Here is a 115,343-nt window from a genome sequence, read left to right as displayed (position 1 = left end):
ACCGAGAACTGATTTATACGCTCCATGCATAAAAAGCATGGGAAGGTTGGAAAGATACTACAGCAATTATGTTTTGAACTTCGCGAATGCGAGTTTAAATAAATGGGGTTTGAATTGAGGAGGTTATTTGACATGTCGGAAGAAACAAGAAATCAAGAGGCTGCTGAAAACCAAGAGCAGCTGGACCAAATCGTATCCTTGAAAAAAGGGGACACCGTGAAAGGGACGATCGTCAAACTGGAGGACAACCAAGCTTACGTAAGCATTGGATATAAATATGACGGCGTAATTCCTGTTCGCGAACTGTCTTCTGTACAGCTTGATAATGCATCGGATGCGGTTCAGGTTGGCCAAGAGGTAGAGTGCAAGGTCGTTAGCATCAACGACGACAAGGAAAGCCTGGTTCTTTCCAAGCGTGCGATCGACACCGAGAATTCTTGGGAAGAGCTTGAGAAGCATTTTGCGGACCAGGACGTATTCGAAGTAACGGTGGCTGACGTGGTTAAGGGCGGACTCGTAGCCGATGTCGGCGCACGCGGCTTTATTCCTGCTTCCATGGTCGAGCGTCATTTCGTCGAAGACTTCAGCGACTACAAAGGGCGCACGCTTCGCGTAAAAGTGAAAGAGCTGGACCGCGAGAACAACAAAGTGATTCTTTCCCAGAAGGACGTTCTGGAAGAAGAGTTCGAAGCGAACAAACTAAAAGTGATGTCCGAGCTTCAAGACGGACAAGTGCTTGAAGGCACGGTGCAACGCCTCACGCAATTCGGCGCATTCGTTGACGTTGGCGGCGTAGACGGTTTGGTTCACGTATCCGAGATCGCTTGGAGCCATGTTGACAAGCCATCCGATGTATTGTCCGAAGGCGATCAAGTGCGCGTGAAAGTGCTGAAAGTGGATCCTGAAAAAGGCAAAATCAGCCTCAGCATCAAAGCGGCTGCTCCGGGTCCTTGGGAAACAGCTGGCGAGCAATTCAACACGGGCGACATCGTAACGGGCGTCGTAAAACGTCTGGTTACTTTCGGAGCTTTCGTTGAATTGGCACCAGGCGTAGAAGGTTTGGTTCATATCTCCCAAATCTCCCACAAGCATATCGGTACTCCGCAAGAAGTACTGAAGGAAGGCCAAGAAGTTCAGGTTAAAGTACTTGACATCAACACTTCCGAGCAGCGTATCAGCCTGAGCATCAAGGAAACCGAAGAAGCGCCAGCTCAAGCTCCACGAGCTGAAAAACCGTCCAAAGGTCCTAAAATCGACCTGAAAGACAACCCGAACGTTTCTTTGAACAACCAAGGCATGAGCGTTACGCTTGGCGAGCGTTTCGGCGATAAGCTGAGCAAATTCAAGTAAGCCCGGGAACAGTTTTGTTCGGTCTATTGACCTATCATAACGAAGTCGGCGAACCCAGAAACCTGGGTTCGCCCTTTGTTTTTTTAGGGGACGAACGTTTACGGATGTTGTAACATGGGGTAGAGCATAATAGAAATGCAGATGAAAGGTTAGCCAATTGTAACGTTTTTTGCTATGATGATAATCGTAAGAATTGACAGGAGGAGTGACTATGGCAAGACCCGTAGTGGCTATCGTCGGAAGGCCGAACGTCGGTAAATCCACCATATTTAACCGATTGATCGGCGACAGATTAGCCATCGTTGAAGATAAACCGGGGATTACCCGTGACCGGATTTACGGCAGTGCCGAATGGAACGGTAAAGCGTTCAGCGTCATCGATACAGGCGGTATCGAAATCGACGGCGATGATATGATTTTGAAATCCATACGCATGCAAGCCGAGCTTGCGATTGAAGAAGCGGATGTCATCGTATTTATGTGCGATGCGAAGACGGGGGTTACCCAATCGGACGAGGAGGTTGCACAGATTCTGTTCCGTTCCGGCAAGCCTGTCATACTCAGCGTAAACAAAGTGGATAATTTGAAGCGCGCTGATGATATCTATGAATTCTATTCCCTCGGATTTGGCGATCCTGTCGGGATATCAGGCAGCCACGGCACAGGGATCGGCGATCTCTTGGACGTTGTCGTCGAGAACCTGCCGGAACTGGAAGACGACGAATATGACGAGGATGTTATTCGTGTCGCCCTGATCGGCAGACCGAATGTGGGCAAATCTTCTCTCGTCAATGCCATTCTGGGTGAAGAGCGCGTCATTGTCAGTGACGTTGCGGGCACGACCCGCGATGCGATCGATACGCCATTCGAGAAAGACGGGCAGCGCTACGTCCTCATCGATACGGCAGGCATGCGCAAACGCGGAAAAGTGTATGAAACCACTGAGAAATACAGTGTCATGCGGGCTATGCGGGCCATCGAGCGGGCGGATGTCGTTCTCGTGCTCATCAACGGGGAAGAAGGCATTATCGAGCAGGACAAGCATATCGCCGGTTATGCTTATGAGGCCGGTAAGGCGTCTTTGTTTGTCGTCAACAAATGGGATATGGTCGAGAAAGACGACAAGACGATGCAGCAGTTCGAGAAAAAGATACGGGACCATTTCCTGTTCATGACCTATGCGCCGGTTGTATTCTTGTCGGCCAAGACGAAGCAGCGTCTGCAGAAGCTGCTGCCTGTCGTTAAACATGTGGCCGATCAGCATTCCCTTCGCGTGCAGACGCATCTGCTTAACGATGTCATATCCGATGCGATTGCGATCAATCCGCCTCCAACGGATAAGGGAAGAAGATTGCGCATTAACTATTCAACGCAGGTGGCGGTCAAGCCGCCGACCATGGTCGTATTCGTCAACGATCCGGAATTGATGCACTTCTCATATGAGCGTTACCTTGAGAACAAGATTCGGGCCGCTTTTGACTTTGAAGGTACACCCATCAGGATATTTACTCGAAGAAAGTCTGATGAGAGTTAGGGGAGAATAGCTTGATTCTGGAGATCGTAGCGATTGTAGTTTGTTATTTACTTGGTTCGGTAAGCTTTAGCGTACTGCTTGCCAAAATCCTGAAAGGGATCGACATTCGTCAGCATGGCAGCGGCAACGCCGGGGCAACCAATACCCTTCGCGTCCTGGGAAAAGGACCTGCCATTCTGGTATTGGCATTGGATGTAATTAAGGGCATCGCTGCGGTTTGGATCGGACGATCTCTCGGGGGAGACAATGCGTGGCTGCCGGGGTTATGCGGCATTGCCGCCATCATAGGTCATAATTGGCCTCTTTACTTCCGCTTTCGAGGCGGCAAAGGAATTGCAACCGCCATTGGGGTGCTTGCTACGCTCTGCTTCATTCCAGCGCTTATAGCAGGCATTATCGCCATTCTATCCATTGTTTTTACCCGTTATGTATCTTTGGGTTCCCTTATTTTTGTAGTGCTAACCCCTGTTTTCCTCTTGATCGCGGATTATTCCTGGCCGATCTTTTGGACAAGCTTGATCATATGCGTATTCGCCTTCTGGCGTCATCGCTCGAACATCGTGAAGCTTGTACAGGGACGTGAAAACAAGCTTGGTTCCGGAAAAGGAAAGGACAAAGGAGGGAAGCGCGTTGTCTGACAAAGTCGCTGTTCTGGTGGCAGGCAGTTGGGGAACCGCTTTGGCAAGTGTTCTCGCTTCGAATGATCTGGATGTTGTCGTCTGGACGAGAACGGAGGAACAGACCCGTGAAATCAACGAGCTGCATACCAACAACCGTTATTTGCCCGGGGTGGAGTTGCATTCGAACATTCGCGCCACGACCGATATGGAAGAGGCGGTCTCGTCGGCTGCTGCCGTGGTTATCGTTGCACCATCGTCCGCGATGCGGGAGGTTTCGGGCCAGCTGAAGCAGTATTGGAGCGAAGATATGCTGGTGATTCACGCAACCAAAGGATTCGAAATTGAATCCTTGAAGCGAATGTCGACCGTTATATCCGAAGAGCTGGGCTGCGAGGAAGGTCGCGTAGTCGTACTATCAGGACCCAGCCACGCGGAGGAAGTGGTGAGACGCTGCCCTACAACGGTCGTCGTGGCATCCTTGGACGCCCAGGCGGCCGCCGACGCCCAGGATCTGTTTAGGAACACGTATTTCAGAGTGTACACGAACCGGGATATGATCGGCGTGGAATTGGCCGGAGCGCTGAAGAATATTATCGCTTTGGGCGCCGGCATGTCCGACGGATTGGGCTTCGGCGACAACGCCAAGGCGGCGCTTATTACGAGGGGATTGGCAGAAATTTTGAGAATCGGCATGGAGATGGGCGCGAATCCGCTGACGTTTGCCGGGCTTGCCGGGATCGGCGACCTCGTGGTTACCGCTACGAGCCAGCACAGCCGGAACTGGCGTGCGGGATCGATGCTGGGTCAGGGCAAGAAACTCGATGAGGTTCTCGCGTCCATGGGGATGGTGGTGGAAGGAATACGCACGACCAAAGCCGCGCATGCCATTTCCGAGAAATACGGAGTGCAGATGCCGATTGCCGACCAGCTGTACCATGTGTTGTTTAAAGACCGGAATCCCCGCGTCGCCGTGGAAGCCTTAATGGGCCGCGATCCCAAGACCGAGATGGAAATGATGCCGCTCGAAACTTGGGAGCAGTGGCACACCTAGCTTATTCACCATTCCGAGGATTGACTCATATATTGATGTGAGGATGTCGGAGGAGGGGTGGAAATGAGCAAAAGCTTTCACAAGGATGTACTGAATGCGATTAACAAGAAAAGCGGCAAGAAAATTTCTTCAGGGGCTGTCAATAAGCTGGCTAGCACGGTTAAGCCGTCTACTATGCAAAATGAAGCCCAGCTCCGCCAGCTGATCAAGCAGGTATCTGCTATGGCGAACATACCTGTCAGCGAGGATACGATTCAGGAAATTGTCGGAGCGGTGAAGAAGAGCGGCATGAATCCGAGCAATATGGAAGCCTTGATGAAAATGATGATGAACAAATAAGATATGCTGATCATGAACAAAAGACGTATCCTTTGCGGGAATGCGGCTTTTGTTCTTTTTTTCGCCATACTCAGGGTGAGGCACTATCATTTTCGTGATATAATAGGTTGAATAATTTGAAGAGAGATTGGAGAGTTTCGTGACATGGATCCGATGCAAAAGATGTGGCTGTCCCTTGTCGCATTGTTGATTATGGCGCTGTCCGTCATCGTGGTTACGCTTGCGCGAAGCAAGACCAAAGGTTTTCTGCGCGGCACGTTATCGTTTGTGGCCTTTATGATGATGATTTTCGGTTTTATTATCGGACTGGCTTCCATCATTTAGTATGGGAAGCCGCTTCCGGGAAGATACGGTAAAGGGGTGCAGCATGACGCTGAATGATCTGCCGGAATTGGAGAAGGCGTTAGCTACCGCCATTCACAAACTGAATCAGGCGCCTGTCGCTTGGCTGCTGGGTGGAAGCTGCTGTTTGCTCCTTCAGGGCGTAGAATTAGGCAAGCCGCCGAGGGATATCGATATTTACGCCGATGCAGGGGGGGTTCAGCCGCTGCATGAGGCGCTGGCCCTTCTGGCAGTAGACGCTCCCCGACTCGATCAGGAAGGGATATATTCTTCCATTCTGAGCCACTATGAATTAGAGAGAGTCCCGATTGAACTTGTGGGCGGATTTGAAGTGAATTCGGAGGGTTCCTCCTATCGCGTTGAAATCGATCAATTGCTCTATCCTGCAGCGCCAGCGCGTCACATACGGGACGTAACGGTACGGCTGATGCCGTTATCCCACGAACTGGTGTTTAATGTGCTTCGAGACAGGCCGGATCGTTACGAGGCCATTGCGGAGGCGATGTTGAGGGATATGAACCAACATTTGCCGCTGCTTCAGCGGTTGTTAAGCCGAAACCGGTTGAGCGGGGAACATCGGTTGGTATTGAAGCGATTAATCGGACTACAGTCATAGCGCGGTAATCGAAACAGCAGCATGGAAGAGCGGGTACATAAGAAAAGGAGCGGTTTACCGTTGGAGTACGAGGTATTATTTCTGCCGGATCAGAAGAAGGTCAAGGTTCGTCCGAACACGAATGTGCTGGATGCCTCGCGTCGTGCCGGAGTACGCATTCCGACCCGTTGCGGAGGTAAAGCAGGCTGTCTGATGTGCAAGATCCTGGTACCGGATGAGGAACGCGGACATTGCTCTGCTCCTGAGACCAAGGAAATCAGGAAACTGGGAACGTCGATGATGGAACAAGGCTACCGGTTATCCTGCCAGACGAGGATTACGAGCCATTTGAAGGTGATAATCCCCGAGGATCCCCTTAAAGCCGCGATACGCAAGCAGCTGGAGGCAGCGAGGAATCGGGAGCCCGATGACTTTATTTAAAGTGCGAGTTCAAAAAGATCGGTTTTTTGAACAACCTCTTAAAGCGAAGGATGATGTTAGTTGAGTATGAACACTTGGATGACCCAAGCGGCTGGCCGTACGAAGCGGATGTCTGCCGTCTTAGTCCTGGTGCTGTTTCCAATGTTGCTGACAGGTTGTCTATATCCTGACGAGAAGCTGCAGGAGAACAAGGTTTCCTATAGGGAAAGTGTCAAACGGATTCAGTCGGCCGTGGACGATTTTTATCAAGAGCAAGGAATTCTGCCGATCATTACGGCAGGCGCGGAAATTCCGAAGTATGAGAAATACCGGGTCGATTTGGATCAGCTGAAGGGCCGAGGATATATCGACCAAATTCCGGATACGGCTTTCGAGAAAGGCGGCAGCGGTTATTTTCTCATTATTAATGAGGAAACCGAACCAACCGTGAAGGTCATGGACTTAACAACGGCTCAGAAGGTGAATGACGTTCAGCGAGCCGTGAATCTGTACAAAATGGCGAATGACAACGCCTTTCCGGCAGGGGAAGCCCTCTACCCGGGTTATACGGCGGTGGATTTGTCGAAAACCGAGGCCAAATCCCTTAAGTTAATGAGTGTATACTCGGGCCAGGAAATGCCTTTTATGATGGATGAAGAGGGCACGGTGTACGCCGATTATGCCTTTGATATTATGCAGGCTATCCAGAAGAACGGCTCCGAGCCCAAAGAAGGAGAGGATTTACGGGTGTTTCTGGAGAAGGAATCCTATTATGTACCCGTAAAATCCGTACCCTATGCATGGAAGGACGGGCAGCCTGTGGCTCAGCCCCTACCTTAACCCCGTACCCGCCGATATCGGCGGGTATTTTTTTGGTCCCGCCTGGTTGCCGGTTTCTGCCTGAAGAATGAGGTACGGCAGCCATAAGGCGGGTCTACTTTTTTTATCCTCGAGTCTCTTCTGTGATCGTTTATTTGAGTAGGGCTGAATCTCTTTGGAATATCTAGTAAAGTCCGCGCATATTCATAATCTGAAAGAGTAGTGCGGGCAAGAGCCGGTTGCCCACATCATGAGGCACTAGAAAGCGTCTGAAAGGCGTGACAGCGCGAAGACAGACCGTGCCCCGAGCGGTGGTTTTTCTTACGGTATTCGATTGCGTGTCTGGCAGTTGCAGGCATACTCGATATCTTAAAAAAAACTGGACGGACTTTAAGGGGCAACCGTCATATTTTTGAACCCGGTACATATGATGTTACTAGTCCAAATGCATGTACGAGTTACGCCGCTTTGCCGTTTCCATCCAAACTCATGGAATACCGGCGGCGGGATGCTGGCGACATTGTAAAGGCTGCTCATCTGTTGCAATGGCTTTGGCTATGAGTGGAACACGAAGCGGATGCTCTTAAAGCATTTTTCCTTCGGAGTAATTTGAGGAGGGGATCTCTTTTGGAAAAAGTGGACATTTTTAAGGACATTGCCGAACGGACCGGAGGGGACATTTACTTAGGTGTTGTCGGTGCCGTCCGTACGGGAAAATCAACGTTCATCAAGCGGTTTATGGAGACGGTTGTTCTCCCGAACATTACGAACGAGGCGGATCGAGTAAGAGCTGTCGATGAGCTGCCTCAAAGTGCTGCAGGGAAAACGATCATGACGACCGAGCCGAAATTCGTGCCGAACAACGCGGTACAAATCAAGGTTACGGATGGCCTTGAGGTCAACGTAAGGTTGGTCGATTGTGTTGGTTATGCCGTTGAAGGTGCCAAGGGTTACGAGGACGAGAATGGCCCGAGAATGATCTCGACGCCATGGTTCGAAGAGCCGATTCCGTTCCAGGAAGCGGCCGAAATCGGAACCCGCAAAGTCATTCAGGAGCACTCCACACTTGGCGTGGTTGTCACGACGGACGGAAGCATTGCGGAGATTCCGCGAAGCTCTTATGTAGAGGCCGAGGAGCGCGTCATCGAGGAACTGAAGGAAGTCGGCAAGCCGTTTGTTGTTGTCATTAACTCCACGCGTCCCCGCAGCGAAGAAGCCCTTCAGCTGCGCAATGAGCTGGCAGAGAAATACGACATTCCAGTCATGACGCTGAGTGCGGCAACCATGACCGACGATGATGTGACCGGTGTGCTTCGTGAGGTATTGTATGAGTTCCCGGTGCATGAAGTGAATGTCAATCTGCCGAGCTGGGTTATGGTGCTTAACGAGAACCACTGGCTCCGCAGCAACTATGAAAACTCGGTGAGAGATACCGTAAAAGATATCCGCCGTCTGCGTGACGTGGATCGTGTGGTTAGCCAGTTCATGGAATACGATTTCATCAACCATGCCGGACTTAGCGGCATGAATATGGGTCAGGGCGTTGCCGAGATCGATCTCTTCGCGCCTGACGAACTGTATGACCGGATCTTGATGGAGGTCGTGGGTGTCGAGATCCGAGGCAAGGATCATCTGCTGCAGCTGATGCAGGAGTTCTCCCATGCCAAACGGGAATACGACCGCTTCGCCGAAGCGCTTGAGATGGTCAAAACGACGGGGTACGGCATCGCCGCTCCTTCCCTGGCCGAGATGGCGCTTGATGAGCCTGAGCTCATCCGCCAAGGCACCCGCTTCGGGGTAAGATTGAAAGCGACCGCGCCGTCCATTCATATGATTCGGGTGGACGTGGAATCCGAGTTCTCGCCGATCATCGGCACGGAGAAGCAGAGCGAGGAGCTTGTGCGCTACCTGATGCAGGACTTCGAGAACGATCCGATCAAAATTTGGGAATCCGACATATTCGGACGCTCGCTGCACTCGATCGTCCGTGAAGGAATCCAAGGAAAAATCGCGATGATGCCAGACAATGCCAGATACAAATTGCAGGAAACTTTGGGTCGCATCATTAACGAAGGCTCCGGCGGTTTGATCGCAATCATTCTTTAAGTGGGCGCCGGAAAGGTGTTGAGAATGCAGTCGCTAACGGGTCAAAAGTCCCGATTAGCGGCTGTTTTTCGTGTTTTCTTTGGCCTAGCAAAGCAAAACGCTTGAAATTATCAGATGGCTGTATTACTATAAATTTGTTCCGCGTCATGCATTCTAAACGCGAGATAGGGGTAAAATACCCGATTGCACGTATAATTTGCGGTAAAACGGAAACAGTGAATAGCAAGTGGAGCACATTCCTTGTTAGGGAGGTGAAAGAATGAATAAATCGGATCTGATTACACAAGTAGCTGAATCTACTGAGCTTTCCAAGAAAGATGCAACAAAAGCGGTTGATGCCGTTTTCGATGCCATCTCCGAAGCATTGCAAAGTGGAGACAAGGTACAACTGGTCGGTTTTGGCAACTTCGAGGTTCGCGAGCGTTCCGCACGGAAAGGCCGCAACCCGCAAACAGGTGAAGAAATCGAAATCCCTGCGAGCAAAATTCCTGCATTTAAACCTGGTAAAGCGCTCAAAGACGGAATCAAATAAAGATTTCTACATATTACCTAAGAGCACAGGTCGTGAATTCGTTCACGGCCTTTTCTTTTAGGCTTACGGCGAGGAGGCCTGGAAAATGGAGAACGTTCAGAACGGCGATTATTTTGTTGTCAAAGCGCTGGACCATGGCGTGCAGGTAATCGGTCTTACCCGCGGCCAGGATACCCGCTTTCATCATACCGAGAAGCTGGACAAAGGCGAAGTCATCATCGCCCAGTTCACGGATCATACGTCCGCGGTGAAAATACGCGGCAAAGCCGAGATCATGACCAAGCACGGGAAGATCGAATCCGGTATCTGAGGAAAATCATCATATGGAAAAAGCCCCGCCTTTTCGGTGGGGCTTTTTTGTATTTCGCGTTTATTCGCGTGGGGTGTGTGTTAACGAATTGTTAAATGCACTTGCCGCTTTGTCGAACAATGGATATACTAGCGGGAATGGAATGAATAAAAACGCGAAAGGATGATTGCAGAAATCATGGCGAAACAATACAGAGACGGACAGTATATCGTGGTCCCTGAAAATCCGGTATCCCTGTTTTTGTTCAACAGTACGCGCTCGGCGTGGATATGGCTGCTGGTAAGGCTGTATCTCGGTTACGCATGGTTAACGTCGGGCTTGAAAAAGCTGACGGCCGAAGCCTGGACGGGAAGCGAAGCCGGAACGGCCATTAAGGGCTTTGTCGGCGGTGCGCTGGCAAAGGCGGAAGAAGGAAAGGACGTAACCGGATGGTATGCTTCTTTCCTTGAGGGGTTTGTGCTTCCCAATGCCAAGCTGTTTGCCTATATGGTGGCCTTCGGCGAGGTCCTGGTAGGTCTCGGGCTGATTTTGGGCCTGTTGACCGGTATTGCCGCGTTTTTCGGCGGATTAATGAATGCCAGCTTTTTATTCGCGGGTACGGTAAGCTCCAATCCGTTGTTGTTTATATTGGCGACATGGCTGGTGCTGGCCTGGAAAGTCGCGGGCTGGTACGGCTTGGACCGCTGGGCGCTGCCGCTGCTGGGTACGCCTTGGAGCCGCAGGCGCAAGGAAAGGGATATTCCGGAACAAGTTTGATCCTGCCCAAAAGTAACATTCGTCACTTTCATCATGCGTTTGTCAAGTACAAATCGAACAGACCGCGGCCATGAAATCCTTTAATCTGAAATCAGATCAATATGGATAAAGGATGATGGTTATGGGAATCCGTGCTTTTTTTAAACTGGTGGAAATTCAGACGAAGGTAGCCAGCATGATCCCGTTCCTGTTCGGAACTTTGTATGCGCTGTTTCGTTTTCAGCAGTTCAATGGATATCATTTTGCCCTGATGCTCGCATCATTGCTGTCGTTTGATATGGCAACAACGGCGGTCAATAATTATTACGATTACAAAAAAGCGATTAAAAAGAACGGTTTCGGTTACGAGCAGCATAATGCCATCGTACGTTATAACCTGAATGAGCCGGCGGTTGTGACCGTCATCGCTCTGCTGCTGCTGACGGCCGTCGGTTCCGGCATAGCGCTGTTCCTGTCCACGGGCTGGTTAATTCTGCTGCTTGGCGGAATGTCCTTCGCCGTAGGGATATTATATTCGTTCGGACCGATTCCGATTTCGCGGATGCCGCTAGGCGAGCTGTTTTCCGGATTGTTCATGGGGTTTGTCATCATTTTCATCTCGGCTTGGATCCATGTTGAGGGCAGCCATCTGGCGGTTATGGATATTCAAGGGAGTGTCCTCTCCCTTCAGGTGAACCTTCCCGAGGTGCTGCTGCTTCTGGTCGTATCATTGCCGGCTATTCTCGGGATTGCCAACATCATGCTGGCCAATAACATCTGCGACATGGATGAGGATTTGGAGAACCGACGGTATACGCTCCCGGTATATATCGGCTTCAAGCATTCGCTGAGACTGTTCCGGGTTCTGTACTGCCTTGCTTATCTGGACCTGGCGGCTCTTCTTCTGATGAAGGTGCACCCTGTGCTGGTTCTGCTGGTGTTCGTCACCATTGTCCCTGTATATAAAAAAGGAGCCGCATTTACCGCACATCCATCCAAAGAGAAAACCTTCGTGATCGCGGTGCAAAATTTCGTGGTCATGAATTTGGCCAGGATCGCGGCGCTGGCTGTGGCCGTGACGTTGACCTCGCTTTCGCTTTTTTAACCGAATCCCCGTTCGTTTTACCAGAAGCAGGCATAGCCTGCTTTTTTTCTTTATACAATGAGGTATGGACTTCAGAGGAGCGGAAGAAACTAGGAACAGAGGAGGTTTCGGTCATGAAGCATTGGCAATCCGTACAAGCGGTACTCTTGCCTGCGGCGATTGCATTCATCCTGCTTGGCCTGTTGATGGGGCTCCAATCGCAAGCTCGTTATAAGGTCGGCGCTGTACCCGCGGCGGTGCCTTACCACAGCCGCGAATTAAGCGATGCCGGCTTAGTGGATTCCCTGATGAGTCTACCTCTGAATCTGCAGATAAGCCGGGCGGACTATGAAGAAGGCGCTTTGACGCTGGATATCAAATTGAGCGATGCTACGGAGACGGCCTCCGAGGTTTACGAGGACATCGCCAGCATTATGTCCTATTCGTTCGATGGCACGGATAATGTGAGGCAGCTGTATCTCAGGGTGGTTGCCATCGATCGCTGGGGAGGAAAACGGTATATGCTGCTGGCCTCGAATATGAACAGGGAAGCATGGGATTCACGCTATGCGGAAGTCCTGACCCAGCTGGAGAATGAGGATGTGCCGCCTTCCGTCGCCGCTGCGCTGAACCTGACCTTTACGAATCTTTGGCCAAAGCAGTTCAGCGGCCCTGGAAAGGGGTAAAATAGTAGATGACAGGGCATGTACGTGCCCTGAACATGTGTTATAATAGATTGGATTGTGGGCTCAATTGGACAAAAGAACATCAAGTGCACGGAGGCTGAGAATGAAACCGTATCGCGTACCAGAACTGGCAGAGAAATATATAAATTATGATATGATTCAGAACCACACGGAACTTCCGGGTTTTCCGGACGCCCGTGTTCATTTGTTATACATATTTTTAATGGATTCGGGACGGAATATTGCCGGACACGAAGAATTGTACGCGCTGGTTACCTCACTGGTTCAGGTGGGACTCGATACGCATGAAAGCATCGACGTTACGGAAGGCAATCAAGGAGAGGCAATGATGCGATCCCGGCAGCTGAGAGTGCTCGCAGGGGATTACTTCAGCAGCCGTTTTTATCAGCTCCTGGCCCTTAAGGGCGAAATTGCCGTCATCTCGCTACTGAGCAAAGCGGTAAGCGAAGTTAACGTGATGAAGATGAGATTGTACGGTAAAATGAAAAAAAACCTGCTGCCTTCTGAAGAATATCTACAGCTAACGGTACAGCTGAATATGCAGCTGTTTCTTTCTTTTACTCCGCTGCTTGAGGTGTCCGTGCAAGAAACATGGGAGAAGCTGCTCAAGGAAATTACGGAATGTGAAACGCTTGTACAGGAGATGGAACGCTGTGCGACGCCTGACATCGGCAGATGCGGCTACGCGTACTGGCATCTGATCGAGTCGGGCAGCGACGAGGAACGGAAAATGCTGGTGGGCAGAAAAACGGATATGAAGGACTGGCGGAAGCTGATTCTGAAGCATAAGGCCTCGGAGAAGCTGCTGGACAAGCTCCGGGAATCCGTCAGCGCCGTACAGCAGCTGCTGGGTGGGCGCGTGGGTGATAGCCCGTACACCGGTGTGCTGGACCCGTTTCTGAAACGGCTCAGCACATATCGGTCCGTCGTAAGTGAAGGGTAGGGGGATGCAGTGGATAATCAAACAACCAAGTTAGACGCAATCAAGCATGACGGCAAAAATCCGAAAGAGCAGTACGTCCATTCCGTCTTCGAAAGCATATCGGGCAAATACGACCTGATGAACGACATTCTCAGCTTTCGAAGACATAAAGCCTGGCGCAAGTATACGATGAAAAAGATGAACATGCGCCATGGCGATACGGCCATCGACCTATGCTGCGGAACTTGCGACTGGACAATTAGTATGGCCCAGGCAAGTGAATCCGGACACATAGTCGGACTCGACTTCAGTGAGGGGATGCTGAACGTCGGCCGGGGGAAGGTTGCCAAGCATGGACTCGAACCACAGATCGAGCTGGTTCAGGGAAACGCCATGAGCCTGCCGTTCGAAGATAACCAATTCGATTACGCGACGATTGGTTTCGGTCTTCGCAATGTGCCGGATTACATGCAGGTTCTGCGTGAGATGAAACGCGTGGTTAAGCCCGGCGGGATGGTGGTATGTCTCGAACTGTCCAAGCCGACTTGGCAGCCGTTCAAAGGCATTTATTATTTTTATTTCCAACAAGTGCTGCCTCGGATGGGGAAACTGGTAGCCAAGCGTTATGAGCAGTATAAATGGCTGCCCGAATCGCTGGCTTTGTTCCCGGGACGAGAGGAGTTAGCCGAAGCTTTCCGTCAGACCGGACTTCAACAGGTTCAGGCCTTTCCCTTGACTGGTGGCATAGCAGCCTTACATATTGGGACCAAGGAGAATCTGGATGTTTAAGAAAATAGGAACTTATCTTGAAATGATTAAAGTGGAGCATACGCTGTTTGCTCTGCCTTTCGCTTTTATGGGGGCGATTCTAGGATCGGCCGTCGTGTTTGACCGATTACCGTCCTGGGGAGATATCGGCTGGATCTTTCTTGCCATGTTCGGTGCGCGAAGCGCAGCTTTCGGACTCAACCGGCTCACCGACCAACATATCGATGCCAAGAACCCCCGCACGGCCAATCGCGCCATTCCGGCAGGCCTGCTGAAGCCGCTGGAGGTCATCATATTTATTATTCTGTCTTTCGCCGTGTTTTTCTGGGCTACTTACATGCTGGACCCGTTTGCTTTCCGTTTGCTGCCTATCGCTATTTTCATGCTTATCATTTATTCCTTTACCAAACGGTTCACATGGCTTTGCCATCTGGTGCTCGGTCTTACAACGGCGCTTGCCCCGCTGGGCGGATGGGTTGCGGTAACCGGTCAAATCGACTGGAAGGCGATGGTGTTTTATATCGCGCTTGCGTTTTGGACGGGCGGATTTGATATCGTTTATGCATGCCAAGACGAGAAATTTGATGCAAAAGAAAGGCTGTACTCGATTCCTTCCCGGTTCGGCCTGCACAAGGCGCTCTGGTTCGCTCGCGGGTTCCACGTCGTTACGGCTGTCGGTTTTATCGTTCTTTTCTTTGTAACGCCGGTGGGCTGGTGGTATTTGGCGGGAATGGTGATCGCTTGCGGAATTTTGTTCTATCAGCACTACATCTTGTCGCCAAACGATATGAGCCGCCTGCAAACCGCGTTCTTTACCATGAACAGTACGCTGAGCATCATTCTGTTTGTATTCACTCTCATTGATTTGGTGGTGCGTTACATCTGATGAAATCCATGCGGAGAAAGAGCTGGGTTGTCGGCATTACGGGGGCCAGCGGCAGCATATACGGGGTTCGTCTCACGGAGACCCTGCTCTCGCTGGGCTACGATGTGCAATTGATTATCTCCAATGCGGGCTGGCGCGTGCTGAAGGAGGAAATGGGCTTTCAGGCGGGCAACCGCGAGGAAGTGCTGGCTGAGAAATTCGGCGGTTTCGAGGGGAACGTGATATATCATCCGATCTCCGACATCGGAGCTACGATTGCCAGCGGCTCTTACCTGGTGGAAGGCATGATTATCATGCCATGCTCGATGGGCACGTTATCCTCGGTGGCGCACGGATCTTCCGACAACCTGATGGGACGCGCCGCCGACGTCATGATGAAGGAGGGCCGTCCCCTGGTGCTTGTCCCGAGAGAAACGCCGCTGCATGCCATTCACCTGGAGAACATGCTGACGCTGGCCAAGCTTGGGGTCAAAATCATTCCGGCGATGCCAGCCTTCTATCACGGACCGAAAACGATTGATGATATCGTCCATTTTTTGGTTGGCAAGGTATTGGACAGCGTACGCATCGAACATGAATTGTACACCAGATGGGGCGACTAGCAACAACAATGGTTCAGGCATTAACCTGTGCTGCGATTTGATGAACGACAACAGGAAGGGTTACGCTTATATTTCAAGTTCGCATCAGAGCTTGGCCTGCTGAATTCGCGAGGTAGCGCCGGAGTTATGGAATGAGAATCTAAGCATACGGGTGAAGAGATGAAACGATTTGACATATTCGGAACATTAAAAAAAGATATGGACGTTATCGAGAGGGAGCTCTACCTCAGCGTCGAAGGCGACAGTCCCGAGCTGACAGAGACTTCCCTGCATCTGCTTAGAGCAGGCGGCAAGCGCCTCCGTCCCGTTTTTGTCCTGATGGGCGGCAAATTCGGCGACTATGACATTGATAAGCTGAAGCATGTGGCCGTGCCGCTGGAGCTGATCCATAGCGCTTCCCTCGTCCATGACGACGTGATTGACGATGCGGACACGCGGCGCGGCAAACCCACGGTGAAGGCCAAGTGGGACAACCGGATCGCCATGTATACCGGGGATTATATTTATGGCAAGGCGCTCCAGTTGACGACTCACCTGAAACAGCCTGAAATTCATCAGATTCTGGCCAAGGCCATGGTCGAGATGTCCATTGGCGAAATGGAGCAGATACGCGATTTCTTTAATACCGAACAGGACGTCAGAAGATATCTTCTCCGCATTCGCCGCAAGACGTCGCTCCTGATTGCCGTCAGCTGCCAGCTCGGCGCGTTGGCTGCGGATGCGGACCGCAAGGTGGCCAACAGCCTGTATCGATTCGGATACAATGTCGGCATGGCATTTCAGATTCAGGACGATCTCCTGGATCTGTGCGGGACGGAGAAGCAGATTGGCAAGCCCCCGGGGAGCGATATGAGACAGGGAAACATTACACTGCCCGTCATTTTTGCTCTCGAGGACAGCCAGCGGAGAGAGCCGCTGCTGCAGGAGCTGGAACGGATTCATGCACTAAATGGCCAGTGCGATGTATCGGGCGCCGTAAAGCTTGTAACCTCAAGCGAAGGCATATCGAGATCCGAGGCGCTGGCCGATCGGTATATAGGTAAAGCATTGGCTGCATTGGATACGCTGCCTGACATCAAGACCAAAAAACACCTTAGAGATATCGCAAATTTTATTACAAAGCGGTCATATTAGCCTTACCCATGAGGTTGCTTTCTGTTAAAATACGGGTACAAACATGTAACATCACCTGAGCATGGATTGATGGTTGAATTGTTCAATTACCTAGGATGAGGGGAAGCGTGATGAGGCCTATGGAACGTACTTTTTTAATGATTAAACCCGATGGTGTGCAGCGTGGGCTGATCGGCCGAATCGTCGGCCGTTTGGAGGATAAAGGATTCAAGCTGGTTGCGGGCAAGTTTATGCAGATTTCGGACGAGCTGGCCAAGCGCCATTATGCGGAACATGAAGGCAAGGATTTTTTCGATAACCTGGTAGGGTTCATCACGTCCGGACCGGTGTTCGCGATGGTTTGGGAAGGTGACGACATCATCGCTTTGTCTCGCCAAGTCATCGGCAAAACGAACGTGAAGGATGCGCTGCCAGGTACGATACGCGGGGATTTTTCAGCTCATACGCCGCATAATCTGATTCACGGATCGGATTCGCCTGAAAGCGCGCAGCGCGAAATCGCCAATTTTTTTGATGATCGGGAATTGGTTGAGTACAACAAGACGCTGTCCCCTTGGCTGTAAGCGAAGCGGAAAGCGGAATAATCTGATTAACAGGATGATACGATGACGGAACATGAACCAGTACTAGAGGATCCCGATTATATCGGCTTTGTTCGCAGCATCGAGCGAAGCACGGGGATCAATCTGGCCGATTACAAGGAAGCGCAGATGAAGCGAAGACTGACGACGCTGCGCATGAAGAAGGGGTTTGAAACCTTTTCGGCCTTTTACGATGCGATGATGAAGGACAAGCCGCTCTTTCATGAGTTTTTGGACCGGATGACAATTAACGTCTCGGAGTTTTGGCGCAACCCGAACCGGTGGGAAGTGCTCCGGGACAAAATATTGCCGGAGCTGGCCAAGCAGAATCCCGGGGTGTTGAAGGTTTGGAGCGCTGCCTGCTCGACCGGCGAAGAGCCCTATACGCTTGCCATGATCCTGGCGGAACAAAACATGCTGGGCCGGGCGCGAATCATGGCGACCGATATCGATGACGGTGCGTTACATAAAGCAAAGGAAGGCCTGTATGTCGAGAGGTCACTCAAGGACGTCCCTTCCGGAGTAGCCGCCCGCTATTTTAAGGAAGAGGGCTCGCTGTATCGATTCAGCGAGAACTTGAAGAAGGAGGTTTCCTTCCACAAGCAGAATCTGCTCACGGACCGGTTCGAAGCCGGGCATGATCTGATTGTCTGCCGGAACGTGATGATTTATTTCACGGAAGGGGCCAAGCACAAGCTGTATCAGAAATTTGCCGCGAGCCTGAAGCCGGGCGGGTTTCTGTTTGTGGGCAGCACCGAACAGATCTTCAATCCGGGGCAGTACGGCCTGGAAAGCAACGAGACCTTTTTCTACCGTAAAGTTCAATAGAGACGGCAGCTTAACGCATAAAGCGCTTTTCAATCCGCAGGATGAGAGGCGCTTTTGCTCGTTTGTCGACATTCTTGTCAAAGCGTTAGACCTATACTATAATGAGCAGAAGATGTTCGCGGAGTTTAGCGGTTTAACGCTTAAAAGCCTAAAGGGGGAAAAGCATCATGAGCTTACGGTTTTTAACCGCTGGGGAGACGCACGGGCCTCAGCTGACAACTATAATCGAAGGGCTTCCAAGCAACTTGGAGCTTGATTTCGACGCACTGAACTTTCAGCTCCATCGTAGACAGAAGGGGTACGGCCGGGGACGCCGCATGCAGATCGAGAAGGATACGGCGCAAATCCTTGGCGGTGTGCGTCACGGCTATACAACCGGTGCGCCGCTCGCGCTGGTCGTCCAGAATAACGACTGGAAGCATTGGCAGAACATTATGAACGTGGAGCCGATTGAGGGCAACGACGAGGCGAAGAGACGGGTACATCGTCCAAGACCGGGTCATGCCGACCTGAACGGCGGATTGAAGTACAACCTGAAGGATCTGCGTAACGTGCTGGAACGCTCCAGTGCCCGTGAAACCACGGTCCGCGTTGCCGTTGGCGCTATCGCCAGACAATTCCTGGCTCAGTTTGGCGTCAAAGTGGCTGGCCAGGTCATCCGGATCGGCGAAATCGAGGCTCCCCCGCACCATCTTTCGATCGATGAGCTGATCGAGCGTACGGAAGCTTCTTCGGTTCGCGTGGTCGACGAAGAGACCGAGAAGAAGATGGAAGCCTACATAGACGAGATCAAAAAAGAAGGCGACTCCATCGGCGGCATCGTGGAATGCATCATCGAAGGATTGCCGGTCGGATTGGGCAGCCATGTCCAATATGACCGCAAGCTGGATGGACGCATCGCGCAGGGCGTGATGTCGATTAACGCCTTTAAGGGCGTTGAGGTAGGCATCGGATTCGAAGCAGGCGAGCTGCGCGGCTCCCAGGTGCATGACGAGATTATGTACAGCGAGGAGCGCGGATACCACCGTGCGACCAACCGCCTGGGCGGATTCGAGGGCGGGATGACAAACGGCATGCCGATCGTCGTGCGCGGCGTCATGAAGCCGATTCCGACGCTGTACAAGCCGCTTCAAAGCGTGGATATCGACACGAAGGAAGCCTTCACGGCTCAGGTTGAACGCTCGGATGCCTGTGCGGTTCCGGCAGCCAGCGTCGTGATGGAGCACGTTGTGACCTGGGAGGTAGCCAAGGCGTTCCTTGAGAAGTTCGGCGGCGATTCGATGGAGGAAATCCATGCGAATTACCAAAACTACCTGAAACAGCTGGAGAACTACTGATATGCGGACATTACGTGTGGAACTGGGAGAGCGTTCCTATCCGATTTATATCGGTGCGGGGATTCTGAATACCCTCGGCGAGCTGAGCGCGAAGCATGGCATAACCCGCAAGAGCCCGCATCTGATCGTAACGGATGATCAAGTGGCGCCTCACTATTTGGCGCAAGTGGAGGAGCAGCTGAAATCGGAAGGGTACACGGTCATATCCCATATCGTCCCTTCCGGCGAGTCCTCCAAATCGCTACAGGTCTATGAAGAGGTTATGACCACGGCCATCAACGGCAAGCTGGACCGCAGCTCGGCTGTCTTCGCGCTGGGCGGAGGCGTTGTGGGCGATTTGGCCGGATTCGTCGCGGCGACATACATGCGCGGCGTGACGTTTGTTCAGATCCCGACCACGATCCTTGCCCATGACAGCAGCGTAGGCGGCAAAGTGGCGGTGAACCATCCTCTGGCCAAAAATATGATCGGTGCATTTCATCAGCCCGTCATGGTGGTTTATGACGTGAATACGCTGATGTCGCTCCCGGCGCGCGAGGTGTCTTCAGGCCTTGCGGAAATGGTGAAGCATGGCTTGATCCTGGACCGGGATTTTGCCTATTGGTGCCGGGAGAACGGCTCCAAGCTGCTGAGCCTGGAGCCGGAAGCTTTGATCTACGGCCTGGAGCGCGGCTGCGCGATCAAGGCGGACGTGGTATCCCAGGATGAGCGGGAAGGCGGCTTGCGCGCCATACTTAATCTGGGGCATACCATTGGCCATGCCATCGAAGCCGTTGGCGGTTACGGCCGATTCCTGCACGGCGAGGCGATTGCAATCGGCATGGCGGGATCGGCTCTACTTGCTGAGAAGCTTGGCAGACCTGCGGATCTGCACGAAGAGACGGTGAGCATGCTGAAGGCGGTGAATCTGCCGGTAGTCTTGCCGGATGACGTCTCGGTCGATCGCATCATGGATGCCATGCAGCATGATAAGAAGTTCGCCGAGGGGCAAATGGTATTTATCGTACCGGAATCCATCGGTTCCGTCAGCATCGTTAAGGATGTACCGGTAGAAGCTGTTCGATCCGTGGTCGAACAGTTGAAGGGAGAGGGATAGTTCATGATGAATCGGGGAATCCGGGGGGCGACAACCGTCACCCGCAACGATGAGCAGGAGATCGTACAGGAGACGCTGCGTCTGCTGGAAGAGATGGTGAGACGCAACGAGCTACAGCCTGAATATATCAGCAACATATGGATTACGATGACGCAGGATTTGGATGCAACGTTCCCGGCCAAGGCGATACGCCAGCTGGAGGGCTGGGATCTCGTCCCTTTGATGTGTTCGGTTGAAATCCCCGTTCAGGGCAGTTTGCCACGCTGCATCCGGTTTATGGTGCAGGTCAATACGGACAAAAGCCAGAGCGAGATCAAGCATGTGTATTTGAACGAAGCCAAGCGGCTGCGTCCGGATTTATCGGGCTCAAACGCTTGATGTTGAAATTTAGGGTTGCGGTAACACGGCATTATCCTGTATAGTGATATCAGAATAGCTGAGTAGAGTTAGGTTTTACAGATGAGTTGAGTTGAGAAGAGCTGAGGCATTTTAGGGAGTAACATCATCGGGTTTTAGGGTACACTTGTTTTCATGATGAATCTTACGGCATGTTCGTACGATCGGTTACAGGTCTATTTCTTGTATCCGTTCCATGGAACGTCAGCGCTGTAGGTTGTCGATGAACGGGTTGAATGTCCTTTGACCGCGCTCTTTTTTCATAGACTTATTCTGAACGTTAACCTCTACTTCGGTAGAGGTTTTTTTGTTGTATACATTCATTAAGGAGGGATTGACATGGCGAATCCATCAATGGAGCAAGTGGTGGCAATGGCAGGTGAATACAACCTGATTCCGGTAGCGATCAGACTGTTAGCCGATATGGAAACCCCAATTCGCATCTTTCAGCGGTATGCGGAGCGGAAACGGGCATTTTTACTAGAGAGCGTTGAGGGCGGCGTACAGTGGGCACGGTATTCGTTCATCGGAACAGACCCCTTCTTAATGATAACGGGTAAAAAAGGCAAGATTGAGATTGAAAAGAACGGGGAGCGTTCCTTGCTGGAGGGCAAGCCCGTCGAGGAGCTGAAAGCGCTGCTGCGCACATACCGCAGCCCGCAGCTGAAGGAGATGCCTCCTTTTACCGGAGGGGCGATCGGATTTTTCGGATATGATCTGCTTCAGTATTACGAGAAGCTGCCTGCACACGCGATGGATGATCTCGGGATGGATGATATCCGGTTCATGTTTTGCGATCAAGTCATTGTCTTCGACCACGTGAAGCAGCAGATCATGCTGGTCGGCAACGTGCACGTGAAACCTGGAGATTCGGACGATACCATCCGTCAGAGCTATATGGATGTATGCCGTACCCTGGAAGCGGCGGCCGAACAGCTGCAGGAACAGGGGCCGAGGGAGAACGTGAACTCCAGAGGCATTCCGGCCGATGTCGACATGGGCGACATTAAATCCAACATGACCAAAGAGAAGTATCTCTCCAATGTAGAGCAAGCGAAGGAATATATTCGTGCAGGCGACATTTTTCAAGTGGTGTTGTCCCAGCGCTTCCATATCGAAACCGAGGTATCGCCGCTTCACGTCTACCGGGTGCTGAGAACGCTGAATCCTTCGCCGTACATGTATTATCTCAAAATGGACGACGACATTATCGTGGGGACATCTCCTGAAGCCTTGGTTAAGGTGGATGGACGAAGGCTGGAAACAAGACCGATCGCCGGCACAAGGCCAAGGGGCAGCGACGAAGCTGAAGACCAGGCGCTGGCGGAAGATCTGCTGCAGGACGAGAAGGAACGCGCGGAGCATTTGATGCTGGTGGATCTCGGCCGCAACGATCTGGGCCGCGTATCGGAGTTCGGCACGGTGAAATGCGATACGTTCATGGAGATTGAAAAATACTCCCACGTGATGCATATGGTATCCAGCGTATCCGGCCAGCTGAGCGAGAACAAGGATTTCTTTGATGCTTTTCTGTCCTGTTTGCCAGCGGGAACGGTGTCCGGAGCTCCGAAACTGCGGGCAATGGAGATCATTGCCGAATTGGAGCGGGAAGCGAGAGGCGCATATGCCGGGGCCATCGGTTATCTGGGCTTTGGGGGCAATATGGATTCCTGCATTACAATCCGCACGATCATTTTTCGCCAGGGCAAAGCTTATGTTCAGGCAGGGGCCGGTATCGTATGGGACTCGGTTCCCGAGAAGGAGTATGAGGAAACCGTTAATAAAGCCAAAGGGATGCTGAAGGCGATCCGTGTCGCGGAAGCGATGTTTCCCTCCAGCGCGGGGGCCAACGACTTAATCAATCAGGATTATTTGTATCAATATACACCTTAACATGAAGGAGGAGATCGTAATGAACGTGATGGAGACGATGCAATCCAGCCTTTCAAAGCTGATCGGCGGTCAGGATCTGAGTCGGGAAGAGGCCCGCGGGGTTATGCAGACCATAATGGAAGGCCATGCGACCCATACTCAAATCGGCGCGCTGTTGACGGCCTTAAGAATGAAGGGAGAGACCGTCGAAGAGATAACCGGTTTTGCCGAAGCGATGAGAGGCGCCGGCGGACGTGTCGTTACCGAGCGGAACCAGTTGCTTGATACGTGCGGCACCGGAGGATCCGGCATTCACAAGTTTAACATTTCTACCGTATCCGCCATTATCTCCTCCTCGGTTTCGGTCAGAGTGGCCAAACACGGCAACCGTTCGGCATCGGGCCGGGCGGGCAGCGCCGATGTGCTGGAAGCGCTTGGCGTCAATATCCACTTGACCGCAGAACAAGCCACAGCCTGCCTGAACGATATCGGAATCTGTTTCCTGTTCGCCCAAATTTATCATCCGTCGATGAAATATGCGGCTGCCCCTCGCAAAGAGCTCGGGGTCCGGACCGTATTTAACATGCTGGGGCCACTGACGAACCCGGCGGGCGCGGACCGGCAGATGCTCGGGATATACGATATGAACAAAACGGAAACCATTGCGCAGGTCCTCAAAGAGCTCGGTTTGAAGCGGGCCATGGTAGTGACCAGCCACGATGGGCTGGATGAAATCAGCGTCTCGGCGCCTACCCGGGTATCGGAGCTCCGGGGCGGAGAAGTCCGCACTTATGATATCCACCCCCATGATTTGGGTCTGTCGGTTCATCCGATGAACGATATCCTGGGCGGCGATGCTCAAGAGAATGCGGCCATCATCGGCTCGGTACTGCGCGGAGAACGCAGTGCTTATCGGGACATCGTGCTTGCCAATGCCGGTGCCTGCATCTATGTGTCGGGACTTGCGGATAGTTTGGCCGAAGGCGTGCAGCGTGCAGCGGGAGCGATTGATTCCGGGCTGGCGCAGGCCAAGTTGGAGCAGCTGATCTCAAGAACGGGGGAAATGAGTTATGTATCTTGATCAAATCGTAGAAACGAAACGCAATGAGGTTGCAGAGCTGCGAGAAACGTTCAGCATCTCGGAAGCAGAGAGACAAATAGCGGATTTGCCTCCAACTCTCGGATTTGAGAAGGCGTTGTCCATGGGACGCAAACGCAGCATGGGGTTAATCGCCGAGGTCAAAAAGGCTTCGCCCTCCAAAGGGTTGATTCGCCCCGACTTTGACCCGGTTATGATCGCCAAGGCTTACGAAGCAGCCGATGCCGATTGTTTGTCCGTGCTGACGGATAAGGATTACTTTCAGGGAAGTGGGGAATATCTGCAAGCGGTAAGGGCGGCCGTCAACATCCCGCTGCTGCGCAAAGATTTCATTATCGACGAGACTCAGATTTACGAAGCGCGCCTGCTGGGTGCGGACGCCGTTCTCTTGATTGCGAGCATCCTTGCGCCGCAGCGTATCGCGGAGTTCATTGACGTTGCAGGCTCGATCGGATTGGATTGCCTGATTGAGGTTCACGATGGGCAAGAGCTGGAATCGGTACTTGGACTGGGAACGGCCCGTCTGATCGGGATTAACAACCGTAATCTTCGGACCTTTGAAACCTCATTGCAGACAACGGCAGATATCGCGGCGCAGGTTCCGCAGGAAGTGACGCTGATCAGCGAAAGCGGAATATCGAGCCCGGCCGACATTTCCTACTTGCATTATGTGGGAGCACACGGGGTTCTGGTCGGGGAACATTTCATGCGCCAGCAGGACGTGTTCCGCGCTGTGAACGATCTGATGGGACCGCTGCCGATAGCTGCAGACATGGAATAAAGGGGACATTCGATGATGAGTACGGCTCTAAAAATATGTGGACTTCAAAGCGTTGAAGTGCTAAAATCTATGATAAACTTACCTGTGGATTATATCGGATTCGTATTTGCCAAGAGCCGGCGGCGGGTAACGCCGCAGCAGGCTGCGCAGTTGGTGCAAGTATTACGGGAATGGGAGCATGACAAGATTCCCGCCGCTGTCGGCGTCTTGGTTAACCCTGATTTGAGCGAGCTCGCAGAGCTTCTTCAAGAAACGGCGCTTGACGTCGTGCAACTGCATGGTCAGGAATCGCCGCAATTTTGCCGGGAAGTGAAGGAGCGCTTCCCGGTTTCCGTTTTTAAGGCGGTATCGATCGGAAGTGACCGTCCGGAAGCGGAACGTCTGTCGGCACTGGATTCGTATGCGGGCTGCATTGACGGACTGCTGATCGACACCTATGATCCGGTGTACGGCGGAGGGTCGGGCAAGACATTTGCCTGGGATCTGATCCCGGCGTACCAGCAATGGGCTGAACGGCAAGGGATTCCCTTGTTTGTAGCCGGCGGGCTGGATTCCGATAATGTTGCTCATTTGATCGGCCAGTACGCTCCGTACGGGGTGGATGTATCCAGCGGCGTAGAGAGCGAGCCTGGCGTGAAGGATATAAACAAAGTGACCGCTTTTGTAGAAAGGGTGAAGGGGAAATGACACAGCTTCCTGACCGTAATGGACGTTTCGGGGTGTTTGGAGGCCGGTTCGTGCCGGAAACACTGATGAACGCTTTAATAGAGCTTGAGCAAGAATATAATCGTTTCTCGGAGGATCCTGCCTTTAAAGAGGAGATCGCCTATTTGCTGAAACAGTATTCCGGAAGGGAAACGCCGCTTTATTACGCGGAGCGGCTCAGCCAACATCTCGGCAAGGCTAAAATTTACCTGAAGCGCGAGGATTTGAACCACACCGGCGCGCACAAAATCAACAACGCCATTGCACAAGGCGTGTTAGCCAAGCGCATGGGCAAAGGCAAGGTCATTGCCGAAACGGGCGCCGGACAGCATGGTGTAGCGACCGCGACCGTAGCCGCTCTGCTGGGTCTTGAATGCAAGGTATTTATGGGCGAAGAAGATACCAAACGGCAGCAGTTGAACGTATTCCGCATGAAAATGCTCGGTGCCGAAGTAATTCCGGTCACGTCGGGAAGCCGAACGCTGAAAGATGCCGGCAACGAGGCGCTTCGCTACTGGGTCAGCAACGTCGAGGATACCTTTTATGTGCTGGGCTCCGCTGTAGGGCCGCATCCGTATCCGATGATGGTGCGGAACTTCCAGCGCATTATCGGTGACGAGACCCGGAGGCAGATACTGGAGACGGAAGGTAGGCTTCCAGACGTCATTCTTGCGCCGATCGGGGGCGGCAGCAATGCGATCGGCATGTTCTATCCGTTCCTTGAAGACAAGGAAGTCGGATTGATCGGCGTCGAAGCGGCAGGCAAGGGAGTGGATACCGATTTTCATGCGGCTACGATGTCCAAGGGGACACAAGGCGTATTCCAAGGCTCGATGAGCTATTTGCTGCAGGACGAGTACGGACAAGTACAAGAGGCGCATTCCATTTCAGCCGGCCTTGATTATCCCGGCGTTGGTCCGGAGCATTCCTACTTAAAAGACATTGAGCGCGTGCAGTACGTACCGATAACCGACCAAGAGGCGCTCGATGCCCTGCAGCTGCTATGCCGCACGGAAGGCATTATTCCTGCCCTGGAATCCGCGCACGCCGTAGCGCAAGCCGTAAAGATGGCATCCACGTGGACCGAGAACGATATCGTCGTGATTAATTTATCCGGTCGCGGCGACAAGGACGTGGAGTCCATCATGGCTTACACGGGAGGGAAAACCGAATGAACCGAATCGATCAGACCTTTGCGTCGTTGAAGCAACTAAACAAGACCGCCATGATCCCTTATCTCACCGTCGGGGATCCGGATGTGAAGTCGACGCTGGATATCATCCATGAGCTTGAAATCGCAGGAGCCGACATTATTGAACTCGGCGTTCCCTACTCGGATCCCCTAGCCGACGGACCGGTCATCCAGCGCGCTTCCGAGCGCGCGCTGAAGAGCAAGGTGACCATTCGCACTTGCATGGAAACCGCGCGCCTGGCAAGAGAGCGGGGCAGCAAGCTGCCGTTCATCCTGTTCACGTATTACAATCCGGTACTGCAAACCGGACTGGACGTTTTCTTCGAGGAAGTGGTAAGGCATGACATCAGCGGCTTGATCATTCCCGATCTTCCGGTGGAAGAATCCGAGGAGGTTCGGAAACGCGCCCGCGCGGCGGGCGTTCATCTGATTCCGCTGGTGGCTCCTACCTCCCATGAGCGGATCGCGAGCATTGCTTCGGAAGCGACCGGCTTTGTGTACTGCGTATCCTCGCTTGGCGTGACCGGCGAGCGTACCGATTTTTACTCGGGGGTGGAGTCTTTCCTTGAGACGGTAAGGCAGTACAGCAGTGTGCCGATCGCGATCGGCTTTGGCATTTCATCCAGCGAGCAGGTGGCCAGATTCTCAAAAATCTGCGACGGCGTTGTTGTCGGCAGCGCGATTGTGCGTCAGATTGAATCGACCATTCCTCTGCTGGAGAAGGAAGAGACAAGACAGCAGGGGCTTTTGCAAATCAGGGAGTTTGTGGCACAATTAAAAGGATAGTGTTGTCGATAGCAGTTATGAAAGGTGAGGCGAATATCGTATGAAACCGAAAGCGCAAATTGTTAATCTTCCCGTATATCAGCCCGGGAAACCGATCGAAGAAGTCAAAAAGGAATTAGGGCTGGATGTTGTCATTAAACTGGCCTCCAACGAGAATCCGTACGGCTGCTCGCCGCGCGCAACCGAAGCGATTACCGCCGAACTGGGAACGCTCAGCCTGTATCCGGACGGAAGTGCGGCCGATTTAACGGCTGATCTTGCTGGCCAGCTGGGAATTGAACGCAATCAGATTATTTTCGGCTGCGGATCCGATGAAATTATTGCCCTCATTATCCGGGCATTCCTGCAACCGGGGGATGAAACCATCATGGCGGATCAGACCTTCTCGGTGTATAAAACGAACGCGGATATCGAAGGTGCGACATGCATCGAGGTGCCGCTGGCGGACGGTAAGCACGATCTGCCGGGCATGGCCAAAGCCGTTTCGGACAAAACCAAAATCGTATGGGTGTGCAATCCGAATAATCCGACCGGAACCATCGTTTCCGAAAGCGAGCTGGTTTCCTTCCTGGATGAAGTCCCGGCCCACGTAATGGTTGTGCTTGATGAAGCTTATTATGAATATGTAACGGACGCTTCGTACCCGGACAGCATCAAGTTAATGGAGCGTTATCCGAATCTGGTCATCCTGCGCACCTTCTCCAAAATATACGGCTTGGCCGCGCTCCGGATCGGCTACGGCATCGGGCAGCAGGAAATCATTTCCTTGATCAATCGGGTACGTGAGCCGTTTAATACGGGACGCCTGGCTCAAGTAGCGGCGAAGGCAGCCCTGAAAGATCAGGAGTTCGTAGCGAAATGCCGTCAAATGAATGCCGATGGGATCCATTACGTACAAGGAGAATTTGATCGTCTTGGACTGTCTTATTTTCCTGCGAACGGTAACTTCATTATGGTGGATGTGAAGAAGCCAGGCACCGAAGTGTTTAAGTCGCTGCTTAGCAAAGGCATTATCGTACGGCCTGGATTTGAACTGTACCCGAACTATATTCGCGTAACCGTAGGCTCCGAAGAACAGAATAAGGCTTTTATCGGCGCTTTGGAACAAGTGCTGAGCGAAGTGAATGCGCCAGCCTGATCGAATGACACCACAATAATCGCAGCTTGAAACGAGTGAGAGAAAACATGACAATGCAAATTTCCATATTCGGCGTCGGCTTGATCGGCGGTTCGTTAGCTTTAAACTTCAAAGGAAAACCTGGCATAACCGTTACCGGTTATGCCCACACCCAAGAATATGCCGACCAGGTCGTTGCTAAGGGCGTCGTTGATAAGGTTACGCTTTCGGTAGAAGAAGCTGCCCAAGACGCAGACGTCATTTTTTTATGCGTTCCCGTAGGCAGTCTTGAGATGTACATGAAACGTTTGAGCGAAATGCGGCTGAAACCCGGATGTATTATTACGGATGTTGGCAGCACCAAAGCAAGCATTGCCGAATGCGCGTCCCGGCTTGCCCTTCAGGATGCGTATTTCATCGGTGGTCATCCGATGGCGGGCTCGGAGCGGTCCGGTGTTGGGGCTGCCTCCACCGTATTGTTCGAGAATGCCTATTACGTGCTTACTCCGCCGGAGGATGTCCCTCAGGAGAAGCTGAACGTGCTTGTAGAGCTTTTGTCTCACACGCGTGCCCATATTGTGAAGGTAGAGCCGAGACTTCACGATGAGATCGTTGGAGCGATCAGCCATCTGCCTCATGTGATCGCAGTGGCGTTGGTCAATCAGATCAGCTCCTATAATGACGATAATCCGTTGTACCGCACCTTGGCCGCAGGGGGCTTTCGGGATATAACCCGCATCGCTTCCAGCGACCCGGTCGTATGGCGGGACATTCTATTAAACAATCGCAGGGTCATGCTGTCGCTGCTGCAAGACTGGAATGAAGGGATCCGGCGATTCATGGATATGCTGGAGTCGAAGGACGGTGCTGCGATCGAAGAGGCTTTCCGCAAGGCAGGGGAATTCCGCAGCGTCCTGCCGGAGCGGCGCAAGGGCATGATCGTGTCCCAATTTGATCTGTATTTGGACGTGCCTGACCATCCGGGCATCATCGGCCGCATTGCGACGGAGCTCGGGACGAACAGCATCAACCTCAGCAACATGCAGATTATCGAGAGTCGGGAAGATGTGCCGGGCGTGATGAGGCTTTCCTTCCGCAATGAAACCGAACAGGAGCGGGCTAAAGAGCTGTTGTTATCGCAAGGACACTCGGTTTATCAGTAATGTTCCGGTTGTTTTTAAACAACCGGAAATAAATGCGTTTTCAGTGTTGACAAAATGAAAACGTATACATATAATAAAAGTACAGTATGGTTTCTCTCCACTCCTATCCAAAATATTGCACTATGTGCAACCGCCTTCAATGATGAAGGCGGATTTTTTTTGCCAATTTTCCTATCCGTGGAAAACCTTCTGCCACAAACCTGAACTTTTCTCCAATATGTGCTATAATGCTAGAGTGCTAGTGTAGAAGATTTGGGGAAATTGCCAAATACATAGAATAGTCAGACAACATGAGGCGTAACTATATATGGTTTGACGGTACTTTTGCACAAATCCTTGATTTTCCTTATGAAGGTGGAAATGACAAGGAATGGGCACCGGCGGGTGAAGGAGGAACGAAAAATCATATGACGGATTCCCAACTAATCCAAGAAATTAAGCAAGGCAATACCGAACTTTATTCCGAATTAATGAGGCGTTATCAGAGGAAAATATTGGCATTTGTCTATCATATGTTAAAAAGCTCGCACATGGAGCTAATGGCTGAAGATTTATGCTCGGAAACGTTCTACAAGGCTTTCCGGAGCCTGCATTCCTTCCGGGAAGTGGATGCATCCTTTTCGACTTGGCTCTACACCATTGCGCGCAACACCGTGCTGAGCGAACTTCGTAAGCATCGCAGCGGCACATTGCCCCTGGAGGAGAGCGGGGTCGTGCCAGTGGCGCCGCTGGAGGTCGCCCCGGAGCAGGCGATCCTGCGCAGTGAACGAGTACATATGGTAAGGGAAGCGATTAACAATTTACCGGAGAAACAGAGATCGGCGCTGATTCTTCGGGAGTATGATCAACTGGATTACCAGGAAATCGCAGATATTTTAGGTCAAAGCGTCAGTTCGGTTAAGTCACTGTTGTTCAGAGCCCGCGGCAGCGTCAAAATTCAGCTCGAACCCTATTTTTATGAGCCGGTTTTTGAGGATCTGAGAGGGATGAAGAACAGATGACTTGCAATGAAGCCCAAGAGCTGATGGAAACGGTCTGGGATTTACCGGACAACGATCTGCGGCGACAACGGCTGATTGCACATGTTCAAACCTGCAGCTCATGTGCGGCGGAATACGAAATGTGGGTGGAAAGCCAGAACATGGTTCATGCCCTGGAGCATGAGATTCCCGACATGGACGCTGAACAGATCAACCGCAACGTGATGGACCGCATTTATCGCGATTTTCCCTGGCTGGTGGAGGAAACGTCCAAGAGCCGGGCGGTAAGCCGGGTGTTCCGGAAGCGGCTGACGCTGATGATTGCCGGTTTTCTGGCCTTGTTCGTTTGCAGCTTTGTTTATTTTGCAGCGACGGGCAATCAGCCGGATCCGGTTCCGGAAGCCGTAACCACAGGGATTATCCCTACAGGCGTAGCGGATACGGCCCAAGGCTTGAACACCAAGGACGATTACAACATCCCAAAAACCAACAGCGGCATTATTGATCCTTTTGTGGTTGATATGAGTCCCACTCAGCCAGAATACTGGATGATACTTTCCCTTTTGGGAATCGGATGCGCTTTGTTTTTCCTAAAAAGACTAAATCGGGTCAGAAGATAAATGATGGATAGGATGGAGGAGAGGCGGCATGCAGATCGGCTTGGTTCGCCATGGATTAACGGATTGGAATGCGTTAGGCAAAATCCAAGGCCAAACGGACATACCACTGAATGAGGAAGGCCGTCGTCAAGCGCGTTTGCTTGGGGAAAGACTTCTGCAGGAGCCTTACCGATGGGACTTCGCGATCAGCAGCGGGCTCTCCCGCGCTGAAGAAACCGCGAAGATCATTTCGTCCATGCTGAACATTTCCTTGGCGCCGCCGGATAACCGCTTGCGTGAGCGCAAGTACGGTCAGGTGGAAGGCTTGACGGCGGAAGAGCGTGAAACCCGGTTCGGTGCCGACTGGCACATGCTGGATCTGGGTCAGGAAACGGATCTGGAGCTTCAGTCCAGAGGGCTTGTCTTTCTCGATGATATGTGGCATAAACATCCGGAAGCCAATATTCTGGTTGTCAGTCATGGCGGTTTTTTAGCGCAGTTATACAAGCTGGTGTGCCGTGGCGCCCTGAGCGAACGGATCGGCAATCTGTCGCTCACCGTCCTGGAGAGAAAAGAGGATGACTGGTCTCCCTTGCTGTTTAACTGTACCAAGCATCTGTTGACGAACCAATCGTAAAAATGAGCGTGTATTAGTAAAAGGAGCCTCCCGTCGGGAAGGCTCCTTCTTTATGTTGGATAGGTTGACGTTACACTTCGGCGATTAAAATAAACCGGTGCTGCTGGACCTCGAAGTAGCCATTGGTCCGGATCATCCGGTGAATATGATGTAAAGGCTCGATATAGCGCTCCACCTTAAAGTCCGGAATCTGCCAGGGAATCGCCATCAAGTAATAAACCAGTGCGCCGATGTCGTAAAATCGCTGCGGTAAAAAGTCCTCGCGGCTGAAGGTAATCTTGAAACCGTGCTCCTGCAGCTCTTGAGCCGCTATGGCCAAGTTCCAATGAGCGAACTCTTCATTCAGCGGAACGCCAAGCGATTCGTTAATCTCATAACAATCGGTTCCGCCGGATTGCTGGGTTACAAACACTCCGCGATCGTTCAATATTCTTCTTCCTTCCGCTGCCGAATAGGATTCATGCTGATTGATGATCAGGTCAAAATAACGGTCCTTTAAAGGAAGCGAGGAATCCTCTTCAAAGTAGACAACGTTTACGCCCAGCGGCTCAAGTCTTTGCTTCGCAATCGGAACGTTCGGTTTGTACCCTTCGGTGGCATAAACGGTTTTGGGGAGCGGCTCCAGGGAGGATAAAAATTCTCCTCCTCCCGTACCCATGTCCAGCATCGTAGCGGCATTTCGCATCAAGGGGAGCACCATGCTGCCCAGAGACCAGGGGAGAGCGTGGGACTGCATGCGGCCGGAAGCAGTAATTCGCGAAAAATCCCATCCCGAAAAATGGTGATCCAAGTTTTGAATGAAGTTTAAAAATTCAGCATCTTTTATCATCTCTGCATAACCTCCGAGTCATTTATCATGAATAAGTTTCTTCATATAAAGTGCTCATAAGGGAGGTCCGCGGATTCGATTCGCACCAAGTTATATTTCGTGTTCCGGCGTTCTTATCATTGATGATCCTCCTGTATGGATGGAATCAGCCCGGCTTAACAAAGCTGGGCTTCATTATGTATTCGTTATAATAATATCAAGTGCGGCTTCCTGTAACCGTTTGTAAGTATTCTATCATTTAATAAGAGAGCATAGTCATTTCTATATATAAATAATCAAAAAATATTTCATCAAACCGAGGAGCATCAGGTATCAAAAGTCCGAAACCTTCCCATAATGGTTGTAAAACGGCGAGGCGATGGAAGATGAATCTAGCGGATATGCTCACATATGCCGATATTGGACAGCTTAGCAATATAGCGAATCACTATGATTGTGACGCTAAGCGGAATTCGAAGCACGAACTGATCCAGAGCATCCTGTCCAAGCTCGGGCGAAGAGAGTTTTTCGAGGAGCAGGTCAGCAGCTTGTCACCGAGCGATTTGCGTTTTCTGAACAATCTGGTCTTTGACACTCGAACAGGCTACAGCCTGGAAGAACTGACGGCCGCCATCCGTCATACGGCGGATTTGGAAGAGAAAGAAGATAAAGCCTCTTCAAACAAGAAGGCAGCTGCCGCCAAAACGGAAAGTCCGCGGGAGGCGGTCGCCCGTTATCGCCGAAGCGGCTGGCTGTTTAACGGTTTTACCCACTCCACCAAGTATTTGTTTCAAGTGCCCTCGGATTTGAAGGAGCGGTTCCGCGATGTGCTGCGGGAGCGGCTTCATCAAAATTTGGAGCGATTGCCGCATGATCCGGAGGCGTACCGGGATGAGCAGGGACTAGCCGCGGAAGATCTCAAGCTGATTCTTAAATATGTGGGCGGGCACGATATCGAGTTAAACCAGGAAGGATTCATGTACAGGCGAAATCAGCAGCAGCTCATGAGTACGCTGCATATATCGGAGCCGTTGATAACCAAAGGAGCGTGGCGGTTCGGGTACGGTCGTTCCTGCATTGAATATCCCGACCGATTTGCGCTGCTGTACGATTATGCCTACGCCAAAAAATGGATCAGGGAAAACCATGCCCGTTTGATCCTGAGTGAAACCGGAACCTCGTTTCTTGAGGAAGGAAATCAAGTTAGCGTGATACAGATATTCCGCTTTTGGTTAAGACTGTATAAAGGCGCAATTCCCAATATATCTTCTCTTGTTTACTGGATAAGTCAATGCGCAAGAGATTGGGTCACGGCAGCCTCGCTTTACGAATCGCTGGGTTGGCTAATCCGTCCTTTCTATTATGATAGTCCGCAAAACATCTTGGAGCAGCGGATTATTCGTATGCTGATGCATTTGGGGATGCTCAGAATAGGGGAGAGCCAGAGCATGGGAACATCGTACAAAATGACCGCGCTTGGATTGAAGGCAGCGGAAGCCGGCATACATATCAGCGATTCGAATGATGATTTGATCCTCTAGCATGGTTGTTTGGACAAGTTCGCAGCAGCCGTAAATATGTTGGAAGTTAAGCAATTAAAGGGAAAGAATATAAGCTATACGCAAATTTAGTTTGGAGGTGCATCCTAATGGATAAGATGAAGGTTACTTACGAGGTTATGTTAGGTCTGGCGGCCGAAATGGTGTGGGACGAGGCATTGCGCAAGCATCGGAGCGAAGAGCTGTACAAGGAAATCGACGAAGCGCTGGCTTCCGGCGACGAAGTGGCTTTCCGAACCCTGACGGATGAACTGAGGACTTTGAATTGAAGAAATGCTTTATCGCATTTCTTCTTTTTTTTGCCTAACCTGCCCTTTCACTCGTATAATGAAGACAAAATCATGATGAGTGAGCAGAAAGGAATGTATCTTGCATGAAATTTAGTGAAGTGGACGAGCAGACGTGGCCGGAGCTGAAACCTTATTTTGATACCTGCCTGATTCCGTTTACCGGACTTTCGGGTACGGAAACGCCATGGGAGGTGACAGCCGCGCTGGAACGGCTCCGGGATTTTATGGATATGGCAGAAATTCCGTTTAAGGGAAGATTGGTTACATATCCTGCCGTACAATATGGAAATACTGAAGATATGAAGCTTCTAAATGAAGTTTGTCACAATGTCAAATCCATCGGCTTTAAGTTCGTGGTGGTCATGACGGCCGATTCCGAGCTCTCTATAGAGGATGTGCCCGAAAGCACGCTTGTCCTGTCGCGGCGCAGGTTGGAAGGCGGCGACTCGATCCCTATGCCTGCCATCGTATCCGGACAGATCAGCGAAATGTGGCAGCAGGAAAGCCGTGTTGAATTGTGACAAAAAACCAACAATTTATGAAAGGGCTATTGGAAGCGAACCCAAATTTGGGATTCAAATTCTTGACGGTCTTGGGTGCCTAAGATATTATTAGTATGTCCTAGTAAGTCGTGTGATTTTAATCATTGATGACACTTAAGAACGGTTGACAAAGGGGGTTGAACACAGAATGAGCAGCAACCACAATGACGAGCATGAAGAATCGCACAATCCACCCCGACTGAAAGAGATGTCCCGCAGACAATTTCTTACATACACGTTGGGCGGTGCCACAGCTTATATGGCTGCTGGAGTAGTTTTGCCAATGCTCCGCTTTGCCGTTGATCCGATTCTTCAAAATAAGGAAGAAGGGTCTTTTGTAAAAGTCGCGGAAGAGAGCAAAATTACCAACGATCCACAGGAATTCCATTTCGAGCTCAAACAGCAGGACGGCTGGTACAACAGTACAGCTACTTTGACGGCGTGGATTCGTAAGAACGACCAAGGTGAAATTGTAGCGCTTTCACCGATTTGTAAGCATTTGGGATGCCTTGTTGGATGGAATAACAACAAGAATTTCCCGGATGAATACCACTGCCCTTGCCACGGTGCGCGTTATACACCGGACGGTAAGAACCTGGCCGTCGCGCCGAAGCCGCTTGACCAGTACGAGACGAAAATCGAGAACGGCTGGATTTACCTCGGCGCCATCGTGCCAAATACCGTAGTTAAATAGGAGGCGTAGATTCAGATGTTGAAGAATGTCTACAACTGGATTGATGAACGTCTCGATATCACGCCGATTTGGAGAGACGTTGCAGATCACGAGGTACCGGAACACGTAAACCCGGCGCATCATTTCTCCGCGTTTGTGTACTGTTTCGGCGGCTTGACGTTTTTTATCACAGTCATCCAGATTCTGTCGGGAATGTTCCTGACGATGTATTACGTACCGGATATCATAAACGCTTACAACAGTGTCGAGTACCTGCAAACACAGGTTGCCTTCGGACAGATTGTCCGCGGCATGCACCACTGGGGCGCAAGCTTGGTAATCGTTATGATGTTCCTGCATACGATGCGCGTGTTCTTCACCGGCTCTTACAAAGCGCCGCGTGAAATGAACTGGGTCGTTGGTATGCTCATTTTCTTTGTTATGCTCGGCCTTGGTTTGACAGGCTACCTGCTGCCATGGGATAACAAAGCTTACTTCGCTACAAAAGTTACACTGGAGATTGCGAACTCCGTACCTTGGCTTGGACCTATCATTAAAGAATTGCTGCAAGGCGGTACGATCGTAGGTGCCGAAACGCTGACGCGTTTCTTCGCTATTCACGTATTCTTCCTTCCGGCTGTCCTTCTTGCCTTATTGGTAGGACACTTTATCATGATCCGAAGACAAGGTATTTCCGGTCCACTATAAGAAGAAGGGAGGCGCATATTTATGGCACATGGTCATAAATCTGATGAAAAAGTAGTTTATGTCGGCGATTCGCGTGTGAAAAAAGGCAGCGGTTGGGTTACGCCGCCGGATTACACCGCATATCCCGGCAAATCAGAAGCGTTCATTCCTAACTTCTTGTTGAAGGAATGGATGGTTGGTGTAGTTGTATTGGTCGGTTTCCTTGTGCTGACCATCTCGGAACCGGCACCGCTTGGTTACCCGGCGGATCCGGGGGCTTCGGTTATTCCGATGCCGGACTGGTACTTCCTGTTCTTGTATGAATATTTGAAGCTTCCGTACGCATCCGGTGATTATGTGGTACTCGGCACGATAGGCGTTTCCGGCGTGGCCTTTGGCGCATTGCTCCTGGTTCCGTTCCTGGATACAGGGAAAGAGCGGCGGTTCTACAAGAGACCTATCACTTCGGCGCTGATGATTCTGTCGTTATTTGCTGTCATCTATCTGACCAATGCTGCATGGACGCATTATCAGCATGAGCTGGAAGCTACAGGCCAGAAGCCAGAGCATATTCAGCGGGAAGAAGAAGCTCACGAGAAGCGTGCAGCTGGTCTGCCAACAACCAGCGGCAAACAGCCGGAAGACAGCATCGTAGCGATTGTGGATAAGGATAATCCCGCAATGGAGACCTTTAAGACGGCTACTTGTATCTCCTGTCACGCTGTAGATTTGAAAGGGGCATCCGGACCGTCGCTGCGCGGCGTCGGTGACACCCATACCAAAGAAGAGATCGTAGCTATCATCGAAAATGGCCAAGGCAGCATGCCGCCTATGAAAGACATAGCTCTCGGAGCTGGTGTCACTGAAGAACAACTCGATCAGCTGGCTGAATGGCTCGCAAGCCAAAAAGCAGAAGCGGCTGCAGAGTAACATGCATTAAAGAACCTGACCGTAATACGGTCAGGTTCTTTTTTTAAATGCGTACATAGATGAAATATGTCCCTGGTTTAGGTATAATCGGCATTAGCTTAAGAATACAGGAACAGGATGGAGGACCGAGTTTGTCAATTTCGTTTTTATGGAGCCGGGAATTTCTAAGCAAGCGATCGATTCTCTGGCTGCTGCTCGTATGCAACGTACTTGGAACGATCTATGGATACATATGGTACGGCGCTCAAATGGCTGATACGGTGGAACATGGCTACATATGGCAGGTCGTATTCGTGCCGGACAGCCCGACGGCCAGTTTGTTCTTCAGTTTGGCGCTTTTGCTGCTTCTCTACCCGCCTCGGAGCCTCGGCGGCGCGTTGTTTCAGCAATTCATAGAGGCACTGGCAGTCGTCACATCCGTGAAGTATGGCATATGGGCCGTTGTTATGATATTTGCCGGACAAGCCCAAGGAGATGTGCTGGCATGGCAGGATTGGATGCTTGTCGCTTCGCACACGGCGATGGCAGTAGAAGCCTTGCTGTTCGTCCGATTGTTTCATTACCGCTGGACAGCCCTAACCGGGGCCATCGCCTGGACGCTGCTGAACGACACCGTCGATTATACCTATGGCGTGTTTCCGTGGCTGCCCGGTCCGTTATATGATGACCTGCCAGCCGTCCAGCTGTTCACTTATCTATTGACGCTCTTCAGCGGTTTCGCCGGCTGGATCTTCATGAAATACGGGAATCCCAAGCAACGCTAGCCGTTTCGTCGGCACGGTTCTATGAGTATCCCTTCTGCCATACATATACGGTAGGAGGGATGTCCCATGTTACGAATCGTTCCGAAGCTCCTTCTGTGCCTGTCCGCACTGCTTCTGCTGGTTACAGCAGGCTGGGGTAATCCCATAGGGGCTAGCCCGGCGGCAAACGGACAGTCGGAGTCTTCGCCCGCTGCATCCATTCAGGCCAAAGCGCTGAACAAGGAAGTGGAGCAGTTATACCGCCATGTGGAGGAAGGCAATGTACAAGCCGTGTTAGAGGATATTCGCCGGGTATCCGGGCTGTTTGAGGCTTCCTCATTTCAAGGATTGACCGGCGTCGAGGGGATCCACGCGTTGGCTGAGAGCATTCTGGAGATGAAAGAAGCTACGGCACGGGCGACGCAGGAGCCCCAGCACTGGATGGTGTCCGCCGGCAAGCTCCGAATGGCAGCGGATAGCCTGATCCATGCCAGGGATGCGTTATGGCTTCAATATTACAAGGTCATACGCGAAGACCTAAGAGTCATGGGACAGTATGCGCAGCAGCAGGATCAGGCTGGCATGAGACGAGCCTACGACAGCCTGAGCGAGCATTATGAGCTCATCCGTCCTTCCGTTGTCATCCAGCGCAAGCCTGAGGATGTCAACATGATGGAATCCTGGATTTCCTATGCAGGGGGACTGGTGGCATCCGGAGACACGGCGCAAGTGGAGAAAGTGGTTCCGCAGGGCGAGGAAATGATGAATATGTTATTCGGCAAGAAAAAAGACGAGCCTGCGCTTGCTCCGCTGGGAGAGGTTAAAGAGCCATGGACTTGGCAGCTGGTCATTGCCGCTTTTATTTTGGCGGCATTAACGTTTGCAGGGTACCGCAAATACCGCGGCCAGCTGTATAGCGCAAAACCGATGTTCCCCCGAAAGTAGCCGAATATCCATCATGGTCCGAATAGCCCGGTGCAAACCGGGCTATTCCTCTTTGAAACCTTCCCCGTGCACGTCGTTGACATCATTAATGATAATAAACGCCCGGGGGTCCAAGGATTTGGCGATTCCCGTAAGGCGGCGAATCTCCTGCCTCGATACGACGCAGTATACCATATGCTTGGCTTGCATGGAGTAAGCGCCGATAGCCGGGATCAGCGTGACCCCGCGATCCATTTCGTTGGATATGCGATTTGCGATATCAGGGGCCCGGTCACTGATGATGGTGAAGGCTTTGGCGGCATAAGCCCCCTCCTGTATGAAATCGATCACCTTGGAAGCGATGAATACGGCGACCAGGGTATACAATATGCGCTCGAGCGGGATAAAGAATAAGGATAGACCGATAATCAAAATATCGAGGGATAGAATGATCTGGCCCATGCTGAAGCCGAATTTCCGGTTGATGATTCTGGCAATGATGTCGGAGCCGCCAGTCGTCCCGCCGAACCGGAAAACGATGCCGAGCCCGGCCCCCAATGTCACCCCTGCATAAAGCGCAGCCAGAATATAATCCTGCTCGGTGTGAAAAGGCACGACATATCTGCGGTCGATCAGTAATTCGAACAGCCACAGAAACAGGGTTAAGGATGCGATGCCGAGACCTGTATAGACAGACTGGCGTTTGCCGAGTATTTTCATTCCGACCAGGAACAGCGGGATATTCAATGCCATGGTTGAAATGGACGGCGATATGTTAAAGGCGTAATTTAGCAGTACGGTAATGCCAGTGACCCCACCTTCCATGAGTTCATTCGGAATGATGAAATACAGCAGTCCGAATGCGTATATGGCTGAACCGGCGATGATCGGAATGATCGTTTGCAGCTGATGGAGCGACTTGGACGTTTTCATAAGACCCCTCGCATTTTCAATAGTGGATATTTCCGAATGTCTGCAGATTGCTTCACACCTGTCTAGTATGCGCCGATATGGTTTCAGCAATAAAAAATTATTTGTTTTCAAATCCGCTTTACGATAACATAGGTTTAAAACCAATCGCTCGTATGAGAGAAGACTGCCCCAGCTTGAAGGTTACAAGCTGAGGCTGACTGTGCAGTGAAGGGAGTTAAGCGTCTTGGGAAAATCAATGGCTGAAATGCAGCAGGAAGTCGATCGATACATATCACAATTCAAGGAAGGTTATTTCAGTCCTTTATCCATGATGGCCCGAATGTCGGAAGAGGTGGGGGAGCTCGCCCGAGAGGTTAATCATCAGTTCGGCGAGAAGCCGAAAAAAGCGGATGAAGCGGAAAATTCCATCGAAATGGAGCTTGGAGATATATTGTTTATTACGATCTGTTTTGCCAATTCCCTCGGCATCGATCTCGCGGAAGCGCATGATAAAGTGATGCATAAATTTTCTACGCGCGATGCCGATCGTTGGACGAAAATAAACACCGATTAGGCAACTGCTACATATGCTGTACCAAACCCGCTGTGGGGAGGGACAGCCCGTGAAACCTGAAAGTTATATACAAAAAGCATATCGATGCATTCTTCAAAATGATTTCGAAGAAGCGTTGCGTTGGTTTGAGCAAGCGATCATCGCGAATCCGGGAGATGCCGAAGTGCATTATCGGTGCTCCATTACCTACGGCAGAAGCAATAAGCTGGAGATGGCGATTACGCACGCGGAGGAAGCCGTCAGGCTGCAGCCGGACAAACCGGAATATGCTCTTCATTTACAGCATATCAAGGCTGCGGAGCTGGTGCAGCGAGCAAGAAAAATGGTGGAAAACCGCAAGGATGTGACCAAGGCTGAATTGTATCAAGCCGTGGGACATCTCAAATCAGCCGTAGCCATGGACCCTTTGTATGCTCAAGCTTATGTATGGCTTGCTCTTGTTTACAGTGAACTTGATGAGCATGCGCTCGCCATTACGACGCTTAAAGAGGTCATTTCGTTGTACCCGCAGGAGAGCGGGCTGCAGCATATTATGGAGGAACTCAAACAGCGCTTGAAATCATATATGAAGGATACAGCATCGGATGGAAAGTGAGGATATGTAACATGGCAAACAAATGGACAGTTGCGGTCGTCGGTGCCGGCGGCCGTATGGGTAAAGAAGTAGTGAAGCTTGTATTGGGCGACGAGGAACTGGAACTGGTTGCTGCCGTCGGCTTGTCGGATGCGGGTGCCGATGCAGGAACGCTGGTAGGTCTGCCTGCCTGCGGCATTACGGTGACATCGGATCTGGAGATGGCGCTTGTCGAATCCAAACCGGACGTCATGGTTGATTTTACGGCGCCTCAATTTGCATACAGCAATACGGCGTTGGCCATCAAGCACGGCGTTCGCCCGATCATGGGCACGACCGGCTTTACGCCGGAGCAAATCGAAGAGCTGGACAAGCAATGTGCGGAACAGAACATTGGCGGATTGATCGCGCCGAACTTTTCCATCGGAGCCATTCTGATGATGAAATTTGCTGCCCAGGCCGCCAAATATTTGCCTCACGTTGAAATTATCGAAACCCATGGCGACCAGAAGTTGGATGCTCCGTCCGGAACATCGATCAAAACAGCGGAAATGATTGCGGCGAACCGCGAGGAGATTCGTCAAGGCAATCCGAAGGAAGAGGAAGTCATTGAAGGTGCAAGGGGCGGATATTACAACGGCTTCCGAATTCACAGCGTTCGTCTGCCGGGCGTCTTTGCCCAGCAGGAGGTCATATTCGGCGGTTACGGTCAAAGCCTGAAGATCCGACATGATTCGTATGAACGTGCAGCTTATATGCCAGGCGTGAAAATGGCTATTGAGAAGGTAATGGGCTACACCGGACTGGTCTACGGATTTGATCACTTTATTGACTAACATAGGGGAGAAATTACTATGAATATTGCATTTATCGCGCATGACCGCAAAAAAGAGGAAATGGTCAATTTCGTTATCGCTTATGAAAATGTATTCGAAGATCATAAATTATACTCGACTGGAACGACGGGAACCCGGATCATGGAGCAAACCAAACTCAGCATTCACCGTTTTGCTTCGGGACCGCTGGGCGGCGATCAGCAGATCGGAGCTCTTGTGGCAGACAATGAGATGGACCTGATTATTTTTCTTCGGGATCCGTTGATGGCACAGCCTCATGAACCGGACATCAATGCACTCCTCCGTTTGTGCGACGTGCAGGGAATACCGCTTGCTACCAATGTGGCGACGGCTGAGATCCTCGTCAAGGCGCTGGATCGCGGCGATTTTGCGTGGCGCGAACTCGTTCATAAATATAAACCGGGTGTAGATAGCTGATGAACACCAAACTGGACATATTAATCTTCGGAGCACATGCGGACGATGCCGAGATCGGAATGGCGGGAACGATTGCAAAGCATACGGCAGCTGGGCTGTCGGTCGGGATCTGCGATCTCACGCAGGCGGAAATGTCGTCGAACGGCACCGTCGATCTTCGAAAGCAGGAGGCAGAGCAAGCTGCCGATATTTTGGATCTCAGGGTTCGAACGAATCTGGGGCTGCCGGATCGCGGATTGTTCGTGACGCCTGAGCATATTGAACGGGTCACGGCCGAGATTCGCAAGTTTTCTCCTTCTATTGTATTTGCTCCCTACTGGGAGGATCGCCATCCGGACCATGTCGCTTGCAGCCGGTTGGTTGAGGAAGCGGTATTCAATGCCAAGCTTCGCCGATACATGCCCGAGCAGCCGCCGGTTAAGGTGGACGAGCTTTATTTTTATTTCATAAACGATATCGGAAGAACGGATTTGGTCGTTGATGTTACGGAGCATTACGGCGTTAAGCAGCAGGCCTTGTCTTGTTACCGTTCCCAGTTCGAGAAGGCTGAAGAAGATGCAGTCTCAACCCCGTTGACCGAGGGGTACATCGAGCGTGTGCGGGCCAGGGATTCACTGCTTGGAGCGCGCAGGCTTATTCCTTATGCAGAGGGCTTTGCTTGTAAAAGTCCGTATGTTGTTCATCTATTCGGCTCCAAGCAGGCATAATATATAGAGGCGTACATAAAGGAGGCCTGACATGAATCAACAACCATTAAAAATCGGCATTACCTGTTACCCATCGCTCGGCGGGTCAGGAGTCGTGGCGACCGAGCTGGGCAAACTCCTCGCGGAGCAGGGCCACCAGGTTCATTTTATCGCTCACAGCATTCCGTTCCGATTAGGAACTTTCCATAAAAATATTTTTTATCATGAAGTTGAAGTAAACGACTATTATGTGTTTCGTTATCCCCCATATGATCTGTCGTTGGCGACCAAAATGGCTCAGGTGGCAAAGATGCAGCAACTTGACGTGCTTCATGTGCACTATGCCGTGCCGCATGCCGTATGTGCCTTCTTGGCCAAGCAGATGGTCGGAGATCAGCTGAAAGTCGTTACGACGCTTCACGGAACCGATATTACGGTGCTGGCGCAGGACGAGTCGCTGAAGGATTTGATCCGGCTTGCCATTAATGAAAGTGATGCCGTTACCGCCGTTTCTCAGGATCTTATTCGTGAGACGCGGGAGCTGCTGGACATAAGCCGCGACATCGACCTTACCTATAATTTCGTGGATCCGCGGGTGTATTATCCGCGGGATTCGAGATCGCTACGTAAGGATTATGCCGATCCGAACGAAAAAATCATGATGCATATTTCCAACTTCCGTCCCGTGAAACGGGTAGGCGACGTATTGGAAATATTCGCCCAGGTGCAGGAGCAGGTACCCGCGAAACTGCTGTTAGTCGGAGAAGGGCCAGAGCTTCCGAAGATCCAATGCCGGATCAATGAGCTGGGGCTTGGCGGCAAGGTGCATTTTCTCGGCAAACAAGACGAGATTGCCCATGTGATCTCGATGGCGGACGTGCTTCTGCTCCCATCCGAGAAAGAGAGCTTTGGCCTGGTCGCCCTGGAAGCAATGGCATGCGGAGTGCCGACGGTCGGATCCACGGCAGGCGGCATTCCCGAGCTGGTTACCCATGGGGAAACCGGGTATCTGGCTCCAATCGGAGACACGCATTCGATGGCTCAGCACGTGCTTGAAATATGTAAGGATGAAGCCCTTAGCGAACGGCTGCGAAAGGCATGCCTGCAGCGTTCCACAACGATGTTCTGCAATGAATTGATACGGGGCAAGTACGAGGAAATCTATTACCGAGTATTGGGACGGGAGGTTAGCGAGCTGAAGCCGGTTTGCGGCTAAGCTCGACCCTCTCGTTGTTTTTCGGATAAAAGGAACGGGAAACTATGGCAGATATGTATAATTCGATTCGATGGCGCAACGCGGACCCCGACATGGCCGAGCGGAGTGCGGATGTGATCCGCACCCTGCTTCGGCATGGGCATGAAGCGTATTGGGTTGGAGGCTGTGTCCGCGATGAATACATGGGGCGCAGGGTCAGCGACATGGATATTACCACCTCCGCCTTGCCGGAAGTCACCTGTTCCGTCTTCCCCAAAGTAATTCCTACAGGAATCAAGCACGGAACCGTGACGGTGCTGATGGAAGGCCAGTCTTTTGAAGTGACGACATATCGGGTGGAGAGCGGTTATGAAGACCATCGTCATCCGACGGAGGTCGCTTTTGTCGGCGAAGTGAAGGAAGATTTGAGGCGGCGCGACTTCACCATGAACGCCATGGCCAGAGGAATTGACGGTTCCTGGGTTGACCCGTTCGGCGGACGAGAGGATATTGACCGGAAGGTGATTCGCTGCGTGGGCGATGCCCGTCTTCGTTTTCGGGAAGACGCCCTGCGCATGGTGCGCTGCATCCGTTTTGCCTCCGTGTTCGGTTTCTCCATCGCACTCCGTACATGGAGAGGGATCCTCTCGGAGAGAGACACCTTAGGCTGGATTGCAATGGAACGCATCCGCAGCGAATTCGAGAAAATTCTGGCTGGGCCGTCCCCGCTGCGCGGATTGGAGATGTTTGTCCGCAGCGGACTGCATTCCCGGATGAAAGCACCCTTTCCCTATTCTACGCATGATAGGAAGACGATCGAAGCCATGGAGCGGATTGAACCGGATCACGCGACGATCCGTTGGTCCTTGCTCCTGCTCGCATGCGGCATTACAACTCAGGAAGCAGAGGAGCTGCTGCGGTCATGGACGTTTTCCAATAAGCAGCGGGAGTCCATCGTGAAACTGCTCTCGCTGCATGAATCCTATCTGCAGCAACCGAATGAGGGCGATGCCGGAAGCAGCAGGCTTAAGTGGATCAGCCTAGTCCTTGCCCATGGGGTTGAGGCAGCCCAAGGATGGCTGGAAATGCAAACGGCTCTGCATCACACGGGAGCGTCTTCTGCTCCGCTGACCTTCATCCGGCAGCTTGACGTGTGGCTGCAGGATCTCCGGATCCGCAGCTTGAAGGATTTGGCCATCACCGGCAGCGAATTGCTTGAGACCCTTGGCAGACGCGGAGGCCCGTGGCTTGGGGAACTTCTCGGGCTGCTGCTGGGGAAAGCGGCGGCAGGTTTGATTAACAACGATAAGGAATCGTTGATTGAAGAAGCAAAGCGGGTGGTAATTCATAATGAAGGATCATGATCAAGACAACGCACTTCTGAAAATGTTCCAGGAGAATGCCGGTCAGTTTATGTCCGGGGAAGAGATTAGCCGAAAATTGTCCATCAGCCGGACGGCCGTATGGAAGCAGATCAATAAGCTTCGGAATGCAGGGTATGATTTCGAGGCCGTTCCGCGGCTTGGCTACCGCATGTTGGACGAGCCGGACCGACTGAGCTGGGATCAACTGACAGCGGGCATGACCAGTCGGTACTTCGGCAAATCGATCAAGCTGCTGGACAAAACGACGTCAACTCAGGAGGATGCCCGGCAGTTGGCGGAAGAAGGGGCAGCCGAAGGCACGCTTGTCATCTCGGAAGAGCAGACGGGCGGCCGGGGCAGAATGGGAAAGAAATTTCATTCCCCGAGAGGCAAAGGCATATGGATGAGCCTGGTCCTCAGGCCGAAGCAGCCGCTGCATCTAACCCAGCAGCTTACCTTATTGACAGGCGTGGCGGTATGCCGCGCCATCGCTAAATCCGCTGGCGTGCAAACCGACATCAAATGGCCGAACGATATTCTGTACCAGGGCAAAAAGGTTTGCGGCATTCTGCTGGAGTCTGCAACCGAAGATGAAAGAGTACGCTACTGCATTGCCGGCATCGGAATCAGCGCGAATCTGAAAGAAGCGGATTTTCCGGAGGAATTGCGGAACGTTGCGACATCGATTCGCATCGCCGGGGGGAAAACCGTCAACCGGACATCGCTGATCCAGTCCATCATGTCGGAGATGGAGGTTTTATACGAATTGTACAACGAGCAGGGCTTCGAGCCCGTAGCCTCGCTCTGGGAAGCTTTATCCGGAACGGTGGGCCGCGAGGTTCAAGTACAGACGGCCCGTGACCGTTTTAGCGGGATTGCGACGGGACTCAACCAGGACGGCGCTCTGCTGGTCCGCAACCAGCATGGTGAACTCGTTCCGGTGTATTCAGGCGATATTCTTTTTAATACCAGGTAAATGAAACATGGTGAAATCGGAGCTGGAATTTGATATACTACATCTATAGAGGCGGTATCGCCATGAGCGAATTGCACTCTGCAGCAAGTGGGAATTATGATTTAGAACACCTTCATAACTGTTATGCCGGTTACGTTGGATTCTGCTCTGAGCCGAAAGGACCGAGACAGAAGGGACGATCGCGAGTGACTCTTTTTTGCCTTTCGGACTTTTTAGCAAGTACGTGCTAAAAGGTTTTTTTTATTGTGTCTAACTACATCACACAGGGAGGCTGTGTCACAATGGCAGGCAAACAACCACTGAACATCGTGAAACTGAAGAACATGAAGAAGAAGGGCGTACCGATCACGATGCTGACCGCGTACGATTATCCTTCCGCCAAGCTGGCGGAAGAAGCGGATATTGATATGATACTGGTGGGCGATTCCCTCGGCAACGTCGTGCTGGGGTATAACTCCACGATTCCCGTCACGCTGGACGACATGGTGTACCATACGCGCGCCGTCGCTCGCGGAGCCGAGGATACGTTCATCGTAGCGGATATGCCGTTCATGACTTATCATGGAGGCATCGATGAAAGCTTGCGCGGCGTACGGAGATTGATGCAGGAAGGTCATGCGCATGCCGTAAAAATGGAGGGCGGCGAAGAAATCGCCGATACCGTAAAACGGATCGTACAATCCGGGGTCCCGGTGCTGGGCCATATCGGGCTGACGCCTCAGTCGGTAAACCAGATCGGCGGCTACCGGATTCAAGGCAAGGATGCCCAAGATGCCAAGCGGCTCATGAACGATGCGAAGGCGCTTGAAGCGGCCGGCGCATTTGCTATCGTGTTGGAGCTGGTTACGGAAGAAGCGGCTGCCGACATATCCAAAGCGCTGAGCATCCCGACCATTGGCATCGGCGCCGGTCGTTATTGTGACGGCCAGGTGCTGGTATTCCATGATATATTGAAATACGCGTCCCCTTATCGGGACAAACGCTTCGTGAAAACCTACGCCGATGTCGGCTCCGTTATCCGCGAGGGTATCACGCAGTATGTGAAGGAAGTGAAGGACCACGCATTTCCGGCCGAGGAGCATGTGTTCAAGGCGGAGAACAATGCCGTTCCCGAAACGACAACGGCATTATATGGAAGCCAAAAGGAGAAGGTGGGCACGACATCATGAAAGTGATTCGCACGATTGCGGATTTAAGATCTGAGCTTTGGAACCGGCTGGAATCTGGCAGAGGCCCGGTAGGCCTCGTGCCTACGATGGGATATTTGCATGAAGGACACGCCAGCCTGATGCGGAAGGCGCGGGAAATGTCAGGCACGGTGGTTATCAGTATCTTTGTCAATCCGATTCAGTTCGGACCGGGCGAGGATTATGAAACTTACCCTCGGGATGAAGCGCGTGACCTGGCGTTGGCGGAATCCGAAGGGGTGGACGTGGTATTCATTCCTGCGGTAGAGGAAATGTATCCTCAGCCGACCAAAACCAAAATTGCCGTAGCGGAAATTACGACATTGTTGTGCGGGGCCTCCCGCCCCGGACATTTTGACGGTGTCACCACGGTTGTGAATAAATTGTTCAATATCGTAAAACCTGACTATGCCTTCTTCGGGATGAAGGATGCGCAGCAGGTCGCCGTCATAGAACAAATGGTACGGGATTTGAATATGGATGTGACGATCGTGCCATGTCCGATCATTCGCGAATCCGACGGCCTTGCCCTAAGCTCGCGCAACGTCTATCTGAAGCCGGAAGAGCGGGAACAGGCGCTTGTGCTGTCGGGCTCGCTGCGGACGGCTCAGGAGGCAATCCGGCAGGGACAAGCGACGACGGCAGGAGAGATCCGCGCTCATCTTCGGGATTATATATCCCGCTCTCCACTCGCTGATATTGACTACGCGGAATTGCTCACCTTCCCGGAGCTTGTGCCCGTGGAAGATTCATACCGCATTGTGGATGAAGACAGAACCGTCATCATGGCGCTGGCCGTGCGTTTTGGCCGTACCCGTCTCATTGACAATGCATTACTTCAACCAAAAGTAGGGGATCCCATGTTTAGAACGATGATGAAATCCAAAATCCACCGCGCAACGGTGACGGAAGCCAATCTGAACTATGTGGGCAGCATTACCATTGATGAGGATTTAATGGAGGCTGCAGACCTTCTGGAGAATGAAAAAGTTCAAATCGTGAACAATAACAACGGCGCCCGTCTGGAAACGTACGTGATCAAAGGCGAGCGCGGCAGCGGCGTCATTTGCTTGAACGGGGCAGCCGCACGGCTCGTACAGCCTGGCGACAACGTTATTATCATTTCTTATGCCATGATGTCCAAAGAGGAATACGACCATCACACCCCGACGGTCGTGATCGTCGACGAATCAAATAAGCCGGTTACGACGGAATATCGCGAAGTTCACGCCGCCATTCTCTGAAGAACCAAAATGTGTCGGGACGCTAAAGGGATGAAAAGACCGTCTTCTACAGAAAATGAGTTCAGGTCGACGGACTGATCTCATTTTTCCGCTAAGGGTGGGATGCAGCTATGTTTCAACATGTATTCGCCGAAATGAACAACATGTTAGATGAAATTGTGAAGCATTACCCTTCTGCTCAAGGTCCCCAAAAACAGGCGCTGGTACAAAACTGGAACATGCTCAAAAGCATGAGCGAGGGCATTATCGAGGAATGGCTGCATTTTGAAGAAAAAATGGCCATCTTCCGCGAGAGTGCAGCGTCGCCTCCGGTTTTCCCGCCGACCGAAGCGCCTGAATTGCAGCTTGATGCGTTCGTTCGCGGTCAAGGTTACTACAAGCTGTTGATGTTCCAGCCGGCCATACAGCAGTTTGATGCAGCCGCTGCGGTATTTCCGGACAGCCTTCTGATCAAGTTGTACATTGCCATGTCCCATCTGTATTTGGGGCAAACCGCCCAAGCATCCGAAGTATTGATCTCCATCCTGCCCCTGGCTGACAACAGGAAGCTTCGGGCGATGATCCACAATGCGCTTGGATGCATCGAGGTGTTGAATGGACAACAAGCAAAGGCCGAGGAACATTTTGCACTGGCGATTCACAGCGATCCGACGCTTCCCGACCCCATGATCAACCTGGAGGTCTGCAAGCAGAATCGCGGCGAGCTCCAGTACGGCAGCCAGTTGATCTCTTTGCTGTAGAAATCAAGCCCCAACAAGAAGCGATGCCAGAGCTCACCCTTGAGACTTTGGCATCGCTTTTTGCGTACGGGAGCGGTACAGAGAGGCAGGGGATTTTTTACCCGGAATGTTCAAAACCCGCAACTTCTGGTATGCTGTTAATTAGTCTGGAGGAAAGGGATTTTATCGAAATGAAATTTGCCGTATTGGATTTTGAAACTACGGGCAACCAGTCTGCAGATGAAATCATTCAGGTTGGACTGGCCATCATCGAAGAGGATCGAAGCATCTCCCGCGTATACGGCACCTATGTCAATCCCGGGATTCCGATCCCTCCTTTTATTACCGGTTTAACCGGCATTTCCGACAGTGATGTAGCGGATGCTCCGTCATTGGAAGAAATGATGATGGAACTTGTGCCCATGCTCGACGATGTCGTATTGGTTGGACATAACGTCGCTTTTGATTTTAACTTTTTGCAAAACGCGCTCGATCGCTGCGGCTATTTACCGTTCAGCGGCCGTATTCTAGATACGATGCACTTCTTAAAAATATGCTTTCCCTCGCTCCCGTCCTACCAGCTCGGGATGGTGTCCTCTCATTTCGGCCTGGAGCATGACCGTCCGCACCAGGCGGACAGCGATGCGCTTGCTACAGCCTATGCGCTGCTGAAATGTTTGGAGGAGATCGATGAGCTTCCGCTGCTCACCATTCAGCGTTTAAGCGACCTGTTTGCCGACGAGGACAGCGACTTGGCCTGGTTCTTTGACGGCATTCGTTCCGACAGGGAGCTCCAAGCCGTACAAGCGGGAGACACCCATACGTACTACCGCCAGTTTGCCTTGGCGGTGGATGATTGGAACGATATAGCACCTGTCAGGGATGAGACGGAGCCGAACCCCTTGGCCGATGTAAGCTTCGAGCAATACATGAACGATGTTCGTGAACGCCTCAAGGAAACGCTGCCTCATTACGAGAGCAGGGATGCCCAGGACATGATGTTCCAGGAAGTGATGCAGGCGCTGGATGACAATAAACATCTATTGATCGAAGCAGGCACGGGAACTGGCAAATCGCTTGGATATTTGCTGCCGTCGATCTATCAAAGCGTGAAGCAGGAACAGAAGGTTATGGTGAGCACGCATACGATCAACCTTCAAGAACAGCTGCGTGACAGGGATATTCCCCTGCTCACCCAGGTTGTTCCTTTTCCTTTTAAGGCGGCCATTTTCAAGGGCAGGGGACATTATTTGTGTTTGAGAAAATTTGAACATAAAATAAATAGAAGAGATTTTCATTCCCCGAAGGAAGACGTAATCACGGCGGCCCAGATGCTGGTCTGGCTGACCCAGACGGAGAACGGGGATGATGAAGAGCTAAACCTTGGCGGACGCGGAGGGGATTTCTGGGAAACCATCTCCAGCGATTCGGATTCTTGCCTTGGACGCGCCTGCCCTTGGTTCCGCAAATGCTATTATCACAGGGCCAAGCATGAAGCAGGCATTGCGGATGTCGTCATTACGAACCATTCGAAGCTGTTCACCGACGTGAAGGCGAATCATCAGCTGCTGCCAAGCTATGAGCGCCTCGTCATCGACGAAGCGCATCATCTTGAGGATGTCGCCGGCAAGCACCTTGGCTTGCAGATAAAGTATTTTTCGGTGGTCCATACCTTGACCCGCATGTACAAAGACAGCCGAAGCGGGCAGCTCCCGGCTCTGCGCCAGCTGCTGCAAGCTTCGCCGCACGAGAAGGCTGTCGAATGGTCTTCCGTCATCGACCGTTTGTACCCGGACCTGATTACCGCAAAAGAGAACTGGGATCGGCTCAGCGATCAATTGTTCGGACTGCTTCCGGAACGCGGAGACGCTTCTCCGGGAGATGCCGGCCAATTCTCGCTCCGCCTGTCCCCGCTTAAGAAGCCGAAGGATTGGGAATCGATGGCCGAACTGGAGCATCAAATTCATCTGACGCTGGGCGATGTCGTACGCAAGGGCGATAAGCTGATCGCCGAAATGAAGGAAGATTTGGATGACTATAGCGCAGACAGCCTGTTAACCGACCTATCGGGCCTGTTTAAGGACCTGGCCGCGCATCGCGAAGACCTGCGCTCCTTCATGGCCTTGAACGATGAGGGCACCGTCTACTGGATGGAGGCGAACGGCAATTTCCGCAGCAAATCGCTGCAGTTGTATGCCGTGCCCGTCGACGTGAGCACTCATTTGAAGGAATTGTTTTTTGACAAGAAACAAAGCGTGATTCTGACATCGGCGACCTTGTCGGTGGACAAATCGTTTCAGTTCATGATCGAGAACCTGGGTCTTCAGGAAGCGGCTGAAGCGGGGAACCTGAACACCGTTCAGCTCCCGTCCCCGTTTAATTACAGGGAACAGGCCCTACTTGTCGTGCCGCGCGATTTTCCGAGCGTGAAGGGATCGGTCGGGGATGCACTCTTTGTGAATACGCTGGTGAAGTCTTTGGCCGATACGGCCGTGGCTACGCATGGCCGCATGCTCGTCCTTTTCACTTCGTACCGGATGCTGCGCCAGGTGCACGAGCCGCTGAAAGAAGCGCTGGCATCAAGCGACATCACGGTATTGGGACAAGGTATGGACGGAACCAGCCGTACCAAGTTAATCCGAAGATTTCAGGACAGCAGCGCTTCCGTGCTGCTGGGCACCAGCTCCTTCTGGGAAGGGGTAGACATCCCGGGTGAGGCGCTGACTTGTCTAGCCATCGTCCGGCTGCCGTTCCAGCCGCCGAATCACCCCTTGGTCGAAGCCAAGAGCGAACTGCTGCAGCAGCAGAAGAAGAATCCCTTCATGAAGCTTTCGGTTCCGCAAGCGGTCATTCGTTTCAAACAGGGGTTTGGGCGCCTGGTGCGAACAGCACAAGATAAAGGGATCGTGATCGTGTACGATACCCGGGTCATTGAATCCTATTACGGGAAGTATTTCTTATATTCCTTGCCGGGGCCGAAGATGGAGCACATGCCGACAGAGGGGATCGTTCCCCGAATCTCGGAATGGCTGCAGGAAGAGGCAAGCGCGGGGAACCGAGCTGAATAAAGTGAAACCAAGCACGATCAACAAAAAAAGATGTAGTTATTAACCTATTATTAGGGGGAGCATGCATGAAATCGGAAAAAATTTCGGAAGCCGTGGTCCGCAGATTACCTGTATACTTGCGCTATTTGAATGAGCTTCAGAAAAGGGAGGTTTCCACGGTTTCCTCCCAGGAGCTGGGACAGAAGCTGGACCTCAATCCTGCTCAAATTCGTAAGGACCTGGCGTATTTCGGTGATTTTGGACGGAAAGGGATCGGATATGATGTTTCATATCTGATCGAGAAGATTCGCCAGATTCTGAAGCTGGACCAGAAGATCAATGTCGCATTGGTCGGGGCCGGTAATCTTGGACATGCATTATCGAATTACAATGCATTCCTGAAGGATAATATGAAGATTGTGGCGATTTTCGATTCGTATTCTCCCAAAGTTGGTATGAAAATTAACAATTTGGTCGTACAGCCGATGGAAGAGCTGGAGAAGACGGTTCATGAGCACGGCATTCGAATCGGGATTATCACCGTTCCGGATTTCGAAGCGCAGAACGTAGCGAATCAGCTTATCGCCTCAGGGATCGAGGCGATTCTGAACTTTGCGCCAACCATCCTGAAAGCCCCGGCCCATATCCGGATTCATACGGCTGATTTTACAACGGATTTGCAAAGTTTGGCCTATTATTTGGATAACGGCAAGGAGGATGCAGCACATGACAACAACGAAGTGGATGGTTAAGAACGGAACGTTTGCAGTACTAGGGGAAGGCCAATCCGTGCTTCGGGGATATATGGTGGTCGATAGCGACCGGATCACGTACCTGGGCGAAGAGGAGCCCGTCGTGGAAGAGGGAACAGAGATTATCGACGGAACCCATCTGTTTTTCCTGCCTGGATTGGTGAACACGCATGGACATGCCGCCATGTCGCTTCTCCGCGGTTATGGCGACGATCTGGCGTTGCAGGTATGGCTTCAGGAAAAAATGTGGCCGATGGAAGCCAAATTCACGTCAGACGACGTTTATTGGGGCACATCGCTCTCCGTGCTGGAGATGATCAAGGGCGGAACCACGACGTTTGTGGATATGTATGACCATATGGATCAGGTCGCGAAGGTTGTCCAGGACTCAGGAATGCGCGGCGTCCTGACGCGCGGCGTAATCGGTCTATGCCCGCCCGAGGTACAGCAGCAGAAGCTGGACGAAGCGGTGGCATTCGCGAAGGATTGGCATGGCAAGGCTGACGGCAGAATTACGACGATGATCTCGCCGCACGCGCCTTATACTTGCCCGCCGGATTTCATCGAAAAATTCGTTCAAGCATCCCATGACTTGAACCTGCCTTTGCATACCCATATGTCCGAAACGGAAACCGAAGTGGCTCAGAATGTTAAGGACTACGGGCTTCGCCCCGTTGCCCATTTGGAGAAGCTGGGCATGTTCTCCCGTCCTACGCTCCTCGCGCATGCCGTTCATCTGACCGATGAAGAAATCGAAGTCTTGGCCAAGCATCAAGTAGCCGTATCGCATAATCCCGGTAGCAATTTGAAGCTTGCCAGCGGAGTCGCCCGCGTACCTGCGCTGTTGAAAGCCGGTGTAACGGTGTCGCTCGGTACCGACGGACCTGCTAGCAACAATAACCTGGATATGTTCGAAGAGATGCGGCTGGCTGCCCTGATCCATAAAGGAGTAAGCGGGGATCCGACGGCCATTCCGGCCTCCGAAGCGCTTCGAATGGGTACGGAGTACGGAGCCAAGTCCGCTTTCCTTGAGGATATCGGTACGCTCGCGGTAGGTATGAAAGCCGATATGATCGCTTTGAATACGGATCAGGCGCATTTCCTTCCGCGGACCGACTATATTTCTCACGCGATTTACTCTGCCAGCGCGAAGGATGTAGAGCATGTATGGGTTGACGGCAAGCAGGTGGTGAAGAATGGCGCGAGCCTTACGCTCGACGAGGAACGCATCCGCCGGGAAGCGCAGCGTGCATTTGAGCGTCTTACAACCCTCTAGGGAATAATCAAGGGGAGCGAGGAAGACGGATTTGAAGAAAAAAACGAAGTGGATATTGCTGAGCGTGTCCGGCGTCCTGCTGCTATTGCTTGGCCTACAGCTCTATTATTCCTATGTTATGAAAGATACGTGGAATGAAGAAAGAATGGCGATCCTTGCAGCGAAACAGCATGGCCAATTGGTCTCGTCCGACAAGACCTATAAATCGGTATGGGGCGAGGACAATAACTACTGGGTGGTCAGCGGGAAAGATAAAGACAATCAAGACCGTATGGTTTGGGTGAAGTTTACGGACGATAACGTTCCTGTTGAAGGGGCGGATGCCGTTCAGTCCGTGTTATTGAATACGGGCCTGTCAGAGGACGTGATGCGGGACCAGATCCGTAACGAAATGCCGGGTGCGGTCATCAAGCGATTGCTGCCGGGAATGTATGAAGGCGAGTATGCCTGGCAGCTGCAATATGAAAACAACGGACAGCGAGGTTACCGATTCTATCGTTTTCAAGACGGAAACGCCATCGGAAATGATATTATTCTTCCTAATCAATAAGAAAACAAATAACAAGGCGTCCCTTATAGGGATGCCTCTTTGGCACATAAACATGTAAGCGCATACAGAAATAAATTGGAAAAACTGTTCTAAATATTTTCACAGACAAGCATGAAAAAGTATATAAGATGTGATATACTCGTACTTGTACGAATTGAGCAGATCAATTACATGCGTCGCAATATATCGCTGTTATATGTATTATTGTGCTGCGATTGCTATACAAAATTTCATATTGGAATTGAAGGAGGAACTTCATGAAACTGCGCATTGTACCTATCATGCTGACTGTCGTGATCTCAGCATCAGTCCTCTTTGGCGGTTGGTTTCTGTATCGGCAGATGGCTTTGCAGAATCCGCTCGCAACGGTTGTGTCACAATACGATGGCGTGAAAAGTTCTCATATAGATATTAAACAGGATACCGTGACTTTGAATCTTGATTTGGCTCCGGATGCGAATTTACAAGGTCTGGTTCAGCATATTAAGCAGGAAGGCAAGTCCGTGATCGGCAAGCGGGAATTGAGAATCCAGGTGGAGGACCATTCCTCGGGAGCATTGGATCAATGGTGGGAGCAAGCGATGCTGTCGGTTGCCGAAGCGATGGACAATAAGCAGTATACCGATATTCAATCATCGCTCGAGCAGCTGGCTGCCCAGTCGCCGAATTTGAAAGCAAAAGCAACGATCGATGACACCAATGTCTATGTCAGCTTGTCAGACGGCAAGTCTGGTAAATTTATAATCTTGCCGCGTCAACCTGGCAAAATGGAGGTGTGGAATCATGCCTAAACTAGCAAAAGAAATCATGTTAGGCTTCATTCCGGTATTGTTGGTATTCCTTGTGTTTGTCGGCGTGAATATCGTGCCTCTCTTAATAGCGGCAGGACTCGTAGGCGGCTTGCTGTTTATAGCCAAGATGAAGGGCGGCATCGCGGTTGGTGCCGGAAATGAGCGAAAGCGGAAGAAGAGCGGTCCGGCCAAGCTGACGTTCGAGGAAATCGGCGGGCAGGATAACGCTAAGCAGGAGCTGCGGGAAGCATTGGATTTTCTGATTCGTCACGAAGATATCAAGAAATTCGGCATACGTCCATTGAAGGGGATTCTTCTCACAGGGCCTCCGGGAACAGGGAAGACCTTGATGGCCAAGGCCGCTGCCCATTATACCGATTCTATATTTGTCGCTGCTTCCGGCAGTGAATTCGTGGAGATGTATGTGGGCGTCGGTGCTGGGCGTATCCGGGATTTGTTCAAGGATGCCCGCAACCGCGCGGCCAAAGAAAACAAGCAAAATGCCATCATCTTCATCGATGAGATTGACGTCATCGGCGGTAAACGCGAAGGCGGCCAACAGCGAGAGTACGACCAAACGCTGAATCAGCTGCTGACCGAAATGGACGGCATCTATTCGCAGGACACGCCTCGCATTCTGGTGATCGCCGCAACGAACCGTAAAGAAATGCTGGATAGCGCGCTGCTGCGTCCAGGACGATTCGACCGCCATATTCAAGTGGATCTGCCTGATAAGAAGGGACGGACGCATATTTTGAACCTGCATGCGGGCAATAAGCCGCTGCATCAAGATGTCGACCTGGAGAAAATAGCAGAGGAAGCTTACGGCTTCTCGGGTGCACAGCTGGAGAGCGTCATGAACGAAGCCGCCATCTATACGATGCGCGAGAACGAACAATTTATCCATCAGCGTCATCTGTCCATGGCGATTGATAAGGTCATGATGGGCGAGCGTTCCGACCGTGAATCGAATTTGGAAGAGAAAAAGCGTGTTGCCATCCACGAATTGGGACATGCTATCATGGCAGAGCTGGTGCGTCCAGGCAGCGTGAAGCAAGTCGCGCTCAGCCCGCGCGGCAAGGCGCTTGGTTATGTTCGCCATAATCCGCAGCAGGAACAGTATTTGTACACAAAAACCTTCCTGGAAGAACAGATTATGATCGCTCTTGGCGGCGCGGCCGCCGAAGAGATCTATTACGGGGGCCGAAGCACGGGCTCCAGCAATGACTTCGAGCAGTCGCTGAACATCGTGGAGACGATGATGAAGTCGGGGCTGACGTCGCTGGGTATCGTTAACATGAACATGGTTACTACCGAAGAGCTGATGAAAGAGAACAATGTGATATTGGAAGAGCTGATGAATCGCACCAAAACGCTTTTGGAGCAGAAACGGCCGATATTCGACAATTCTCTTGACATCCTGTTGAAGGAAGAAATTCTCTCGGGAGAACAATTTCGTTGTCAATTTCGTGAAAACGCGCTTTTACCAGCATAAATTGTTATGCTGGTTATTTTTTTTTACTTTTTTGTCGTGCTAAGATATTATTATACTTTGTGCTCTAAAATGTATTTTTCGACAAATGGGGTACAATTAAAGTATAGAGATAAGGAAAGGGTGGAGTAGAAACCATGTACTTCAAAAAAATCGGCGTTGTAGGCGGCGGGACCATGGGGCAGGGCATTGCGGAGATGCTGGCAGCCAAGGGCCTTGACGTACTGCTCGTAGAGAAAACTCCAGAGAAACTGGACTATTCATACCGAATGATCGAGACCAGTCTAGATAAACAACTGGAGAAATGGGGAATCACCCAGGCAGAGAAGAAACTGATCCTGAACCGGATTCAAAAAGTAACTCATTTTGCGGAGCTTAGCACCTGCGATATGGTAATTGAGACGATCATAGAGGACTTGGATGCAAAGAAAGAAGTATTTACACAGCTGGATCAAGTTTGTCCGAGCCACGTAATATTAGCAAGTAATACATCCACGCTTAGTTTGACGGAGCTCGCCAGTTCCACCAAATATCCTGAGCGTGTTATTGGCATGCACTTCATACATCCCGTTTCCAAGGTCGACCTCGTTGAAATCATTCGCGGCCTGAAGACTTCAGATCATACGTTTAACGAAACCAAACGCTTTGTTGAGGAAGTTTCGGATAAAAAGGGCATCATGGTCTATGAATCTCCAGGTTTCGTCACCACCCGCATGATCACGCTCATGATCAACGAAGCGATGCATCTCCTGCAAGAAGGCGTAGCCTCCGCGGAAGATATCGACGACGCCATGAGAATCGGATATAACTTCCAGCACGGACCGCTGGAGATGGCCGACCGTTTCGGCTTGGATTCCATCCTCGCCGCGCTGGAGCGCATGTTCCGCGAATACGGCGAACTGAAATACCGTCCATCGATTGTCTTGAAGAAATTGGTTCGCGCTGGACAACTGGGCGTTAAAACCGGAGAAGGCTTTTTCAAGTACGACAAGGATGGTGACCGGGTATGAATATTCTCGTAATTAATGCAGGCAGTTCTTCGCTGAAGTATCAACTGTACGACATGACGGATGAATCCGTGCTGGCCAAAGGATTGGTTGAGCGGATCGGCATGGATTCCTCGATTCTGACGCATAAACCGACGGGAAAACAGGACGTTACGGAAGTCAGCGAAATTCTGGAGCATACTACCGCGATCCGTAAAGTGCTTGGCATGCTGACAAACGAGGAACACGGCGTGATCGATTCCATCGAAAGCATTCAGGCCGTAGGGCATCGCGTGGTGCATGGCGGGGAATCTTTTAAAGAATCCGCTCTCGTAGACAGTGACGCCAAGGCGGAAATCCGCCGCTTGTTCGATCTGGCTCCGCTTCACAATCCGGCCTCGATGATGGGGATCAAAGCCGCAGAAACCAATATGCCTGGCGTTCCGCAGGTCGTTGTGTTTGATACGGCGTTCCATCAGACCATGCCCGAGAAATCGTACCTGTACGCTATTCCGAGAGTACTTTATAATAAGTATAAAGTACGTCGTTACGGTGCGCACGGTACTTCCCATGCCTATGTCAGCCAGGCAGCGGCAGAATTCCTCAACCGTCCGCTGGAGGATCTGAAGATCATTACCTGCCATATCGGCAACGGGGCTTCCCTCACCGCGGTAAAGGGCGGCGAGTCCATCGATACCTCCATGGGCATGACGCCGCTGGAAGGGCTCATGATGGGTACGCGCAGCGGTGATTTGGATCCTGCGATCGTACCGTTTGTCATGAACAAGGAAGAGCTGACCGTCAACGAAGTGAACTCCATGCTGAACAAGCACAGCGGCTTGCTGGCGATTTCCGGAATCAGCAGCGATATGCGCGAGATCACGGAAGGCATGGAAAAAGGCGATCCGAACTCCACATTAGCTTTTGAAATGTACGAGTATCGTGTCCGTAAATACATCGGTTCTTATGCTGCCGCCATGAATGGCGTGGATGTCATCGTATTTACGGCGGGCGTCGGCGAGAATTCGATCGTTCTTCGTCAAAGAGTGCTTGAGCAGCTTACCTATCTCGGAGTAGAATTGGATGAGGAGCTGAACAGCATTCGATCCGGCGAACCGCGCCGTATTTCCGCGGCGAACTCGAAGGTTGAGGTACTCGTGATCCCTACCAATGAAGAATTGGTTATTGCTCGGGATACGCATCGTATCGTTCAAGCTTCCAACCGTTAAATAGTAGTGATATAAGGGAGAGATTTATGCATGGCCACCAAAAGTGTGATTCGTAACGTCAACCAGCATGTCGGCGAGACCGTCACGATCGGCGCCTGGATCAACAACAAGCGTTCCAGCGGGAAGATTCAATTCCTGCAGCTTCGCGACGGCTCCGGCTATATCCAGGGCGTTGTAGTGAAGAGCGAAGTATCCGAACAGGTATGGGAAGACGCGAAAAGCCTGACACAAGAGAGCTCTTTGTATGTGACGGGTGTTATACGTGAAGAGCCGCGGAGCCAATCGGGTTATGAGATGACGGTTACCGGCATTGAAATTATACATCTTACGGAAAACTATCCGATTACGCCTAAAGAGCACGGTGTCGATTATTTGATGGACCATCGTCATCTGTGGCTTCGTACGCAGAAACAACGTGCGATTATGGTGATCCGTGCAGAAATTATCCGTGCCGTTCAAGAGTACTTTGATACCAACGGCTTTACGCTGGTGGATCCGCCGATTTTGACCCCGACTTCTGCGGAAGGCACAACCAATCTGTTCCACACGAAATATTTTGATGAAGATGCCTATTTGACCCAGAGCGGACAGCTGTACATGGAAGCTGCTGCCATGGCACTCGGCAAGGTATACTCCTTCGGGCCGACATTCCGCGCCGAGAAGTCCAAAACCCGCCGTCACCTCATCGAGTTCTGGATGATTGAACCTGAGATGGCCTTCACGGACCATGAGGAGAGCCTTCAGGTGCAGGAGCAGTTCATCAGCCATGTGGTGCAATCCGTCGTTAAAAACTGCCGTCAGGAGCTTGAAACGATCGGTCGCGACATATCGAAGCTGGAGGCAATCCAGGCGCCGTTCCCGCGGATTACGTACGATGAGGCGATTGAATTCCTGCACACGCAGGATTTTGATATTCCTTGGGGCGAGGATTTCGGCGCGCCGCACGAAACGGCCATTGCCGAGAAGTATGACAAGCCGGTCTTCATTACGCATTATCCGGCGGGCATCAAGGCTTTCTACATGAAGCCGGATCCGAATCGTCCGGAGGTCGTACTGTGCGCGGATATGATCGCGCCGGAAGGTTACGGCGAGATTATCGGAGGATCGCAGCGGATTGACGATCCACAGCTGCTCGAAGAGCGCTTCAAGGAGCATGACCTATCGATGGATACTTATCAATGGTATATGGATTTGCGTAAATACGGCACCGTGCCTCATTCCGGATTCGGCTTAGGCCTTGAGCGTACCGTTGCGTGGATTTGCGGATTGGATCATGTTCGTGAAACGATTCCGTTCCCACGGACCCTGTACCGGATGTACCCGTAAGCCGTGAGAGGTGAGTCCATGGACCACGGCAACGCGGATTCCGGCGTGAACGGTTGGACGGCCGGCGCCGCTGCCGGCATGAGCCAAGGGATGGCGATCATTCCTTATGCCCTGCTCCGGCATTACCGGTCACTTGGTTTAAGCGATCGCGAAGCGATGCTGGTCATCCATTTGATCGGGTATCAGCAGGTGGAGTTTAAGACGTTTCCTTCGCTGGAGGAGCTTGCGGAGGTAACGGGCTCTCCTGCCGCCTTCATCGCTGCAAGCCTGCAGCGCCTAATGAAGGTAGGACTTATCGGCATTGATGAATATGTCGACGAGGGCCAGGGAATTCATTATGAGCGGTACAATCTGAACGGATTGTATGAGAAGCTTGCTGTGTGCCTGGCCCAAGAGGGCAGGGACAAAAGCCCTGAAGCAGCCAAGTTTGCTTCACCTCTGTTGAATGCCCGTCCAGCTTCCGGCAAAACAGCTACATCGGAGAAACCCGCTCCGGAGAAGGAAGAACGGAATTTGTTCACCATTTTCGAAAAGGAATTCGGACGTCCGCTATCGCCGATGGAGCTGGAGACAATCTCCGGCTGGGTCGACGCGGACCGCTACCCGGACGAGTTGATCCTGTTAGCGCTAAAAGAGGCGGTATTTGCGGGCAAACTGCATTTCCGCTACATTGACCGGATCCTGCTCGAATGGAGCCGCAACCGGGTGCGTACTGCACAGGATGCCAAAGCCTATACGCAGAAATTCAGAAATATCGGAAGATAGCTCAGTAGCACGTCCATGAAGGACGTGCTTTTTTTGTATGTGATGGATATATTCCATGTCCAAGCGATCTGACTCATGATGGAAAATGAGGTCTTATACAAAAAATTTGCAAAATGCAGAAATTAGCTGTCCCTTTTTTCCGATGTCATGTGTTATAAATCATGAAGGCACCTTCAGTGATGATTTGCTGATGAGAGGGGGGAGTAACGGAAGTGAGCAATCAACCGACGAAGCCAGAGATGAAGGACTTGGACATCGAGGTAACCATAGAACGGGTGTTAAACGGGGATCGGCAAGCTTTTGTACATATCGTTGAAGCGTTTCAACAGCAGATTTTCATGTATTGCTGGAGACTGCTGAACCAGCGGCAGGATGCGGAGGATGCCGTACAGGAAATCATGGTGAAGGCTTACCAGAAACTCGAGACGTATAAGCCGGAGACCTCATTTTCTGCTTGGCTGTATAAGTTGGCTTATCACCATTGTCTGAACATGCTGCGAAGGAAACGGTACTTTCAGAATATCCTTCCTAAACTGAGGTCGGATAAGGAGCATGTCGCAAGCGCAGAGCAGGAAGCTCAGAAATATATTATCAGCGAGCCGATGGAACGCGCTCTTCGCAGCCTGTCCCCCGATGAGAGGAACTTGCTTATTCTCCGGATATTTGAAGAAAAGAGCTTTGCGGAAATCGGACAAATTCTAGATAAAACCAAGGATACGGTCAAAAAACGCTACAGTCGGCTGATCCAAAAATTAAAAAAGTGGATGCATGATCGAGAGGGGGAACCGCGATGGAATTTCAACGAGATGACGTGGAGGAAAACCTGAGGGAGCAACGTACCAAGAGCCGTTATGTCATTGATGTCAGGGATGCGGTAATGGAACGGATTGCTTCCCTTCCTGCCCCAAAACGCAAGCCGAGTTTGTACAGAAGACCGCTTGTGATGGCCGCATCGCTGCTGCTGGTGACTTCGCTGTCCGTCACGGTGTATGCCGCAGCCGAACTGGTACAAATCCGCAGCAAAGAGGGAAAAGTGGTGCTGGAGACCAAAGTGGAACCCGAGGAATCTAAGGAATTACAAGCAAAGCAGGACCGATTGTATTCGCTCGATACGGCTTCCCAAAGTTCAGCTTTTCGCTCGGCCCTTCCCGGTCAAGCCATCGCTTACTATATTCATAACCAAGAGATCAATGATTTGAAGAGAGAGATTCATGGAAAGGAAACCTTACTCGAATTTCATGCAGGTTCGTTACATTTGGGGGATCTGGGTGTGTTTCGAGAGGAAGCCGATAAGCGCGGAATGCCTGACATCCATATTCCCTCCCGGATATTAAATGAGTATTCATTTCATGAAGGAACCCTTTCCTTTATCCCCGATCTTTCCGATTTGTTTCAGAAGGGAGAACCGACGAAAGCCTATTACGATATCCAAAATGAGTTGATTCGGAAGGCGGAAGAATCGACGGGAAGCAAAAGAGTTTTCGTTAAGGAGATAAAGCCGCCCAGCGCGGGCACAATATCGCTATCCTACGTAAAAGGCAGCGACATGGAAACCTCGATCAGCGTAATAGCAACCAAACGAAGCGCCATGAACTCCAAGCAGGAGATTCACTATACCGATAAGGACCATGTCGAAAAGGTTCTGGCAGGTGGACGCGAGATGATATACGTTCGATACGCAGACGCCTATTTTAATCAAGGCCTGGCTTGGGTGGATGAGGCTCAAGATCTTTATTACCATATCGCATTGAACAGCAAAGCGAAGTTAACAAAAGAGAACATGATAGAAATCGCAGAGCGCTTTATTAACTAACGACATGTACTTGTCCCATTAGTTTTGTGAAACCTAAGCCCTTGGGACTTTCTTTATGCAGCCGGCCGGGTCCAGCGGCCGTTTCAGGTCCTGATTAGCAGGAGAACCTATCCGGATTAGCGAATGCATATAGTTGCAGCATCGGCCGGAGGGGGAGATGGAGATGGGATACAAGGCCATTATTTTTGATCTGGACAACACGTTGCTAGACTACAGTCAGAGCGAAAAGAAATGCATGCAGCAGGCGCTGGAGTTATACCGTCTGCATGAGGATTTGACGTGGGATGAGTTCTGGGGGACATTCGGACCGATCAATTATAATTACTGGATGAACCGAATTCAGCATAATCACGACATTAGGCAGGTGTTGGAGCATTCCTTCACGGACACGTTCCTTGGATTGAAGCGGGAATTTAACCAGTGCCGGGAGATCTCGGAAACATACTGGGGGTTATTTTGCAGTTCTCCCCATTTGGAGCCGCATGCCGATCTTATACTGGAGCACCTGCACGGCAATTTTGCGCTCGGCGTGATCTCCAACGGCATTGGTGAAGCCCAGCGCAAACGTCTTGCGGCAGGAGGCTTGTTTCATTATTTTGATTCCTTCATCATTTCGGATGAAGTAAAGTGCTGGAAGCCGGATCCGCATATCTTTGAGCTTGCTTTGCAGGAATTAGCGGTTGACTCAAGCGAGGTGCTGTACATAGGGGATTCGCTTACGGATGATTATGAAGGAGCATCGAATACAGGAATTGATTTTTGTTATTATAATCGCCGGGGCGTCCCTTTAAGCGACCGTCATCGGCCTGCTTATACGATCAAGGATCTTATGGAGCTCAAGGATCTGACTTAGGAATCATGAAAGAAGGAGAATGATCGAATTGAAATACAAGCATATTCTATTTGATTTGGACGGAACCCTGACCGATCCGCGCGAAGGCATCACGAAAGCTGTGAGGCACGCACTCGGTCAGCAAGGGATTATCGTCAACGATCTTTCCGAGCTGGAATGTTTTATCGGTCCCCCGCTCCAGGAGACCTTCACCGAAAAGTACCATTTCAGCGAGGCCGAGGCTTGGGAAGCAATTCTGAGCTATCGTGAATATTTCAAGGAGACCGGCCTGTATGAAAATGAAGTATATGTCGGCATTCGCGATGTATTGGATTTACTGTTATCGCAAGGGCGACAGTTGTATGTCGCTACCTCCAAGCCTGCGGTTTTTGCGGAAACGATACTTAAGCATTTCCAGTTGTCCGCTTACTTTACCATGGTGTGCGGAAGCGAACTGGATGGCACCCGGTCCGCCAAAACTGAAATCATTCAGCATGTTCTGGATACCTGCCGTATTGATGCTTCGGAAGCCGTCATGATCGGAGATCGGATGCATGATTTAATAGGAGCACGGAATTGCGGGATACACAGCATGGCTGCAGGTTACGGCTATGGTTCGGAGGAAGAACTGACGGCATGCCAGCCGACCTATTTCTTTAAAACGGTGGAGGAGATGCTCCGGTCGTTTGCAAGCTTAGCGGTTTAGGATCTCCTGCCGATGAGAACGGAGGCTTCGATTTTTCGCCTAACATCGGTTATAATGGTCATAACCAGTCGGAATGTCATAATTTGTGAAGGGAGGGGCATGATCATGATCATGATGGGAAGATTGACGATGAGCTCTATGCAAAGTCTATATGATGAACAACGGCGGTTGTTTGCATGGAGCGATGAGAAAGTTACCGCCTGATTACCTCGCGTAGAGAGGGCCGTTTATCTATTGGACTTTGCATCCTTAAAACCTTTATTTTAATTTTAAGGAGCAGAGCTACCATGAAATATATAAACGCGGATATTATACTTCCCGAGGAATTGCTGAAGGAAGTGCAAAAATATGTACAGGGCGGGATGGTATACATCCCGAAACCCGAAGGATTGCGCAAGAAATGGGGAGAAAACTCGGGCAGCCGGGTGTATTTGAAAAAAAGAAACCTGGAAATCCGGCAGCTGTTTGCTTCAGGCGCCACGATTGACCAGCTTTCTTCTCAGTATTGTTTATCCTGCGATTCCATCAAAAAAATCGTGTACACCAAAAACAAATAAAAGCAAGTCACATTGGAACTGATTCTGATGTGGCTTTTTTCTTGTGTAAAAAGCGGGTCGATTCAGGTATCATGAAATGAAAAGACGATATGTGGGATGGGAGAGAAAAGTTTGCCCGTAAGGAAACGATCAAGTGACTTTGCAGTTTGCTTCATGTTTCTGGCTGCGGCTATTATTGGGGTTCAGCTAATTTCATTTCCGACGGTTTTTATAGGGGGGGCCGTTTTGACTCTGGCTTATATCGCGTGCAGGAGGTTCAGACTCTTCAACCCTTCGAAACGGATAAGCGATACAGCCCTGCTGGCGCTGAACATGATCATGGGGTACTTGCTTTATCGTACCTTTGGTGAAATCATAAAGAATGGGTTAGCCGATCACGAAGCCTGGGGAATTATTCTATCGAGGCTGAGCCTGTTTCTGTTCGTGATGCCCTTTGCGCTCGCAGTAATGCGTACGAGAGAAAAACCGCTTTATCTTGCCAAAGGCACCTGGAGGACAACAATTCATTTTCCATGGATATTCAAAGGCCCGCTCAAGGACCCGATCTGGCGGTTTATGCTGATATTCCTGGTTATGGTTTGTGCCGTATTTTCATTTTTTATGGACTGGGGGCAGCCAGAACTCCTAGCTTTTGCCGGTTATGCTCTGTCTTTTGCGCTGATCAATGCCGTCCTTGAGGAGCTGTTGTGGCGGGGATACATACTTAGTCATTTTGTAAGTGGGTTTGGGGAGCTGAAAGGGCTTGTCATCGCTGGAGTTACCTTTGGTTTATACCACTACCACCTCGGTTTTTCATGGCCCGTTTGCCTGTTGTTTTCAATCTTTGGTATCATGATGGGGGGCGTAGCTATTCGTTCGAAAGGATTGGCTCCCGTCATGGTCATGCATTTTGTGATGAACGTTCTATTCGTCCTTAGCGGTATGATTCTGTAACCTTCCTAAGGGCGTCGATAGACGTTCTTTTTTGTTTTGGCCGGTACGGGCAAACTAGGGGACAAGTGTGTTTGTCCTTATTTTAGATTGATCCAAAATTTTTTTGAAAAAGTGCAGGGGCAGCTCATAAAGCTGACGTCTATGTATTTGGGAAGGAGGGGAGAGTTATTGATGCAGAAACGTTAATCGCGCGCATCCTGCAAGGTGAGCAAGAAGCCTTTCGGGAACTGGTGAACCAATACAGCCAGCACGTGTTCCATACGGCATATTCGGTCCTGCGGGATGCCAAGGAAGCGGAGGATGCGTCGCAGGAAGTGTTTATACAAGTATACAAAGCTCTCCCCCAGTACAGATCTGAAGGTTTTAAGACCTGGATTACCCGCATCGCCTTGAACAAAGCGATTGACATGAAGAGGAAGCTTTCCCGTAAACCGCCGGAGCAGCTGCCCGGCGAACATGAAGACGTGCTGGATAAACTCCCTTCCCGGGACGAGGATGTGGTTTCTCTGCTCATACATAAGGAGAGAAGAGAGGAACTTCGAGAGAAAATTGAAGCATTGCCGGACAATCACCGTACCATTATTACGGCTTTTTATTTGGAAGAGAAAAACTACGAACAAATCGCAGCCGAGCTGAATGTCACGGTCAAGACGGTTGAATCGAAATTATACCGGGCCAGACAATGGATTCGGAAATCGTGGAAGGAGGAGGAGTGGAAATGAACGCCAAGGATCACGAGCTCAAGCTGCTGACCGAACGTTATGTTAGAGGGGAAGGCTCGCTCGAAGAACGAACTTCTTATGAAGAGCTCATGTTAACGGATGACGGCGTGCTAGAGATCTATATGCAGGTTCTGTCGGAGCTTGATCCCGAACTTCCCGGTATGGCAGATCCGGAAGCATTTGCCGAGCAGGTGGTGGAACATGAACAGATTAAGCCTTACACCCCGAAAGCACCGCTGCGGATTCAGGAACGGCCCAAGCGCTGGTACGAACGCGCCATCGTCCATTATGCCATAGCGGCGTCCATTACGATGCTGTTCCTCTTCACCGGGGCATTCGACCGGCTGCTTCCCAGTGAGATTAGCGGTCAGGTCCCTTTATCCGATACGCCTTCCTATAGTGAGCAATGGGTGGAAAAAACAACGGGCTGGCTGGACCGGCTATTATCCAGATAAGAAAAATGAAAGGAAGATGCTTAGTGCAACCGCAACGAAGTAAAGGTTTTGCCTTTATACTCAATATCCTTCCGGGTCTCGGCCATTATTACTGGGGGAGGAAGGGACGGGCGCTGTTATATCCGCTGCTGTTCTTCGGAAGCCTATTCGGCGGGATTTTGCTTGGAATCATGTCGGCTACCGACGCAGTATTTGCGCTGGGACTTCTCGGCGCTTTAATGATCTGGGGGATCAGCATGCTCGATCTGCTCATTGCGTTGATCCGTTATACCCCCGTCACGATTATTCATGATGAATTCGGGCGGCCGATGGAGATTCGCCAGGACAAGAGCGATGAGTCCGAGCGCTTTTATACCATTCTGCTGTCCTTCATTCCCGGCCTTGGCCATTTTCAACTGGGCTTGATGCAGCGCGGGCTGTCATTCCTGATCGCCTTTTTCGGACTTGGAACGATTCTGGTGTTCCTGACGGGGTTGACCCATGAATCGGTGTTCCTGCTTTTTTTGGGCATGCTGCCGATCATATGGCTTTATTGCATGTTTGACGTGGTACAGTTGGTTCACCGCAAGCAAGCAGGGGATCTGCTCATAGACCGCACGCTGTTCGATGAGCTGGAGAGCGGCCGGGAGAGCGGACGCCGCAGCAAAGTGTTTGCCACCTTGCTATCGGCGTTTCCCGGAGCGGGTCAAATGTATTTGGGTTTGCAAAAACGAGGACTGCAGCTCATGGTTCTATTTCTTGGCAGCATTTATGTACTGGATGTGCTTAAGCTCTCAGTATTTCTGTTTTTGATCCCGTTGATCTGGTTTTATGCCTTTTTCGATGGTTTGCAGCAAGTCAGCCGCTATGGACGGGAGCCGCTCCGGGATCGGCCGATCATCTCGGGCCTTGGAAATCAGCAGCGCTGGCTCGGGCTTGGCCTGCTCATTCTTGGCATCTATTTCGTATTTACGAGCGTTGTGATGCCTTATGTCGAAACGCTGTTTCCGGATTTGCACCTGGATTACCGGATTCGAACCTACATGAAAACCGTGATCGTAGCGGTGCTTCTCATCGGAGGAGGAATCAAGCTGATGACAGGCTCGAAGAAGGATTCACGGAGTGGAAATCGTCCATTTTATGATTCCGACAACGATTGAAATGTCTGATCATCACCTGAGAGATTCCAACCGATGATCAAGCGTGTGCAAATCAACCAGTAATGATGAACGAGACATGGGGGGGAGATATTGTGGCCAAGAATCTGTATTATTTGTTGTATATTGCTCTGTTTGTTGGGACCTGTTTGTTTGTCGTCAATGCCTACTCTTCGCCGGATCCGGTACCGTCGCCTTCGATCTCATTATCGGAGCAGGATCAGAATCGGCTATGATTCACCTAGCGTTTAGCGTTCCAAAGAAAAAACCTGTAAAACGATTGTGATCGTTTTACAGGTTTTTTAGCTTTCGTTCTACGAGAATATAAATCAGGATAAAAACGATGACGGTCGAAATCACGGTCGTCATGAAATGGCCGGTAAGCCTGGCGATCAGCAGCAGGATGACTCCGAAAATCATCAGCAGCAAGCTGACGTAGGCGTTGGCAACTTTAAAATTCCGTTCATTTTTGAGCGAAGACGTGGTTTTGTAAGCATAAAAACTGTTGGAACTTTTAGGCGGAATCAAAAAGAGGACCAATCCGTACAAAATAAACACGACGCCGATGGCTAAGCTTTCAAGCACCCTACACACTCCTCTGGAAGGATAAGCCGGATGCACCCTGAACCGAAGCGGTCGGATTTCAGGGCGCCAGGACCTGTCACGCGGGATATCCGGCTGTTAAAGCTCAATCCCCGCAAGGCTAAAATTACTTGGAGCCGGCTGCATTCAGAAGCAGACGGCGGTAGGAGTATTCGAATATAAACTCAAAGGCCTCCAGATGTTTTTTGGCTTCGAACGCATTTTTGCCCCAGGCATAGATGCCGTGGTTACGCAGCAAAATGCCGGGTACCGCCGGATCGAGCGCGCCGGGAACGAGCTCTGCAATCCGTGGAATGTCCGCATAGTTCGGCAGGATCGGAATGCGGATCGCCGCGTCCTCTTCCCAAATGTTAAAGGCTTTGATCAGCTCGATTCCTTGGGCAGGCACGTAACCTTGTTCACCATACCAATCGCTGATCAGGTTGTTGTCGATGGTGTGCACATGGAAAATGGCGCCGCAGCCGGTTTTCCGGTAGATTTCACAGTGGATTAAAGTTTCCGCGCTGGGCTTTAACCCGGTTGCTTCGCAAGGCGCACCGTTCTGGTCCACAAAGAGATAATCCTCCGGCGTATGTACGGATTTGTCTTTTCCGCTAGCCGTTACGGCAAAATAAAACTGCTCTGGATTGTACTCGCCAATACGGACAGAAAGATTGCCGCTGGTGCCGGGGAACCAGTTCCTGGATGCAAACAGTTCCTTGATTCCTCTAAGTTCCTGCAGCGCAGCCTGTTTCTGTTCGAGCTGGATATCTGAAAATGCCACTTACAGCACCTCCTGCGTAAACTTGTCTTTCATGTCGTTCTGAATATCGGTAAATGTCTCGAATGGTACATGGAACACGCCAAGCTTCTTGCACTGCTCGGTGAGCGTGGAGCGGGAATAAACCAGGTCGGCCTGCTTGGCGCCTTCAAAATCGGTAAGGCTGTCACCGATCAGAATCCGGTAATATCGGTCGGCTGGAAAACGGTCCATCACCGTAACCTTGCACATGCCGCAGTCGTTATGGCAGGACTCCTTGCAAGGATGCGGCCAGGTAATCTTAATGCGATCCCCTTCGAAATCGGAGCCGTTGCAGAAGATATGGTCCGCCGGAATGTCAAAGGGCTTCAGCAGAGGATCGACAAAGAAATCGATGCCGCCGCTTGTGACATAGAACTCGATCTGTTCGGATTTCAAATAGTCAAGGAACGCTGCGAAGCCTTCCCGTATCCCAGCATGACTCAGCACATACTCGGTAATTTCTTCTCTCATGGAGGAAGGGAAGAGCGCGAACATGCGGCCTACGCCTTCCCGAATTGAAATGGTGCGGTCAACCGTATCCTGCATGATCGGCTCGAAGCCTTCCGGTTTGAAGTGTTTCATGATGGCAACGATGTTATCGTTGTTCGTGATAGTTCCGTCAAAATCGCAAAAAATAATCGGCTGTTTTGCTCCTGATGTCATGCTTCTCCTCCCCAGATGTCCAGTGCGGCTTTCAGTTCTTCGTGCTCTTCGGCATAGTGGGCAAGCGGCACGGATTTCATCGTTGCCTCAATCGCCTGTACAAAGGCTTTGCCGCCAGCTTCGGTTCCCATCGGATGACCGTGAATTCCGCCGCCTGCGTTAACGACCACATCGGTACCGAAATCCCGGATGATGCGCGGAACGAGTCCCGGATGAATTCCCGCGGACGGTACCGGCATGCTTCGCTTCACGCCAAGCTTAGCGCTATGCAGCTCGTCGCGAATGGCGAGATTCTCTTCCCTCGGCATCGTGACGGAGCCGTAAGGAGAAGGGAAGAGCACCAGATCGGCTCCGGCGATCCGCATCAACTGGCCGAGCAGCACAGGTGCCGCAATTCCATAGTGCGGAGATGGATAGATGGCGCCGGCAAGCGCTGGGTGAGCCGCGATGGGCACCGTAATCTCCGGATCGCTGCTCAGCTCGTGCAGGACGTCATACCCGTAGGACAGCACATTGAAGAGCAGGGCATTGGCGCCTGCATCGATCGCGCGCAATGCTTGCTCCCGCAGCTGCGATGTACGGCCGGTCAAATTGGCCGCGTACAGCAGTTTTTTGCCCGTCTGCTGTTCGACGTCCGCAGCGGCTTGGATACACATGCTGACCCGTTTTTCAATCGGGGTGAGGTCGTTCTCGAACAGGATTTCATCATCCTTGATCAGATCCACGCCGCCGAGCGCCTGTCGGATAAATTGGGCTCTAAGCTCGTCCGCATTCAGTCCGATCACCGATTTGAAGATGCTCATGAGCAGCGGACGGTCATGGACGCCAAGGAGGCTACGGATGCCGTCGATGCCATGCTTCGGTCCGGGAAAAGCACTCAGAAAATCGGGAGACAGCTCCAGGGACGTCAGTTTGATGCGCCCGTCCATGGAAATTTTGCCGAACACGGTCACCAGCAGGGCAGGAATATCCCGGCTAAAATTGATGTCCGGATAAGCGATGCTGACATCCGCATAACGGCTGCCCGGCTCCCAGCCCTCGTGAACCTGAATGTCAACGACCTCTCCAAGATGTTTCTGCATGGCTTCGCGTTTGGCCTGCGGCAGCTCGGTCCAGCTGCCAACCGTCATGCCAACGGCGATGGAGGTCGCTTTCTTACGGAAATCCGCCTGGTCGTCATAAATTCGGTACGTTGCAATACAGCGGCTCATGAGATCTGCTCCTTCAGCATGGCGCCCATTTCTTTGGAACGCTCAGCGCAGCGGTTTACGGCGGCAATGACCGTTTCGAAGAAATCGCCTTTGTCGAGCGTTTCCAGGGCAGCTTGCGTCGATCCGTTCGGCGATGTAATCTTCGCGCGCAGCGACGACGGCTGTTCCCCGGTCTGCTGGACCATGCGGGCGGCACCCAGAATGGTTTGAAGCGTCAGCTCGCGGCTTTGCTCCGGCGTCAGGCCGCCGCGGATTCCCGCTGCGGTCATGGCTTCCATCATGTAATAGAAGTAAGCCGGGCCGCTGCCGGATATCCCGGTCAGGATGTCCATCTTCTCTTCTTCGATGACCGTCACGTGACCAACTGCCTCGAACAAAGTCAGCACGAGCTGACGCTGTTCTTCGCTGATTTCCTTCGAGAACGCAATGCCCGTGGAACCAAGCCCGATCGAAGCGGATGTATTCGGCATCGTTCTTGCAATGGGCTGCTGGTTTCCTAGCAGCGTCTGCGTCGTATAAATCGAAAGTCCGGCGATCACGGAGATGATCAATTGGTCGCTGGAGAGCTTGGGTCCCAGTTCTTTCAGCGCTTTGGCGGCATCCTTCGGTTTCATGGCCAGCACGATCACCGGCGAGGTTTTCAAAATTTCGATTTTGGCGGCCTCGTCGTTGTTGATCTGGACGCCGTACCGTTCGCTGAGTTCCAGAAGGCGCTGGGCATTGCTTCGGTTCAGCATCGTAATATTCTCGGGAAGCACGACAGAACGGCTCACTAATCCTCGTACGATCGCTTCGGCCATCGAGCCTGCGCCGTAGAAGGTGATTGCTTTATCTATTAAAGGTCGGTTCTGCGGGGATTGGCACATCGTTTTGTTCCTCCTTCATGGCTTGGGATGAATGATTTATTCGCGTATTTGACCACTACCGATAATAACATATTTGGAGGAAGTAAGCGCGGGTAACCCCATAGGTCCCCGGGCATGCAGCTTCTGGGTGCTGATCCCGATCTCAGCGCCGAAGCCGAACTCAAAGCCGTCGGTGAAACGGGTCGAAGCGTTGTGATAGACAGCCGCTGCGTCTACTTCCTGCAGGAAACGCTCTGCATGATCCTCGTTCTCCGTTACGATGCATTCGGAATGCTTCGTGCCATATGCCGAAATGTGCTCGATGGCCTCATCCAGGCGGTCCACGATTTTAATGTTCAAAATATAGTCGTTATACTCTGTCGCGTAATCCTCGGACGTTGCGACGGCAGCCCAAGGGATATATTCCAGGGTTCGCTGGCATCCACGCAGCTCGACATTACGCTCACGGAAAGCTTCGCCCAGCGAAGTCAGGTACGATTTGGCATACTCCGCATGGACGAGCAGGGTTTCCATGGAATTGCAGACCGAAGGGCGCTGCACCTTGGCATTGATGCTGATGGCAGCGGCCATGTCCGGCTGTGCAGAAGCGTCCAGGTAAGTATGGCAAATGCCCGCCCCGGTTTCGATGACCGGCACGGTGGCGTTCATCACGACGTTCTGGATCAGGGAGCTGCCGCCGCGCGGGATGATGACATCCAGCAGTCCGTTCAGTTTCAGCATTTCATCCACGGAGGAGCGGTTCGGGTCCTCGATAAGCTGAAGCGCTTCTTTAGGCAGAGCAGTGCGTTCCATAGCTTCGTGAAGCACTTCGATGATTTTGCGGTTGGAGGAGAGGGCGGATGATCCGCCCCGCAGGACGACCGCATTGCCCGTCTTCAAGCACAGCCCGGCAGCATCGACCGTCACATTGGGACGTGCTTCATATATGATGCCGATCACGCCAAGGGGAACTCGTTTCTTCACGATGTTCAGTCCGTTCGGACGATCGATCGTTTCCAAGGTGTCGCCGATCGGGTCCGGTAGCTCCACGATTTGGCGCAACCCTTCGGCAATGCCCTCGATTCTGGCTTCGTTCAGTGCCAGCCGATCCAGCAGGGAAGCGGAGGTGCCAAGCTCCTTCCCGCGCTGAAGATCCTCTGCGTTGGCTTCCATGATATCTGCCGTCCGCTGGATCAGGGCGTCGGCCATGATCAGCAGCGCCTGATTTTTCTCCTCCGTGCTCAGTCTGCCAAGACGAAATGCAGCCTGCTTGGCGAGCTGAGCTTTGTTGCGTACCTCACTCATGTTGATTCCTCCTTTGTATAGGTGATTAAAAGAGATAACTTCGGGATGCGATACGGACTATTTTAACGTAATCCATTCATCGCGGTGAATAACCTCAAGCCGATGGATCTCGCCGATAATACCGATGACTTGGCTGCTCGGCAAACCGAGCACGGCCTGCAGCTGGTCCTCGTCGTAATTGACGATCCCTCTGCCGAGCCTTACGTTGTCCATATTGACGACTTCCACCACATCGCCTGCATGGAAACTGCCTTCGATTCGTTTAACGCCAACGGGAAGGAGGCTGTGACCTCCGTGGATCAGCGCCTTCTCGGCACCGGGATCGACTACGATCCGACCTAGCGGCGACGACATAAAGCCAAGCCATTGCTTTTTCACAGGCAGGGCTGACAGGTGAGTGGCAAAATACGTACCTTTGCCGCTGTGCTCCAATGCTTTCACCAGATCGCCGGGCTCGTTGGCTTTGCCGATGAAAACGGGAACGCCGCCGCGGGTGGCGATTTTGGCGGCATCGATTTTCGAGCGCATGCCGCCGGTTCCGACGCTGGAGCCAGCCCCTCCCGCCATGCTGTAAATTTCATCGGTAATTTCATGAATTTCCTCGTATTTCTTGGCATCCGCCGACTTGCGCGGATCGGCCGTGTATAAGCCGTCCGTATCGGTCAGGATGATTAATTGCTGAGCGCGGACCAGGTTGGCCACTAGTGCGGATAACGTATCGTTATCGCCGAATTTCAGCTCGTCAATCGAAACCGTGTCGTTCTCGTTGATGATGGGGATGACGCCTTGCTTCAGAAGCTCCGTAATCGTCATGTTGGCATTGTTCATGCGTTTGCGGTTCGCAAAGTCCATTCTCGTCAACAGAATCTGGGCCGCTTTCAGTTGATGGGAGGCCAGCGCATTCTGGTAAGCCCGCATGAGCAGCGCTTGGCCCAATGCAGCGGATGCTTGCTTTTCATGGAGCAGCTTGGGTCTCGTCTCGTACCCGATCCCTCTAAACCCTGCAGCGACGGCTCCGGAGGTCACGAGGAGAACTTCATGGCCGGCCTCGCGGAGCCCGGCAAGTTCCCCGGCAAAAAACGCGACCGAATCCAGATTAAGTCCGCCTTCGTCTGTCGTTAGGGAGCTGCTTCCAATCTTTACGACGATGCGCGAGAGCATCGTAATCACTTCCTTGTATTTATGATGGTAGGAATGGCTGTTACGAATCCATTTCCCTGAAAATAAAAAAACTTTCGTCCTGTATGAGAAAGGACGAAAGTTGGACTTCCGCGGTACCACCTTTATTGATGAGCGCTGCTCATCCGGCTTTGGCCCTGTAACAGAAGGCGCTGTCCTGGCAAGCCAGGCCGCTCGGGGGTAGGATTCGGAAAGGGGTCACGGCAAATTCTTTCAGCCCATGGAATTTGCTCTCTGATCATCGTGCCGCATGCTTTCGTACTGGTCCCGTCTTTGCGTTTTGGAAACTGCATTCGATTTTGTTATTGCAAGAATAGCACATCGTTTTTGATTTTTCAAAAGGAATTAGGTTAGCCGAACAGGTTCAGCTTGCCAATCCGGTAGGCGGCTTCCCGCATTCGTTCCTCGCTGCTTAACAGGCCGACGCGGACATACCCCTCGCCGTGATCCCCAAAGCCTATGCCAGGCGCGACGGCCACCTTGGCCTCCTCCAGCAGCAAGTCGGCAAAGGATACCGAGGTGTATCCCTTCGGCACGGGCAGCCAGCTAAAGAAGGAGCCGGCCGGTTTCGGGGCCTGCCACCCGATTTCGGACAGGGCACCGAAGAAGGCATCCCTTCTCGACTGGTAGCGCGACACCAGTTGGTCGACGCAGTCCTGCGACGAGGTAAGAGCCGCAGCCGCAGCCGCTTGAATGCCGCCGAACAGGCTGACATAGATATGGTCCTGCAGCATATTGATCAGCGAGATGATTTTTCGGTTCCCCAGGGCGAAGCCGACGCGCCATCCTGCCATATTGTAGGTTTTCGAGAGGGTGTAGAATTCCACGCCCACCTCCTTGGCGCCTTCCGCTTGCAGGAAGCTGACCGGACGGTCTCCGTCAAAACCGATTGCCCCGTATGCAAAGTCACTGGCTACCACGATCCCGTGTTCGGCTGCGAAGGCCACCGTATCCTCGTAGAAGGATAAAGGAGCGACAGCGGATGTCGGGTTGTTCGGGTAATTCAGGAACATCAGCTTCGCTTTTTCCCGTTCTGCAGGCGATATAGCGCCATAGTCGGGAAGGAAGCGGTTATCCGCGGTTAACGGCATGAACTTCATTTGCGCGCGGGCGAGAGCAACGCCTGACCAGTAATCCGGGTAACCCGGGTCGGGAACAAGACAGACATCCCCGGGATTCAGGAGGATTTGCGGCAGCTGCACCAGCCCGGTTTTTCCCCCGAACAGAATGGCGACTTCCGTTTCCGGATCCAGATCGACGTTATAGTCCTCCTTGTATCGATGCGCGATGGCTTCCTTCAGGAAGGAAAAGCCGGTAAAAGGCGAATATTTGTGAAACTGCGGCTTGTCGGCCGCCTCCTTCAGGCTCGATACGATATGAGGCGGCGTGGGCTGATCGGGATTTCCCTGCCCGAGATTGATTACATCATGCCCTTGAGACACTTGGCGGTTTACCTTGGAGACCAGGGTCGCGAAAAATTGCGTAGGCAGCTGGGCCATGATCTCGGCCGGCTCTATGTGAAAAACGTCTGGCTTTTTGTTCATAGCAGGTTCATCACTCCGTTATCTGATTACACTCTAAATACGTCTATTATGGAAAACAATTAGGATTAATTTAACACGATTTATCAGGGGTGTATAGAGGGAAATGGGGCTAGGGTGTTGCAGCAGCGGCGCTGGAGAGGCTATGATGATGACATATAAGAGAGGTTGAATCCCGGAAGAAGAAGCAGGTTCCTGCGTTTCATGATCGCATGGAGGCCGCCCCCGGGTTCAACTCAAACAACGGGAGGCTGCAAGATGACAGGAGAACCAAAGGCTCAGCTTCGTATCGCACTTATTCAAGCTGACATTGAAATAGGCAACGTCCAGGCCAACATGGATAACATGCTCGGCATGATGGAGAAGGCGGCAGCGGCGAACCATAAGCCGGACGTGATCGTGCTGCCGGAGATGTGGAACACCGGATATGCGCTGGACCGGATCCAAGAGCTCGCCGACCCTATGGGACAAGAAACCTCTTCGATGCTGAGCGAGTTTGCTCGAAAACACCGCATCCAAGTCGTTGGCGGCTCCGTAGCCGAACGGATCGAAGACCGGATTTATAACAGCATGTACGTTTTTAACCGGAACGGGGAGCAGATCGCCAAATATTCCAAAATCCATTTGTTCCGCCTGATGGACGAAGAGAAGTTTCTGCAAGCCGGACAGCAGACCGTAACCTTTGATCTGGAAGAAATGAAGGCGGGCGCGTCGATCTGTTACGATATCCGGTTCCCGGAATTGTCCCGCACCCTCGCGCTCGGCGGCGCTCAAGTGCTGTTCGTGCCTGCGGAATGGCCCCATCCGAGGCTGCATCATTGGAGAACGCTGCTCATCGCCAGGGCGATCGAGAACCAAATGTATGTCGTAGCCTGCAATCGCGTAGGAACCAGCGGCGAAACGGACTTTTTCGGTCATTCCATGATCATTGACCCATGGGGCGAAATCATCGCCGAAGGGGATGAGCGGGAAACGATCGTGACAGGCACGCTGGATTGCAAGCTCACGGATGAAGTGAGAGGACGCATACCGGTTTTTGAGGATCGTCGGCCTTATTTGTATTTCCAATAGAACACGTAAGATCCAACTCCTCCAAAGTATGAAGTTTCATCTGGGCAGCGGCGGGTATACTATGGGTAATCCGTCTGAGAGGAGGCTTTGAATCATGGCAGAGAACAACCAATTCGACAGCCGAAACAATGAACAGGAACAAGAACAGAAAGAGCAGTTCCGCAATTTTGTTGAGAGCGTAGCCGGAGGCGGGAACGGGAAAAACGAGTCGATTCAGGATCAGTCCCGTACCGCGGACGAACAGAACCGAATGATCGACCAGCATAATTTGCGCAAATAGGGTTCGGTTTATGATGATCATGGGTAATCTTATGGCTTTCAGGTAAAAAAAGAAAAAGAGGCACAGCCGTTTGTCATTCGACGATGGCTGTGCCTCTTTGCTCTTTATTTGTATTAAACGGCATTCACTTGTGTTTATTTATCCTGAACGCCTTCTACCACAAGCTTGTCCATGACCTGCTTGAACGTGTCGATGAACGCATCCGCCGCTTTGGACAAATACCGGCCGTTTCGGTAAGCGACGACCAGTGTGCGGCTCGGCACCGGATCCGCGAGCGGCAGATATACCGGAATAAACTCGCTGCGTTTCGCACGGGCAATGAACCGGGGAACCAGCGTAATCCCCATCCCGGTAGCGACCAGAGACTGGAGGGTCTCGATGTTGCTGCTCTCGAATACAACGTTCGGCTCGAAGCCGGCCTCCCGGCATATATCGAAGGTAAGCTTCCGGAAGCCCTGACCCTTCTTGAGCACGACAAACGCTTCGTTCCGGATTTCGTCGATCGTAATGGGCCGTACGGGATCGGAGGCCGCCCGCAGCGCAAGCGGGTGCTGGGGAGGAACCGCCAAATCGATCATTTCCTCGCCGATCGGAATCCAGGACAAGGACGGCTCCGCCAGGGGCAGCGCAAGCAGGCTGAGATCCGCCTTGCCGCTGGCCGTCAGCTTCTCCAGATTCATGGAGGAGTCCTCCAAAAGGGTGATTTCGATATCCGGATAACCTTTTTTGAAAGCAGGCAAAACTCGGGGCAGCAGATGAGAGCCGGTTATCGGCATGCTGCCCACGACGACTTTCCCCTTGCGCAGCTGGGAGATGTCCGACATCTCCTGTTTCAGCTGCTCGACGGCGTCCATGATCTTCTGCGCATGCTCGACAAAGCTGGCACCGGCATGGGTAAGCTCGACGTTGCTCGTATTGCGCTGGAACAGCAGCACACCGAGCTCTTTCTCCAGCTTGGAGAGCTGCTGGCTCAGGGAAGGCTGGGCGATATGAAGCTTCTCCGCGGCACGCGAAAAGTTTTTGTCCGCCGCGATTTGCAGCGTATATTGCAGTTGTCTCAGTTCCATGTAAGCATCACTCCGTTATAGCTGAATCCTATTACATCTATAGATATTATATCTTGGAACAATGAAGAAGGAAATGATATATTACTATCAACGTAAAGATGATGCGTTGCAGGCCTTCCCAATAGGGATAAGGGACTCAAGCAATTATCTTCTCATGGACGTAAAGAACAATGGGGTGATTATGATGAGTAAGAAGACAATGTTCGAAAAAATTTGGGATAACCACGTGATTCATCAGGAGGAAGGCAAGCCGGGTATTTTGTATATCGACCTGCATTTGGTCCACGAGGTGACTTCCCCTCAAGCCTTCGAAGGTCTGCGTCTCAGCGGCCGCAAAGTGCGCCGCCCGGAACTTACCTTCGCCACGATGGATCACAACGTACCAACGAAAGACCGTTTTAACATCACGGATCCGATTTCGAAGCAGCAAATCGACACCCTGACCAAGAACTGTCAGGATTTTGGCGTTACCCTGTATGATCTGGACACGATTGACCAAGGCGTAGTGCACGTTATGGGCCCTGAGCTTGGCTTGACGCATCCCGGCAAAACGATTGTGTGCGGCGACAGCCACACCTCCACTCACGGTGCATTCGGTGCGCTGGCGTTCGGTATTGGTACGAGCGAGGTTGAGCACGTCCTGGCAACCCAATGTTTGCAGCAGGCTAAAGCGAAAACCATGGAAGTTCGTTTTGTTGGCCGCCGCAATCCGGGCGTTACGGCGAAGGACATGATCCTTGGCGTCATTGCGAAGTACGGAACCGATTTTGCAACAGGCTATGTTATTGAATACACAGGCGAAGCCATCCGCGAGTTGTCGATGGAAGAGCGTATGACGGTGTGCAACATGTCCATTGAAGGCGGAGCCAGAGCGGGCATGATCGCTCCGGATGAAACGACGTTTGAATATTTGCGCGGACGTCAATATGTTCCGCAGGGCGAAGCTTTTGATGCCGCTGTAGCAGCTTGGAAAGAGCTTGTGACAGACGAAGGCGCCGAGTTCGACGTGGTGGTTGAATTCGACGTGGAAACGCTGATCCCTCAAGTAACGTGGGGAACGAGCCCGGGAATGGGTACCGACATTTCCTCGACGGTTCCTAACCCTGCAGACTTCAAGACCGAGAACGAGCGCAAGGCAGCGGAGAAGGCGCTGGAATACATGGCGCTTGTGCCAGGGACTCCGATGTCCGAGATTCCGATCGACTATGTCTTCATCGGTTCTTGCACGAATGGACGCATCGAGGATTTGCGGGCAGCAGCAGCTGTAGCGAAGGGACATAAGGTGTCCAGCAATGTGACCGCCATCGTCGTTCCGGGATCGGGCCGAGTGAAGATTCAGGCCGAAAAAGAAGGGCTCGACAAAATTTTCGTTGAGGCAGGTTTCGAATGGCGCGAAGCAGGCTGCAGTATGTGCCTTGCGATGAATCCGGATGTACTGAAGCCTGGACAGCGCTGCGCTTCCACATCCAACCGGAACTTCGAAGGTCGCCAGGGCCGCGGGGGCAGAACGCATCTCGTGTCGCCGGCAATGGCAGCGGCAGCTGCGGTTAAAGGACGCTTCGTGGATGTACGTGATTGGAACTTTGCAGCCGAAGAAGTTGTGAGCTAAGAAGGACGGAGGAGAAGTTTATGCAAGCATTTACGAAATTAAACGGTATTGTCGCACCTGTCGACCGGGTGAATGTAGATACGGACGCAATTATTCCTAAACAGTTTTTGAAACGGATTGAACGCACGGGATTTGGACAGTTTCTGTTTTACGAGTGGCGGTTTGATGAAGAGGGAGGCAACATCGACAGCTTCTCGCTGAACCAGCCTCGCTACCAGGGTTCGACGATCCTGATCTCGCGTGCCAACTTTGGCTGCGGATCTTCCCGCGAGCATGCGCCTTGGGCAATTCTCGACTACGGGTTCCGCGTGGTCATCGCTCCATCGTTTGCTGATATTTTCTACAACAACTGTTTCAAGAACGGAATTCTGCCGATCAAATTGTCGGAGGAGCAGGTCGAAGAGCTGTTCCAGCGGACGGAAGCGAACGAAGGCTATAAACTGAACGTGGATCTGGAGAACAAAACGATTACCGATGATCAGGGATTGCACATCGACTTTGACCTCGACGAGCACCGCCGTCAATTCCTGCTTCAAGGATTGGACGATATCGGTTTGACGCTGCAGCATGAAAGTGCAATCGATGCTTACGAGAAAAAACATGGGGAGCGCTTGTTCGCCTAATTTCGCAATCAGGCTTCAAAAGTTTACAAGATTATTAAACTTCCATTTCCTGTGTAGGAAATGGAAGTTTTTTTTGGTATTATGGAATTAATATGCAGAAGCAGCCAAGATAGATCTACGTTTGATGTCAGTATTTGTCCGGAAGCATGCATACGGGAATACTGATTTACATAGTTTAAGTTTTTTTGCTAGATTTGCTTTTCAAATTCAATCATGGGATGATCGAGGTGGATTCATGAAGAAGTTAGGGTTTGTAATGGTGTTGATAGTCTTCTTGCTGGCGTTTCCGAAGAGCGGCGAGGCCAGTTCTTCAAGTGCGACCATATTTCTTGACGGGGAACCATTGAATTTGTCTTCGGGCGTCCAGGTCGCCAACATGAAGGGCAATGTGATGATTCCGATACGCGTGGTATCCGAGAATCTCGGTTTCAAGGTGGGCTGGGAGAAGGCCAGCCAAACCGTAACGGTTGAAAACAGCGAGAAGACGGTCCGCATGGTGGTCGGCAGCCAGCAGGCCGAGCTGAACGGGGCCCAGGTCGATCTGAATTTGGCGCCTGTCTTGAATGGACCGACCACGCTTGTGCCCCTCCGTTTTGTAAGCGAGCAGATGGGGCTTGACGTGAAATGGGACAACCAATCGAAGGCGGTGTACCTTTCAAGCGCCGCGCTGCCTGCCACCGGAGCCGTGATTGATCCAGACGAAGGAACCAATCCGGGGAGTCAGACGCCTCCGCCTGTGGAATCTGGAAATAAGGGTTTATTGACGGGGCTCAGCTTTAGCGATAACCGTCTCATGATAGCAACGGAAGGCGCCGTGACGCCGAAAGTATTCAGCATGACGGGGCCAAACCGGATTGTTATCGACCTTCCGGACACCGTGTACTCTGCTTCCTTCCTGAGCGGACATGCCTTGAACGCGCAGAACGGCGGCAATATGGAAGCTGCGGATTATTCCGACGTTACGAATATTCGATATGCCGTGTTCAGCGACAACCCGCCAACGGTGCGGATCGTATTGGATTTGACTGGACCTAAGAATTATGCGGTGACCCAGGAATCGGGCATCATCATCGTCGATCTGAACGCAGAAGGCGAAATCCTCGTTCCGTCGGTGCCGCCGGTTACCGGAAACGGCAAGAAAACGGTTGTCATTGATCCCGGTCACGGTGGTATCAAGCCGGGGTCGATCAGCCTTACGGGAAAAACGGAGAAATCATTTAATTTGGATGTTTCTCTCAAAGTTGAGGCACTGCTCAAAAATGAAAAGAATATCAATGTAGTGATGACTCGCAGCGACGATTCACATCTTGAGCTCAGCGATCGGGTTAAAATCGCAAATAATTTAAACGCAGATATTTTCGTATCCATTCATGGAAACAGCAACGCGTCCAGCAGTCCCAGCGGTACGGAAACGTATTATACAAGAGATTCCAGCAAGTCATTGGCGAATGTGATTCATAAACATCTTGCTAAAGCGACAGGTCTCAAAGATCGTGGAGTTAAATACGGTAGCCTTCATGTTACGAGGGAAACGACGATGCCGGCTGTCCTGCTCGAGATTGGCTTTTTGAGCAACAAGGATGACGAAGCCCAGTTGTTTAAAGGCGATTTCCAAAATCGTGTTGCACAAGGTATTGTAGAGGGTATTAAAGAATATCTTAAAGTACAATAATGTGTACAAGATTTGATGTAACTTAGAGGGGGACACAAGCCATGAACAAAAAATATTGGATGACCGGATTGCTGGCGCTTCTGCTTGCATTTAGTGCCGGCTGCGGACAGAAGCCGACTGCAGCCCCCGCCGAGACGGGTCCGGATACTGAAGCAGGACAAGTACAGACGCCGCAGGACGAACCGGGCGATGACAAGGCGGCGGACGATCAGAAGCAAGGCGAAGCCGAAGCGACTACCGTGAACGCGAGCGAAGGAACAAGCACGCCTCCGGAGAAAACATCCGCTGGAAGTACAGGCACGCCAGTCGATACGAAGGACGTGAACGCTGCGGAGGATCAAGCGAAGAAAGCAAATATTAAACTCTATTATACGGACCCGGAGATCATGGATTTGAAAGAAGCCAGCAAAGAGATCACGTACTCGGGCGAAGAGGATAAATATAAGAAAGCTTTTGAAGGTCTTCAAAAGAGCGGAGATGCCGAACTGAATCCATTATGGTCGGATAAAATCACGCTGAAGTCACTTAAGTTCGACAACGGAGCTTTGACGCTGGATATCACCAAGCCGGCAGAGGCGAATCTTGGAGCTGGAGGAGAAATGTTTGCGATTGATGCCTTGCAAAAAACGTTCTTCCAGTTCGATGAAGTGAAGTCCTTGGAATTGCTTGTAGACGGTAATCAGATGGAGAGTTTAATGGGGCATGTTGAGCTGGAGCATCCTATGACTCGAAAATAGTGCAAAGGAACTACTTCTGAATTTTATATGAAGGACTAAACACCTATTTCGCTTGTCGAAATAGGTGTTTTTTTGGTAAATAGGGAACAATTTCGCAACTTTCAGTGAGTCTAAGCGTCTATAGGTTGTCAGGTAATGTCGGACAGGCCGAGTGCAGAAACGCCAATCTATGGCAAAATAATAGGATGGTAGGGGTGAAGGATGAAGAAGTTCGGTTTTTTAATGTTTCTCGTTGTCATCATGATTGCGTTTCCTAAAATGGCGGATGCGAGTTCGTACAGCGCAAGGATTTACCTGGATGGTCAACAAATCAATCTGTCATCTGGCGTGAAAGTGGAGAACAACAACGGTACCGTCATGGTCCCGATCCGTGTCATTTCCGAAAATCTCGGTTTTAACGTGAATTGGAACAAGGCAGCGAAGACGGTAACGGTTGAAGACGCCTGGCAGAAAGTGACGATGGTGATTGGAAGTCAGTATGCCGACATAAACGGCCAGCGTGTTCTAATGACGAAGGCGCCTGTTCTTCGAGGCGGAACGACCCTCGTTCCGATTCGCTTTGTAAGTGAGCAAATGGGCCTTCAAGTAAGATGGGATAACACGCAGAAGGCAGTCTATCTGACCTCGTCTTACGATGGGAGTAACCCTGGTGAAGAACCCGGCGTATCTACATCGACCGTGGACGGTATCAGTTTCAGCGAAAATAGGCTGATGGTCGCCGTTACGGGCAATGCGAAGCCAAATGTATCAAAGCTTAGCAATCCAGACCGTATTGTCATTGATATGGTGAACACGAATTTCTCGGATACATTCAGCAGCAATGCCAGCTTTGATGACGTGACAAAAAGCGGCCAGATGGCGGTAACGGGATACCCGGATGTCAATGCCGTCCGTTACTCCCTATACAACAGCAACCCAATGACCGTGCGAATTGTCATTGATCTCAACTACGCCAAGAATTACACCGTTTCAGGGCTCGAGAACGGATCGGGCCTGTTCATTGTGGATTTGAATACGGGTTCTAACCCTACACCTGGTGCAGGCGGAAAGAAACTCGTCGTCATTGATGCGGGTCATGGAGATCATGATCCGGGAGCGATCGGGGTAACGAAGAAGAGGGAGAAGGATTTCAACCTCGCGATGGCGCTGAAAGTTGAGAAGTTGTTAGCCAAAGAAAAAAATATCGAAGTCGTTTTGACTCGCAGTAACGATACTTTCCTCGAGCTGAAGGATCGCGCGAAGATTGCGAATGATCTGAAGGCTGATGTTTTCATATCGATACATGCTAATAGCGGCCCTTCCTCTGCAAGCGGAACCGAAACGTATTATTATAATGAATCTGACAAAGCGCTGGCGAATGCCCTTCATAAAGAAATCGTGAAGGCCATGGGTTTAAAAGACCGTGGAGTTAGATACGGCAACTTCCATGTTATTCGTGAGACCAAGATGCCTGGCGCTCTGCTGGAAGTCGGGTTCCTGAGCAACAAGACCGATGAGAGCAAGCTGTTTGATCCGGCAACGCAGGATCGGGTAGCCGAGGCAATTGTCAGAGGCATCAAAAATTATTTGAAGGTTGATTAACGATACGATAGTGATCGTGATTGCAGGAGGTGGCTATTTTGAATAAAAAAAATTGGGCAGTCGGACTGTTGGCAGCCGTTATGCTAGTTGGTGCCGGTTGCGGACAGAAACCCGGAGCAGCACCGGACGATACGCCGGGGCAAGTGACCCCTGCACCTGATGATCAGACAGGACAGAGCAATGGAGGAGCATTGAACGGCTCCGGTGGCACGTCAACAGGGGACGGCGGCAATGAAGTTACAGCGCCGGAAGCCAAAACGGAGAGCATTAAAGCCTACTATACGGACCCGGATTTGATGGAGCTGGTTGAAGGCTCGGCAGAAATTTCGTATAAGGAAGATCAGGAAAAATACGAAGCCGCATATCAAGCATTGCAAAAGAGCGATAAGGCCGATATGGTTCCCCTCTGGGAGAAAATCAAGCTGAATTCGTCGAAATTCGAAAACGGCGCCCTGACGCTCGACGTGACGGTCCCGGATGAAGCCAATCTGGGAGCAGGCGGCGAGTCGTTTGCCATCGATGCTATCAAGAAAACGTTCTTCCAGTTTGACGAAGTAAAATCACTTCAAATTCTGGTCGATGGTCAGCAGACCGAATCGTTGATGGGGCATGTCGATTTAGAAAATCCAATGACTCGGTAATGATGGTTGAAGGAGATCACGATCTGCTGTCGAATATTAGTATATGATGAAGCAGTAGTCATTGAGAGGGGAAAGAAAATGGTACTTAGACACAGCAAACATGTTCATTCCAAAAAAGTGGTCTCCGCCGTCATGGCCGGACTTATAGCATTCGGAGGCGGAGCTTCGATCGTCTCGGCAGATGAAGAAGCAGCAAACGCGACAGCGGCAAATGCACCCCAAACGGCCATTAACGTATTCAGCGACGTGAATGCTGGTTTTTGGGGAGAAAAGTACATTTATCAATTAGCAGCACAGGGGATCGTGACCGGGAGTAACGGAAAGTTTCGTCCGAACGATCCTGTAACGCAGCAAGAAGCTGTAACGATGGCGATCCGGTTCTTAAGCATGCAGGATCAATTAAGCAGCGGCGCTGCGACATTACCGACAAATGTTAAAGTGAACGATTATTTTACGAAATATGTTGAACTGGCTTTTCAGCAAAACCTGCTCGACAAGCAAAAAGAATCCGGATATACGGACGAGAAAGTCATTTGGGGCGCGCAGAAAGCATCCCGGGAATGGATAACCGAAGTGCTTGTCCGTTCCATTGGACGTACCGCGGAAGCCGATGCAGCCAAAAATAAAGCGACAGGCTTTGCGGATAACGCCAAGATATCCCCGGATCGTCTGGGTTATGTCAATGTAGCGGTTGAACTGGGCCTTGCCAAAGGAGTGAACGGCAACAAATTCGATCCACAAGGCGCCGTTACTCGTGCCCAGCTTGCAACGTTCCTGAGCCGGGCTCAAGCCTACATTACCACAAATTACGAGAACCAATACAAAGGCTCCATCGCTTCGATCGAGAACGGTAAACTGGAGCTGTATGCCAATGGCAAGCTGAATTCATTCAAGCTGGATAATTCCACATCCTATTTTACCTCCGATTCGGAGAAGAGACTGCAATTCTCGGAAATCAATCCGTACACTCAAGCGGTAGTCGTCGTGAATAACGGAACGGCTGCTTATGTGGAGATTACGGATTCGACCCAGCAAGTGGAACGTTTAGACCGCACATATGCACGCCTGTCACCGGACAATGTCATTTGGCTGGATACTGGCAGCACCTTTGAAGAGCTAAGTTACGACCCAAGTACCGTGTTCCTGGATCAGAACGGTACGAAGATCGATCCAAAGACGCTTGCTGCCGGCAGCCTGCTTACGATTGAACGCGAAACGTACAGTCCGCAGAAGAAAATCGTGTCGATTCGTGTAAAGAGCGGCTTGGTTAACAAGACGGGGGCTGGCATCGTTCAGAACGTGGATACGGTGAACAAAAGAGTAACCCTTAAGGATAGCACCGGTTATGAGGATACGTACACGTGGGATGATGCAACCGTCATTCGCTATCAGAATCAAATTTTGGCTCCTGGGGAGCTCAAGAATGGCTACACCGTGAACTTTACGGTAAAAAACAGCGTCCTTCAGTCGTTGGAAGTTACGCAAAGCGTCGATCGTGCCGTACAGGCAATGTTGTACTCCGTTGAAGAAAACGGTAAGACGATCACCTACAAGCGCAATGGAAGCACACAGCTCGAGACGAAGTATTTGGCCGAGAAGCCGGAAATTATCATGAGTGGCGTGGCGAAACCTGTTCTGTCGGATTTGCTCGCTGACGCGGTATCCGGGGATCAAGTGACACTGACCATTAACAGTGAAGAAAAAATTTCGAAAATCGAAGTAACGGGTCGCCAAATTGAGCAGTTGGATGCCGCTACCGTCGTAAACTACGATTCGAAGACGCGTTGGCTGACTGTCAAGGATGCGAACAACCAGCCACTTGTGATTGTTTTGGATGACAAGACAAAGCTGGAATCAAGCTACGGAACGACGCTGGATCGAGTGGAACCTTTGCTCGTTTCCGGACGCAAAGTAAGTGTCTCCCTGATCGGTACCCGCGTGCTTTCATTGGAAGTGGTATATAAAGTTGAAGGTAAAATCAGCAGCATTAACACATCCAAGAGAGTGATTTCGATATTGACCGCCAGTGGAAAAGTGGAGGAAATCTCATACTACAATAGTCCGATTGTGGAAATCTTCGGCAGATCGGGCGTAACTCTGACGGATTTACGGATTGGCGACGAAGTGATAGCGCAGCTGTCGAACAATCAAGATTACTTACAGAGCTTAAAACTCAAAACTTCCGCACAATTCGAGGTTGTGTCTACAGAACCAACGAGGAACCGGATTCGAGTAAAATCAAATGGCACCACAAGCGATATTTATACCGATAAATCTATATTGACCGGCGAAAGCGGACAAGCCATTTTGATCGCTGACTTGCGTCCGGGAGCACTCGTTAATATAACGTTCCAAGGTTTAACGCCTGTAGCGGTAGCTGAAGTTAAATTGACGCTTGGCGAAGTGACAAGCGTAGATGCTTCCGCAAATGCATTAACCGTGAAGGATTATTCAGGCAACAGTCAGACGTTTGGAGTGAGCGGCGGCGTCAAAGTCGTTAAGAATGGTTCAACGGCTTCGAATTTAAGCACAGTGGCTTCAGGGGATCGCGTAGAGATTCGAAAGGACATTCAGGGTGTAACCATTGTCCAAGTGATGGAGAAGGTGGATCGTGCATTCTGGCAAGCAAGCAATACGGAAATTCAAGTGAAGCGCAAATCGATTAACGATAATTTCCGGTATGTATTATCCGATAAAGTATTTGTTCATCAAGGTGACACTACTTTGTCCGTGCAATCCCTTAAGGAAAATGATAATATTGTACTGTACTTAAACAACGGTGTCGTTGTTGAGATCGTAAAACAGTAAATTATCGACCTGGGATTGCTCGAGAAACACCGTCTTGATGCGGGGATTTCCGCATCAAGATTTTTTTTTGCGGGAGGGAAATCATATGAATGCGGCAACGGTACGGCATATTTTGGACACGATGGAGAGCATGTTTCCGGATGCACATTGCGAACTGAATCACAGCAATGCGTTTGAGCTGACCATCGCCGTGCTGCTGTCTGCCCAGTGCACGGACGAAACAGTCAACAAAGTAACAAAGGATCTGTTTCAGAAATACAAAACGCCTATGGATTACGTATCGGTACCGATCGAGGAGCTTGAGCAGGATATCAGACGGATCGGGTTATACCGGAACAAGGCCAAACATATTCAGAACTTGTGCAGGATTCTGATCGAACAGTATGGCGGGGAAATACCGGAAGCTCATGACGAGCTGGTCAAATTGCCCGGGGTTGGACGCAAGACGGCCAATGTCGTCGTTTCCAACGCCTTTGGCGTGCCTGCCATTGCGGTGGATACGCATGTGGAGCGGGTATCCAAACGGCTCGGACTGGCTGCTTGGAAAGATTCCGTGCTGGAAGTGGAGAAAAAGCTGATGAAGCGGGTGCCGCGTGAAGAATGGACGATGACGCATCATCGGATCATTTTTTTCGGAAGGTACCACTGTAAAGCTCAAAATCCGCAATGCCCGGTATGCCCGCTGCTGGATGTTTGCCGCGAAGGAAAGAAACGTATGAAAACCTTAGCAGTCAGGAAGAATAAGGAACAACCGTAACACCAGCAAGAAACAGACAAAAAAAGAAACGGTTCATCTGATTCGGGAGAACACCGAGCTTTGACAGCCGGCGAATGGGCATCATTGCAAGCAAGCCAGCGCGCTTGCCTTTGTCTCCGGATTTCTATTTCGGCCGCATGGGCGAATGGAAATCTGGAAACAACTGTGACCAAAATGGAAATGTCGGATATTCGCAAGGTGATAAAGGAATGCAGCCCGGATCAGCAGGAGCTAAATTTAAAAGAGGATGGGATTACACATGAAATGCATCTCTGTTTACACCGACAATTTTGAATTGTTCTCGGATATTTTTGAACATGTGGTGGAGAGCCAGAACCAACTGAGCGAGAATGAAGAGCAGGAAGTGGAAGGCGTGACGTTCAGCCACTCCGGAGATGCTCCCGAGCATTACTTGGAGCGTATGTCTCAGAAGCCGGAAGTGGTTGTGATGCGCGATAAGTCTCGCGGTTTAACCATTTTGCAGCACGGAAACGTGTTCGAAATTTTGATTCCGGCAGAAGAGAACACCGTCGTATCTTAAGTTCTTCAAATTTGATGTTTTAAAAAATGAAATGTTGAACCCATGGCAGGCAAGGAAGCGATTTTTCCTTGGCTGCCATTTTGCATAGAGCGGGGCAAACGGCGGAGCATGAAATGATTCCTTTACGGCCCAAGCGGTGATAAAATAAAATGATGTGAACAGATGGTGTCAGAGATGGAGAGATCAATGGACAGGAGCGAGAAATGACATTGAAGTTGATTACTGATGAAATCGGATACAGCATGACGGAACTAAATAGAGTCCGGGACCGTTTTTTGGATTGGAATGACGAGTCTTCCTCCGCATTGGCCGAGGATTTGATACGCAAGGGTACTGGCGGCGAGCTGACGCTTGCTTTCTGCGGTCATTTTTCAGCTGGGAAGTCAAGCATGATCAATGCGCTTTGCGGCAAAAAGGTGCTGCCCTCGGGTCCGGTACCGACAAGTGCCAATGTGGTCACGATCCGAAGCGGCGAGCCTCGGGCTATGATTCACCGGACTGTCGCGGACCATGGGGAGCCTATCAAGGTAACGATCGACGAACTTGCGGAATACTGCAAGGAGGGCCGGGAATATTCCGCGATAGAAGTGTGGGATGACGTGCCGCTGCTTGGCGCGGACGGAGTATTGATGGATACCCCCGGCGTCGACTCGACCGACGACGGGCATCGGCTAGCCACCCATTCCGCTCTGCATATGGCTGACATCGTGTTTTACGTCATGGATTACAATCATGTGCAGTCGGAGAGTAATCTGATGTTTGCCAAGAGCCTGTCGGATTGGGGGAAGCCGCTATATTTGATCGTGAATCAGATCGACAAGCATCGTGATGACGAGCTGACGCTGTCTTCTTACCTGAACGACGTCAAGAAGGCGTTCGCCCAGTGGAAGATCACGTACAACGGGTTGTTATGCACCTCGCTAAAAGTGCAGGACCATCCCTATAATCAATGGGAGACGCTGAAGTCTTTGATCGGCGAACTGATATCCCGGAAGGAGCCGCTGCTGCGTCATAGCGTTTCCTGCTCCATTCGTCATGCTGCGGATCAGCATGTGGAAGCCTATACCCGCAGTCATCAGGAGGAGAAGGAGCGGCTGCTGGAGGAAATGGGCGGCCAGGAGGCCGCTGCGGCGCTGCAAGCGCGCTTGCAGGAGCTGGAAGAACAAAAGAGAACCGTAGCGGGTCTGCCGGAATCGGTTCGCGCAGAACTCCGCAAGGAAGCCGATAAGCTGCTGGCCAATGCCAATCTAACCCCGGCGGATGTTCGGGATTTAAGCCTGTCCTTCTTGGAGAGCCGGAAATCCGGCTTTAAGGTCGGGTTCCTCTTCTCGGGCGGCAAGACGGAGGAAGAGCGCCGTCGCCGTTTGGAGGCCTTCCATCATCGTTTGGAGGAACAGACCTCTTCGCAGGTCGACTGGCATCTGCGTTCGCTGTTCCGCAATAGCGTCGAGCAGCATGCGGAATGGAATCCCGAATGGGAACGTTGGATGGACGCTGAACTTCCGGGCGTGCGGGAGGATATGATTACGCGAACCGTGAATCCGGAAGCCACGGTGTCAGGCGAATATGTATTGAACTATAACCGGGAGCTGGCCGAGGAAATCAAGGGCAGCTACCGCATGGCCGTGTTGGTGCTTGCCGACCGGCTGAAGGCGGCATTGACGGACGCTGCGGCCGTCCGTCTGCAGGAGCTGGAGCGCCAGGGCGCCGAGCTCCTGGCGCAATCCGCGGCTTCCGCCAGCTACGCAGCCCTGCAGCAGGCGGAAGCCGCCCGCGCGGCCGAGCTGGCAGAGCTGCTCCCGCCGCGCACCTCCCTCACCCCCGGCCTCCTGCCGGAGGTGAGGGAGCCGGAGGGGCAGCCCGCGCATGCGGCTGCCCAGGGCGGCGCCCCGGCGGCGCAGCCGGGGCAAGGGCGCACGGCGCCCCGGGCCGGCGCTGCGCAGGCGGCGGCACCGCAGCGGCGCCAGCGGCTTGAGGCCGCGGCAGCCGAGCTGCGCGCAGCGGCGGCGCTGCTGGCGCCGCACCCCGCGCTGGCGTCGGCCGCGCGGGATCTGACCGCCCGCGCCGATGCGCTTGCGGGCGGCTCGTTCACCCTGGCGCTGTTCGGAGCGTTCAGCGCCGGAAAGTCCTCCTTCGCCAATGCACTGCTTGGCGAGTCGGTCCTGCCGGTATCGCCGCATCCGACAACGGCGGCGGTGAACCGGATATTGGCACCGGCCGGAGGAAAATCTCATGGTACCGCAGACGTGCGTATGAAGAGCCGGGACATGTGGTGGGACGATTTGAAGTATTCCTTCGGCGTGCTGGGTCTCCAAGAACCGAATCCGGCCAATTGGCGGAGCGTGGCTGAAGGTTTGAATCCGGCCGGAATTCACCCGGCGGGCCTGCCGCATTACGGGTTCCTAAAGGCCGCCGCCTCCGGCTGGGATGAGATGGAGTCCAGGCTCGGCACCACGGAAACGGTAGAACTGGCCGAATATCGGGGATACGTGGCGGACGAAACCAAATCCTGTTTTGTCGACGGGATCGATCTGTATTACAGCTGTCCGATGACGGAGCAAGGGATCGTGCTGGTGGATACGCCGGGAGCGGACTCCCTGCATGCCCGGCACACCGGCGTCACCTTCAACTATATTAAGAATGCGGATGCCATTGTTTACGTAACGTATTACAACCATGCGTTCTCCAAAGCGGACCGGCAATTCCTGTCCCAGCTGGGCCGGGTCAAAGACAGCTTTGCCTTGGATAAAATGTTCTTTATCGTCAATGCGGCTGATCTAGCTCAGTCCGAAGACGAGCTGAACGAGGTGGTGAAGCATGTGCGCACCAATCTCACGGCCAGCGGCGTAGGCAGCCCGCATATCTTCCCCGTCTCTAGTCTGGCTGCGTTGGACAGTAAACGGCAAGGGGACGAGGAGAACTTGCAGGCTTCGGGATTCCCTGTTTTCGAAGAAGCGCTGGGCCGATTTGCGGTGGAAGAGCTGCCAAGGCTGTCGCAGCGTGCCGGTTATGATGAGATCGCTTCTGTAAGGGACCGTATCCGGGGCTGGGCTGAGATGGCCGCTCAGGATGAGACCACGCGCAAGCGGAAAATCGGGGAGCTGGAAGAGGTGCAAAACCAAGCCATGGCCCGCCTTAACGCTTTGGCGGAGCAGGAAATGGCTCGCGACATTGGTCAAGAAAGCAGCGAGCTGCTGTTTCACGTGCGGCAGCGGCTGGATTATGCCATGAACCGTTTCTTCCAGGAGTCGTTTAATCCTTCCGTGCTCCGGGAGGATGCTGGTCATTTGAAATCGGCATTTGCGGCTTGCGGACGTGATTTGATGCGAACGATGTCCGTAGAGCTGGATCAGGAACTATGGGCCACCACGCTTCGTTTGGAGACGGCTGGCCGCAAATTAACCGAAGCCGCGGCATTTAAGGCCGCAGCCGATATCAACGGCATGGCCGAGGGTCTGTCACTGGCCATACGCCGGGATCCGGAATGGGCACCGCCGGAGCTGGACGAAACGGAGCTGCAAATCCAAGGGGGTTGGCTAACCTTCTGGCCGACCTTTAAGAATCCCAAGCATTTCTTTGAGGGCGGCGGAAGCTCAAAGCTGCGCGAAGCGGCTGAGCCGAAAGTGAAGGAAGCGGTGGCGGGTGTGGTCGGCCTGCGGGAAGAGCAGCTGACGGACCACTATGTTCGAATGAGCGAACGTTCACTACAGCATCATGTATCAGCTTTGGAGGAACAGCTGAAGGAATCCATGGCGGCCATATTGGGTTCGCTGCAGGACGGCCAGTCTCCGTTGATGTGGCGTCAACTGGCGGATGATTTGGAATCCATGATGAAGTCAGCGCAGTAAAGACGGAACATGCCCGTCTAGCATGAAGCAAGATTTGCAATAGAATAGCAGCATGTGTGCGAAGTTCCGGCAAGGGAGTTCCCCTTTTCCGGATGAATGAACGCCAATCACATGTTGAACCATCGAAAGACGTCCCATATGCCATCCGTGGCGGGGCGTCTTTCGTCCTATTATTGTCGATGGACCGCCCTCCTGAAGAAAGCGGCACAGGACGATATGGTATATTTTTATCCGCTGCAGCGAACGTGAATAGGATGAAACCAGCTTAGGATATTACCCTTTTTCAAGCATGTTCAAAAAAGTCGAAAATAGCGGATAAAGCCTAACGGTTGAAGGGACTGGCAATGTGATTATATCCCCTAGTAATGATGAGAATTCCCGATGATTTCATCATGAAACAATGATAAGTTATGCTATTTGCCCCCTTTAGGTCCTTTTGGCTCATTTATGACGGTTTTCTCTCTTTGCCGCGGGTTCGGGTCGATGATAAACTTCATAAATGCTACATAACCTGAACGTAAAAAATCCAAAGGAGGATAAACATGAATGTTCTCAGGCAACTGCAGGGCTTCTTTTGGGAGAAACGAAGTTATCTTTTTCTTTCCATTCTGTGTCTGGCGATTGCAACCGCTTTAGGTCTAGTCTATCCGCAGCTGTTGAAAGTGCTGATTGACGATGCAATCAAGCTGGAGAATTTCGGCATCGTACCTCAGCTGGCACTCACCGTGCTGGGCGTGGTCATCCTTAAAGCTTTCATGCAGTTTCTGCATGGATTCTTTGGAGGAAGACTAGGGAATTACCTGGCTTATTCGATGCGAAACGCCTGCTACGAAAAATTGCAATTTTTATCGTTCCGTTATTACGACACGGCTCGGACAGGGGATTTGATGTCACGGCTGACGGGGGATTTGGAAGCGATCCGGATGTTTATCGGCTTCGGTTTTGCCCAGCTCCTTAATCTGGTATTGATGGTGACCTTCGGTTCCATCATGATGTTCACCATCAGCTGGAAATTGACGCTGGTAACTTTGGTAGCGATGCCATTCCTGGTGGTCGCGGCCCTGAAATTCGAGTCCAGGATCCATCCGGCATTCCAGGAAATGCGTCTGGCGCTGAGCTCGCTGACTACCGCGGTGCAGGAGAATATTACGGGCGTTCGTACCGTTAAATCCTTTGCGCGCGAGCCTCACGAAGTGGAGAAATTCTCCGAACGGAATGAGCGTTACAAAACCAATCAGATATTCGCCTCCTCCCTATGGGCCCGTTACTTCCCGATGATGGAGCTGTTTGCGAATATCAGCGTTGTCATTTTGCTTGCCGTCGGGGGCGGCATGGTGATCCAGGGTTCCATGACGGTAGGGGAGCTGGCAGCATTCTTTACCTTGATCTGGTACATAATCGGACCTCTTTGGGGAATCGGGTTTCACATTAACAACTATACGCAGTCGAAGGCTTCGGGTGAACGGGTGCTGGAGCTGCTGAATCAGCCTATCGATGTGGAAGACCGTGAACGTGCGGTAGATTTGGTGCCAAGCGAGGTAAAGGGTCATGTTGTGTTCGATAACGTTACTTTCGCATACGGGAACAAGATGGCTGCCGTCAAAGATATCAATTTGGACGCTCGTCCCGGCTCCGTGATCGGTTTGCTGGGGGGAACGGGCTCCGGCAAGTCGACCATTATCCAGCTTTTGATGCATGCCTATAACGTGAATCAGGGCAGCATCAAATTAGACGGCGTGAACATCAACGATATTAAGGTCCGGAGTCTGCGCAGCCAGATTGCAACGGTCTTCCAAGAGACTTTCCTGTTCTCTTCCAGCATCCGCAACAACATCTCTTACGGGATGAAGGATGTTAGCATGGATGAGATCATCCGGGTAGCCAAGCTGGCCAAGGCCCACGATTTTATCATGGAAATGAAGGACGGCTACGATACGATTGTCGGCGAACGGGGGATGGGGCTCTCCGGCGGACAGAAGCAGCGGATCGCGATTGCCCGCGCCCTTCTGAAGGACCCGAAAATCCTGATCTTGGACGATGCCACCAGCGCGGTGGACATGGAAACCGAACATGAGATTCAATCCGGCTTCCAGGAAGTCATGAACGGCAGAACGACATTCATTATCGCTCATCGGATTTCTTCCTTGCGGCATGCGGATGAAATTCTCGTTCTGGATGAAGGTAAAGTCGTGCAGCGCGGCAAACATAACGATTTGATTGCGGTGCCGGGACCTTACCAGGATGTCTACAAAATACAATATGCGGACCTGATTGCGAAGCAAGCTCAAGCAGGAGGTACGCCAGGGCAGGTGCAAGCATGAACGCCAACGTAAATACTGAACCGCATCAGAAGCAGAAAATTCCGAGGCCGCGGAAGTCCTCGGAAGAAACCAATGAACGTTTTGTATACAAGGACGACGATGCGATCGAGAAGCCGTTTAACTGGGCGCAGCTGACGCGCCTGATCTCGTATATGAAACCTTACGCGAAACAAATTCTCCCGTTGATCGGCCTGATGATGATCATCGGTACGATTACGAAGCTTGCGATTCCGTTCCTGACGAGTTTGGCTATCGACCAGGCCATTGACCCGAAGGAAGGAAATCCGAGCCTGACCCTGCTGTATCAAATTACGATCGCCGTTCTGGCGATGTATATCATTCAATGGGTTGCCGGGATATTCCGGATCAAGTTTACGAATATCATCGGTCAGCGGGTAATCTATGACCTGCGCGCCGATTTGTTCCGGCACATACAGCGTTTGTCCTTTAATTTCTTTGACAAGCGTCCGGCGGGATCCGTGCTGGTTCGCGTTACGAACGATGTCAATTCCCTGCAGGATTTGTTTACCAACGGGGTTGTCAATCTGATCATCGACTGTGTGCAGCTTGTCGGCATCGTTGTCATCCTGCTGCTGATTAACTGGAAACTGGGCCTTGCCGTGATCGTGACGGTACCGATCATGTTCTTTATCTCTACGAAACTCCGTGTGCGCATCCGGCGCGCATGGCAGGAAGTGCGGATCCGGAACTCGAGGATTAACTCCCACTTGAACGAATCCATTCAGGGGATCCGGGTTACGCAGGCCTACACGCAGGAAGAAGAGAACATGAAATTCTTCGATAACATGAACCTGGACAGCAAAAAGTCCTGGGATAGGGCGTCGGCCATGAACCAAGGGTTTGGGCCTCTTATCGAGATTACCGGAGGTTTCGGTTCACTAATTCTGTTCTGGCTTGGTGCCGTATTGATTCAGCAAGGCGAGCTCACCATCGGCCTGTTGATAGCCTTTACCCAATATGTCGGGAACTTCTGGGAGCCGATCAATCGGCTCGGCCAAATGTATAACCAGCTGCTTGTCGCAATGGCATCGTCCGAACGCATCTTTGAATTCATAGACGAGAAGCCGAGCATTGATGATCAGCCCGGCGCGAAGAAATTGCCGACCATTAAAGGGGACATCAAGCTGGAGAATGTGGTGTTTGAATACGAAAAAGGACGCCAGGCTCTCAAAGGCATCAATCTGGACGTGAAGGCAGGCCAGTCGATTGCGTTGGTCGGTCATACCGGATCAGGCAAAAGTACCATCATTAATTTGCTCAGCCGCTTTTATGATATTACGGACGGTAAGTTAACTATCGACGGGTACGATATACAAACGGTGACGGTGGAAAGCCTCCGCAATCAGATCGGTATCGTGCTTCAGGATACCTTCATATTCTCGGGTACGATTCGGGATAATATCCGCTTTGGCCGTCTGGATGCGACCAATGAGGAAATTGAGGATGTAGCCAAGGCCGTCGGCGCTCATGAATTTATTGTCCAAATGCCGGGAGGCTACGATACCGAGGTCGAGGAACGCGGAAACATGCTGTCCATGGGTCAGCGGCAGCTGCTGTCCTTCGCCAGGGCGCTCCTAGCGGATCCGCGCATTTTGATCCTGGATGAAGCAACGGCGAGTATTGATACCGAGACAGAATTGAAAATTCAGGGCGCCCTTAAAGTGCTGCTTCAGGGACGGACCTCTTTCATCGTGGCGCACCGTTTGTCAACGATCCGTCATGCCGATCATATTGTCGTGCTGGATCACGGGAAGATCATCGAAGAAGGAAATCACGACCAGCTTATGCAGAAGCAGGGGACGTATCATGGGCTGATCGAAGCACAATACCGTTTTTTGTAAAAACGGCTTAACAAAGGTTTAACAAAACGGACACAAATGTAAAAAAAATGTCGCTTGATACTTGCAATCTTCTTCATAAACTTACAAAATAGAAGTAGAGTTTACTCAGAATTCATAGAAGAAGGGAAGCATGAGGGTATAATGAGCATCGAAAGCGTAATTTCTGCGCCTGCACTGCTGATTCGAAACTTTGAGAAGAATGATTTGGAAGCTGTCACATCCTTGATGCGAGAACTGAATTATCCGACCACGCTCAACGTCATGCGTGAACGGATGGAGTCCATGAATGACAACCCGTTATACGGCAATCTGGTTGCCGAGGTTGATGGAACTGTCGTCGGCATGATCATGCTTCGTCAAGTCAAATCCTTCACTATGACCGAACCGGTCACTCAAATTACTTCGGTTATTGTAACCTCAAGCTACCGCGGCCAAGGAATTGGCAAACGACTGATTCGCGGTGCAGAGACATGGGGAAGACAGCATGGTAGCCACCTCTTGTTTCTCACAAGCGGCAACCGGGAAGAACTTGCTCCCGCACATGCATTTTATGAACATATTGGATTTGAAAAGGCTGGTTACCAGTTCAGCAAAAAGCTGTAGCCTGGGCCTTTTCATTAACCCACCCCGTTTTCGGGGTGGGTTTTTTCTTGTTATGACCTAGATTCCATGGAAGTTTAGAAGATTTTACCCGCTTATCAAAATACAAGGAAGTCATTCGATCAGGACCGGTATTGGTTTCTGGGGCCCTGAGCATAGAGTAGGAATTCAAGGACTCCTTTCCAACAATTGTAGGATTGCCGAAGGTATCAAATGTGTTACAATGTGTTCGTACCTGATTACAAAAATGTAACTAATGCCTGACCGTCCTACACCCATCCAGTTCAACATCTTAGAACGACGGTCAAGCAAACTCTACAACTATGAGCATAGGAGATGAGTATTCATGAACAACCATTGGATAAAGAAAATCGCAGGCGGCAGCATCGCGGCTGTATTGGCTGTCGGCATCATGCTGCCGACAACGGCTTCGGCTGCACCTGCTGAAAGCAATAATTATGTAAACTGGCAACAAAAGATCCAGAAATTCCTGGAGAGCCAAGGGTTGGAGTCACAGTTTAAATGGGTGGTCGTCCAACAACCGCAAACGGAAAAGCCTCAGGCGGACAAGCCTGCCGAGACGCCTCAAACAAGCAAGCCTGAGACCAGCAAACCAGAAGCAAGCAAACCAGAAGCAAGCAAACCAGAAGCAAGCAAACCAGAAGCAAGCAAGCCATCTACGACTCCGTCCCAGCCTTCCGAATCTGCGGGCACAACGGAGCAATCGAATTTTGCTTCCGAAGTTGTCAACTTGGTGAACCAAGAGCGTTCGAAAGCTGGCCTGAAGCCGCTCACGGTACATGCCAAGCTGACAACGGTAGCACTGGACAAAGCGAAGGACATGAGCAATAACAATTATTTCAGCCACACTTCGCCAACGTACGGCTCTCCATTCGACATGATGAAGGCTTACGGCATTTCTTACGGCTATGCCGGCGAGAATATCGCTAAAGGGCAGCGCACGCCGCAGGAAGTCATGAACTCCTGGATGAACAGCCAAGGTCACCGCGAAAATATCCTGTCTCCTAATTTCACCATGATCGGTGTGGGATATTACAACGGATACTGGGTTCAAGAATTCATCAGCCAATAAGCACGGTTCTTGTTTCACACGATGAGACTGCCCCGGGCGCGCAGATAACTGCGCCCGGGGCAGTCTTCTTTGCGTGTTTTGATTTGCAAATTTTTTATAGAAGTCTTAAGGTAATGTACATGAGGATTTTTGTAGGGGGAATGTCATGAAGTCATCTGCATGGATATGGCGTATCACGGCCTCCGTGTCGATTATCGTAACGATTGTGCTTATATTCGGTTTCGTGTATGCGTTTAAGGATATTAATGATCCTCAAGGGCAGCCCTTGCTCACCGGCGGTGATTCCGCCGCGCCAGGCCAAGAGACTGCGCCGACGAAGCCGGAACGGGCTCCGTCGGAAGCGGTGCTGCCAAATGATCTGAAAGTGACGGCGATCGGAGACTCGCTTGCCAAGGGAACGGGGGACAGCACCGGGGGCGGTTTTGTCCGCCGAAGCGTCGAACAATTGAACAGGGATGGACGAACAGCCAGCCTGCTGGCCAATCTGGCCATAAACGGAATAACCACCGAGGGACTTCTCCCTAAGCTGGACGACAAGGGAATACAGTATGCTTTGAAGGAAGCCAACGTCATTATGCTGTCTATCGGAGGCAATGATATCTTTCAAGGAAGCGGGCTGATGGAGGGGGCGGCGGATACAGGAGAGCTTGAACTCGATCCTGCCATGCTGATGGGCGCATTGCCGGAGGCCACCGAACGCTTGCAGACGATTCTTGAGAAGATTCGGGACATTAATCCGGATGCCCGAATTGTTTATATCGGCTTGTATCATCCCTTTTCCGATTTGGAAGAATTGTTGATACCCGGCAATGTCGTGGTCTCAGCCTGGAATCATGCGGTCATGGAGCTCGTTAACCGGGATCCGAATATGACACTTGTCCCTACATTCGATCTGTTTCAGCATAAGCTCGGCGAATATCTGTCCACGGACCATTTCCATCCGAACGGGGCAGGATATCAGGCCATCGCGGATCGAATTGTAGAAGGTGTGCTGTAGCATGAAGAGGATGTCAGGTGGGGAGATGGAAATCGATGAATAAACAAGCGCAGGAAATCGTACTATCCGTCCAGCATGTAAAAAAGAAAATCGGTCGAAAATGGATTATACATGATGTGTCGTTCGATGTGCGCGCGGGCGAAATATTCGGGTTCCTGGGACCGAACGGGGCAGGAAAAACAACCACGATCCGAATGCTTGTGGATTTGATCAAGCCGTCATCCGGCAGGATCGAGGTCTGCGGTTACGATGTGAACCGCCAGCAGGAGCAGGCGCTGCGCTGTATTGGATCCATCGTGGAGAATCCGGAGATGTATTCGTATTTGACCGGCTGGGAAAATCTCGAGCATTTTGCAAGAATGCAGCCCGGCATTGACGATCAGCGGATACAGGAAGTTGTGGATACGGTCAGGCTTGATCGAAGAATCCATGACAAGGTAAGCACTTATTCACTTGGCATGCGGCAGCGTTTGGGGATTGCCCAGGCTTTGCTCGGCAGGCCGAAGCTGCTCATTCTGGACGAGCCGACGAACGGTCTTGACCCGAAGGGAATCAAAGAAATGCGGCAGTTCATCCATCAGTTGGCCGAGGAGGGCTTGGCTGTATTTGTTTCCAGCCATCTGCTGAGCGAAATCCAGCTGTTATGCGATCGGGTAGCCATCATCAGCAGCGGAAGGGTGCTTGCCGTCGGCGAGGTCGATGAATTGATTGCCGGCAGCAGCGATCATGTCATCTGGGATCTGAATCCCGCCGTGCAGGGCAAACGAATTCTGCAGAAGCTGGATTATTGCGAGATCGTGGACCGCCCGGAGGATGTGCTTGACGATAATGTACTGGCAGGCATGTCACCGGACGCCGTTGTGACCCGAATGCATGCTGCACATACATCAAGGGCTGTGGAAAGGCTGGTTGGCGCCGGCGTGCAGGTCCGGGAGGTTCATCGGATCAATCCTACGCTGGAGCAGCTGTTCCTGCAGATGACGGAGGGTGAGAGCATTGAGTAATCTGTTGCCCCTGATCAAGAACGAATGCATCAAAATTATCAAGCGTAAGCGGTTTTATGTGGTTCTTCTGGTTCTCCTCGTCCTAGTGCCCATGTTTACATACGCCCAGATGAAGTCCGCGGAACGGAGCCGGGAGAAGTTTAACAGCGACTGGCGGCTTGAGCTTCAGCAGCGGATCACGGATAATGAGAATTCGCTTAGCAGTGACCGGGTGCCGGATGAATGGAAACGATATCGGCAAATCTTTATTCAGCAGATGCAGTATTATTTGCAGCATGATGTGAATCCTAATCAACCAAACGGGGTAACGTTCACGCGGGAATTTCTGAACAATGCGATATCCTTGTTTATCCCGCTGCTCATCATGGCCATTGCTTCGGATATCGTTTCCGGAGAGCGGACGACCGGCACCATTAAGATGCTCCTGACAAGGCCGGTAAAGCGCTGGAAAGTGCTGCTGAGCAAACTGGTTGCCTTGATCATGTTCACGTCGCTCATTGTCGTTTCCACCTTTGTCATCGCTTACCTGATCTCGGGTCTCGCTTTCGGCTACAAGGGGTTTGATATCCCGGTATTCACGGGTTTCCAAATTGTCGGGTCAGACGTGGATATGTCCGGCGTTCATGCGGTGCCCCAGTGGAAGTATTTGCTGATGCAGGGCGGTTTGGTCTGGTTTGTCGGCGTATGCGTCGGCATGCTGGCTTTTATGGTATCCGTCCTGGTTCGAAGCACGGCGGCCAGCATCGTCATTATGATGGCGGCATTGATCGCCGGAAATATTCTGACGAATATGGCGTCGGCATGGAGCAGCGCCAAATATTTGTTCATGGTAAACCTGAATTTGACCAGTTATTTAGCGGGCAATTTGCCGCCGATCGAGGGCATGACCTTGAATTTTTCCCTTGCCGTATTAGCCATCTGGGCGATTTGTGCGGTTATTGTTGCATTCAGTGTCTTTACGAGAAGGGATATCTTGAATTAAAATGGACAAAGCATGAAACATTTGTTTGCATTTTTTAGAGAACCGCGTTCTTCTAAAATATTGGAATGTAGAAATAGAAAACACGAGATACGTGAAATTGAAGGAGGAGCATGAATGGTCGAACAGATCGATATGTTTGCAGAGTCATCAAAGAACGGCGGTACTAACCGTTCAGGATACGATGCTGACGACATTCAAGTGCTCGAAGGCCTTGTTGCGGTACGCAAACGGCCAGGCATGTACATAGGGAGCACAAGCTCGTCGGGTCTGCACCATCTGGTATGGGAAATCGTGGACAACGCCGTAGACGAGCATTTGGCCAAGTACTGCTCGAGAATTGAAATTACTTTGCATAAAGACGGATCCGCGACGGTATACGATAACGGACGCGGTATTCCGACCGGGATGCACAAGACCGGCATTCCCACGCCGCAGGTGGTATTCACGATTTTGCATGCCGGCGGCAAATTCGGCGGTTCCGGATACAAGAAGTCCGGCGGGCTTCACGGCGTTGGCGCATCCGTAACCAATGCGTTGTCCGAGTGGCTGGAAGTGGAGATTTACCGCGAAGGTAAAATTCACCGCCAACGCTTCGAGTACTGGCAGGACAAAAAAGGAAAAGAGCATGTGGGAGAACCGGTAACCGGTCTCGAGGTGCTGGGCAATACGAACAAAACAGGGACGAAAATCACGTTTAAACCGGACGCTCGCGTGTTTACTTCGGGAACGCATCTGAACTACGACACGCTTGCAGAGCGCTTACAGGAGATTGCCTTCCTGAATTCAGGACTCCGGATCGTCTTGAAAGACGAGCGGAGCGGGAATGGGGAAGAATTTTTTTATGAAGGCGGCGCAAGCCAGTTCGTGCAGTTCTTGAATGAAGGCAAGGACGTGCTGCACGATGTGATCCATTTTTATGCCGAGAAGGATGACATCGAGGTCGAAATCGCCCTTCAATATAATGCAGGATATACCGAAACGCTGGCCTCGTTCGTTAACTCCATCCCGACGCGCGGGGGCGGTACGCATGAGACGGGCTTCAAGACGGCGTATACCCGCGTGATGAATGATTATGCACGGAAGAACAATCTTCTGAAGGAAAAGGACAAGAATCTGGAGGGGAATGACCTCCGGGAAGGCATGATGACCGTAATCAGCGTTAAGATGGCTGAGGTCGAATTCGTGGGCCAGACGAAGGACCAGCTGGGAAGCGCCTCTGCGCGGAGCGCGGTGGACAGCATCGTTACCGAGAAGATGCAAATTTTCCTAGAGGAAAATCCGCAGGTTGCCCAAACGCTGCTGAAGAAGGCCATTCAGGCCTCCAAAGCGCGCGAAGCGGCCCGGAAGGCAAGGGATGAGATGCGCAGCGGCAAGAAGCGCAGCGAGAGTTCCAATCTCGGCGGCAAGCTGACACCGGCTCAGTCCAAGGATTTTTCGCGAACCGAATTGTTCATTGTCGAAGGGGACTCCGCTGGCGGCTCGGCAAAGCAGGGGCGGGATTCTAAGATCCAGGCGATCCTGCCACTTAAAGGGAAGCCGATGAACCCGGAAAAATCCAAGCTGGCCGACATCCTGAAGAATGATGAATACCGTGCGATCGTATCCGCGATCGGCGCGGGGATCGGCACGGAGTTCACCTCCGGGGACAGCAATTATTCGAAAATCATCATCATGACCGATGCGGATACGGATGGAGCCCACATTCAGGTGCTGCTGCTCACGTTCTTCTACAGATACATGAAGCCCTTGATTGATGAAGGCCGCGTCTATCTTGCGCAGCCTCCGCTGTATAAAATCGCCAGCAAATCCGGCAAGCTGGAAACCGTGCGGTATGCCTGGACGGATGAACAGCTGGCTAATTATTTGAAGGAATTCAAAAATTTTGAGCTGCAGCGCTACAAGGGACTGGGCGAGATGAACCCGGAGCAGTTATGGGAAACGACGATGAACCCGGAAACGCGGACCTTGCTGCAGGTTCAAATCGAAGATGCCGCCAAAGCGGAGCGGCGCGTGTCTACGCTGATGGGAGATAAGGTAGATCCCCGCAAGCGGTGGATCGTAGAAAATGTCAACTTCGCGGAGTTTGAGGAATAGAAGGTGAATGAATGAGTTTATCGGAGCAATTTTTGCCGGCATTTCTGGAAGAGGTTGTAGGTGACCGATTTGGCCGGTATTCCAAGTATATAATTCAGGACCGGGCGATCCCGGACGTTCGTGACGGCCTGAAGCCCGTTCAGCGTCGGATTCTGTACGCCATGTACGATTCGGGTAACACACCGGATAAATCATACCGCAAATCAGCGAAAACCGTCGGGGATGTCATGGGTAACTACCATCCGCACGGGGACTCATCGATTTATGAAGGCATGGTACGGATGGCCCAGCCATGGAAAATGGGACATGTGCTTGTGGACGGTCACGGAAACTGGGGTTCCCAGGACGATGATCCGGCAGCAGCTATGCGTTATACCGAGGCCAGGCTGTCGCCGATTGCCATGGAGCTGCTGCGCGATATCGAGAAGCGAACCGTGCTGTTCAAGGACAATTTTGATAACACGGCGAAGGAGCCGGTTGTGCTGCCTTCGCGGTACCCGAATCTGCTTGTGAACGGAGCTAGCGGGATTTCCGCGGGCTTCGCCACCGAAATCCCGCCTCACAATCTGCGGGAAGTGATCGATGCGTGCATCGCCGTCATGCAGAAGCCGGAGATCGAGCTGGACGAGATCATGACGTTCATAAAAGGCCCGGACTTCCCGACCGGCGGTATCATCATGGGCGGCGAAGGCATTTTGGATGCCTATCGGACAGGCAAAGGCCGGGTCTATCTGCGATCCAAGACGGACATTGAATCGCTTCGTGGTGGTAAACAGCAGATCGTCATCACGGAAATTCCTTATCAGGTTGTTAAGTCCAGACTGGTTACGGCGATGGAAAACATTCGTCTTGAGAAAAAAGTCGAAGGCATCGCCGAGGTTCGGGACGAGAGCGGACGGGAAGGGCTTCGCATCGTCGTGGAGCTCAAGAAAGATGCCGACGCGAACGGGATTCTGGCTTATTTGTTCAAGAAAACCGACCTGCAGATTACGTACAATTTCAATATGGTTGCCATCGTGAACAAAACCCCTCAGCAGCTGGGGCTTAAAGCGATGCTGTCGGCCTATATCGATCATCAGCGTGAAGTCGTCACCCACCGGACGCAGTTCGAGCTGGAGAAAGCCGAGGATCGGGCTCATGTATTGGAAGGCCTCGTCAAGGCGCTCAACATACTGGACGAAGTGATTGCGGCTATTAAGGCTTCCAAGAATCGCCAGGATGCCCAGAACAATCTGCAATGGATGTTCGGTTTCACGGAGAGACAAGCCGACTCGATTCTGACGCTGCAATTATACCGTCTTACCAACCTTGAAATTCATTCCCTGCAAAAAGAGCTGGACGAGCTGACAAAGAAAATCGAGGGCTTGCGTGCGATTCTCGACAGCGATAAGAAGCTGATTGGCGTCATTCGCAAAGAGCTGATCGAAATTCGGGAGAAGTACGGCATCGACCGGCGTTCGGTTATCCAGGAAGAAGTGGAAGAGATCAAGGTGAATCTGGAAGTGCTTGTTAACGCCGAGGATGTGCTCGTAACCTTGTCGAATGAAGGCTATATCAAGCGTACCAGCATGTTATCCTTCACTCGCAGCGGCGGTGAGCTGGAAAGCTCAGGCGTCAAGGAAGGGGATTACATCACGCGGTTGTTTGAAGTCAATACCCTGGAGAATCTGCTGATCTTTACGAGCCGCGGGCAATATTTCTTATTGCCGGTGCATCAGGTTCCGGAGTACAAGTGGAAAGATGCCGGTACGGCTATCGTTAACGTGATCCAGGTACCGAAAGAGGACCATATCGTATCTGTCATCCCGGTTTCCAACTTTGACGAAGCGGGCAAATCGCTTGTTTTCGTGAGCCGCAAAGGACAAGTGAAGCGGACAGATCTCAAGGAGTACGTAACCAAACGGTCTGGCGCGGTTGCGGCAGCGAAGGTAGCTGCGGAAGACAGCATCATCCAGGTCGTTATGAGCGACAGCAATAAAGATATCGTGCTGATCTCGAAGGAAGGGATGAGCATCCGCTTCAATGAACAGGAAGTCAATGCCATGGGACGCGTTTCCGGCGGGGTTCGGGGAATCCAGCTTCGAGACGGGGACGAGGTCGTTGCGGCATTATGGGTGGAGAACGATGAAGGCGAGATTTTGACCATCACGGATCTAGGATACGGCAAACGAAGCTTGCTGTTGGATTATCCGGCCCAAAGCCGAGGCGGAAAAGGGATGGCCACGTTTGAGTTCAAGGAAGGCAAGCGGGTGAAGCCTAACGGCAGCGCCATTGTCGGCGCTTTCTATTGTCGCGAGCCGCTGCAGATTAACGCTTATAGCGAAGACGGGCAAGCTTTCCCGATTCACACGGAGAAGGTTCCGATTGCGGAGCGTAAATCGATTGGTAAACTACTGGCCGATGTCGGCAAGAACGGGCAGATTGTCGATTTGGTCAGTCTCCCGCATGCAGAGTTAGGCAAAGAAGGTTAGGCCAGAGCGAGCCTTTCCTTTAATTCGGATATAGATTGAATAGAGATGAATGGACGAAAGCACCTTCGATGAACGGTTGTCGGGGTGCTTTTGTTGTATTTAGCGTTGGATGACGCTTGTTTGATTTATACTATTTGACATATGTCTGGCGCTGTCGAAGTAAGGTGAATGTTGAGAAACGGCGTCACACAAGGCATGACGGGTTTTGTCGCTTGGTTGGAAATTATATTTTTTAACGAAAAAAGAAGGAAATTGGCTGGCGTCCAGCGAAAAGTTAATCCTATAAACTATTATGAAAATCATGACGCTGGCTCAAACGGAAGTTCATTCATCGGAGTACAGTGGGGCAAACTCAGATGGTATCAGGTTTGATCATGACAGACATAACGGAAGGGACGGGATAAACATGCATACTGCCGAATTCGCCAAGGTGTGGTCCAAGCTGGCCAAGGATTATAAACTCCATATGGAAGCCGGATTAGCCCCGACATTGACGGAGTCGCAACTCATGGTGCTGGAAGTGCTCGCTGAGCAGAAGCGGATGAAACCTTCCGATTTCATTCCTTACCTGGCTACAAGTCCGGCTGCCGTAACGATGCTATTGGACCGGATGGAGAAGAACGAATTGATCAAACGGGAACGGGACGAAAATGACAGACGGATTGTCTGGGTGACGATATCCTATAAAGGACGCGAGGAATATACGCGCGGATTACAGGTTAGGGAGGATTACCTTTCCCGGATTCTGAACCGCATATCCTCGCATAATCAACAGCTGCTTGTCTATCTATTGGGAAAGATCAGCACGGCTCCGCAGGAGGTTCTGGTCGAGGCGTAGGCATTTTTGATCCGGCATCCTACATGGAATGTACAGAAGCCCCCATGTCTCGCTGCCTGGCAGCTCCGACTTTGGGGGCGTTTCATAGTTTTGCTAATATTGCTTTCTAGTCACGTGCTCACTAACGAACCTTGGCATATTATGATGAAGTTAAGACTTAAGCAGCCATAAAGCCGGCACGTTAGCGGGTTCCCATCCAGGCAGGGACGTATGGGCTTGGCGGCACTCATAGGTTTTGCCTCCATACGTGACCAAAGCTCCCTGCTGGTATGAAGTATTCGGAGCCCAGGCCGGAGTTTCCGGTACAGAGCCGTCCGCCGTGGTGACTTGCAGCTCATTGCTGGCTGGGGATACGTTGCCTGCCGCATCGCGTGCTTTTACGGTAAAGCTATAGGTCGTGTTTGGCGATAATCCGCTAACTGTATAGGATAGCGTGCTGCCGGACACCGTCGTAACCAGCGCGGTGCCCCGATATACCTCATAGCCGCTTACTCCGACGTTATCCGTGGAATCGTTCCAGGCTAATGATACGCTTGTGGACGTCGATCCCGCAGATCGTAAATTGGCAGGAGCCGTCGGAGCTTGGGTGTCCGGAACGGGATTTGATGTGCTGGCGGTTAGCGGGCTGCTCGCCTGCGATACGTTGCCTGCTCCGTCACGGGCTTTTACCGTAAAGGTATAGGAGGTGCCTGCTTGCAGGCCGGTAACGGTGTGGCTCAGGGTGGATCCGGATACCGTTGCCACTAGATTGGAGCCTCGATAGATTTCATAGCCTGTGACTCCTACGTTATCCGTAGAGGCGTTCCAGGCGAGCGAAATGCTGCTGCTTGTAACCCCTGTGGTTCTCAGATTCGCCGGCACGGTCGGTGCCTGCGTGTCCTGATTGCCGCTGCCGTTATTCAGGTTCACGTCGATCACGTTATAGAAGGCATTGCCCGTATCGGCGATTTCCCATACGGCGAGGATGAGATAGTAGCCGGTGCGGTCGGTAGGTACGTTACAAGTATGGGTTACGGTGTTCGGCGGTTGTTTGCCGCCGTCATTGAAGGAGCAGAACAATTCGAGATCTGCGCGTGCGAGGGGTTTGCTGGAATCCCAGCCTTTTTTCGTAATATAATATTTCCAATCGGATGTAGCATGGGCTGCGGTCAACACCCACTTAAACGTGTTCGGCCCGCCGTTCATGTTCACTTTGCTCCAGCGGGTTGGCGTCTGTTCATACAGTTCGGTAAAGATTCCGGCACCGGTGATCTGGCCGTCCGCCGGTCCGCCGATCGGAAAGTTCCCTTTACCTTCCAGGGAATGCGGTTCATAAATGATTCTGCCGCAGTTGACGTTCTCGCCGAGCTTGCACTTATAACCACGACTGGCCGGTGATTCGATATAACCATGAGCGGAAACGCTGCTTGCCGTAATGATCATAATGGTGAAAAACAACAGTGTGCTTCCTAAAAAAATCCACAGCGGTTTCAAATGCAAGCGGTGATTTGTTTGACACGGAACCTGTTCCATAACAAATACCTCCTTGAAAATTTAATTTGAAATTCAGCGGACTCCTGTTGCTGATCAAGCCTCCTTAAGCTGCGGGTTTACTTGCTCTGCACATAACACGAAGGACCGAACCGGCTAGCGGCTCCATTCATGAATATTCTTGATCATCCTCCTCCTAGGCAGCCGTGATCTATATAAACCCCAAGATGAGGCCTATACCATGATTATACAAATAAACTAAAAAATGTTAATCTATTCTGCTTACTATTCTTTGCCATTCTTTGTTAAAAGTAAAGGGATAATATATTACGATAGAGGGATAAAATATTACAATATTTGTAATTAGATACATAGTCATAGCATTAGGCGTAGACATGCAAAAAAAACGAAATCCAATGATGGATTTCGTTTTTTTACATTCATTGATAGGTTCGTTATGTCGATCCCAGCTGGTCCATATTGAAGATACTCCAGGGATAAACGGAAGGCGGCATGGAACGAATGGAGATGTCCTCTTTGGTAACAGGGTGAGGGAACCCGACCAACACGGACCATAAGGCAATCTGTTGGCCGGCCTTGTTCACCTTGCTTCCATACTTCTGATCGCCGAACAGCGGATGACCCGCATGGCTGAGCTGTACACGTATTTGGTGCGGTCTGCCCGTGTGCAGCTCGATCAGGACAAGACTTACGCCTTCCGCTGCTTGTAGCACCGTATAATCCAGAATGGCTTCCTTGGCTCCGTCCGTCCCTTTGGAGGCAACGTGGACGGTGTTGGTTTTCGCATCCTTGTACAGCATGTTCACGAGCCGGCCTGAAGTTTTCGCTGGAACACCGTGAACGACCGCTACATACTGCTTACGGAAGCTGCGGCTCCGGACGGCCTCCGATAATCGGGAGGCGGCTTTGGACGTCTTAGCGAATACCATCGCTCCGCCCACGGGACGGTCAAGGCGGTGCACCAATCCCAAAAAAACGTTCCCCGGCTTGTCATAACGCTCCTTGATGTCCTGTTTCAGTATGGTCAGCATGTCGGGATCGCCGGTAGCATCCTCCTGCGAGGGGATGTTGACCGGCTTGGTTACGCCCAACACATGATTATCCTCGAAAAGAATCGGCACGGCCGGATACGATGCTGGTCCCCGTCTGCTCATCGAATCAGGACTCCCATCGGCCCAGAATGCCGCATGGCAGGTTCATGCCGGAGCGGGTAATCGGCAATCCGATTTCGCCTGCACTGATCAATCCGCCATACTTCGGCTTCATGGTCATGGTGAGCATGTTGTTCAGAACGGTCGGGGAGATGCCGGTCGTGTAGGAGTTAATCAGCATGAACAGCGGGTTATCCGATACGATGCTCATGCAGCTTTCGAGAAATGGATACAGGCTGTGTTCCAGCTTCCACGTTTCTCCGCTTGGCCCGCGCCCATAAGAGGGAGGATCCATAATAATCGCATCGTATTTGTTTCCCCGGCGCTGTTCCCGCTGCACGAATTTAAACACGTCATCCGTAATATAACGGATTGGGCGGTCAGCCAGGCCGGACAATGCCGCGTTTTCCTTGGCCCATTGAACCATCCCTTTCGCAGCATCCACGTGGACGACCTGAGCACCGGCAGAGGCCGCAGCGACGGTAGCTCCGCCCGTATAGGCGAACAGGTTCAGCACGCTGATCGGACGACCGGCGGAAGCGATTTTGTCCATCATCCAGCGCCAGTTCGCAGCCTGCTCCGGGAACAAGCCGGTATGTTTAAAATTGGTCGGTCGAATATGAAATTTCAATTGGTCGTACGAGATGGTCCATCGATCCGGCAGCTGCTTTTTCATGTCCCATTGCCCGCCGCCGGACGAACTGCGGTGATAGTGCCCGTGTACATTGCGCCATTGTCCGTCTTCACGTTCAATCGGCCAGATGATCTGCGGATCCGGACGTCTTAGAATGACATCGCCCCAGCGCTCCAGCTTCTCACCGCCACCGGTGTCGATGACCTCGTAATCTTGCCAACCTTGAGCTACATACATGTTGAAAACCATCCTTCAAATAGTCATTTAGACTATATTGTACAACATATTGAAAGCTGAATGCCACCAAGGATTGCTTGCCTTAACCCAACCACCCGGATGATAAGGTCTAAGAAGTTCGGCTTACCCCAAATTTTCGAATGCGGGATGAAAACGGAATTCGCCACGAAGTTCATGAAGTGCGCCTTGCTGAAGCTCGGCGACCATGAACGCCTCATCGGAAACGGCAAATTGGGATACATCGATTCCATGGTTTCTGGCCTGGACAAAACCGTAACGCGGATAATACGAGGGATGGCCGAACAGAAACACAAGCGGATAGCCATGCGAGAGACACCGCCGTTTCCCCTCTTCAATCAGTTTTCCGCCGATCCCCTGCCGCTGATCGTTCGGAAGCACAGCCAGCGGCCCTAGCGCGGCTACCCGATGGGTATGATCGCCGTCAAGAAGGCTGGCCCGGCTGAACATAATATGCCCCTTGATGATCCCGTCCTCCTCGGCAACCATGGACAATTTCCTTTCAAAAGCTCCGTCTGCCCGCAATCGTTGTACCAGGATCGCTTCTTCCTGACCGGAAAAAACCTGGGTGAGCAGCCCGTTGACTTGTTCATAATCATTCTTGATTTCGGTACGTATGTTCATCGTTATCTCTCCTTCAACATATGGTTCATGGTTCTTCTTTTCATTATTCGTGTACGTACAATCGTTCCAAACTATCGATTCAGGCATCGCTACTCCGGCTTCTTTTCAATTTGCAATCCTTCAACATGCTTGCGCTTCATCAAATTGCGTTTCTTCCGGTTCTCTTTGCTTTCAAAGACGATATCCAGATCATAATCCTCTGGGTAGAGATCCTTAGCCGCAATGTAGGGCTTTAACCGTTTATGGTTGATTTTCAATCGCTCCTGTTGAATCATGACACCGATATGCCCTCTAGCGTCCATGGTTTCATAAACGGTGCCGCTTCGTTTCAAATAGGGCACATAGACCCGATCTCCAAGCTGATAAAGGGAAGAGGCAGGGGCTTCGTCTTCTTTATTCTTGTCGTCTAAGGGGTGATCCGGACCCTCGATTGGGAAAGAATCGCTTTCAACCGGGGTTGGTTCTCCGGCCCGTTCTTCGGTGTCCGAGCTATCCTCGTGACTGTAGGCCGCAATGCCTCTCCTCGTCCCCGCCTCCGTGATTTCCCGTGATCTGGCTATGATCGCTTCCGGAATCCCCAGCTTCGCAGCGATGACAAAAGCATAACTGTGTCCGGCTTCACCAATCCGCAGGCGGTAGAGCGGCTCGAGGGTGTCGGCATCAAATTCCATGCGGGCATTCTCAAAGCCTGCCGTGCGATCGGCAAAATTTTTGATTTCGGTAAAGTGGGTCGTGACCACGACCGTTGCTTGACGTTGGAACAGCTCTTCCAGAATGGCGATGGACAACCCGACGCCTTCACCCGGGTCTGTTCCGGAAGCCATTTCATCGAGCAATACCAGCGTGGACCTGCCGGCCGTCTGCAAAATATCGCGGATGTTGCGGATATGCGCCGAGAATGTGCTCAGGGCATGCTCCAAACTCTGCCCGTCCCCGATGTCGACGGACACCTCGTCAAAGACGGCGCAATGGCTGCCTTCCGCTACGGGAACCAGCAAACCGGACTGAACCATTATGGTGATCAGCCCAACCGTCTTCAGTGCAGAAGTTTTGCCGCCGGTATTCGGACCCGTGATAATTAAGGTTTTATATCGTTTCCCGATGGTGAAGTCCAGCGGTACCATGGAGGAGCCGATTAAAGGGTGAACCGCGGATTTCAGATGGATGAATCCTTCCTGGTTCAGATCCACATTCCGCCCTCCGATGGAAATCGCGTATTTGCCTCTGGCTATGATGTAGTCGTAGATTCCGACGGTATCGGCGTTGGTTCTCAGCTCGTATTGATACTGCTCGACGAGTGCCGTCAAATCGCTCAGCACTTTGGTTTCTTCCCGGACCTCATCGGCTTGCAGGTGGTTCAGTTCCATCTGAAGCCCCTGCATATCGGCGGGTTCGATGAATACCGTCTGCCCGCTGGCCGATTCATCCAGAATCGAGCCGCTCACGGCTTTTCGGTGCTCCTTCTTGATAGGCAGTACGAAACGTCCTCCGCGTTTGCTGACGACATGCTCTTGCATGATCCCTTTGTAACGGCTCATCAGGCTGTCGAGTTTACGCTTGATCCGTTCCTCGGTTACGATGATTTTTTTGCGGATTTTCGCCAGATCTTTGCTGGCGCCATCCACAACGCGGCCGGCATGAATGCTGCGTTCGATTTCGGACAGGAGCGGGCGCAGTTCATGCATGGAGGAGGCGTAGGAACTGATCGTCGGAGCAATGCTGCTCTTGGCGGCCATATATTGAATGAGCTGACGGCAGCTTCTGAGATACTGGACCAAATGGCCGAAATCGCGCTCGGACAGGACATATCCGGTGCCGAGCAAATCCAGGATCAATTCAACGCCCTCCAGTGAGGGAATAGGCACGCTAGCCCCGCTTTGCAGCAGGGTTTTAGCTTCTTCCGTTTCATTGAGCTTATTACGGATGGCCTTCAACTGGGTGAGGGGGGCCATCTTTTGAATGTGCGCAATGCCCAGATACGATACGGCAAAGCGTTCGAGTTCAGTGCGTATTTTCTCATATTCTAATTTGTTTAATGCCAATGGCTTCATGGGTTACATTCTCCTTTAGACTAAAATGGTGGAAGGTACTACAACGCAAAAAAGGGCGGAAAGCGAACTACTCAGGTTCGCTTTCCGCCCAAAGACCGTTATTCCGCTGGATATGGCGTGGGACAGCTCCAAATAACCCCGCTGAGTGAAGAGGGGAGACCCAAAAAATCCGTGCTGAACTCAGCACGGATGACCATATCCTATCGAAATAAACCCTAAAGGGGCTTCAATTGATATCCGCAGTTCTTAACTAATTCA

At 51.6% G+C, this 115,343-nt stretch carries 116 protein-coding genes and 1 pseudogene (1 of these 117 only partly in view); 101 read left to right on the top strand and 16 right to left on the bottom strand.

Annotated features, from left to right (window positions below; genetic code table 11):
- The 37 genes from BMX45_RS18260 to BMX45_RS18080 all read left to right on the top strand — a co-directional run.
- Positions 1-12 carry the 3' portion of a lysophospholipid acyltransferase family protein gene (locus BMX45_RS18260; RefSeq protein ID WP_090910916.1) on the top strand. Its footprint begins 579 nt before the window's first position, so 12 of the gene's 591 nt are visible here — the last part of the coding sequence; its start codon lies beyond the left edge, outside the window; its stop codon occupies positions 10-12.
- A gap of 120 nt (positions 13-132) precedes the next feature.
- Positions 133-1,350, top strand: a complete 1,218-nt coding sequence (rpsA, locus tag BMX45_RS18255) for a 30S ribosomal protein S1 (protein WP_090910915.1) — start codon at positions 133-135, stop codon at positions 1,348-1,350.
- Between the two features lie 211 nt (positions 1,351-1,561).
- A complete protein-coding gene (der, locus tag BMX45_RS18250; protein WP_009595099.1) occupies positions 1,562-2,884 on the top strand; it encodes a ribosome biogenesis GTPase Der in 1,323 nt (440 codons plus the stop codon).
- An 11-nt stretch (positions 2,885-2,895) separates the two neighbouring features.
- A complete protein-coding gene (gene plsY, locus BMX45_RS18245; RefSeq protein ID WP_090910914.1) occupies positions 2,896-3,522 on the top strand; it encodes a glycerol-3-phosphate 1-O-acyltransferase PlsY in 627 nt (208 codons plus the stop codon).
- The gene (locus BMX45_RS18240; RefSeq protein WP_090910913.1) at positions 3,515-4,555 is read left to right on the top strand and encodes an NAD(P)H-dependent glycerol-3-phosphate dehydrogenase; all 1,041 of its coding nucleotides are present in this window, start codon (positions 3,515-3,517) and stop codon (positions 4,553-4,555) included. Before plsY ends, BMX45_RS18240 begins: the two co-directional genes overlap by 8 nt.
- 63 nt (positions 4,556-4,618) lie before the next feature.
- Positions 4,619-4,894 carry a stage VI sporulation protein F gene (locus BMX45_RS18235; protein ID WP_009595189.1) on the top strand — a complete coding sequence of 92 codons (276 nt, stop codon included), beginning with the start codon at positions 4,619-4,621 and terminating at the stop codon, positions 4,892-4,894.
- Positions 4,895-5,038: 144 nt separating this feature from the next.
- Entirely contained in the window at positions 5,039-5,218 is a 180-nt protein-coding gene (locus BMX45_RS18230; protein WP_006209457.1) for a DUF2768 family protein, read from the top strand.
- Position 5,219: 1 nt separating this feature from the next.
- Complete coding sequence (locus BMX45_RS18225) at positions 5,220-5,852, top strand: hypothetical protein (protein ID WP_254778131.1); 633 nt, start codon at positions 5,220-5,222, stop codon at positions 5,850-5,852.
- Between the two features lie 60 nt (positions 5,853-5,912).
- Positions 5,913-6,272, top strand: a complete 360-nt coding sequence (locus BMX45_RS18220; RefSeq protein WP_015734522.1) for a 2Fe-2S iron-sulfur cluster-binding protein — start codon at positions 5,913-5,915, stop codon at positions 6,270-6,272.
- Between the two features lie 66 nt (positions 6,273-6,338).
- Positions 6,339-7,091 carry a hypothetical protein gene (locus tag BMX45_RS18215; RefSeq protein WP_090910911.1) on the top strand — a complete coding sequence of 251 codons (753 nt, stop codon included), beginning with the start codon at positions 6,339-6,341 and terminating at the stop codon, positions 7,089-7,091.
- A 606-nt stretch (positions 7,092-7,697) separates the two neighbouring features.
- The gene (spoIVA, locus tag BMX45_RS18210) at positions 7,698-9,176 is read left to right on the top strand and encodes a stage IV sporulation protein A (protein ID WP_009595160.1); all 1,479 of its coding nucleotides are present in this window, start codon (positions 7,698-7,700) and stop codon (positions 9,174-9,176) included.
- A gap of 259 nt (positions 9,177-9,435) precedes the next feature.
- Complete coding sequence (locus BMX45_RS18205) at positions 9,436-9,708, top strand: HU family DNA-binding protein (protein ID WP_006209463.1); 273 nt, start codon at positions 9,436-9,438, stop codon at positions 9,706-9,708.
- 85 nt (positions 9,709-9,793) lie between these two features.
- Positions 9,794-10,018: a trp RNA-binding attenuation protein MtrB gene (mtrB, locus tag BMX45_RS18200; protein ID WP_090910910.1), complete on the top strand. Its 225-nt coding sequence runs from the start codon at positions 9,794-9,796 to the stop codon at positions 10,016-10,018.
- A 177-nt stretch (positions 10,019-10,195) separates the two neighbouring features.
- Positions 10,196-10,774 carry a DoxX family membrane protein gene (locus BMX45_RS18195; protein WP_090910909.1) on the top strand — a complete coding sequence of 193 codons (579 nt, stop codon included), beginning with the start codon at positions 10,196-10,198 and terminating at the stop codon, positions 10,772-10,774.
- Positions 10,775-10,895: 121 nt separating this feature from the next.
- Positions 10,896-11,858 (top strand): 1,4-dihydroxy-2-naphthoate polyprenyltransferase, encoded by a 963-nt coding sequence (locus tag BMX45_RS18190; RefSeq protein WP_090910908.1) that lies wholly within the window; start codon positions 10,896-10,898, stop codon positions 11,856-11,858.
- Between the two features lie 113 nt (positions 11,859-11,971).
- Positions 11,972-12,523: a hypothetical protein gene (locus tag BMX45_RS18185; protein ID WP_015734526.1), complete on the top strand. Its 552-nt coding sequence runs from the start codon at positions 11,972-11,974 to the stop codon at positions 12,521-12,523.
- Between the two features lie 103 nt (positions 12,524-12,626).
- Positions 12,627-13,487: a heptaprenyl diphosphate synthase component 1 gene (locus tag BMX45_RS18180; protein WP_090910907.1), complete on the top strand. Its 861-nt coding sequence runs from the start codon at positions 12,627-12,629 to the stop codon at positions 13,485-13,487.
- A 9-nt stretch (positions 13,488-13,496) separates the two neighbouring features.
- Positions 13,497-14,255, top strand: coding sequence for a demethylmenaquinone methyltransferase (locus tag BMX45_RS18175; RefSeq protein WP_090910906.1), 759 nt, complete (start codon positions 13,497-13,499; stop codon positions 14,253-14,255).
- Complete coding sequence (locus BMX45_RS18170; protein ID WP_009595147.1) at positions 14,248-15,120, top strand: UbiA-like polyprenyltransferase; 873 nt, start codon at positions 14,248-14,250, stop codon at positions 15,118-15,120. The genes BMX45_RS18175 and BMX45_RS18170 overlap by 8 nt, the downstream gene beginning before the upstream one ends.
- Positions 15,120-15,722, top strand: coding sequence for a UbiX family flavin prenyltransferase (locus BMX45_RS18165; protein ID WP_090910905.1), 603 nt, complete (start codon positions 15,120-15,122; stop codon positions 15,720-15,722). Before BMX45_RS18170 ends, BMX45_RS18165 begins: the two co-directional genes overlap by 1 nt.
- Positions 15,723-15,881: 159 nt before the next feature.
- Positions 15,882-16,856, top strand: coding sequence for a polyprenyl synthetase family protein (locus BMX45_RS18160; RefSeq protein WP_090910904.1), 975 nt, complete (start codon positions 15,882-15,884; stop codon positions 16,854-16,856).
- A gap of 119 nt (positions 16,857-16,975) precedes the next feature.
- Positions 16,976-17,419 (top strand): nucleoside-diphosphate kinase, encoded by a 444-nt coding sequence (ndk, locus tag BMX45_RS18155; RefSeq protein ID WP_009595207.1) that lies wholly within the window; start codon positions 16,976-16,978, stop codon positions 17,417-17,419.
- A gap of 42 nt (positions 17,420-17,461) precedes the next feature.
- Positions 17,462-18,265 carry a CheR family methyltransferase gene (locus BMX45_RS18150; RefSeq protein WP_090910903.1) on the top strand — a complete coding sequence of 268 codons (804 nt, stop codon included), beginning with the start codon at positions 17,462-17,464 and terminating at the stop codon, positions 18,263-18,265.
- A gap of 167 nt (positions 18,266-18,432) precedes the next feature.
- Positions 18,433-19,602: a chorismate synthase gene (aroC, locus tag BMX45_RS18145; protein WP_009595116.1), complete on the top strand. Its 1,170-nt coding sequence runs from the start codon at positions 18,433-18,435 to the stop codon at positions 19,600-19,602.
- A 1-nt stretch (position 19,603) separates the two neighbouring features.
- The gene (gene aroB, locus BMX45_RS18140; RefSeq protein ID WP_090910902.1) at positions 19,604-20,698 is read left to right on the top strand and encodes a 3-dehydroquinate synthase; all 1,095 of its coding nucleotides are present in this window, start codon (positions 19,604-19,606) and stop codon (positions 20,696-20,698) included.
- A 3-nt stretch (positions 20,699-20,701) separates the two neighbouring features.
- Positions 20,702-21,076, top strand: a complete 375-nt coding sequence (gene aroH / locus BMX45_RS18135; RefSeq protein WP_009595253.1) for a chorismate mutase — start codon at positions 20,702-20,704, stop codon at positions 21,074-21,076.
- A 357-nt stretch (positions 21,077-21,433) separates the two neighbouring features.
- On the top strand, positions 21,434-22,987 hold the full coding sequence (trpE, locus tag BMX45_RS18130) for an anthranilate synthase component I (RefSeq protein ID WP_090910901.1): 1,554 nt from the start codon (positions 21,434-21,436) through the stop codon (positions 22,985-22,987).
- A 19-nt stretch (positions 22,988-23,006) separates the two neighbouring features.
- Entirely contained in the window at positions 23,007-24,047 is a 1,041-nt protein-coding gene (gene trpD / locus BMX45_RS18125) for an anthranilate phosphoribosyltransferase (RefSeq protein WP_090910900.1), read from the top strand.
- Positions 24,037-24,846 (top strand): indole-3-glycerol phosphate synthase TrpC, encoded by an 810-nt coding sequence (gene trpC, locus BMX45_RS18120; protein ID WP_090910899.1) that lies wholly within the window; start codon positions 24,037-24,039, stop codon positions 24,844-24,846. Before trpD ends, trpC begins: the two co-directional genes overlap by 11 nt.
- A gap of 12 nt (positions 24,847-24,858) precedes the next feature.
- Positions 24,859-25,533 (top strand): phosphoribosylanthranilate isomerase, encoded by a 675-nt coding sequence (locus tag BMX45_RS18115; protein ID WP_090910898.1) that lies wholly within the window; start codon positions 24,859-24,861, stop codon positions 25,531-25,533.
- On the top strand, positions 25,530-26,726 hold the full coding sequence (trpB, locus tag BMX45_RS18110) for a tryptophan synthase subunit beta (RefSeq protein ID WP_090910897.1): 1,197 nt from the start codon (positions 25,530-25,532) through the stop codon (positions 26,724-26,726). Before BMX45_RS18115 ends, trpB begins: the two co-directional genes overlap by 4 nt.
- Entirely contained in the window at positions 26,723-27,529 is an 807-nt protein-coding gene (trpA, locus tag BMX45_RS18105; protein WP_090910896.1) for a tryptophan synthase subunit alpha, read from the top strand. The genes trpB and trpA overlap by 4 nt, the downstream gene beginning before the upstream one ends.
- A gap of 40 nt (positions 27,530-27,569) precedes the next feature.
- A complete protein-coding gene (hisC, locus tag BMX45_RS18100; RefSeq protein WP_090910895.1) occupies positions 27,570-28,667 on the top strand; it encodes a histidinol-phosphate transaminase in 1,098 nt (365 codons plus the stop codon).
- A 53-nt stretch (positions 28,668-28,720) separates the two neighbouring features.
- Complete coding sequence (locus BMX45_RS18095) at positions 28,721-29,809, top strand: prephenate dehydrogenase (protein WP_175495143.1); 1,089 nt, start codon at positions 28,721-28,723, stop codon at positions 29,807-29,809.
- Between the two features lie 407 nt (positions 29,810-30,216).
- Positions 30,217-30,810 carry an RNA polymerase sigma factor gene (locus BMX45_RS18090; RefSeq protein ID WP_015734542.1) on the top strand — a complete coding sequence of 198 codons (594 nt, stop codon included), beginning with the start codon at positions 30,217-30,219 and terminating at the stop codon, positions 30,808-30,810.
- Positions 30,807-31,409, top strand: coding sequence for an anti-sigma factor family protein (locus tag BMX45_RS18085; RefSeq protein ID WP_036665620.1), 603 nt, complete (start codon positions 30,807-30,809; stop codon positions 31,407-31,409). The genes BMX45_RS18090 and BMX45_RS18085 overlap by 4 nt, the downstream gene beginning before the upstream one ends.
- Positions 31,410-31,437: 28 nt before the next feature.
- The gene (locus BMX45_RS18080; protein ID WP_090910893.1) at positions 31,438-32,025 is read left to right on the top strand and encodes a histidine phosphatase family protein; all 588 of its coding nucleotides are present in this window, start codon (positions 31,438-31,440) and stop codon (positions 32,023-32,025) included.
- 70 nt (positions 32,026-32,095) lie between these two features.
- Here the strand turns inward: BMX45_RS18080 and BMX45_RS18075 are convergent, their stop codons facing one another.
- Positions 32,096-32,854, bottom strand: a complete 759-nt coding sequence (locus BMX45_RS18075; protein WP_090910892.1) for a methyltransferase domain-containing protein — start codon at positions 32,852-32,854, stop codon at positions 32,096-32,098.
- 365 nt (positions 32,855-33,219) lie between these two features.
- Here BMX45_RS18075 and BMX45_RS18070 point away from each other — a divergent pair, with 365 nt between their 5' ends.
- From BMX45_RS18070 to BMX45_RS18035, 8 genes are all read left to right on the top strand, one after another.
- Positions 33,220-34,374 (top strand): hypothetical protein, encoded by a 1,155-nt coding sequence (locus BMX45_RS18070; protein WP_009595128.1) that lies wholly within the window; start codon positions 33,220-33,222, stop codon positions 34,372-34,374.
- 107 nt (positions 34,375-34,481) lie between these two features.
- Positions 34,482-34,661 (top strand): IDEAL domain-containing protein, encoded by a 180-nt coding sequence (locus BMX45_RS18065; protein WP_009595190.1) that lies wholly within the window; start codon positions 34,482-34,484, stop codon positions 34,659-34,661.
- A 104-nt stretch (positions 34,662-34,765) separates the two neighbouring features.
- On the top strand, positions 34,766-35,203 hold the full coding sequence (locus BMX45_RS18060) for a DUF2487 family protein (RefSeq protein WP_090910891.1): 438 nt from the start codon (positions 34,766-34,768) through the stop codon (positions 35,201-35,203).
- A gap of 169 nt (positions 35,204-35,372) precedes the next feature.
- Positions 35,373-35,918, top strand: coding sequence for a Rieske (2Fe-2S) protein (locus tag BMX45_RS18055; protein WP_090910890.1), 546 nt, complete (start codon positions 35,373-35,375; stop codon positions 35,916-35,918).
- A 15-nt stretch (positions 35,919-35,933) separates the two neighbouring features.
- Positions 35,934-36,605 carry a menaquinol-cytochrome c reductase cytochrome b subunit gene (gene qcrB / locus BMX45_RS18050; RefSeq protein WP_006209500.1) on the top strand — a complete coding sequence of 224 codons (672 nt, stop codon included), beginning with the start codon at positions 35,934-35,936 and terminating at the stop codon, positions 36,603-36,605.
- A 21-nt stretch (positions 36,606-36,626) separates the two neighbouring features.
- A complete protein-coding gene (locus BMX45_RS18045; RefSeq protein ID WP_090910889.1) occupies positions 36,627-37,514 on the top strand; it encodes a menaquinol-cytochrome c reductase cytochrome b/c subunit in 888 nt (295 codons plus the stop codon).
- A 131-nt stretch (positions 37,515-37,645) separates the two neighbouring features.
- Positions 37,646-38,278, top strand: coding sequence for a DUF1405 domain-containing protein (locus BMX45_RS18040; protein ID WP_015734550.1), 633 nt, complete (start codon positions 37,646-37,648; stop codon positions 38,276-38,278).
- 66 nt (positions 38,279-38,344) lie between these two features.
- Positions 38,345-39,202 (top strand): sporulation protein YpjB, encoded by an 858-nt coding sequence (locus BMX45_RS18035; protein WP_090910888.1) that lies wholly within the window; start codon positions 38,345-38,347, stop codon positions 39,200-39,202.
- Positions 39,203-39,244: 42 nt separating this feature from the next.
- Here the strand turns inward: BMX45_RS18035 and BMX45_RS18030 are convergent, their stop codons facing one another.
- On the bottom strand, positions 39,245-40,114 hold the full coding sequence (locus BMX45_RS18030) for a YitT family protein (RefSeq protein ID WP_090910887.1): 870 nt from the start codon (positions 40,112-40,114) through the stop codon (positions 39,245-39,247).
- A 223-nt stretch (positions 40,115-40,337) separates the two neighbouring features.
- On the opposite strand from BMX45_RS18030, the gene BMX45_RS18025 reads away from it, so the two are divergent.
- The 32 genes and pseudogenes from BMX45_RS18025 to BMX45_RS31375 all read left to right on the top strand — a co-directional run bounded on the left by BMX45_RS18025 (position 40,338) and on the right by BMX45_RS31375 (position 69,490).
- Positions 40,338-40,667 (top strand): nucleotide pyrophosphohydrolase, encoded by a 330-nt coding sequence (locus BMX45_RS18025; protein ID WP_015734553.1) that lies wholly within the window; start codon positions 40,338-40,340, stop codon positions 40,665-40,667.
- A 49-nt stretch (positions 40,668-40,716) separates the two neighbouring features.
- A complete protein-coding gene (locus tag BMX45_RS18020; RefSeq protein WP_090910886.1) occupies positions 40,717-41,262 on the top strand; it encodes a tetratricopeptide repeat protein in 546 nt (181 codons plus the stop codon).
- Positions 41,263-41,273: 11 nt separating this feature from the next.
- The gene (dapB, locus tag BMX45_RS18015) at positions 41,274-42,077 is read left to right on the top strand and encodes a 4-hydroxy-tetrahydrodipicolinate reductase (RefSeq protein ID WP_090910885.1); all 804 of its coding nucleotides are present in this window, start codon (positions 41,274-41,276) and stop codon (positions 42,075-42,077) included.
- Positions 42,078-42,095: 18 nt separating this feature from the next.
- The gene (mgsA, locus tag BMX45_RS18010; protein ID WP_015734554.1) at positions 42,096-42,515 is read left to right on the top strand and encodes a methylglyoxal synthase; all 420 of its coding nucleotides are present in this window, start codon (positions 42,096-42,098) and stop codon (positions 42,513-42,515) included.
- A complete protein-coding gene (bshB1, locus tag BMX45_RS18005) occupies positions 42,515-43,222 on the top strand; it encodes a bacillithiol biosynthesis deacetylase BshB1 (protein ID WP_090910884.1) in 708 nt (235 codons plus the stop codon). Before mgsA ends, bshB1 begins: the two co-directional genes overlap by 1 nt.
- 31 nt (positions 43,223-43,253) lie before the next feature.
- Complete coding sequence (gene bshA, locus BMX45_RS18000; protein WP_090910883.1) at positions 43,254-44,417, top strand: N-acetyl-alpha-D-glucosaminyl L-malate synthase BshA; 1,164 nt, start codon at positions 43,254-43,256, stop codon at positions 44,415-44,417.
- 44 nt (positions 44,418-44,461) lie between these two features.
- The gene (locus tag BMX45_RS17995; protein WP_090910882.1) at positions 44,462-45,760 is read left to right on the top strand and encodes a CCA tRNA nucleotidyltransferase; all 1,299 of its coding nucleotides are present in this window, start codon (positions 44,462-44,464) and stop codon (positions 45,758-45,760) included.
- The gene (locus tag BMX45_RS17990; RefSeq protein ID WP_090910881.1) at positions 45,747-46,736 is read left to right on the top strand and encodes a biotin--[acetyl-CoA-carboxylase] ligase; all 990 of its coding nucleotides are present in this window, start codon (positions 45,747-45,749) and stop codon (positions 46,734-46,736) included. Before BMX45_RS17995 ends, BMX45_RS17990 begins: the two co-directional genes overlap by 14 nt.
- Positions 46,737-47,017: 281 nt before the next feature.
- Positions 47,018-47,905, top strand: coding sequence for a 3-methyl-2-oxobutanoate hydroxymethyltransferase (gene panB, locus BMX45_RS17985; RefSeq protein WP_090910880.1), 888 nt, complete (start codon positions 47,018-47,020; stop codon positions 47,903-47,905).
- Positions 47,902-48,765: pseudogene (gene panC, locus BMX45_RS17980) on the top strand (pantoate--beta-alanine ligase); the annotation flags it as partial. The gene panB and the pseudogene panC, both read left to right, overlap by 4 nt.
- A gap of 18 nt (positions 48,766-48,783) precedes the next feature.
- Entirely contained in the window at positions 48,784-49,167 is a 384-nt protein-coding gene (gene panD / locus BMX45_RS31035) for an aspartate 1-decarboxylase (RefSeq protein WP_015734561.1), read from the top strand.
- 134 nt (positions 49,168-49,301) lie between these two features.
- Complete coding sequence (locus tag BMX45_RS17975) at positions 49,302-49,907, top strand: hypothetical protein (RefSeq protein ID WP_254778130.1); 606 nt, start codon at positions 49,302-49,304, stop codon at positions 49,905-49,907.
- A gap of 170 nt (positions 49,908-50,077) precedes the next feature.
- The gene (gene dinG, locus BMX45_RS17970) at positions 50,078-52,954 is read left to right on the top strand and encodes an ATP-dependent DNA helicase DinG (RefSeq protein ID WP_090910877.1); all 2,877 of its coding nucleotides are present in this window, start codon (positions 50,078-50,080) and stop codon (positions 52,952-52,954) included.
- A gap of 65 nt (positions 52,955-53,019) precedes the next feature.
- Positions 53,020-53,685 carry a redox-sensing transcriptional repressor Rex gene (locus BMX45_RS17965; RefSeq protein WP_009595150.1) on the top strand — a complete coding sequence of 222 codons (666 nt, stop codon included), beginning with the start codon at positions 53,020-53,022 and terminating at the stop codon, positions 53,683-53,685.
- The gene (locus BMX45_RS17960) at positions 53,660-54,961 is read left to right on the top strand and encodes an amidohydrolase (RefSeq protein WP_090910876.1); all 1,302 of its coding nucleotides are present in this window, start codon (positions 53,660-53,662) and stop codon (positions 54,959-54,961) included. Before BMX45_RS17965 ends, BMX45_RS17960 begins: the two co-directional genes overlap by 26 nt.
- A gap of 31 nt (positions 54,962-54,992) precedes the next feature.
- On the top strand, positions 54,993-55,511 hold the full coding sequence (locus BMX45_RS17955) for a cell wall elongation regulator TseB-like domain-containing protein (RefSeq protein ID WP_090910875.1): 519 nt from the start codon (positions 54,993-54,995) through the stop codon (positions 55,509-55,511).
- A gap of 257 nt (positions 55,512-55,768) precedes the next feature.
- Positions 55,769-56,302, top strand: coding sequence for a hypothetical protein (locus BMX45_RS17950; RefSeq protein WP_090910874.1), 534 nt, complete (start codon positions 55,769-55,771; stop codon positions 56,300-56,302).
- A complete protein-coding gene (locus BMX45_RS17945) occupies positions 56,295-57,797 on the top strand; it encodes an AAA family ATPase (RefSeq protein WP_015734565.1) in 1,503 nt (500 codons plus the stop codon). The genes BMX45_RS17950 and BMX45_RS17945 overlap by 8 nt, the downstream gene beginning before the upstream one ends.
- A 134-nt stretch (positions 57,798-57,931) precedes the next feature.
- The gene (locus BMX45_RS17940; RefSeq protein WP_036665598.1) at positions 57,932-58,804 is read left to right on the top strand and encodes a 3-hydroxyacyl-CoA dehydrogenase family protein; all 873 of its coding nucleotides are present in this window, start codon (positions 57,932-57,934) and stop codon (positions 58,802-58,804) included.
- Positions 58,801-60,009: an acetate/propionate family kinase gene (locus tag BMX45_RS17935; protein ID WP_090910873.1), complete on the top strand. Its 1,209-nt coding sequence runs from the start codon at positions 58,801-58,803 to the stop codon at positions 60,007-60,009. Before BMX45_RS17940 ends, BMX45_RS17935 begins: the two co-directional genes overlap by 4 nt.
- Before the next feature lie 30 nt (positions 60,010-60,039).
- On the top strand, positions 60,040-61,335 hold the full coding sequence (asnS, locus tag BMX45_RS17930) for an asparagine--tRNA ligase (protein WP_090910872.1): 1,296 nt from the start codon (positions 60,040-60,042) through the stop codon (positions 61,333-61,335).
- A gap of 18 nt (positions 61,336-61,353) precedes the next feature.
- Positions 61,354-62,100: a DnaD domain-containing protein gene (locus BMX45_RS17925; protein WP_090910871.1), complete on the top strand. Its 747-nt coding sequence runs from the start codon at positions 61,354-61,356 to the stop codon at positions 62,098-62,100.
- A gap of 212 nt (positions 62,101-62,312) precedes the next feature.
- Positions 62,313-62,927 (top strand): RNA polymerase sigma factor, encoded by a 615-nt coding sequence (locus BMX45_RS17920; RefSeq protein ID WP_090910870.1) that lies wholly within the window; start codon positions 62,313-62,315, stop codon positions 62,925-62,927.
- Entirely contained in the window at positions 62,891-63,913 is a 1,023-nt protein-coding gene (locus tag BMX45_RS17915) for a hypothetical protein (RefSeq protein ID WP_090910869.1), read from the top strand. Before BMX45_RS17920 ends, BMX45_RS17915 begins: the two co-directional genes overlap by 37 nt.
- Before the next feature lie 163 nt (positions 63,914-64,076).
- Complete coding sequence (locus BMX45_RS17910; RefSeq protein WP_254778129.1) at positions 64,077-64,766, top strand: HAD family hydrolase; 690 nt, start codon at positions 64,077-64,079, stop codon at positions 64,764-64,766.
- A 19-nt stretch (positions 64,767-64,785) separates the two neighbouring features.
- Positions 64,786-65,451, top strand: coding sequence for an HAD family hydrolase (locus BMX45_RS17905; protein ID WP_217648124.1), 666 nt, complete (start codon positions 64,786-64,788; stop codon positions 65,449-65,451).
- Between the two features lie 287 nt (positions 65,452-65,738).
- Positions 65,739-66,008, top strand: a complete 270-nt coding sequence (locus BMX45_RS17900) for a CD3324 family protein (protein WP_009595112.1) — start codon at positions 65,739-65,741, stop codon at positions 66,006-66,008.
- A 153-nt stretch (positions 66,009-66,161) separates the two neighbouring features.
- Positions 66,162-66,941 carry a CPBP family intramembrane glutamic endopeptidase gene (locus BMX45_RS17895; protein WP_254778128.1) on the top strand — a complete coding sequence of 260 codons (780 nt, stop codon included), beginning with the start codon at positions 66,162-66,164 and terminating at the stop codon, positions 66,939-66,941.
- Between the two features lie 230 nt (positions 66,942-67,171).
- The gene (locus tag BMX45_RS17890; protein WP_254778127.1) at positions 67,172-67,663 is read left to right on the top strand and encodes an RNA polymerase sigma factor; all 492 of its coding nucleotides are present in this window, start codon (positions 67,172-67,174) and stop codon (positions 67,661-67,663) included.
- Entirely contained in the window at positions 67,660-68,118 is a 459-nt protein-coding gene (locus BMX45_RS17885; RefSeq protein WP_090910866.1) for a hypothetical protein, read from the top strand. Before BMX45_RS17890 ends, BMX45_RS17885 begins: the two co-directional genes overlap by 4 nt.
- Positions 68,119-68,141: 23 nt before the next feature.
- Positions 68,142-69,257, top strand: coding sequence for a hypothetical protein (locus tag BMX45_RS17880; protein WP_090910865.1), 1,116 nt, complete (start codon positions 68,142-68,144; stop codon positions 69,255-69,257).
- A gap of 65 nt (positions 69,258-69,322) precedes the next feature.
- The gene (locus BMX45_RS31375) at positions 69,323-69,490 is read left to right on the top strand and encodes a hypothetical protein (RefSeq protein ID WP_175495136.1); all 168 of its coding nucleotides are present in this window, start codon (positions 69,323-69,325) and stop codon (positions 69,488-69,490) included.
- A 55-nt stretch (positions 69,491-69,545) separates the two neighbouring features.
- On the opposite strand, the gene BMX45_RS17875 is transcribed toward BMX45_RS31375, so the two are convergent.
- The 8 genes from BMX45_RS17875 to BMX45_RS17840 all read right to left on the bottom strand — a co-directional run bounded on the left by BMX45_RS17875 (position 69,546) and on the right by BMX45_RS17840 (position 77,385).
- Positions 69,546-69,839, bottom strand: a complete 294-nt coding sequence (locus BMX45_RS17875; RefSeq protein WP_090910864.1) for an SdpI family protein — start codon at positions 69,837-69,839, stop codon at positions 69,546-69,548.
- A gap of 124 nt (positions 69,840-69,963) precedes the next feature.
- On the bottom strand, positions 69,964-70,620 hold the full coding sequence (locus tag BMX45_RS17870) for a methylthioribulose 1-phosphate dehydratase (RefSeq protein WP_090910863.1): 657 nt from the start codon (positions 70,618-70,620) through the stop codon (positions 69,964-69,966).
- On the bottom strand, positions 70,621-71,301 hold the full coding sequence (locus BMX45_RS17865; protein ID WP_090910862.1) for a 2-hydroxy-3-keto-5-methylthiopentenyl-1-phosphate phosphatase: 681 nt from the start codon (positions 71,299-71,301) through the stop codon (positions 70,621-70,623).
- Positions 71,298-72,512, bottom strand: a complete 1,215-nt coding sequence (locus tag BMX45_RS17860) for a 2,3-diketo-5-methylthiopentyl-1-phosphate enolase (RefSeq protein WP_090910861.1) — start codon at positions 72,510-72,512, stop codon at positions 71,298-71,300. The genes BMX45_RS17865 and BMX45_RS17860 overlap by 4 nt, the downstream gene beginning before the upstream one ends.
- On the bottom strand, positions 72,509-73,378 hold the full coding sequence (gene proC, locus BMX45_RS17855) for a pyrroline-5-carboxylate reductase (RefSeq protein WP_015734583.1): 870 nt from the start codon (positions 73,376-73,378) through the stop codon (positions 72,509-72,511). Before proC ends, BMX45_RS17860 begins: the two co-directional genes overlap by 4 nt.
- Before the next feature lie 36 nt (positions 73,379-73,414).
- Positions 73,415-74,662, bottom strand: a complete 1,248-nt coding sequence (locus BMX45_RS17850; protein ID WP_090910860.1) for a glutamate-5-semialdehyde dehydrogenase — start codon at positions 74,660-74,662, stop codon at positions 73,415-73,417.
- 57 nt (positions 74,663-74,719) lie between these two features.
- Positions 74,720-75,823, bottom strand: coding sequence for a glutamate 5-kinase (gene proB, locus BMX45_RS17845; protein ID WP_217648123.1), 1,104 nt, complete (start codon positions 75,821-75,823; stop codon positions 74,720-74,722).
- Positions 75,824-76,191: 368 nt separating this feature from the next.
- Entirely contained in the window at positions 76,192-77,385 is a 1,194-nt protein-coding gene (locus BMX45_RS17840) for a pyridoxal phosphate-dependent aminotransferase (protein WP_090910858.1), read from the bottom strand.
- Positions 77,386-77,640: 255 nt separating this feature from the next.
- On the opposite strand from BMX45_RS17840, the gene BMX45_RS17835 reads away from it, so the two are divergent.
- Positions 77,641-78,453 (top strand): carbon-nitrogen family hydrolase, encoded by an 813-nt coding sequence (locus tag BMX45_RS17835; protein WP_090910857.1) that lies wholly within the window; start codon positions 77,641-77,643, stop codon positions 78,451-78,453.
- Between the two features lie 94 nt (positions 78,454-78,547).
- A complete protein-coding gene (locus BMX45_RS17830; RefSeq protein WP_009595149.1) occupies positions 78,548-78,733 on the top strand; it encodes a hypothetical protein in 186 nt (61 codons plus the stop codon).
- A gap of 134 nt (positions 78,734-78,867) precedes the next feature.
- Here BMX45_RS17830 and BMX45_RS17825 read toward each other — a convergent pair whose 3' ends face one another.
- Positions 78,868-79,800 carry a LysR family transcriptional regulator gene (locus BMX45_RS17825; RefSeq protein WP_015734588.1) on the bottom strand — a complete coding sequence of 311 codons (933 nt, stop codon included), beginning with the start codon at positions 79,798-79,800 and terminating at the stop codon, positions 78,868-78,870.
- Between the two features lie 184 nt (positions 79,801-79,984).
- Here BMX45_RS17825 and leuC point away from each other — a divergent pair, with 184 nt between their 5' ends.
- The 22 genes from leuC to BMX45_RS17720 all read left to right on the top strand — a co-directional run bounded on the left by leuC (position 79,985) and on the right by BMX45_RS17720 (position 108,879).
- Positions 79,985-81,409 carry a 3-isopropylmalate dehydratase large subunit gene (gene leuC / locus BMX45_RS17820; RefSeq protein WP_036665580.1) on the top strand — a complete coding sequence of 475 codons (1,425 nt, stop codon included), beginning with the start codon at positions 79,985-79,987 and terminating at the stop codon, positions 81,407-81,409.
- A gap of 20 nt (positions 81,410-81,429) precedes the next feature.
- On the top strand, positions 81,430-82,032 hold the full coding sequence (gene leuD / locus BMX45_RS17815; RefSeq protein WP_009595248.1) for a 3-isopropylmalate dehydratase small subunit: 603 nt from the start codon (positions 81,430-81,432) through the stop codon (positions 82,030-82,032).
- 235 nt (positions 82,033-82,267) lie between these two features.
- Positions 82,268-83,704, top strand: coding sequence for an N-acetylmuramoyl-L-alanine amidase family protein (locus BMX45_RS17810; protein WP_090910856.1), 1,437 nt, complete (start codon positions 82,268-82,270; stop codon positions 83,702-83,704).
- Positions 83,705-83,745: 41 nt separating this feature from the next.
- On the top strand, positions 83,746-84,441 hold the full coding sequence (locus tag BMX45_RS17805) for a GerMN domain-containing protein (protein ID WP_090910855.1): 696 nt from the start codon (positions 83,746-83,748) through the stop codon (positions 84,439-84,441).
- Between the two features lie 201 nt (positions 84,442-84,642).
- Positions 84,643-86,022, top strand: a complete 1,380-nt coding sequence (locus BMX45_RS17800; protein ID WP_090910854.1) for an N-acetylmuramoyl-L-alanine amidase family protein — start codon at positions 84,643-84,645, stop codon at positions 86,020-86,022.
- A 38-nt stretch (positions 86,023-86,060) separates the two neighbouring features.
- On the top strand, positions 86,061-86,663 hold the full coding sequence (locus BMX45_RS17795) for a GerMN domain-containing protein (RefSeq protein ID WP_090910853.1): 603 nt from the start codon (positions 86,061-86,063) through the stop codon (positions 86,661-86,663).
- Positions 86,664-86,741: 78 nt separating this feature from the next.
- Complete coding sequence (locus BMX45_RS17790) at positions 86,742-89,471, top strand: S-layer homology domain-containing protein (protein WP_090910852.1); 2,730 nt, start codon at positions 86,742-86,744, stop codon at positions 89,469-89,471.
- A gap of 85 nt (positions 89,472-89,556) precedes the next feature.
- Positions 89,557-90,228 (top strand): endonuclease III, encoded by a 672-nt coding sequence (gene nth, locus BMX45_RS17785; protein WP_090910851.1) that lies wholly within the window; start codon positions 89,557-89,559, stop codon positions 90,226-90,228.
- Between the two features lie 74 nt (positions 90,229-90,302).
- Complete coding sequence (locus BMX45_RS31370) at positions 90,303-90,491, top strand: hypothetical protein (protein WP_090910850.1); 189 nt, start codon at positions 90,303-90,305, stop codon at positions 90,489-90,491.
- Complete coding sequence (locus tag BMX45_RS17775) at positions 90,488-90,769, top strand: hypothetical protein (RefSeq protein WP_015734596.1); 282 nt, start codon at positions 90,488-90,490, stop codon at positions 90,767-90,769. Before BMX45_RS31370 ends, BMX45_RS17775 begins: the two co-directional genes overlap by 4 nt.
- Before the next feature lie 203 nt (positions 90,770-90,972).
- A complete protein-coding gene (locus tag BMX45_RS17770) occupies positions 90,973-94,617 on the top strand; it encodes a dynamin family protein (RefSeq protein ID WP_090910849.1) in 3,645 nt (1,214 codons plus the stop codon).
- 111 nt (positions 94,618-94,728) lie between these two features.
- Positions 94,729-94,866: a hypothetical protein gene (locus tag BMX45_RS31365; protein ID WP_217648122.1), complete on the top strand. Its 138-nt coding sequence runs from the start codon at positions 94,729-94,731 to the stop codon at positions 94,864-94,866.
- A gap of 293 nt (positions 94,867-95,159) precedes the next feature.
- On the top strand, positions 95,160-96,938 hold the full coding sequence (locus BMX45_RS17765) for an ABC transporter ATP-binding protein (protein ID WP_090910848.1): 1,779 nt from the start codon (positions 95,160-95,162) through the stop codon (positions 96,936-96,938).
- Positions 96,935-98,800: an ABC transporter ATP-binding protein gene (locus BMX45_RS17760; RefSeq protein ID WP_090910847.1), complete on the top strand. Its 1,866-nt coding sequence runs from the start codon at positions 96,935-96,937 to the stop codon at positions 98,798-98,800. The genes BMX45_RS17765 and BMX45_RS17760 overlap by 4 nt, the downstream gene beginning before the upstream one ends.
- Before the next feature lie 141 nt (positions 98,801-98,941).
- Entirely contained in the window at positions 98,942-99,403 is a 462-nt protein-coding gene (locus tag BMX45_RS17755) for a GNAT family N-acetyltransferase (RefSeq protein ID WP_090910846.1), read from the top strand.
- Positions 99,404-99,746: 343 nt separating this feature from the next.
- Complete coding sequence (locus BMX45_RS17750; protein WP_090910845.1) at positions 99,747-100,493, top strand: CAP domain-containing protein; 747 nt, start codon at positions 99,747-99,749, stop codon at positions 100,491-100,493.
- A 145-nt stretch (positions 100,494-100,638) separates the two neighbouring features.
- Complete coding sequence (locus tag BMX45_RS17745; RefSeq protein WP_090910844.1) at positions 100,639-101,490, top strand: GDSL-type esterase/lipase family protein; 852 nt, start codon at positions 100,639-100,641, stop codon at positions 101,488-101,490.
- Between the two features lie 35 nt (positions 101,491-101,525).
- Complete coding sequence (locus tag BMX45_RS17740; RefSeq protein WP_090910843.1) at positions 101,526-102,494, top strand: ABC transporter ATP-binding protein; 969 nt, start codon at positions 101,526-101,528, stop codon at positions 102,492-102,494.
- Positions 102,487-103,476: an ABC transporter permease gene (locus BMX45_RS17735; RefSeq protein WP_015734603.1), complete on the top strand. Its 990-nt coding sequence runs from the start codon at positions 102,487-102,489 to the stop codon at positions 103,474-103,476. Before BMX45_RS17740 ends, BMX45_RS17735 begins: the two co-directional genes overlap by 8 nt.
- 114 nt (positions 103,477-103,590) lie before the next feature.
- Positions 103,591-105,570, top strand: coding sequence for a DNA topoisomerase IV subunit B (gene parE / locus BMX45_RS17730; protein ID WP_090910842.1), 1,980 nt, complete (start codon positions 103,591-103,593; stop codon positions 105,568-105,570).
- Positions 105,571-105,581: 11 nt separating this feature from the next.
- Entirely contained in the window at positions 105,582-108,041 is a 2,460-nt protein-coding gene (gene gyrA / locus BMX45_RS17725) for a DNA gyrase subunit A (RefSeq protein ID WP_090910841.1), read from the top strand.
- A 406-nt stretch (positions 108,042-108,447) separates the two neighbouring features.
- Entirely contained in the window at positions 108,448-108,879 is a 432-nt protein-coding gene (locus BMX45_RS17720) for a MarR family transcriptional regulator (protein WP_090910840.1), read from the top strand.
- Between the two features lie 150 nt (positions 108,880-109,029).
- Here the strand turns inward: BMX45_RS17720 and BMX45_RS17715 are convergent, their stop codons facing one another.
- From BMX45_RS17715 to BMX45_RS17695, 5 genes are all read right to left on the bottom strand, one after another.
- Positions 109,030-110,391: a lytic polysaccharide monooxygenase gene (locus BMX45_RS17715; protein WP_090910839.1), complete on the bottom strand. Its 1,362-nt coding sequence runs from the start codon at positions 110,389-110,391 to the stop codon at positions 109,030-109,032.
- A 413-nt stretch (positions 110,392-110,804) separates the two neighbouring features.
- Positions 110,805-111,524: an RluA family pseudouridine synthase gene (locus tag BMX45_RS17710; protein ID WP_090910838.1), complete on the bottom strand. Its 720-nt coding sequence runs from the start codon at positions 111,522-111,524 to the stop codon at positions 110,805-110,807.
- 4 nt (positions 111,525-111,528) lie between these two features.
- The gene (locus BMX45_RS17705; protein WP_090910837.1) at positions 111,529-112,392 is read right to left on the bottom strand and encodes a class I SAM-dependent methyltransferase; all 864 of its coding nucleotides are present in this window, start codon (positions 112,390-112,392) and stop codon (positions 111,529-111,531) included.
- 123 nt (positions 112,393-112,515) lie between these two features.
- Positions 112,516-113,034 (bottom strand): GNAT family N-acetyltransferase, encoded by a 519-nt coding sequence (locus BMX45_RS17700; protein ID WP_090910836.1) that lies wholly within the window; start codon positions 113,032-113,034, stop codon positions 112,516-112,518.
- 89 nt (positions 113,035-113,123) lie between these two features.
- Positions 113,124-115,085 carry an endonuclease MutS2 gene (locus BMX45_RS17695; protein ID WP_090910835.1) on the bottom strand — a complete coding sequence of 654 codons (1,962 nt, stop codon included), beginning with the start codon at positions 115,083-115,085 and terminating at the stop codon, positions 113,124-113,126.
- Positions 115,086-115,343 lie beyond the last annotated feature (258 nt).

It is taken from the genome of Paenibacillus sp. cl141a, from assembly GCF_900109305.1.
Classification (GTDB): Bacteria; Bacillota; Bacilli; order Paenibacillales; family Paenibacillaceae; genus Paenibacillus_AQ; species Paenibacillus_AQ lautus_A.
The sequence above is the reverse complement of the archived record's forward strand: the minus strand, read 5'-3'. Positions and strand labels throughout refer to the sequence as shown.

Coding starts and splice junctions, on each gene's coding strand:
- BMX45_RS17710 (WP_090910838.1), bottom strand. CDS start 111,524: ATGAGCAGACGGGGACCAGCATCGTATCCGGCCGTGCCGATTCTTTTC.
- BMX45_RS18190 (WP_090910908.1), top strand. CDS start 10,896: ATGGGAATCCGTGCTTTTTTTAAACTGGTGGAAATTCAGACGAAGGTA.
- aroB (WP_090910902.1), top strand. CDS start 19,604: ATGCGGACATTACGTGTGGAACTGGGAGAGCGTTCCTATCCGATTTAT.
- BMX45_RS18170 (WP_009595147.1), top strand. CDS start 14,248: ATGTTTAAGAAAATAGGAACTTATCTTGAAATGATTAAAGTGGAGCAT.
- BMX45_RS17750 (WP_090910845.1), top strand. CDS start 99,747: ATGAACAACCATTGGATAAAGAAAATCGCAGGCGGCAGCATCGCGGCT.
- BMX45_RS18115 (WP_090910898.1), top strand. CDS start 24,859: ATGATGAGTACGGCTCTAAAAATATGTGGACTTCAAAGCGTTGAAGTG.
- dapB (WP_090910885.1), top strand. CDS start 41,274: ATGGCAAACAAATGGACAGTTGCGGTCGTCGGTGCCGGCGGCCGTATG.
- BMX45_RS17830 (WP_009595149.1), top strand. CDS start 78,548: ATGGCAGAGAACAACCAATTCGACAGCCGAAACAATGAACAGGAACAA.
- ndk (WP_009595207.1), top strand. CDS start 16,976: ATGGAACGTACTTTTTTAATGATTAAACCCGATGGTGTGCAGCGTGGG.
- BMX45_RS17755 (WP_090910846.1), top strand. CDS start 98,942: ATGAGCATCGAAAGCGTAATTTCTGCGCCTGCACTGCTGATTCGAAAC.
- BMX45_RS18180 (WP_090910907.1), top strand. CDS start 12,627: ATGAAACCGTATCGCGTACCAGAACTGGCAGAGAAATATATAAATTAT.
- qcrB (WP_006209500.1), top strand. CDS start 35,934: ATGTTGAAGAATGTCTACAACTGGATTGATGAACGTCTCGATATCACG.
- BMX45_RS18225 (WP_254778131.1), top strand. CDS start 5,220: ATGGGAAGCCGCTTCCGGGAAGATACGGTAAAGGGGTGCAGCATGACG.
- BMX45_RS31370 (WP_090910850.1), top strand. CDS start 90,303: ATGGGCATCATTGCAAGCAAGCCAGCGCGCTTGCCTTTGTCTCCGGAT.
- BMX45_RS17800 (WP_090910854.1), top strand. CDS start 84,643: ATGAAGAAGTTCGGTTTTTTAATGTTTCTCGTTGTCATCATGATTGCG.
- BMX45_RS31375 (WP_175495136.1), top strand. CDS start 69,323: ATGAACGAGACATGGGGGGGAGATATTGTGGCCAAGAATCTGTATTAT.
- BMX45_RS17945 (WP_015734565.1), top strand. CDS start 56,295: ATGCCTAAACTAGCAAAAGAAATCATGTTAGGCTTCATTCCGGTATTG.
- trpA (WP_090910896.1), top strand. CDS start 26,723: ATGAACCGAATCGATCAGACCTTTGCGTCGTTGAAGCAACTAAACAAG.
- panB (WP_090910880.1), top strand. CDS start 47,018: ATGGCAGGCAAACAACCACTGAACATCGTGAAACTGAAGAACATGAAG.
- mgsA (WP_015734554.1), top strand. CDS start 42,096: ATGAATATTGCATTTATCGCGCATGACCGCAAAAAAGAGGAAATGGTC.
- BMX45_RS17885 (WP_090910866.1), top strand. CDS start 67,660: ATGAACGCCAAGGATCACGAGCTCAAGCTGCTGACCGAACGTTATGTT.
- BMX45_RS18045 (WP_090910889.1), top strand. CDS start 36,627: ATGGCACATGGTCATAAATCTGATGAAAAAGTAGTTTATGTCGGCGAT.
- BMX45_RS17760 (WP_090910847.1), top strand. CDS start 96,935: ATGAACGCCAACGTAAATACTGAACCGCATCAGAAGCAGAAAATTCCG.
- BMX45_RS17720 (WP_090910840.1), top strand. CDS start 108,448: ATGCATACTGCCGAATTCGCCAAGGTGTGGTCCAAGCTGGCCAAGGAT.
- BMX45_RS18185 (WP_015734526.1), top strand. CDS start 11,972: ATGAAGCATTGGCAATCCGTACAAGCGGTACTCTTGCCTGCGGCGATT.
- trpC (WP_090910899.1), top strand. CDS start 24,037: ATGTATCTTGATCAAATCGTAGAAACGAAACGCAATGAGGTTGCAGAG.
- leuC (WP_036665580.1), top strand. CDS start 79,985: ATGAGTAAGAAGACAATGTTCGAAAAAATTTGGGATAACCACGTGATT.
- BMX45_RS18070 (WP_009595128.1), top strand. CDS start 33,220: ATGAATCTAGCGGATATGCTCACATATGCCGATATTGGACAGCTTAGC.
- BMX45_RS17840 (WP_090910858.1), bottom strand. CDS start 77,385: ATGAACAAAAAGCCAGACGTTTTTCACATAGAGCCGGCCGAGATCATG.
- BMX45_RS17935 (WP_090910873.1), top strand. CDS start 58,801: ATGAATATTCTCGTAATTAATGCAGGCAGTTCTTCGCTGAAGTATCAA.
- BMX45_RS17925 (WP_090910871.1), top strand. CDS start 61,354: ATGGACCACGGCAACGCGGATTCCGGCGTGAACGGTTGGACGGCCGGC.
- BMX45_RS17915 (WP_090910869.1), top strand. CDS start 62,891: ATGGAATTTCAACGAGATGACGTGGAGGAAAACCTGAGGGAGCAACGT.
- BMX45_RS17940 (WP_036665598.1), top strand. CDS start 57,932: ATGTACTTCAAAAAAATCGGCGTTGTAGGCGGCGGGACCATGGGGCAG.
- panD (WP_015734561.1), top strand. CDS start 48,784: ATGTTTAGAACGATGATGAAATCCAAAATCCACCGCGCAACGGTGACG.
- BMX45_RS17895 (WP_254778128.1), top strand. CDS start 66,162: ATGTTTCTGGCTGCGGCTATTATTGGGGTTCAGCTAATTTCATTTCCG.
- trpE (WP_090910901.1), top strand. CDS start 21,434: ATGGCGAATCCATCAATGGAGCAAGTGGTGGCAATGGCAGGTGAATAC.
- BMX45_RS18030 (WP_090910887.1), bottom strand. CDS start 40,114: ATGAAAACGTCCAAGTCGCTCCATCAGCTGCAAACGATCATTCCGATC.
- hisC (WP_090910895.1), top strand. CDS start 27,570: ATGAAACCGAAAGCGCAAATTGTTAATCTTCCCGTATATCAGCCCGGG.
- BMX45_RS17695 (WP_090910835.1), bottom strand. CDS start 115,085: ATGAAGCCATTGGCATTAAACAAATTAGAATATGAGAAAATACGCACT.
- BMX45_RS18060 (WP_090910891.1), top strand. CDS start 34,766: ATGAAATTTAGTGAAGTGGACGAGCAGACGTGGCCGGAGCTGAAACCT.
- BMX45_RS18150 (WP_090910903.1), top strand. CDS start 17,462: ATGACGGAACATGAACCAGTACTAGAGGATCCCGATTATATCGGCTTT.
- BMX45_RS17850 (WP_090910860.1), bottom strand. CDS start 74,662: ATGAGTGAGGTACGCAACAAAGCTCAGCTCGCCAAGCAGGCTGCATTT.
- BMX45_RS18215 (WP_090910911.1), top strand. CDS start 6,339: ATGAACACTTGGATGACCCAAGCGGCTGGCCGTACGAAGCGGATGTCT.
- trpD (WP_090910900.1), top strand. CDS start 23,007: ATGAACGTGATGGAGACGATGCAATCCAGCCTTTCAAAGCTGATCGGC.
- BMX45_RS17810 (WP_090910856.1), top strand. CDS start 82,268: ATGAAGAAGTTAGGGTTTGTAATGGTGTTGATAGTCTTCTTGCTGGCG.
- BMX45_RS17825 (WP_015734588.1), bottom strand. CDS start 79,800: ATGGAACTGAGACAACTGCAATATACGCTGCAAATCGCGGCGGACAAA.
- BMX45_RS17900 (WP_009595112.1), top strand. CDS start 65,739: ATGAAATATATAAACGCGGATATTATACTTCCCGAGGAATTGCTGAAG.
- bshA (WP_090910883.1), top strand. CDS start 43,254: ATGAATCAACAACCATTAAAAATCGGCATTACCTGTTACCCATCGCTC.
- trpB (WP_090910897.1), top strand. CDS start 25,530: ATGACACAGCTTCCTGACCGTAATGGACGTTTCGGGGTGTTTGGAGGC.
- proC (WP_015734583.1), bottom strand. CDS start 73,378: ATGTGCCAATCCCCGCAGAACCGACCTTTAATAGATAAAGCAATCACC.
- BMX45_RS17835 (WP_090910857.1), top strand. CDS start 77,641: ATGACAGGAGAACCAAAGGCTCAGCTTCGTATCGCACTTATTCAAGCT.
- BMX45_RS17715 (WP_090910839.1), bottom strand. CDS start 110,391: ATGGAACAGGTTCCGTGTCAAACAAATCACCGCTTGCATTTGAAACCG.
- BMX45_RS17745 (WP_090910844.1), top strand. CDS start 100,639: ATGAAGTCATCTGCATGGATATGGCGTATCACGGCCTCCGTGTCGATT.
- BMX45_RS18165 (WP_090910905.1), top strand. CDS start 15,120: ATGAAATCCATGCGGAGAAAGAGCTGGGTTGTCGGCATTACGGGGGCC.
- BMX45_RS17965 (WP_009595150.1), top strand. CDS start 53,020: ATGAAATCGGAAAAAATTTCGGAAGCCGTGGTCCGCAGATTACCTGTA.
- BMX45_RS18075 (WP_090910892.1), bottom strand. CDS start 32,854: ATGATAAAAGATGCTGAATTTTTAAACTTCATTCAAAACTTGGATCAC.
- BMX45_RS17705 (WP_090910837.1), bottom strand. CDS start 112,392: ATGTATGTAGCTCAAGGTTGGCAAGATTACGAGGTCATCGACACCGGT.
- asnS (WP_090910872.1), top strand. CDS start 60,040: ATGGCCACCAAAAGTGTGATTCGTAACGTCAACCAGCATGTCGGCGAG.
- BMX45_RS18055 (WP_090910890.1), top strand. CDS start 35,373: ATGAGCAGCAACCACAATGACGAGCATGAAGAATCGCACAATCCACCC.
- BMX45_RS18095 (WP_175495143.1), top strand. CDS start 28,721: ATGCAAATTTCCATATTCGGCGTCGGCTTGATCGGCGGTTCGTTAGCT.
- aroC (WP_009595116.1), top strand. CDS start 18,433: ATGAGCTTACGGTTTTTAACCGCTGGGGAGACGCACGGGCCTCAGCTG.
- BMX45_RS18235 (WP_009595189.1), top strand. CDS start 4,619: ATGAGCAAAAGCTTTCACAAGGATGTACTGAATGCGATTAACAAGAAA.
- der (WP_009595099.1), top strand. CDS start 1,562: ATGGCAAGACCCGTAGTGGCTATCGTCGGAAGGCCGAACGTCGGTAAA.
- BMX45_RS17865 (WP_090910862.1), bottom strand. CDS start 71,301: ATGACATCAGGAGCAAAACAGCCGATTATTTTTTGCGATTTTGACGGA.
- BMX45_RS17905 (WP_217648124.1), top strand. CDS start 64,786: ATGATCGAATTGAAATACAAGCATATTCTATTTGATTTGGACGGAACC.
- BMX45_RS18035 (WP_090910888.1), top strand. CDS start 38,345: ATGTTACGAATCGTTCCGAAGCTCCTTCTGTGCCTGTCCGCACTGCTT.
- BMX45_RS31365 (WP_217648122.1), top strand. CDS start 94,729: ATGTTGAACCATCGAAAGACGTCCCATATGCCATCCGTGGCGGGGCGT.
- BMX45_RS17860 (WP_090910861.1), bottom strand. CDS start 72,512: ATGAGCCGCTGTATTGCAACGTACCGAATTTATGACGACCAGGCGGAT.
- BMX45_RS17700 (WP_090910836.1), bottom strand. CDS start 113,034: ATGAACATACGTACCGAAATCAAGAATGATTATGAACAAGTCAACGGG.
- BMX45_RS17990 (WP_090910881.1), top strand. CDS start 45,747: ATGAAGGATCATGATCAAGACAACGCACTTCTGAAAATGTTCCAGGAG.
- BMX45_RS17805 (WP_090910855.1), top strand. CDS start 83,746: ATGAACAAAAAATATTGGATGACCGGATTGCTGGCGCTTCTGCTTGCA.
- BMX45_RS17775 (WP_015734596.1), top strand. CDS start 90,488: ATGAAATGCATCTCTGTTTACACCGACAATTTTGAATTGTTCTCGGAT.
- BMX45_RS17975 (WP_254778130.1), top strand. CDS start 49,302: ATGAACAACATGTTAGATGAAATTGTGAAGCATTACCCTTCTGCTCAA.
- BMX45_RS17790 (WP_090910852.1), top strand. CDS start 86,742: ATGGTACTTAGACACAGCAAACATGTTCATTCCAAAAAAGTGGTCTCC.
- mtrB (WP_090910910.1), top strand. CDS start 9,794: ATGGAGAACGTTCAGAACGGCGATTATTTTGTTGTCAAAGCGCTGGAC.
- BMX45_RS17960 (WP_090910876.1), top strand. CDS start 53,660: ATGACAACAACGAAGTGGATGGTTAAGAACGGAACGTTTGCAGTACTA.
- BMX45_RS18195 (WP_090910909.1), top strand. CDS start 10,196: ATGGCGAAACAATACAGAGACGGACAGTATATCGTGGTCCCTGAAAAT.
- BMX45_RS17995 (WP_090910882.1), top strand. CDS start 44,462: ATGGCAGATATGTATAATTCGATTCGATGGCGCAACGCGGACCCCGAC.
- BMX45_RS18160 (WP_090910904.1), top strand. CDS start 15,882: ATGAAACGATTTGACATATTCGGAACATTAAAAAAAGATATGGACGTT.
- BMX45_RS18230 (WP_006209457.1), top strand. CDS start 5,039: ATGGATCCGATGCAAAAGATGTGGCTGTCCCTTGTCGCATTGTTGATT.
- BMX45_RS18065 (WP_009595190.1), top strand. CDS start 34,482: ATGGATAAGATGAAGGTTACTTACGAGGTTATGTTAGGTCTGGCGGCC.
- leuD (WP_009595248.1), top strand. CDS start 81,430: ATGCAAGCATTTACGAAATTAAACGGTATTGTCGCACCTGTCGACCGG.
- bshB1 (WP_090910884.1), top strand. CDS start 42,515: ATGAACACCAAACTGGACATATTAATCTTCGGAGCACATGCGGACGAT.
- gyrA (WP_090910841.1), top strand. CDS start 105,582: ATGAGTTTATCGGAGCAATTTTTGCCGGCATTTCTGGAAGAGGTTGTA.
- nth (WP_090910851.1), top strand. CDS start 89,557: ATGAATGCGGCAACGGTACGGCATATTTTGGACACGATGGAGAGCATG.
- BMX45_RS17950 (WP_090910874.1), top strand. CDS start 55,769: ATGAAACTGCGCATTGTACCTATCATGCTGACTGTCGTGATCTCAGCA.
- BMX45_RS17770 (WP_090910849.1), top strand. CDS start 90,973: ATGACATTGAAGTTGATTACTGATGAAATCGGATACAGCATGACGGAA.
- BMX45_RS18205 (WP_006209463.1), top strand. CDS start 9,436: ATGAATAAATCGGATCTGATTACACAAGTAGCTGAATCTACTGAGCTT.
- BMX45_RS17765 (WP_090910848.1), top strand. CDS start 95,160: ATGAATGTTCTCAGGCAACTGCAGGGCTTCTTTTGGGAGAAACGAAGT.
- BMX45_RS17740 (WP_090910843.1), top strand. CDS start 101,526: ATGAATAAACAAGCGCAGGAAATCGTACTATCCGTCCAGCATGTAAAA.
- BMX45_RS17910 (WP_254778129.1), top strand. CDS start 64,077: ATGGGATACAAGGCCATTATTTTTGATCTGGACAACACGTTGCTAGAC.
- parE (WP_090910842.1), top strand. CDS start 103,591: ATGGTCGAACAGATCGATATGTTTGCAGAGTCATCAAAGAACGGCGGT.
- BMX45_RS18080 (WP_090910893.1), top strand. CDS start 31,438: ATGCAGATCGGCTTGGTTCGCCATGGATTAACGGATTGGAATGCGTTA.
- dinG (WP_090910877.1), top strand. CDS start 50,078: ATGAAATTTGCCGTATTGGATTTTGAAACTACGGGCAACCAGTCTGCA.
- aroH (WP_009595253.1), top strand. CDS start 20,702: ATGATGAATCGGGGAATCCGGGGGGCGACAACCGTCACCCGCAACGAT.
- proB (WP_217648123.1), bottom strand. CDS start 75,823: ATGCTCTCGCGCATCGTCGTAAAGATTGGAAGCAGCTCCCTAACGACA.
- BMX45_RS18090 (WP_015734542.1), top strand. CDS start 30,217: ATGACGGATTCCCAACTAATCCAAGAAATTAAGCAAGGCAATACCGAA.
- BMX45_RS18085 (WP_036665620.1), top strand. CDS start 30,807: ATGACTTGCAATGAAGCCCAAGAGCTGATGGAAACGGTCTGGGATTTA.
- rpsA (WP_090910915.1), top strand. CDS start 133: ATGTCGGAAGAAACAAGAAATCAAGAGGCTGCTGAAAACCAAGAGCAG.